This is a genomic window from Slackia piriformis YIT 12062 (assembly GCF_000296445.1).
Lineage (GTDB): Bacteria > Actinomycetota > Coriobacteriia > Coriobacteriales > Eggerthellaceae > Slackia > Slackia piriformis.
Genome location: NZ_JH815198.1, coordinates 1,165,529 through 1,280,871, shown reverse-complemented (window position 1 = coordinate 1,280,871; position 115,343 = coordinate 1,165,529). Strand labels below are relative to the sequence as shown.

97 protein-coding genes, 9 tRNA genes, 2 other RNA genes and 1 riboswitch (2 of these 109 running past the window's edge) are annotated in these 115,343 nt (G+C 57.8%); of the genes, 90 read left to right on the top strand and 18 right to left on the bottom strand.

Features of this window, described 5'->3' with window-relative positions; translation table 11 throughout:
* Window positions 1-138 carry the 5' portion of a hypothetical protein gene (locus tag HMPREF9451_RS09830; RefSeq protein WP_009139343.1) on the bottom strand. The gene continues 24 nt to the left of window position 1, outside the view, so the window shows 138 of its 162 coding nt (coding positions 1-138); its start codon is at window positions 136-138; its stop codon lies off the left edge, out of view.
* A gap of 256 nt (window positions 139-394) precedes the next feature.
* Between HMPREF9451_RS09830 and HMPREF9451_RS05690 the strand changes: the two genes are divergently transcribed.
* The 14 genes from HMPREF9451_RS05690 (at window position 395) to nifJ (ending at window position 21,419) form a co-directional block, all read left to right on the top strand.
* Window positions 395-2,119 (top strand): hypothetical protein, encoded by a 1,725-nt coding sequence (locus tag HMPREF9451_RS05690; protein ID WP_009139342.1) that lies wholly within the window; start codon window positions 395-397, stop codon window positions 2,117-2,119.
* Window positions 2,120-2,155: 36 nt separating this feature from the next.
* Window positions 2,156-2,515, top strand: a complete 360-nt coding sequence (locus HMPREF9451_RS05685) for a YccF domain-containing protein (RefSeq protein WP_009139341.1) — start codon at window positions 2,156-2,158, stop codon at window positions 2,513-2,515.
* 732 nt (window positions 2,516-3,247) lie between these two features.
* Window positions 3,248-4,009, top strand: a complete 762-nt coding sequence (rpsB, locus tag HMPREF9451_RS05680; RefSeq protein WP_040626582.1) for a 30S ribosomal protein S2 — start codon at window positions 3,248-3,250, stop codon at window positions 4,007-4,009.
* Window positions 4,010-4,120: 111 nt separating this feature from the next.
* On the top strand, window positions 4,121-4,981 hold the full coding sequence (tsf, locus tag HMPREF9451_RS05675; protein WP_009139339.1) for a translation elongation factor Ts: 861 nt from the start codon (window positions 4,121-4,123) through the stop codon (window positions 4,979-4,981).
* A gap of 322 nt (window positions 4,982-5,303) precedes the next feature.
* Window positions 5,304-6,587: a UDP-N-acetylglucosamine 1-carboxyvinyltransferase gene (murA, locus tag HMPREF9451_RS05670; protein WP_040626580.1), complete on the top strand. Its 1,284-nt coding sequence runs from the start codon at window positions 5,304-5,306 to the stop codon at window positions 6,585-6,587.
* 15 nt (window positions 6,588-6,602) lie between these two features.
* Window positions 6,603-8,183, top strand: coding sequence for an LCP family protein (locus HMPREF9451_RS05665; protein ID WP_009139337.1), 1,581 nt, complete (start codon window positions 6,603-6,605; stop codon window positions 8,181-8,183).
* A 97-nt stretch (window positions 8,184-8,280) separates the two neighbouring features.
* Window positions 8,281-9,102 carry a prolipoprotein diacylglyceryl transferase gene (gene lgt / locus HMPREF9451_RS05660; protein ID WP_009139336.1) on the top strand — a complete coding sequence of 274 codons (822 nt, stop codon included), beginning with the start codon at window positions 8,281-8,283 and terminating at the stop codon, window positions 9,100-9,102.
* A 53-nt stretch (window positions 9,103-9,155) separates the two neighbouring features.
* Complete coding sequence (locus HMPREF9451_RS05655; protein WP_009139335.1) at window positions 9,156-9,536, top strand: desulfoferrodoxin family protein; 381 nt, start codon at window positions 9,156-9,158, stop codon at window positions 9,534-9,536.
* Window positions 9,537-9,679: 143 nt separating this feature from the next.
* Window positions 9,680-9,910 carry a NifU family protein gene (locus HMPREF9451_RS05650; RefSeq protein ID WP_009139334.1) on the top strand — a complete coding sequence of 77 codons (231 nt, stop codon included), beginning with the start codon at window positions 9,680-9,682 and terminating at the stop codon, window positions 9,908-9,910.
* Window positions 9,911-10,041: 131 nt separating this feature from the next.
* A complete protein-coding gene (locus HMPREF9451_RS05645) occupies window positions 10,042-12,708 on the top strand; it encodes a PD-(D/E)XK nuclease family protein (RefSeq protein WP_009139333.1) in 2,667 nt (888 codons plus the stop codon).
* Between the two features lie 6 nt (window positions 12,709-12,714).
* Window positions 12,715-16,419, top strand: coding sequence for a UvrD-helicase domain-containing protein (locus HMPREF9451_RS05640; RefSeq protein ID WP_009139332.1), 3,705 nt, complete (start codon window positions 12,715-12,717; stop codon window positions 16,417-16,419).
* Between the two features lie 143 nt (window positions 16,420-16,562).
* Window positions 16,563-16,979, top strand: a complete 417-nt coding sequence (locus HMPREF9451_RS05635) for a hypothetical protein (protein ID WP_040626576.1) — start codon at window positions 16,563-16,565, stop codon at window positions 16,977-16,979.
* 98 nt (window positions 16,980-17,077) lie between these two features.
* Entirely contained in the window at window positions 17,078-17,644 is a 567-nt protein-coding gene (locus tag HMPREF9451_RS05630; RefSeq protein ID WP_040626574.1) for a very short patch repair endonuclease, read from the top strand.
* A gap of 226 nt (window positions 17,645-17,870) precedes the next feature.
* Window positions 17,871-21,419 carry a pyruvate:ferredoxin (flavodoxin) oxidoreductase gene (nifJ, locus tag HMPREF9451_RS05625; protein WP_009139329.1) on the top strand — a complete coding sequence of 1,183 codons (3,549 nt, stop codon included), beginning with the start codon at window positions 17,871-17,873 and terminating at the stop codon, window positions 21,417-21,419.
* 233 nt (window positions 21,420-21,652) lie between these two features.
* Here the strand turns inward: nifJ and HMPREF9451_RS05620 are convergent, their stop codons facing one another.
* Entirely contained in the window at window positions 21,653-22,930 is a 1,278-nt protein-coding gene (locus tag HMPREF9451_RS05620) for an aminotransferase class I/II-fold pyridoxal phosphate-dependent enzyme (protein WP_009139328.1), read from the bottom strand.
* Window positions 22,931-23,061: 131 nt separating this feature from the next.
* On the opposite strand from HMPREF9451_RS05620, the gene putP reads away from it, so the two are divergent.
* The 12 genes from putP (at window position 23,062) to map (ending at window position 30,486) form a co-directional block, all read left to right on the top strand.
* Window positions 23,062-24,630, top strand: a complete 1,569-nt coding sequence (gene putP / locus HMPREF9451_RS05615) for a sodium/proline symporter PutP (RefSeq protein WP_009139327.1) — start codon at window positions 23,062-23,064, stop codon at window positions 24,628-24,630.
* 508 nt (window positions 24,631-25,138) lie between these two features.
* A tRNA-Tyr gene (locus tag HMPREF9451_RS05610) sits at window positions 25,139-25,223 on the top strand.
* Between the two features lie 4 nt (window positions 25,224-25,227).
* Window positions 25,228-25,303: transfer RNA gene (locus tag HMPREF9451_RS05605), tRNA-Thr, on the top strand.
* Between the two features lie 54 nt (window positions 25,304-25,357).
* Window positions 25,358-25,434: transfer RNA gene (locus HMPREF9451_RS05600), tRNA-Met, on the top strand.
* 83 nt (window positions 25,435-25,517) lie between these two features.
* The gene (gene tuf, locus HMPREF9451_RS05595; RefSeq protein WP_009139326.1) at window positions 25,518-26,720 is read left to right on the top strand and encodes an elongation factor Tu; all 1,203 of its coding nucleotides are present in this window, start codon (window positions 25,518-25,520) and stop codon (window positions 26,718-26,720) included.
* A gap of 119 nt (window positions 26,721-26,839) precedes the next feature.
* The gene (rpmG, locus tag HMPREF9451_RS05590; protein ID WP_009139325.1) at window positions 26,840-26,989 is read left to right on the top strand and encodes a 50S ribosomal protein L33; all 150 of its coding nucleotides are present in this window, start codon (window positions 26,840-26,842) and stop codon (window positions 26,987-26,989) included.
* Window positions 26,990-27,000: 11 nt separating this feature from the next.
* A tRNA-Trp gene (locus HMPREF9451_RS05585) sits at window positions 27,001-27,077 on the top strand.
* A 112-nt stretch (window positions 27,078-27,189) separates the two neighbouring features.
* On the top strand, window positions 27,190-27,564 hold the full coding sequence (gene secE / locus HMPREF9451_RS05580) for a preprotein translocase subunit SecE (protein WP_009139324.1): 375 nt from the start codon (window positions 27,190-27,192) through the stop codon (window positions 27,562-27,564).
* A gap of 1 nt (window position 27,565) precedes the next feature.
* Complete coding sequence (nusG, locus tag HMPREF9451_RS05575; protein WP_009139323.1) at window positions 27,566-28,096, top strand: transcription termination/antitermination protein NusG; 531 nt, start codon at window positions 27,566-27,568, stop codon at window positions 28,094-28,096.
* 96 nt (window positions 28,097-28,192) lie between these two features.
* A complete protein-coding gene (rplK, locus tag HMPREF9451_RS05570; RefSeq protein WP_009139322.1) occupies window positions 28,193-28,684 on the top strand; it encodes a 50S ribosomal protein L11 in 492 nt (163 codons plus the stop codon).
* Between the two features lie 59 nt (window positions 28,685-28,743).
* Entirely contained in the window at window positions 28,744-29,451 is a 708-nt protein-coding gene (rplA, locus tag HMPREF9451_RS05565) for a 50S ribosomal protein L1 (protein WP_009139321.1), read from the top strand.
* Window positions 29,452-29,709: 258 nt separating this feature from the next.
* Entirely contained in the window at window positions 29,710-30,486 is a 777-nt protein-coding gene (gene map / locus HMPREF9451_RS05560; protein WP_009139320.1) for a type I methionyl aminopeptidase, read from the top strand.
* Between the two features lie 145 nt (window positions 30,487-30,631).
* Here map and HMPREF9451_RS05555 read toward each other — a convergent pair whose 3' ends face one another.
* Window positions 30,632-32,854 carry a murein biosynthesis integral membrane protein MurJ gene (locus HMPREF9451_RS05555; protein WP_009139319.1) on the bottom strand — a complete coding sequence of 741 codons (2,223 nt, stop codon included), beginning with the start codon at window positions 32,852-32,854 and terminating at the stop codon, window positions 30,632-30,634.
* Window positions 32,855-32,935: 81 nt separating this feature from the next.
* Here HMPREF9451_RS05555 and HMPREF9451_RS05550 point away from each other — a divergent pair, with 81 nt between their 5' ends.
* A complete protein-coding gene (locus HMPREF9451_RS05550) occupies window positions 32,936-33,796 on the top strand; it encodes an NAD(+)/NADH kinase (protein WP_009139318.1) in 861 nt (286 codons plus the stop codon).
* Between the two features lie 365 nt (window positions 33,797-34,161).
* On the opposite strand, the gene HMPREF9451_RS05545 is transcribed toward HMPREF9451_RS05550, so the two are convergent.
* Complete coding sequence (locus HMPREF9451_RS05545; protein ID WP_009139317.1) at window positions 34,162-35,643, bottom strand: DUF1846 domain-containing protein; 1,482 nt, start codon at window positions 35,641-35,643, stop codon at window positions 34,162-34,164.
* 237 nt (window positions 35,644-35,880) lie between these two features.
* Here HMPREF9451_RS05545 and xerD point away from each other — a divergent pair, with 237 nt between their 5' ends.
* The 19 genes from xerD (at window position 35,881) to HMPREF9451_RS05450 (ending at window position 55,698) form a co-directional block, all read left to right on the top strand.
* Window positions 35,881-36,837: a site-specific tyrosine recombinase XerD gene (xerD, locus tag HMPREF9451_RS05540; RefSeq protein WP_009139316.1), complete on the top strand. Its 957-nt coding sequence runs from the start codon at window positions 35,881-35,883 to the stop codon at window positions 36,835-36,837.
* A 257-nt stretch (window positions 36,838-37,094) separates the two neighbouring features.
* Window positions 37,095-37,529: a division/cell wall cluster transcriptional repressor MraZ gene (locus HMPREF9451_RS05535; RefSeq protein WP_009139315.1), complete on the top strand. Its 435-nt coding sequence runs from the start codon at window positions 37,095-37,097 to the stop codon at window positions 37,527-37,529.
* Window positions 37,530-37,549: 20 nt separating this feature from the next.
* Window positions 37,550-38,509, top strand: a complete 960-nt coding sequence (rsmH, locus tag HMPREF9451_RS05530) for a 16S rRNA (cytosine(1402)-N(4))-methyltransferase RsmH (RefSeq protein ID WP_040626568.1) — start codon at window positions 37,550-37,552, stop codon at window positions 38,507-38,509.
* A 45-nt stretch (window positions 38,510-38,554) separates the two neighbouring features.
* Entirely contained in the window at window positions 38,555-39,043 is a 489-nt protein-coding gene (locus tag HMPREF9451_RS05525) for a hypothetical protein (protein WP_009139313.1), read from the top strand.
* Between the two features lie 4 nt (window positions 39,044-39,047).
* Window positions 39,048-40,754, top strand: a complete 1,707-nt coding sequence (locus HMPREF9451_RS05520; RefSeq protein ID WP_009139312.1) for a peptidoglycan D,D-transpeptidase FtsI family protein — start codon at window positions 39,048-39,050, stop codon at window positions 40,752-40,754.
* Window positions 40,755-40,791: 37 nt separating this feature from the next.
* Entirely contained in the window at window positions 40,792-42,249 is a 1,458-nt protein-coding gene (locus tag HMPREF9451_RS05515) for a UDP-N-acetylmuramoyl-tripeptide--D-alanyl-D-alanine ligase (RefSeq protein ID WP_040626080.1), read from the top strand.
* Window positions 42,249-43,316 carry a phospho-N-acetylmuramoyl-pentapeptide-transferase gene (gene mraY / locus HMPREF9451_RS05510; RefSeq protein ID WP_009139310.1) on the top strand — a complete coding sequence of 356 codons (1,068 nt, stop codon included), beginning with the start codon at window positions 42,249-42,251 and terminating at the stop codon, window positions 43,314-43,316. Before HMPREF9451_RS05515 ends, mraY begins: the two co-directional genes overlap by 1 nt.
* Before the next feature lie 75 nt (window positions 43,317-43,391).
* Window positions 43,392-44,849: a UDP-N-acetylmuramoyl-L-alanine--D-glutamate ligase gene (gene murD, locus HMPREF9451_RS05505; RefSeq protein WP_009139309.1), complete on the top strand. Its 1,458-nt coding sequence runs from the start codon at window positions 43,392-43,394 to the stop codon at window positions 44,847-44,849.
* A 65-nt stretch (window positions 44,850-44,914) separates the two neighbouring features.
* Window positions 44,915-46,375 carry an FtsW/RodA/SpoVE family cell cycle protein gene (locus HMPREF9451_RS05500; RefSeq protein WP_009139308.1) on the top strand — a complete coding sequence of 487 codons (1,461 nt, stop codon included), beginning with the start codon at window positions 44,915-44,917 and terminating at the stop codon, window positions 46,373-46,375.
* Window positions 46,372-47,469 carry an undecaprenyldiphospho-muramoylpentapeptide beta-N-acetylglucosaminyltransferase gene (gene murG / locus HMPREF9451_RS05495; RefSeq protein WP_009139307.1) on the top strand — a complete coding sequence of 366 codons (1,098 nt, stop codon included), beginning with the start codon at window positions 46,372-46,374 and terminating at the stop codon, window positions 47,467-47,469. The genes HMPREF9451_RS05500 and murG overlap by 4 nt, the downstream gene beginning before the upstream one ends.
* A gap of 53 nt (window positions 47,470-47,522) precedes the next feature.
* The gene (murC, locus tag HMPREF9451_RS05490) at window positions 47,523-48,908 is read left to right on the top strand and encodes a UDP-N-acetylmuramate--L-alanine ligase (RefSeq protein ID WP_009139306.1); all 1,386 of its coding nucleotides are present in this window, start codon (window positions 47,523-47,525) and stop codon (window positions 48,906-48,908) included.
* 3 nt (window positions 48,909-48,911) lie between these two features.
* A complete protein-coding gene (gene murB, locus HMPREF9451_RS05485; RefSeq protein WP_051000971.1) occupies window positions 48,912-49,829 on the top strand; it encodes a UDP-N-acetylmuramate dehydrogenase in 918 nt (305 codons plus the stop codon).
* Window positions 49,816-50,808 (top strand): cell division protein FtsQ/DivIB, encoded by a 993-nt coding sequence (locus HMPREF9451_RS05480; protein ID WP_009139304.1) that lies wholly within the window; start codon window positions 49,816-49,818, stop codon window positions 50,806-50,808. Before murB ends, HMPREF9451_RS05480 begins: the two co-directional genes overlap by 14 nt.
* A 216-nt stretch (window positions 50,809-51,024) precedes the next feature.
* A complete protein-coding gene (gene ftsZ, locus HMPREF9451_RS05475) occupies window positions 51,025-52,161 on the top strand; it encodes a cell division protein FtsZ (RefSeq protein WP_009139303.1) in 1,137 nt (378 codons plus the stop codon).
* A gap of 17 nt (window positions 52,162-52,178) precedes the next feature.
* Window positions 52,179-53,042, top strand: a complete 864-nt coding sequence (locus HMPREF9451_RS05470) for a purine nucleoside phosphorylase YfiH/LACC1 family protein (protein ID WP_009139302.1) — start codon at window positions 52,179-52,181, stop codon at window positions 53,040-53,042.
* A gap of 6 nt (window positions 53,043-53,048) precedes the next feature.
* Window positions 53,049-53,744, top strand: a complete 696-nt coding sequence (locus tag HMPREF9451_RS05465) for a YggS family pyridoxal phosphate-dependent enzyme (RefSeq protein WP_040626078.1) — start codon at window positions 53,049-53,051, stop codon at window positions 53,742-53,744.
* Window positions 53,745-53,775: 31 nt separating this feature from the next.
* On the top strand, window positions 53,776-54,567 hold the full coding sequence (locus tag HMPREF9451_RS05460; protein ID WP_009139300.1) for a cell division protein SepF: 792 nt from the start codon (window positions 53,776-53,778) through the stop codon (window positions 54,565-54,567).
* Window positions 54,568-54,822, top strand: a complete 255-nt coding sequence (locus HMPREF9451_RS05455) for a YggT family protein (protein ID WP_009139299.1) — start codon at window positions 54,568-54,570, stop codon at window positions 54,820-54,822.
* Between the two features lie 33 nt (window positions 54,823-54,855).
* Window positions 54,856-55,698, top strand: a complete 843-nt coding sequence (locus HMPREF9451_RS05450) for a DivIVA domain-containing protein (RefSeq protein ID WP_009139298.1) — start codon at window positions 54,856-54,858, stop codon at window positions 55,696-55,698.
* 59 nt (window positions 55,699-55,757) lie between these two features.
* Here the strand turns inward: HMPREF9451_RS05450 and rnpB are convergent.
* Window positions 55,758-56,113: RNase P RNA component class A (rnpB, locus tag HMPREF9451_RS09530), an RNA gene on the bottom strand.
* A 41-nt stretch (window positions 56,114-56,154) separates the two neighbouring features.
* On the opposite strand from rnpB, the gene HMPREF9451_RS05445 reads away from it, so the two are divergent.
* From HMPREF9451_RS05445 to HMPREF9451_RS09825, 5 genes are all read left to right on the top strand, one after another.
* Window positions 56,155-56,874 (top strand): thiamine diphosphokinase, encoded by a 720-nt coding sequence (locus HMPREF9451_RS05445; RefSeq protein ID WP_009139297.1) that lies wholly within the window; start codon window positions 56,155-56,157, stop codon window positions 56,872-56,874.
* A 23-nt stretch (window positions 56,875-56,897) separates the two neighbouring features.
* A riboswitch (TPP riboswitch) is annotated at window positions 56,898-57,006 on the top strand.
* A complete protein-coding gene (gene thiM, locus HMPREF9451_RS05440) occupies window positions 56,998-57,855 on the top strand; it encodes a hydroxyethylthiazole kinase (RefSeq protein ID WP_009139296.1) in 858 nt (285 codons plus the stop codon). (Overlaps the previous riboswitch by 9 nt.)
* Window positions 57,856-58,509, top strand: a complete 654-nt coding sequence (thiE, locus tag HMPREF9451_RS05435; protein WP_009139295.1) for a thiamine phosphate synthase — start codon at window positions 57,856-57,858, stop codon at window positions 58,507-58,509.
* 75 nt (window positions 58,510-58,584) lie between these two features.
* Window positions 58,585-59,403, top strand: coding sequence for a bifunctional hydroxymethylpyrimidine kinase/phosphomethylpyrimidine kinase (thiD, locus tag HMPREF9451_RS05430; protein WP_009139294.1), 819 nt, complete (start codon window positions 58,585-58,587; stop codon window positions 59,401-59,403).
* Between the two features lie 80 nt (window positions 59,404-59,483).
* A complete protein-coding gene (locus HMPREF9451_RS09825) occupies window positions 59,484-59,636 on the top strand; it encodes a hypothetical protein (RefSeq protein WP_156789200.1) in 153 nt (50 codons plus the stop codon).
* A 352-nt stretch (window positions 59,637-59,988) separates the two neighbouring features.
* On the opposite strand, the gene HMPREF9451_RS05425 is transcribed toward HMPREF9451_RS09825, so the two are convergent.
* The 3 genes from HMPREF9451_RS05425 to HMPREF9451_RS09420 all read right to left on the bottom strand — a co-directional run bounded on the left by HMPREF9451_RS05425 (window position 59,989) and on the right by HMPREF9451_RS09420 (window position 61,603).
* A tRNA-Glu gene (locus tag HMPREF9451_RS05425) sits at window positions 59,989-60,065 on the bottom strand.
* A 25-nt stretch (window positions 60,066-60,090) separates the two neighbouring features.
* A tRNA-Gln gene (locus tag HMPREF9451_RS05420) sits at window positions 60,091-60,164 on the bottom strand.
* A gap of 35 nt (window positions 60,165-60,199) precedes the next feature.
* Window positions 60,200-61,603, bottom strand: a complete 1,404-nt coding sequence (locus tag HMPREF9451_RS09420; protein ID WP_009139293.1) for a CCA tRNA nucleotidyltransferase — start codon at window positions 61,601-61,603, stop codon at window positions 60,200-60,202.
* Between the two features lie 323 nt (window positions 61,604-61,926).
* Here HMPREF9451_RS09420 and HMPREF9451_RS05410 point away from each other — a divergent pair, with 323 nt between their 5' ends.
* The 11 genes from HMPREF9451_RS05410 (at window position 61,927) to HMPREF9451_RS05360 (ending at window position 76,875) form a co-directional block, all read left to right on the top strand.
* Window positions 61,927-64,425, top strand: coding sequence for a BTAD domain-containing putative transcriptional regulator (locus tag HMPREF9451_RS05410; protein ID WP_009139292.1), 2,499 nt, complete (start codon window positions 61,927-61,929; stop codon window positions 64,423-64,425).
* Between the two features lie 113 nt (window positions 64,426-64,538).
* Window positions 64,539-67,304 carry a preprotein translocase subunit SecA gene (secA, locus tag HMPREF9451_RS05405; RefSeq protein ID WP_009139291.1) on the top strand — a complete coding sequence of 922 codons (2,766 nt, stop codon included), beginning with the start codon at window positions 64,539-64,541 and terminating at the stop codon, window positions 67,302-67,304.
* Between the two features lie 2 nt (window positions 67,305-67,306).
* A complete protein-coding gene (gene prfB, locus HMPREF9451_RS05400; RefSeq protein WP_009139290.1) occupies window positions 67,307-68,401 on the top strand; it encodes a peptide chain release factor 2 in 1,095 nt (364 codons plus the stop codon).
* Between the two features lie 36 nt (window positions 68,402-68,437).
* On the top strand, window positions 68,438-69,274 hold the full coding sequence (locus HMPREF9451_RS05395) for a transketolase (RefSeq protein WP_009139289.1): 837 nt from the start codon (window positions 68,438-68,440) through the stop codon (window positions 69,272-69,274).
* Window positions 69,267-70,217 carry a transketolase family protein gene (locus HMPREF9451_RS05390; RefSeq protein ID WP_009139288.1) on the top strand — a complete coding sequence of 317 codons (951 nt, stop codon included), beginning with the start codon at window positions 69,267-69,269 and terminating at the stop codon, window positions 70,215-70,217. Before HMPREF9451_RS05395 ends, HMPREF9451_RS05390 begins: the two co-directional genes overlap by 8 nt.
* Before the next feature lie 167 nt (window positions 70,218-70,384).
* On the top strand, window positions 70,385-71,401 hold the full coding sequence (gene ftsE / locus HMPREF9451_RS05385; protein WP_009139287.1) for a cell division ATP-binding protein FtsE: 1,017 nt from the start codon (window positions 70,385-70,387) through the stop codon (window positions 71,399-71,401).
* The gene (gene ftsX, locus HMPREF9451_RS05380) at window positions 71,394-72,305 is read left to right on the top strand and encodes a permease-like cell division protein FtsX (RefSeq protein ID WP_009139286.1); all 912 of its coding nucleotides are present in this window, start codon (window positions 71,394-71,396) and stop codon (window positions 72,303-72,305) included. Before ftsE ends, ftsX begins: the two co-directional genes overlap by 8 nt.
* A gap of 72 nt (window positions 72,306-72,377) precedes the next feature.
* Entirely contained in the window at window positions 72,378-73,568 is a 1,191-nt protein-coding gene (locus tag HMPREF9451_RS05375; RefSeq protein WP_009139285.1) for a S41 family peptidase, read from the top strand.
* 30 nt (window positions 73,569-73,598) lie between these two features.
* A complete protein-coding gene (rnr, locus tag HMPREF9451_RS05370; protein ID WP_009139284.1) occupies window positions 73,599-75,650 on the top strand; it encodes a ribonuclease R in 2,052 nt (683 codons plus the stop codon).
* Between the two features lie 84 nt (window positions 75,651-75,734).
* Window positions 75,735-76,199 (top strand): SsrA-binding protein SmpB, encoded by a 465-nt coding sequence (gene smpB, locus HMPREF9451_RS05365; protein WP_040626076.1) that lies wholly within the window; start codon window positions 75,735-75,737, stop codon window positions 76,197-76,199.
* A 13-nt stretch (window positions 76,200-76,212) separates the two neighbouring features.
* Window positions 76,213-76,875 (top strand): hypothetical protein, encoded by a 663-nt coding sequence (locus tag HMPREF9451_RS05360; protein ID WP_009139282.1) that lies wholly within the window; start codon window positions 76,213-76,215, stop codon window positions 76,873-76,875.
* Window positions 76,876-77,398: 523 nt separating this feature from the next.
* Here HMPREF9451_RS05360 and ssrA read toward each other — a convergent pair.
* Window positions 77,399-77,766, bottom strand: a transfer-messenger RNA (tmRNA) gene (gene ssrA, locus HMPREF9451_RS09650).
* A gap of 270 nt (window positions 77,767-78,036) precedes the next feature.
* Here ssrA and murI point away from each other — a divergent pair.
* The 3 genes from murI to rdgB all read left to right on the top strand — a co-directional run bounded on the left by murI (window position 78,037) and on the right by rdgB (window position 80,354).
* Complete coding sequence (gene murI / locus HMPREF9451_RS05355) at window positions 78,037-78,966, top strand: glutamate racemase (protein WP_009139281.1); 930 nt, start codon at window positions 78,037-78,039, stop codon at window positions 78,964-78,966.
* 8 nt (window positions 78,967-78,974) lie between these two features.
* Complete coding sequence (rph, locus tag HMPREF9451_RS05350; protein ID WP_009139280.1) at window positions 78,975-79,700, top strand: ribonuclease PH; 726 nt, start codon at window positions 78,975-78,977, stop codon at window positions 79,698-79,700.
* 63 nt (window positions 79,701-79,763) lie between these two features.
* Window positions 79,764-80,354, top strand: coding sequence for an RdgB/HAM1 family non-canonical purine NTP pyrophosphatase (gene rdgB / locus HMPREF9451_RS05345; RefSeq protein WP_009139279.1), 591 nt, complete (start codon window positions 79,764-79,766; stop codon window positions 80,352-80,354).
* Window positions 80,355-80,629: 275 nt separating this feature from the next.
* On the opposite strand, the gene HMPREF9451_RS05340 is transcribed toward rdgB, so the two are convergent.
* A tRNA-Pro gene (locus tag HMPREF9451_RS05340) sits at window positions 80,630-80,706 on the bottom strand.
* Between the two features lie 41 nt (window positions 80,707-80,747).
* Window positions 80,748-80,821 (bottom strand) — tRNA-Gly (locus HMPREF9451_RS05335).
* A gap of 140 nt (window positions 80,822-80,961) precedes the next feature.
* Between HMPREF9451_RS05335 and HMPREF9451_RS05330 the strand changes: the two genes are divergently transcribed.
* Genes HMPREF9451_RS05330 through HMPREF9451_RS05315 form a run of 4 tightly spaced genes read left to right on the top strand, consistent with a single transcriptional unit; the run spans window position 80,962 to window position 83,339 of the window.
* Window positions 80,962-81,360 carry a PadR family transcriptional regulator gene (locus HMPREF9451_RS05330; protein ID WP_009139278.1) on the top strand — a complete coding sequence of 133 codons (399 nt, stop codon included), beginning with the start codon at window positions 80,962-80,964 and terminating at the stop codon, window positions 81,358-81,360.
* 17 nt (window positions 81,361-81,377) lie between these two features.
* The gene (locus tag HMPREF9451_RS09415) at window positions 81,378-81,992 is read left to right on the top strand and encodes a DUF1700 domain-containing protein (protein WP_009139277.1); all 615 of its coding nucleotides are present in this window, start codon (window positions 81,378-81,380) and stop codon (window positions 81,990-81,992) included.
* A gap of 22 nt (window positions 81,993-82,014) precedes the next feature.
* Window positions 82,015-82,263 carry a hypothetical protein gene (locus HMPREF9451_RS05320; protein ID WP_009139276.1) on the top strand — a complete coding sequence of 83 codons (249 nt, stop codon included), beginning with the start codon at window positions 82,015-82,017 and terminating at the stop codon, window positions 82,261-82,263.
* Window positions 82,264-82,301: 38 nt separating this feature from the next.
* Entirely contained in the window at window positions 82,302-83,339 is a 1,038-nt protein-coding gene (locus HMPREF9451_RS05315; RefSeq protein ID WP_009139275.1) for a P1 family peptidase, read from the top strand.
* Between the two features lie 163 nt (window positions 83,340-83,502).
* Here HMPREF9451_RS05315 and HMPREF9451_RS05310 read toward each other — a convergent pair whose 3' ends face one another.
* A complete protein-coding gene (locus HMPREF9451_RS05310) occupies window positions 83,503-83,937 on the bottom strand; it encodes a universal stress protein (RefSeq protein WP_009139274.1) in 435 nt (144 codons plus the stop codon).
* A 161-nt stretch (window positions 83,938-84,098) separates the two neighbouring features.
* Window positions 84,099-85,424: a 23S rRNA (uracil(1939)-C(5))-methyltransferase RlmD gene (gene rlmD, locus HMPREF9451_RS05305; protein ID WP_009139273.1), complete on the bottom strand. Its 1,326-nt coding sequence runs from the start codon at window positions 85,422-85,424 to the stop codon at window positions 84,099-84,101.
* Window positions 85,425-85,479: 55 nt separating this feature from the next.
* Between rlmD and HMPREF9451_RS05300 the strand changes: the two genes are divergently transcribed.
* The 8 genes from HMPREF9451_RS05300 to HMPREF9451_RS05265 all read left to right on the top strand — a co-directional run bounded on the left by HMPREF9451_RS05300 (window position 85,480) and on the right by HMPREF9451_RS05265 (window position 92,182).
* Window positions 85,480-85,555 (top strand) — tRNA-Arg (locus HMPREF9451_RS05300).
* Between the two features lie 98 nt (window positions 85,556-85,653).
* Complete coding sequence (locus tag HMPREF9451_RS05295; RefSeq protein WP_009139272.1) at window positions 85,654-86,184, top strand: peptidylprolyl isomerase; 531 nt, start codon at window positions 85,654-85,656, stop codon at window positions 86,182-86,184.
* Between the two features lie 47 nt (window positions 86,185-86,231).
* Window positions 86,232-87,596 (top strand): tetratricopeptide repeat protein, encoded by a 1,365-nt coding sequence (locus tag HMPREF9451_RS05290; RefSeq protein WP_009139271.1) that lies wholly within the window; start codon window positions 86,232-86,234, stop codon window positions 87,594-87,596.
* A gap of 87 nt (window positions 87,597-87,683) precedes the next feature.
* Window positions 87,684-88,091, top strand: coding sequence for a nucleoside-diphosphate kinase (gene ndk / locus HMPREF9451_RS05285; RefSeq protein ID WP_009139270.1), 408 nt, complete (start codon window positions 87,684-87,686; stop codon window positions 88,089-88,091).
* Window positions 88,092-88,149: 58 nt separating this feature from the next.
* Entirely contained in the window at window positions 88,150-89,214 is a 1,065-nt protein-coding gene (locus HMPREF9451_RS05280) for a 4Fe-4S dicluster domain-containing protein (RefSeq protein WP_009139269.1), read from the top strand.
* Entirely contained in the window at window positions 89,204-90,118 is a 915-nt protein-coding gene (locus tag HMPREF9451_RS05275) for an FAD/NAD(P)-binding protein (RefSeq protein ID WP_009139268.1), read from the top strand. Before HMPREF9451_RS05280 ends, HMPREF9451_RS05275 begins: the two co-directional genes overlap by 11 nt.
* A 1-nt stretch (window position 90,119) precedes the next feature.
* On the top strand, window positions 90,120-90,902 hold the full coding sequence (locus HMPREF9451_RS05270) for an NADH-quinone oxidoreductase subunit B family protein (protein ID WP_009139267.1): 783 nt from the start codon (window positions 90,120-90,122) through the stop codon (window positions 90,900-90,902).
* On the top strand, window positions 90,902-92,182 hold the full coding sequence (locus HMPREF9451_RS05265) for a Ni/Fe hydrogenase subunit alpha (RefSeq protein ID WP_009139266.1): 1,281 nt from the start codon (window positions 90,902-90,904) through the stop codon (window positions 92,180-92,182). The genes HMPREF9451_RS05270 and HMPREF9451_RS05265 overlap by 1 nt, the downstream gene beginning before the upstream one ends.
* Window positions 92,183-92,498: 316 nt before the next feature.
* Here HMPREF9451_RS05265 and HMPREF9451_RS05260 read toward each other — a convergent pair whose 3' ends face one another.
* Window positions 92,499-93,152, bottom strand: coding sequence for a TetR/AcrR family transcriptional regulator C-terminal domain-containing protein (locus tag HMPREF9451_RS05260; protein WP_009139265.1), 654 nt, complete (start codon window positions 93,150-93,152; stop codon window positions 92,499-92,501).
* Window positions 93,153-93,498: 346 nt separating this feature from the next.
* Here HMPREF9451_RS05260 and HMPREF9451_RS05255 point away from each other — a divergent pair, with 346 nt between their 5' ends.
* From HMPREF9451_RS05255 to HMPREF9451_RS05235, 5 genes are all read left to right on the top strand, one after another.
* Entirely contained in the window at window positions 93,499-94,653 is a 1,155-nt protein-coding gene (locus tag HMPREF9451_RS05255; protein ID WP_009139264.1) for an acyl-CoA dehydrogenase family protein, read from the top strand.
* A 231-nt stretch (window positions 94,654-94,884) separates the two neighbouring features.
* Window positions 94,885-95,643 (top strand): adenine nucleotide alpha hydrolase family protein, encoded by a 759-nt coding sequence (locus HMPREF9451_RS05250; RefSeq protein ID WP_009139263.1) that lies wholly within the window; start codon window positions 94,885-94,887, stop codon window positions 95,641-95,643.
* A 19-nt stretch (window positions 95,644-95,662) separates the two neighbouring features.
* Window positions 95,663-96,553 (top strand): electron transfer flavoprotein subunit alpha/FixB family protein, encoded by an 891-nt coding sequence (locus HMPREF9451_RS05245; protein ID WP_009139262.1) that lies wholly within the window; start codon window positions 95,663-95,665, stop codon window positions 96,551-96,553.
* An 85-nt stretch (window positions 96,554-96,638) separates the two neighbouring features.
* On the top strand, window positions 96,639-97,931 hold the full coding sequence (locus HMPREF9451_RS05240) for an FAD-dependent oxidoreductase (protein WP_009139261.1): 1,293 nt from the start codon (window positions 96,639-96,641) through the stop codon (window positions 97,929-97,931).
* A complete protein-coding gene (locus HMPREF9451_RS05235; RefSeq protein ID WP_009139260.1) occupies window positions 97,928-98,224 on the top strand; it encodes a ferredoxin family protein in 297 nt (98 codons plus the stop codon). The genes HMPREF9451_RS05240 and HMPREF9451_RS05235 overlap by 4 nt, the downstream gene beginning before the upstream one ends.
* A gap of 786 nt (window positions 98,225-99,010) precedes the next feature.
* On the opposite strand, the gene HMPREF9451_RS05230 is transcribed toward HMPREF9451_RS05235, so the two are convergent.
* Complete coding sequence (locus tag HMPREF9451_RS05230) at window positions 99,011-100,462, bottom strand: response regulator transcription factor (protein WP_009139259.1); 1,452 nt, start codon at window positions 100,460-100,462, stop codon at window positions 99,011-99,013.
* 567 nt (window positions 100,463-101,029) lie between these two features.
* Between HMPREF9451_RS05230 and HMPREF9451_RS05225 the strand changes: the two genes are divergently transcribed.
* The 7 genes from HMPREF9451_RS05225 (at window position 101,030) to HMPREF9451_RS05195 (ending at window position 110,236) form a co-directional block, all read left to right on the top strand.
* Complete coding sequence (locus HMPREF9451_RS05225; RefSeq protein ID WP_009139258.1) at window positions 101,030-102,301, top strand: MFS transporter; 1,272 nt, start codon at window positions 101,030-101,032, stop codon at window positions 102,299-102,301.
* 162 nt (window positions 102,302-102,463) lie between these two features.
* On the top strand, window positions 102,464-103,435 hold the full coding sequence (gene aes / locus HMPREF9451_RS05220; RefSeq protein WP_009139257.1) for an acetyl esterase: 972 nt from the start codon (window positions 102,464-102,466) through the stop codon (window positions 103,433-103,435).
* A gap of 143 nt (window positions 103,436-103,578) precedes the next feature.
* Window positions 103,579-104,730 (top strand): crotonobetainyl-CoA dehydrogenase, encoded by a 1,152-nt coding sequence (gene caiA, locus HMPREF9451_RS05215; protein WP_009139256.1) that lies wholly within the window; start codon window positions 103,579-103,581, stop codon window positions 104,728-104,730.
* A 100-nt stretch (window positions 104,731-104,830) separates the two neighbouring features.
* Entirely contained in the window at window positions 104,831-106,045 is a 1,215-nt protein-coding gene (caiB, locus tag HMPREF9451_RS05210) for an L-carnitine CoA-transferase (protein WP_009139255.1), read from the top strand.
* Window positions 106,046-106,152: 107 nt separating this feature from the next.
* Window positions 106,153-107,694, top strand: a complete 1,542-nt coding sequence (gene caiC / locus HMPREF9451_RS05205; protein WP_232204093.1) for a crotonobetaine/carnitine-CoA ligase — start codon at window positions 106,153-106,155, stop codon at window positions 107,692-107,694.
* 69 nt (window positions 107,695-107,763) lie between these two features.
* Complete coding sequence (locus tag HMPREF9451_RS05200; protein ID WP_009139253.1) at window positions 107,764-108,657, top strand: MaoC/PaaZ C-terminal domain-containing protein; 894 nt, start codon at window positions 107,764-107,766, stop codon at window positions 108,655-108,657.
* 76 nt (window positions 108,658-108,733) lie between these two features.
* Complete coding sequence (locus HMPREF9451_RS05195) at window positions 108,734-110,236, top strand: MFS transporter (protein ID WP_009139252.1); 1,503 nt, start codon at window positions 108,734-108,736, stop codon at window positions 110,234-110,236.
* 361 nt (window positions 110,237-110,597) lie between these two features.
* Here HMPREF9451_RS05195 and HMPREF9451_RS05190 read toward each other — a convergent pair whose 3' ends face one another.
* From HMPREF9451_RS05190 to HMPREF9451_RS05180, 3 genes are all read right to left on the bottom strand, one after another.
* Complete coding sequence (locus tag HMPREF9451_RS05190) at window positions 110,598-111,383, bottom strand: enoyl-CoA hydratase/isomerase family protein (RefSeq protein WP_009139251.1); 786 nt, start codon at window positions 111,381-111,383, stop codon at window positions 110,598-110,600.
* 477 nt (window positions 111,384-111,860) lie between these two features.
* Window positions 111,861-113,216 (bottom strand): aspartate aminotransferase family protein, encoded by a 1,356-nt coding sequence (locus HMPREF9451_RS05185; protein WP_009139250.1) that lies wholly within the window; start codon window positions 113,214-113,216, stop codon window positions 111,861-111,863.
* A gap of 111 nt (window positions 113,217-113,327) precedes the next feature.
* Window positions 113,328-114,449 (bottom strand): YkvI family membrane protein, encoded by a 1,122-nt coding sequence (locus tag HMPREF9451_RS05180; protein WP_009139249.1) that lies wholly within the window; start codon window positions 114,447-114,449, stop codon window positions 113,328-113,330.
* A gap of 295 nt (window positions 114,450-114,744) precedes the next feature.
* Between HMPREF9451_RS05180 and HMPREF9451_RS05175 the strand changes: the two genes are divergently transcribed.
* Window positions 114,745-115,343, top strand: partial view of an acyl-CoA dehydrogenase family protein gene (locus HMPREF9451_RS05175; protein ID WP_009139248.1) — the 5' portion only. The gene runs 565 nt beyond the window's last position; the window shows 599 of its 1,164 coding nt (coding positions 1-599); its start codon is at window positions 114,745-114,747; its stop codon lies beyond the right edge, outside the window.

The window sequence follows — 115,343 nt, the reverse complement described above, 5'->3', positions numbered from 1 at the left end:
TGTTGCAGAGAATAGCGTAACGCATGCTATTGTGGTGACGATGATGGCGCAAATCACGAGTATTGGTCGAATGGAGTCGGATGGCACCCCGTTCGTGATTCCCGTCACCCAAAACATGATTGCGAAGATTGCCTTCATACAATCGCCTCCCCACGGTGTGCCGTGCTCGCTGATTATATAATTTCGTCACGTTTTGCTTCGGCGCGGATTCACCTAGAACCAAGAATTCACTGCTATGTGGATTCGACTTGTCAGACATGTGAGCAAGGGGATTCGATTGAGCGAATGGTCGATGCAGTCGTACTAGGCCTGAGAATTCGCCCGATGAATGAGCTCACCGCCCCTGAACGCGAATGCTATGCAGCAGCAAGCAACCTTGGAAGGAAAGGCAAGCATGTTCGTTACATTTGACGACAGGGTGGACTCGGCGTTGCATGCAATTCGCAGCGCTTTTGCCGGCCTGCATGGGAAAGACGCCCTCCAGTATCTCGTCAAAGCGGTTCTTCTGGCCGCATTTCTGACGCTTGCCGGCAGCTGCGCCACGAGTTTACCCTGGTTCGCCTTCCCTCCGATGTTTCTTATATATGCCCTGGTTGCTACTATGGGCGCTCTGTATTACGTGATGATCAGACGCGTTCACAGGCAGGATATGTTTTCCGAAGGTGGCGAGCTTTCGAGATACAACAGGAAATGGCTGATTTGGTTCGTCGCCCTTTTCGTGCTCTCGCTGTTTTCGGCGTTTTTCTTCATCTTGGGCGCTCCTCGCTGGGATGGTCTTATCTGGGTCCTGATCTGGGCGGCCGTTCCTCTGTATTATCTGGCATATCGCATCGCTAACAGGATTGCCAAGAAGGAGTTTCGTTCTCAATATTGCAAGGCGAAGGCAATGAAATGGAGCGGCGGACTTGTCCTGTTCGTGCTATGTCTGGTCTATGCGGTGCTGTCCGTGCAGGGATCGGTGGATGCTCAGTTTGATGCGTTGGACCTTCTTCGTCATCCGTATATGCCGTTCGCGGACGCGCCTTCGGCGTTTTTGAGCGAAGCGGATAAGCTATCGGCGCTCATGAACAATCTGACGAACTACGGCTTGCTTCAGATAGCAAAGACGTCGTTTTTCGCGGCTTTTGCAGTGAAATTCGCTTTGGCGCTTTCGGTGTTCTTGAGCGTGGTGAGCCAGTTTGCCTTCTGTCTGCTTTCTTGGCAGGAGATGAAAAGCGAGTTTCAGCTTCTTCCTATCAGGGACGATGTTGATGTTTTCACCGAGGATGAGACTTGGTTGCATGTCGAGAAACGCCAGGGAGAACGTCCGTATCTTCTGAGATACTTCGTGGCAATTGGACTGCTATCGGTCGCGTCATTTTTCGCGTTCTGGCTGCTCGAGGATGCAACGTCAAAAGCTCGGGAGACCGACGAATACACGGCGGCGGATGCTTTCGTCAAAGAGAGCACGGACGATATCGTGGCTGTTTTGGAAGGTGCAATCGAAGAGCATAAGGAAGAGTGCGATATCAACGAGAGGTATCGGCAGAGATTCTCTGAGCTAATCGAGGAAAGAAAGCAAACGCTCGACCCACTGATTAACGAGTACTACGACCAGTGTTCGCTTCACGTGGATTCGTACCTCAGCTGGAGCGAGGGTGTTTTCGGCGGCATTGCAGGATATCTGGGCGGCTTTGGCGAAGGTAGGGCGGTCGAGAATTTCAAAGCGAAGGTTGCGGGTCCTGTCGATAAGGCGGAGCTGGAGCGAGCGTATGCGGACTATGTCGACGTCATGACGCAGACGATGTCCGAGTACTGGATTGAAATCAACGACGGCGGGTCCGATTCTCCTATGGGGGTGTCTTCTGCGGGGGATTATATGAAAGAGCTCGCGCGGGAGAAGGGGCGGCTTGAGCTTTGGAAGCCGCTTGATGAGAGCCCAATGAACGAAAACACCAGGAAAGCCCTGCTTGGCACCGGTGGAGACACAAGCGAAGAAACGCGCAAGGCCGAAGTTTCTGCCCTTATTGATCTGGCACGAAGCGATACCTTTGCATTGCTGGAGGAGTTCGAGCGTATCTGCTCGGGCGACATCGGCGGGCGCATTGCCGGCTTGAGCGACGGTACGGCAGGGAAGTAGGAGACGGTTGGGCCGCTTAGGGTGAAAGGTTCTGCAATGAAGACTCTCGGTAACATCATCTGGATCGTGCTCGGTGGTATCTGGACGGCTTTGTGGTGGCTGCTTGTCGGCTGTGTGTTCTATATCACCATCATAGGAATCCCTCTTGGTCGTCAGGCATTCAAGATGGCCAGCTTGACGTTGGCGCCTTTCGGCAAGACCGTGGAATACGGCGGCGGCGCGCCGTCCTTGATCGCGAATATCGTCTGGCTGATATTTGCCGGCATTCCCATGGCAATTGCGTACGTGCTGGCCGGCATCGCGTGTTGCATCACCATTGTGGCCATTCCTTTCGGGCTGCAAAGCTTCAAGATGGCGAAACTTTCGCTCATGCCGTTCGGTGCCGTGGTTTCTTAAGGTATAGGATGCGATGCGCTTTGGATGCTCGGAAGCTTTGGGTGTTTGGCTGTTTCCCTTGGGGTCTTGGTTTTCCAATGCCCGAGTACTTCTCATTATTCAGGTGTCTCGAAGCCGGGCTTTTGGACGTTTGGGCGATAAAAATGCACCTGGCGGCATCTTCAGACTCGCATATTGCGCGAAACGTATCAACAGCAGAGCTAGATTCCCGAAGATAGTCGCCATTAATGCCCATATTTCCAAATAATGAGTAATATCTGTCTTCCGAAACGATCGGCATGTCGTAGAAGCGCTCGATTCGGGTACGTTTCGTGATTTTTGCGATAACGGAGGCGTCTTCTCGTGCGTTTTGGCGCTTTTGGAGAGGCTGCGTGGGTCGGAGAGCGTTTTCGGGCGCGAGGTTCGTGTTTGCGCAAGTGGATTTGCGCAAAAGCTGCGAAGCGTGTGGCCGAGCGGTTTTTACGAGGGCCTGCGAAGTCCTCGTGCGTAGATGATTTGTGTGCGCTTGTGGCGCGTCTGCCGCGGCGATCGGAGCGCATCTGCTTACGGCATGCGGCCCGAGACTCGTTGCACGTCCGTTCTTTTTTCTTGCATTCGCAAAAACACGTCGTATAATAGCGAAGTTTCTATATTTCACATGCTTGCGTGACTTTCCCACCGCGAGTGGCCACTGAAAAAAGGCTGCGGGGGAGGGGGTGACCGCAGGCAGAGGTTTAACGAATGGAGATTGCAATGGCGAAAGTCAGCATCAAGTCCCTGCTCGACGCAGGCGCACACTTCGGTCATCAGACCCGTCGCTGGAACCCCAAGATGAAGCCGTACATCTTCGGCAACCGTGGTGACATCTACATCATCGATCTCAAGAAGACCCTCATCGGTCTTGACCAGTCCTACACCTTCGTTGAGAACGTCGCCAAGAAGGGCGGCACCGTTCTCTTCGTCGGCACCAAGAAGCAGGCTCAGGAAGCCATCGCTGCTCAGGCCGACCGTTGCGGTATGCCCTATGTTAACTCTCGTTGGCTCGGCGGCATGCTCACCAACTTCGTCACCATCCGCTCTCGCGTCGCTCGCATGGAAGAGCTCGAGGCCATGGAGGCCGACGGACGCATGGACGTTCTGCCCAAGAAGGAGCAGGTCCTGCTGAAGAAGGAGCTCTCCAAGCTGCAGCTCAACCTCAACGGCATCCGCAACATGAAGACCGTCCCCGACGCCATCTTCGTTGTTGACACGAACCGCGAGCAGCTCGCTATCCACGAGGCCAAGCGTCTTGGCATCCCCGTGGTCGGCACCCTTGACACCAACTGCGACCCCGACGACGTCGAGTACGGCATCCCCGCAAACGACGACGCCATCCGCTCCGTCGACCTGCTTTGCACCTTCGTTGCTGACGCTGTGATCGCTGCTACCGGCGCTCCCGTCATCGAAGAGCAGATGGTCGCAGAGGCCGAGGCCGCCGAGGCTGCTGAGGCAGCAGAGGCTCCTGCCGCTGAATAGTTCGTTTACTCCGCACGAATAGGCACGGGCTTCGAGGCGGTTCCGCGAATTTCATCGTTCGCGAGTAGCATCCTTGCTGAGGAGCCCTCTTTTCTAGAAAGGAACATTTCCATGGCTAACATTACCGCTGCTATGGTCAAGGAACTCCGCGAAATGACCGGCGCCGGCATGATGGAGTGCAAGAAGGCCCTCGTCGAGGCCGACGGCGATATGGACAAGGCCGTCGACGTTCTGCGCACCCGCGGTCTTGCCGCTGTTGCTAAGAAGGCCGGCCGTGCCACCAATGAAGGCACCGTTATGGCTCTCGTTTCCGAGGACGCAACCACCGGCGCTGTCGTCGAGCTCAACTGCGAGACCGACTTCGTTGGCATGAACGAGAAGTTCAAGGCTTACGCCGAGAAGGTCGCCAAGGCTGCCCTCGCCGCCAAGCCTGCCGACATGGACGCGCTCAAGGCTGCCGAGATTGACGGCGAGACCGTCGAGGCCGTCGTTACCGACTGCATCCATGTTATGGGCGAGAACACCCAGCTCGCTCGCTTTGCTGTCGTTGAGGCTGGCGCTGTTTCTTCCTACATCCACATGGGCGGCAAGATCGGCGTTCTGGTTTCCTTCGACGTCGAGGGCGTAGATACCGCTTCTGATGAGTTCAAGCAGTACGGCCGCGACGTTGCCATGCAGGTTGCTGCCGTTGCTCCGATCGCTGCCAACCGCGACCAGGTCGATCCTGCCGTCGTCGAGCACGAGATGAGCATCTATAAGGCTCAGGCTGCAGAGTCCGGCAAGCCCGAGGCTATCCAGGAGAAGATGGCTACCGGTCGTCTGGAGAAGTTCTACAAGGAGCAGTGCCTCACCGAGCAGGCGTTCGTCAAGAACCCCGACCAGACCATCGCTCAGTACACCGACGAGGTTGCCAAGAAGCTTGGCGGTTCCATCAAGGTTGTCGACTTCAAGCGCTTCGCTTTGGGCGAATAACTTCTGCTTTACAGCATGTATGAAAGCGTCGGCGTTATGCCGGCGCTTTTTTTCGTGTTAGGCCGAGCTGCAATCGAGTCGAGCTGCAACCAAGAGGCTGCTGTTGAAGGACTGCGATTGAATCGAGCGACTATGGTTTTACCGCAAGGCTTGCTGCTTCGGCATTCAACCTTCTTGTGCTTTTTGAGAGAATGAACTGATGTATCAACACGGATGCTTGGTCCGCTCGGTCGAGCTGAGCTCCGAAGTGCACGAACCGCACGTCTGCTATTTTCGAAAGACGCGATTGATTGCGTCTCTTGCGATAGAAGGGGAAGTCATTATGGCGAAAGAGATGATCGTCGTCGAAGGCGGCACGCCGCTCATCGGCGAAGTAAAGGTTTCCGGCGCTAAGAACTCCGCGCTTAAGCTGATCGCCGCCTCTATTCTCGGAGGCGGAGAAAGCGTCATCCACAATGTTCCTCTCATTTCCGACATTACCATCATGTCGAAGGTTCTTGAGACATTAGGCGCGCGCGTATCGCGCGACGGCCATACGCTTGTCATAGATACGGCATCGGTTGATACCTGGGAAACGCCGTATGAACTCGTATCCAAAATGCGAGCTTCTATTTCTGTCCTTGGCCCGCTTGTGGCCCGCTTCGGCGAAGCTCGTGTTGCTATGCCGGGCGGCTGCAATCTGGGAGCCCGTAAGATTGACATGCACATGGTCGGCATGGAGGCGCTCGGGGTTCACTTCGAGACAGATCACGGCTACATCAAGGCAACCACTCCCAACGGTCTGCACGGCGCCTATATCGCGCTCGATTTTCCAAGCGTCGGAGCTACGGAAAACACCATGATGTGCGCGGTCACGGCCGAAGGCGAAACGGTGATTGAAAACGCTGCTCGCGAACCCGAGATTGAAGACCTTGCCGATATGCTCAACGCCATGGGAGCCCGGGTGAGTGGTGCCGGCTCGCCCACGATTGTCGTCGAAGGCGTTCCGCTGTCTTCGCTGCACCCGTGCGAGCACATGACGGTTGGAGACCGCATAGAGGCGGGCACGTTTTTGGTAGGCGGCGCTATGATGGGCGGTCCTGTTACTGTGCGCGGCATTGAGCCGGGCTTTTTGCGCATGGCCCTCATGAAGCTTCATGCCATGGGCTGCGAAATCGATTTGGGAGACGACTACATCACGGTCTTTCGCACCGCCGCGTTGCGCGGAATCGACATCCAGACGCTTCCTCACCCTGGGTTTCCCACCGACCTGCAGGCTCAGTTTATGCTCCTTGCCGCGGTTGCACAGGGCAATTCGGTCATTACGGAGAACGTGTTCGAGAATCGTTTCATGTTCGCCGACGAAATCGGTCGTATGGGCGCCCAGGTCACCATCGAGGATCATCATGCGTTTGTTGAGGGCGTGAGCTCTCTTCAGGGGACCGACGTCAAGGCGACCGACCTTCGTTGCGGCGCGGCTCTGGTGCTTGCGGGCATTTTTGCCGAAGGGGTGACGCGTGTGCATAAGATTCACCATATTGACCGCGGTTACGAAGACTATGTCGGAAAGCTTTCGTCTCTTGGGGCGAAGCTGCACCGCGAAGCCGACGAAGACATCGACTGGTAGCAAAGGCGGAAGTCTATGGTTACCCGTCGTCCTAGCAGCGCGCAATACAAGAAAACCTCACGCCAGATGAGGCGTGCGACGCTGGGAACGCATGTTGCTCGCGTTCCCAGCCCGTTTCCTTCGGCTCGGAAGGACTTCTCCAATCCGCGTCGTACGCGCAAGGCGGAACGAGGAGAAATCCATCAGGTTCTGCCGAACACGTCTACGCGCGAGACCCGTCGCGATTACGCCAATCGCATGAGCCAGCAGGCGTTTATCGAGCGCGCCATAGCATCGGGGAGGCGTCGAAAGATTGCGCTCTTCACCGTGTTGGCCATTGCCGCTTTGGCTATAGCGGGGATTGCCGCCGGTTTCGTGTTCGTAAGCGGAATTAATGCCAGAATGCAGATATCCGATGCCGCTTTGACGTCTGCGTTAGCTGATGCGCCAGAAGAGGGGGCAATCTACACGCTCCTTTCTGCTTCGTTTGACGATGGCGATTCGGGGTCGGGCCCCGATGTCGCTCTGCTGGTGCGTACCAACCCCGATCAGGCGTCGGCGTCCATCGCCGTCATTCCGGGCAATGTGCGCACGAAGCTTTCGGACGGTGAGACGCATCGTCTTGGCGATGCGCAGTCCGTGGGCGGAGATGCCGAGGTGGTTACGGCTGTCGAAGAGCTTTCGGGCGTTCAGGTTTCTCACTACGTGAAAACGGACGCGTCTAGTTTCGTCTCGCTTGTCAATGCGCTTGGAGGCATACAGGTCGATGTTCCTGAGACCGCGAATGACCCCGATGCTGGGTCTTCCGCCATTGCTTCGGGTCCTCAGCTTTTGAATGGAGAGCAGGCGTTGTATTTCTGCCGTGCGAACGACTTCGCCTCTCTTGCCGAGCAGCAGCGAGGGGCCAATGATGCTCTTGTAGCGCAGGCGCTTTTCGAGCGTTTTGTCGGCATGGGCAAGATGACTTTCTATATGAACATGGACGAGTGCGCAGGCTTGGTTCGGTCCGACCTCGACCTGAAAGGCGCGTTCGCCCTTCTCTCGTCGCTGCGCGATATTGCGCCGGGTTCTATCATGGTCGGCGCCATGCCTACATACACGTCCGAAATCAACGGCGTCAGCTACCAGGTTCCTATCGCCGATGAGTGGAGTGCGATGATGGAACGTATGCAGCAGGGTCAGGCGTTGCAGCAAGACAAGCAAGACCTTCTCAGCTCCGTCGACCCCGCTTCGTTCTCCATCACGGTCAACAACGGCGGCGGTGTTGAGGGTGCCGCTCTCGATGCTTCCGAGCTTCTGAAAAACGCCGGGTTCAACGTCACGGAAGTCGGCAATGCGGCCCAGGCGGTCTACGACAGTACGCTCGTCGTGTATCAGAAAGAAGATGACGAAGCGAAGGCCGAAGCACTTGTTGCGACTCTTGGAACGGGTCGTGCCGTTTACGATGCGATCAACTATTCGTTTGAAACCGATATTCTGGTTGTTGTGGGCAAGGATTGGCAAAACATCCTTGATGCCAGGGGATCGACGGCCTCAACGGGCGATTCGTCGAATTCTACGGATCAGTCTTACGACACGGGCACATCGCAGACGAATCTTTCTTCCGATGCGTCCTGAGCGGCCCATCGGGCGAATTCGTAAGACGGCTGGTTATTTCGGGGCAGGCCGCGTTTGGTGCGCGGCCTGTTTAGTTTGAAGGATGTAAGGAAAAAAGATGCTCGACAACCTGTATCAGATGCTCGACCCGATTGCCGTGCAGATCGGTCCCCTCCAGATTCGCTGGTACGGTCTTGCCTACGTGGCCGGCTTCATATGCGCATTTCTCATCCTGGGAAACCTCTCCAAGCGCTGGCGCGTGCGCATCAACGAAGATGCGTTTTTCGTGATAGTGTTCAGCGTGATTTTGGGCGTGATCATCGGAGGCAGGGCGGGGTACGTCCTTTTCTACGGAGACGGGTATTACCTGCAGCATCCGGAGAAGATACTCGCATTCAACGAAGGCGGAATGAGCTTTCACGGAGGCTTGATAGGCGTGCTCGTAGGCGGATATATCGCCTCGCGTATCACGCATATACCGTTTTTGACGCTTGCTGACATGGGGGCGGTAGGAGCGGCTATCGGTCTGTTTTTCGGCCGTTGCGCGAATTTCGTCAACGGAGAGCTCTGGGGTGCTCCGACGGATCTGCCGTGGGGCGTCGTGTTTGGTGGCGCGGCAGGCACCATGCCTCGGCATCCGTCCCAGCTCTATGAGGCTTTGCTCGAGGGCGTTGTCATCTTCTGCGTTCTCTTTGCTCTGTCTCGCAAGAATCCGCCTCGTCCTCGCGGCACATTCATTGGGCTATTCCTCGTCATGTACGGTGTTTTCCGCTTTCTTGTCGAGTTCGTCCGCGAGCCCGATGTCCAGCTTGGATACCTGTGGGGAGGCTGGCTCACCATGGGCCAAGTTCTTTCGGTGCCTCTTATCGTCGCCGGTGTCGCTTTGCTGATTTATGCGGTTACAATGAAGCTACCGCAAAAGGGTCTTCCTGAAATGTAACAATAATAGTAACATTTCAGGAAACAAAAAAGATTGCTACAAAGGGGGCAATAATGGATATCAAATTCTTCAAGTGCGAACACTGCGGTAACATCGCTATCAAGGTCGTTGACGCGGGCGTTCCCATGATGTGCTGCGGCGAAAAGATGGTGGAGCTGACCGCAGGCGCTGTCGATGCGGCGCTTGAGAAGCACGTTCCCGCCGTTACCGTCGAAGGTGCTAATGTGCATGTCGTCGTCGGCGAGGTCGAACATCCCATGACCGAGGAGCACCTCATTCAGTTCGTCGTCCTGGTGACCGATAAGGGCTACCAGGTTGCCCAGCTCACCGCTGCGGACGAGCCCAAGGCGAGCTTCGTGCTTGCCGAAGGCGCCAAGGCGCTCAAGGTGTATGAGTACTGCAATCTGCATGGACTCTGGGTCAAGGAACTCTAAACCGCATGCCGTATCGCGCCGTCCTTGTGGGCGGCGCGTCGCATCTTCGTGGGGATATTATCCCGATGGCTTTCCTGCTCGGGCGTTCCCTTCGGTTGCGATACAATTTTCAAGAAACATCTATCGATGCAAAGGAGGCCAGCATGGCTATCGATAAAGAACAAGTGAGCCGCGTGCTCGACCTTATTCGTCCGAGCCTTCAGGCTGACGGCGGCGACGTCGCTCTGGTGGACGTCCAGGAGGACGGTGTGGTTGTCGTTGAGCTCCAGGGCGCTTGCAAGGGTTGCCCGATGAGCCAGATGACGCTCGCGAATGGTGTTGAGCGCATCCTCAAGGAGCACGTTCCCGGAGTGACCAAGGTCGTTCCTGCGTAAGCTTTTCGGCATACACGGAAAAAAGTCGGCCGCCTACGGGCGGCCTTTTCCTATGAAGGGGCGTTTTCAACGCTGGATGGTCTGTTTGCTCAACGAAGTGCGATAAGGCCCTCGTGCAGAAAGGAGTCGCGGTGCGGGTAGCGTTATTTCCGCGATATGCCCAGGCATTGGCCTTTAGAAAGGCGCATGCGTCCGATCCCGAATGGGCCTTCGGCGCAAAAGCGGAAGGAATCGGGTCGTGGATAGAGGGGCAATGGACGCTTTGGGGCGATGGAAGGTCTCTTGCGTCGAAAACGCAGCGTTTGGTCGCGTGCCTCGCGGTTCTTGGGGACTGTGACGACGCGAGACTCTCTCCAACCTGGGGCATGGCCTCCCTTCTTGTCGAGCTCGCCGATGAAGTGCTCGGATCCGCCGAATTCGACGAGGTTCTTCGCGGGTCTATGCGCGTCGATGAGCATCGTGAAATTCTTGTCAAGGCGTTGCGTGCGTATGAGGCGGCGCTGGCGCGTGCGGGCCTAGTCGATCCTGGTCGAGCGTGCGCCCTTTTGTCCGCGCAAGACGATCTAGCAAGCGCGGGCGATGAGGCGTGCGTTTACGGTATCGAACCGAGCGCTGCACAGAAGCGGTTGCTCGCGGCATCCTTCGGCGAATCGGTTGCGTACCGACGAGAGTCGCCGTCTATCTCCCGCGTGGAAGAAAGCGTGTCCGTTCGATTCGCTTTTCCCTCGGGTCGTTATGCGGAGCCGCTTCTCCTGGCAGACTCCATCGAGGGCTTTGCCTGCGATGGGCGCGTGCTTGCAACGGCGAAACGTCCTTTCGACCTTTACAGGTCGATTGCCCCGGCTCTTTCTCGCCAGGGCGTCTCATGCCAGGTGCATGCTCGTCGTCTTTGGGGGCAAACCGATTTCGGCAGGGCTTTTTTCGCGGTCGGCTCGATAGTCGAGGCCGAGTCGTTTGACTCCCGAGCGTGCTCGGATTACCTTCTTAACCCTTTTTCGGGCATTTCGTCTTCTCGCGCCTATGCCTTCGACGTTTCCGTTCGTCGAGATAGGCTTATACAGAAGGAGGAATGTCTTGAGCGCTTGCGCTCCCTGTCCCGTTCTTTCGAGTTTTTTGAAGAGCTTGCGGCCTCGGTTGATGCCGATGCTTTGCTTGATTATTTCTCCGACTGCGCATACGCCATGCAGGAAGACGAATCCTACGTAGCCGAGCAGCTCGAAGCTGTGCGCGTGCTGCGCGAGGTAATGGCTTCGGCCCGCATGGTCGGGGCGGAGAGCCGCACGGTGCGTTGCGTGCTCGAGCACGCAACAGTGAATGCTTCCCGGACGAGTTGCGAAACGGATGCGGCCGACGTGTGCATATGCGAGCCTTTCTACGTGGAAACGCTCGACGAAGGCTCATGGGAGACGGTTGTCATGTGCGATATGGACAACGTGTCGTTTCCCGCAAAGCAGACCGATAATGCCGCGCTTTCTTTCGCTCGCGATCTTGGGGTCGCGCGCGAACGTCATGCGATGGACGATATGCGTCAGGCGTTCGTCGAGGCGTCGCGTCGCGCGCGTGGACGCTTCGTCATAGAGCGGCGTTTGAATAACGAATCGGCCGACCCCACATACCCCGCGGCAGTCGTGGAGGAATTCGTGGATTGCTATCGACTCGATCCGACGGACGCCGCAGAGGTGGATAACAAATACGCGCTTCCTCCGTGTTTTCTCGAATCGGTCATAGATCGTGGCGAGGAGAAGTTGTATGAAAACGCCTCTGTGAGCCATGATGCGCAGCCTCTTTCGGCAAAGGTCGAGAAAACTCGGCTCGATAGAATCGAATCGGACCTTTCCAGGTCGTTGATCATGCTGCCGCGCGAGGGGAAGGGAGGCAAGGTCGTTTTCGATCCGTGTTTCTCCGCATCGCAGATCGAGAGCTACCTTGAGTGCCCGCAAAAATGGTTCGCTCTGCGCCGTCTTCGCCTCGATGAGCTTGACGAAGGCTTCGGAGCCGTGCAGATGGGGGATTTCTCCCACAATGTCTTCGAGGCTTTCTATAGAAGGTTTCAATCCGAGGTTGCGCCGAAGGTGACACCTGATTCGCTCGGTCGGGCCCGAGAAATCATGGAAGACGTCATCGTGAAGCACGCCGAGGAGCAATACGCTATGAAGCCTTCGAGCAATCGTCTGGTTCCCGTGGACGCTTTCGAGCGGAGGGAGCTCGAAGAGCTCGGAAGCAAGCTGGTTTCTTTTCTCGATCGGGAAGCGCTTCTGCTGCCGTCATTTTCTCCGTATGCGCTCGAATTCGAGATTCCTGCAACGAATGCGGTGGAGTATGCGGGGTATCGCGTCATGGGCAAAATCGACCGCATTGACGTGGACGATCGCGGAAGGGCCATCGTCATAGACTATAAAAGCTCGTTGTCGTCTGACTACGACCTCTATGAGTCGCAGAAGAAAGGCGGTTCATTGCAGGAAGGCAAAGTTCAAACGCTCGTGTACGCCCAGGCTTTGCGTCGCATGCTCGGGCTCGAAGTCGTGGGCGCGCTTTATGTGGGCTATGGGCGTTCGCCCAAGGTGTCGGGCGCTTTGGACCGCAGCATCGAACCTGCGGAAGTCGCCGGTCTTCGCGCGCAGACGTGCGTATATCGCGGAGACTTCGGCGACGAATTCTCTTCGCTGCTCGATGCGACGGAAGAGCGCATTGCCGCATCGCTCGATCGGTTGATGGAAGGGTGTATCGAGGCCCGCCCTTCCTCTCCGAAGGCGTGCGTGTATTGCCCGGAGATCTCATGTCCGAAAAGGAAGGGGTAGTTCGTCATGGACTTCAGCCGATTCAAGCCTGGCCAGCTCGCGTGCATCACGACGCTCGATAAGCCCTTGGTGGTTTCTGCGGGCGCAGGCAGCGGGAAGACGTTCACCCTCACGCAGCGTATCGCCTGGGCCCTTATGGAGGGTTCGGCTCCGGACGGAGGCGCGTTTCTCGACGGCATAGAACAGGTCATGGCCATCACGTTCACGGAAAAGGCCGCAGGAGAAATCAAGTCGCGCGTGAAGAGCACCTTGCGTGCGGAAGGCATGGCCGAGGAGGCGTTGAAGGTCGACGATGCATGGATTTCTACGATTCACGGCATGTGCTCGCGCATCCTGCGCATGCATGCAGTCGAGCTTGGGATAGACCCTTCGTTTGCCGTGCTCGATCCTGCTCGTGCCGACGAGCTCATGCGCGCTTCGGTTGCCGAGGTTCTCGACGGCGCCAACGAATTCGTCGCACCCGAAGGCCTCGACGCCTTGTTCTCGGAATTTCCCGCTCGCTCATCGGGCGGGTTCGGGTCGGGGTCGGTCGAAGATATGCTCATCGAGCTGCTTCGCGTAGCATCGAGCAGTCCCCTTGGGTGCGACTGCCTGTGTGTTCCGCCCCGGGCGCGTGATGCCTCGACGCTCGCGCGCTTGCTGGCCGAGACGATCGAAGAGGCTCACGAAGCCGCATTGTCTCAGAAGTCGAGCGCGTCGCGCGATACGTGGCTTCTACAGGCGGATGAGTACAAGCAAACAGTGGATGCGTATTTGGCGGCTCGCACGCACGACACGAAGGGTTTGCTCTCGCTGTGCGCCGCCTGTCCGTGGCCCTCGGGCAGGTTCGGATCGAAAGAATACAAGGCCGTAGCCGCCGAGCTCCAGGCCCGCTGCGCGGAAATTATCCAAGAGGCGCGCTGCCTTCTGGCCGAGCCTTTGCTCGAGGATGTGCTCGGTGTTGCCCGCTCGGCTTTCGACGTCTACAGGCGCGCCAAGCGTGAACGGGGCGTGCTCGACAACGACGACCTGCTTATCCAGGCGGCTCGGGCGCTTTGCGAGCATGAAGGCATCGCTGCTGAATTCGCCCATAAGTTCAAGCTTGTCATGGTCGACGAATTCCAGGATACCGACCAGCTTCAAGTGGATATGATCTCGCGCATGGCGGGCGAGGGCGGTTGCCGCCTTTGCACGGTGGGGGATGCACAGCAGAGCATCTATCGTTTCCGCGGCGCCGACGTCGAGGTCTACAAACGTCATCTGGGACGAATTCGCGCAGCGAACCCCGAAGGCCTGATAGAACTTCCCGACAACTTCAGAAGCCACAGGGACGTTCTTGCGTTTGTAGACCGCATCTTCGAGCAGAAGCACGTCTTCGGCGACGAGTTCATGTCCCTTGCGCCATCTCGGTTCGAATCGTCCGTGAAGGCCCCCTACAAAGGCTCCGATACGCGCGTGAGCGTTTTGCTCACCACGTATCCTGCCAGAAGCGGCATCGCCTCTGCTGATGTCACGCGCTTCGAGGCTCGTCGTATCGCGCGGCGTTTTTCGGAATTGCGCGAGGCGGGCCATGCGGCCGGCGATATGGTGGTGCTTCTTGGGAAAATGACGCGCGCGGACGTCTTCGCCGACGCCCTGCGCGAAGCCGGCTTCGCATGCGTTATCGCAGGCGGGTCCATCTTCTCTTCGGCGCCCGAAGTGCTCGTTATGCAGCGTCTTGCGGAGGTTGTCGCGAATCCGCATGCGACATCGGCGCTTTTCGAGGTCTTGTCGAGCGACATGTTCGTTCTGTCGGCAGATGATTTCATCGCGCTTTCGACATGCTTCGACGAAGAGAGGAAGATGCCGCGCAGGCGGGGAATAGACGTCGGATTCTCCGAGATGGCCCGATTGCTCGAAAACGGGAGCGCCCAGGTCTCAGAGAACCTCGTCCATGCCGTACGTGTCGTGGAAAACCTTGCCTCGCGCGCAGGCAGAGAGCCCGTTTCGGCAATTATGACGAAAGCCGTCGAGGAATCGGGCTGGCTTTCGCGTCTCGAGCTTCTCGGCGCCGAGGGGCAGTCGGTGGCGGGCAATATTTTCAAGGCGATCCGCATCGTCGAGTCCATCGAACAAGACGGGGCATGCGGCCCGTCGTCTGTCGCATTCGCGCTTTCGGCCCATATTGCCACGGCGAAAGAGGCGCCGGGCGCGCTTTCTGCCCAAGGCGGCGATTTCGTCCGCATCATGACGGTGCATGCGAGCAAGGGCCTGGAGTTTCCCATCGTCGCCGTGGCGGAAATGGGTTCGTCGCGCGCCCGTTCGTCCTCTTTTTCGTGCAGCGTCATAGAAGGGGTCGCCTATGTGGGCCTGTCGCCGAGTCGATCCCTTTCGGGGTTTTCCAGCAGCTCGCCTGTGGTGAAGGCCATGGACAAAAAATACGGCGTCGGGCTTGATGAGAACGCCGCATGCGAAGAGGGCTCCGTTGAAGCAATACGTCAGGCTTGCTCTCCTATGGCTCGTCGCGAAGCCGTGCGAAGCTACGAGGCAGAGCAGGATCTGCAGGAGCGAAGGAGGCTTTTGTACGTGGCTTTGACGCGCGCGAAAGAAGCGCTCGTGTTTTCCATGGCGAGCGTGCGTAGCGGAGCAGATGCGGACGAATCGGGAATAACGCAGGATTCGGGCATATACGATGATGTTCGAAGCGCCCTGTTCGGCCTGGGCGATATACCGGCCGGTATATCATCGGTCGATTTCGGCGGAAGCATGCCCGCCCTCATCGAAAGGGTGGATACCGACGCTTCGGATTACGAATCGCCCGAGGAGGAGGCCGGCGCATCGGATGACGGCGATTCTTCCCGCGAAAGGGAGCAGGTCGATATTCCTCTTGTATCTGCACAGGCTGTGGCGCAAGAGCGCCCCTGCTCCTTCTCGAAAGGGGAGGTCGCGAGCTATTCGATGCTTGCGGCGGCGCATGGATGCGACGAGGAGGCGTCTCGCGTTTCGGTCGGCGCCGCATCTGTTGACGGAGCGCTCGATGACGAAGACGAGGCGTTCTGGAGCGCATTGTGCCAAGACCTCTTGCGCGACGCCGACAAAGCAACCGACCTGGGCACGGCGTTTCATTTGCTCGCCCAGCAGTCGGTGTGCATGCGCAAAGAAGGAGATTCGATACTTTCGCTCCCCACTTCCTCGAGGATAGATGCGGTCATGCGCACGTGCGCTTTGAGGCCTTCTGCTCGGGGAAGAATCGAGGAGGCGCTTGGCCGCTGGATTGCAAGCGACGTGGCCCTTCGGTGCGCCGAGTGCGAGGTGCTCGTTCCCGAGATGCCGTTTTTCATTTCGCTCGACGGCGTCAGGGAGCTTATGGCGGCCCATGCAGGCGTCGAGGACGGGTTCGATGTCTCAGCGATGCCTCGTTATCTCGAAGGGTCGATCGACCTGTTCGCTTGCGAGAAAGCCGCCGACGCTTCGAGGGCTTTGATCGTGGACTACAAGACGGGAGGCCTCGCGGCGCAGGACGAGCGTTCTTTGCGCGAAAAGCACGCGCTGCAGGCAAGCTGCTATTCCTATGCGGTGCTGATGCAGGGCTACGAAGAGGTGGAGGCGGTGTTCGTCCGCGTCGAGCAGCCCGATCGCGAACGTCCCCATCTCCCGCAGACGGTTCGGTATGTGTTCGGGCGAGAGGATATCGGCAGGCTGGAGCGGCGTATCGCGGACGCTTGCCGAGAGCTGCTGAAGACGCGCTCCTAGAGGATGGGTTTTCGTTTCGGCCGCAAAGGCGAAAGGGCGCTTTCGGCGTGCTTTCGCCGACGGCCATGCGAGTACTTGTTGAATAGATGAACATTGTTCATATTGCTTTCGCAGAAGCGGGCGAGGGGAGTATACTCCGAGGCATGAAAATTTCGACTGAAAAACTCCTTCTCGTCGCCGGCTTCGTCTGGATCATCGCCGGCGGCAACATCGCCAATATTGGAATCGGCGCTCTTACGCACGACCATCTGGTCTGGTGGGTGCTCATTGCGACGCTTGTCATTTTTGTCATGTTTCATATGCTCGTGTTCCAGAAGCTTGTGAAAAAGCACGCGGAGCGCATTCGCGGATTCGAGGAAGATAAGAAGCACATCCTGCACTTCTTCGACAAGAAGGGCTACATCATCATGGCCATCATGATGGGCGGCGGCATTGGGCTTCGGGCAAGCGGCATTCTCCCCGAATGGTTTATCGCCTTTTTCTACACCGGGCTCGGTGCGGCGCTTACGGTCGCGGGCATTTCGTTCATCGTTTCCTACGTCAAGGGCGGCCGTGCATGACCTTGGGCTATCGGTCCAGGCGTTTTGACGAAAAACGGCTGGTCGTTTCTTCGCGGATTCATGCGGCGCGTTTGGTGCGAGGACGTCCTTTGGGTGCCATGCGCCAGCGAAAGCCGGGCCATAGCGGTCTGTGGTACGTGACGGCGAAACGCGAGCATCGCAAATACATCGCAAAGTATGCGCGTTCGACTCGCTGCGTGATGCATGCGCCGCGCTTTCCGGAAAAGCCTGTTGCGCCCGCGGTGCGCAAGAGCATGCGCGGTAACAAGGGGAAGGATACGAAGCCGGAAATGCTCGTGCGTGCAAGGCTTCGAGAAGAAGGCCTTGCGGGCTATCGTCTTCAATGGCACGTTCCGGGGCGTCCCGACGTCGCCTATCCTGGTAAAAAGGTGGCCCTGTTCATCAACGGGTGCTTTTGGCACCGCTGTCCACGCTGCAAGCCGTCCATGCCGAAAAGCAATCAGGAGTACTGGATTCTGAAATTCGAGCGCAACGTCGAGCGTGACAGGCGCAATGTCGAAGCGCTTGAGGCGGACGGCTGGCGCGTTCATGTGATATGGGAATGCCAGCTGAATAAAAAGAATCGCGAAGAGACGTTCTCTTGCTTGATTCCGCAGCTTCGGGCCGAATTGGGGCGGGAGACCCCGTCGGGTTTTGAAGGGTAACAACCGAAAAAGCAACCGAAAATCGTCTATGCTTCGAACAATCCTATCGATTCTCTAGGAAATACGGCCATCTCAAACCGCTTGCCGAAGCGCACGCCCCATGATGGCGATGCGCACGCGCACGCGCAAGCCGAGCGATACCATGATGCGGTGTATTTCACTCAGGCGATGAAGGAAGCAGTCGGCCTCGGTGGGTCGCGAATGCTTTTTTCTAAGGAGCGCAAACATGACGAGAGAATTCAAGTCGATGGACGGCAACAACGCCGCGGCATATGTCTCGTATGCTTTCACGGAGGTTGCCGGCATTTACCCCATCACCCCTTCGAGCCCCATGGCCGACTTCGTCGACCAGTGGTCTGCGCAGGGCAGGAAGAACATCTTCGGCACGAAGGTCAAAGTGTGCGAGATGCAGTCCGAGGGCGGTGCTGCAGGAACGATGCACGGCTCTTTGGCAGCTGGCGCGCTGACCACGTCGTACACGGCGTCTCAGGGTTTGCTGCTCATGATTCCGAACATGTACAAAATGGCGGGCGAGCTTCTTCCGGGCGTTCTTCATGTAAGCGCTCGTACCGTTGCCACCCAGGCTTTGAACATCTTCGGCGACCACTCTGACGTCATGGCATGCCGTCAGACCGGCTTTGCCATGCTTGCGGAGGGAAACGTCCAGGAGGTTATGGACCTTTCCGCCGTTGCTCATCTTTCCGCCATCAAGGGTCGCGTTCCGTTCATCAACTTCTTCGACGGCTTCCGCACGTCGCATGAGGTTCAGAAGGTCGCCGTCTGGGATTATGACGACCTTGCCGAAATGTGCGATATGGACGCCGTTCGCGAATTCCGCGCCCATGCCCTCAACCCCGAGCATCCCTCCATGCGCGGCAGCCATGAAAACGGAGACATCTTCTTCCAGCATCGCGAAGCGTGCAACAGTTACTACGATGCCCTGCCTGCCGTAGTCGAGGACTACATGCACCAGGTTAACGCCAAGCTCGGCACCAACTACGAGCTGTTCAACTACTACGGGGCCGAAGACGCCGATCGCGTCATCGTGGCCATGGGCTCGTTCTGCGACGTTGCGGAAGAGGTCATCGATTATTTGAACGCTCACGGTGAAAAGGTCGGTCTGGTGAAGGTTCGCCTGTATCGCCCCTTCGTCACCGATAAATTCGTCGCCGCGCTTCCGAAGATGGTCAAGAAAATTGCCGTTCTCGACCGTACGAAAGAACCCGGTGCCGTGGGCGAGCCTTTGTACATGGACGTCATCAACGCCCTTGCCATCGAAGGCGTTTCCGGAATCAAGGTCGTCGGCGGCCGCTACGGACTTGGCTCGAAGGACACCCCGCCTGCGTCTGTCTTCGCCGTGTTCACGGAGCTCGAGAAGGAAGACCCTCGTCGCGAGTTCACGCTCGGCATCGTTGACGATGTGACCGGCCTTTCTCTTCCCGAGGATCCCAACTGCCCGAATACCGCCGCCCCTGGCACGATCGAATGCAAGTTCTGGGGTCTTGGCGGCGATGGCACGGTCGGCGCGAACAAGAACTCCATCAAAATCATCGGCGACCATACGGACAAGTACGTCCAGGCGTACTTCCAGTACGATTCTAAGAAGACCGGCGGCGTGACGATCAGCCATCTGCGCTTCGGTGATTCGCCCATCCGCAGCCCGTATTACGTCAACAAGGCGGACTTCGTCGCATGCCATAATCCGTCGTATATCACGAAGGATTTCCCGATCGTGAAAGACGTCAAGCCCGGCGGTACGTTCATGATCAACTGCCAGTGGACGCCCGAAGAGCTCGAGCATCATCTGAGCGCATCGGCAAAGCGCTATATTGCCCAGAACAATATCAACCTCTACACCATCAACGCTATCGACCTTGCCATTGAAATCGGTATGGGCAAGCGTACCAACACCATCCTGCAGTCCGCGTTCTTCTCCCTCGCCGGCGTCCTGCCGCAGGAAGAGGCTATCCGCTACATGAAGGATGCAGCAACGAAATCCTATATGAAGAAGGGCCAGGACGTCGTTGATACCAACCATCGCGCCATCGACGCCGGCGCTACGGCCTATGTCAAAATAGACGTTCCCGCTGCATGGGCCGATGCGGCTGATAAGGCGGAGACCGTTGAGCTCGCCGGCAAGCCCGAGCTTGTGAAGATGGTCGGCTCCATCATGGAGCCGGTCGGTCGCATGGATGGCGACAGCCTGCCCGTTTCGGCGTTCACCGACCATGTGGACGGACAGTTCGAGCTCGGCGCCTCTGCGTATGAGAAGCGCGGCATTGCCGTGACTGTTCCCACGTGGGATGCATCTACGTGCATCCAGTGCAACCAGTGCGCATTCGTGTGCCCGCATGCTACCATTCGCCCCTTCGCCCTGACCGAGGAAGAGGCGGCAGCGGCTCCCGAGAAAACGACGCTCATTCCCGCCAAGGGCAAGACCGCCGCTGGCCTGCAGTACACGCTCGCCATCTCTCCGTTCGATTGCATGGGCTGCAACGTCTGCGTGGTTCAGTGCCCCACGAATTCGCTGTCCATGGCTCCCGCAGAGGGCGAACTTGCTCAGCAGGAGGTCTTCGATTACTGCGTCGCCGAGGTTTCCGATAAGCCGGAAATTCAGGATGCCACGGTCAAGGGCAGCCAGTTCAAGCAGCCCCTGCTCGAGTTCTCCGGCGCATGTGCGGGCTGCGCTCAGACTGCGTATGCCCGTCTGGTCACCCAGCTGTTCGGCGATCGCATGTACATTTCCAACGCAACGGGTTGCTCTTCGATCTGGGGCGGTCCTGCTGCCACGTCTCCGTACACGGTGAACAAAGAGGGCCGCGGTCCCGCATGGGCCAACTCCTTGTTCGAGGACAACGCCGAGCACGGCCTTGGCATGCTGCTCGGACAGAATGCCGTACGCGAGAAGCTTGTCGCCGAGACCGAGCAGCTTCTTGAAAACGGCGCAGACGAAGCTTTGGCCAATGCGGCGAACGCATGGCTCAATGAGCGTGATAAAGCCGAGGAGAGCAAGGCCGCTGCTGATGCATATGTTGCAGAGCTCGAGCGCGTCATCGCTCAGGGCGCGGCAAATGCCGACCTGGCCAAGTCTATCCTCGCCGACAAAGACTATCTCGCGAAGAAATCCATCTGGATCTTCGGCGGCGATGGCTGGGCATACGATATCGGTTACGGCGGCTTGGATCATGTGCTTGCATCGGGCGAAGATGTGAACGTGTTCGTGTTTGACACCGAGGTTTATTCCAACACGGGCGGCCAGGCTTCCAAGGCTTCCAATATCGGCCAGGTTGCGCAATTCGCCGCTGCTGGCAAAGATATTAAGAAGAAGAGCCTTGCTGAAATCGCCATTGCGTACGGCTATATCTATGTCGCCCAGGTCGCCATGGGCGCCAAGCCTGCGCAGCTGATGAAGGCCATCACCGAGGCCGAGGCTTATTCCGGACCTTCGCTGATCATCGGCTACTCTCCGTGCGAGATGCATGCCATCAAGGGTGGCATGGCCAACTGCATGGTGGAGATGGAGAAGGCTGTCGACTGCGGATACTGGAACCTCTACCGCTACAACCCGGCTGCTCCTGCGGGCAAAAAGTTTACGCTCGACTCCAAAGAGCCCAAGGGCGGATACCAGGAGTTCTTGATGAACGAAGCTCGTTACAGCCGTTTGACGCGCGAGTTCCCCGGTCGCGCCGAAGAGCTCTTCGAGCAAAACGAGCGTGCGGCCGTCGATCGCTACGAGCACCTCGTCAAGCTCAAGGAACTTTACGCCGACGCGTAAGAAGCCTTGGCCCTTGCGCACGAGGCGTACCCATGTTCATCTGAAAAATCCCGTCCCGGATCGTCCGGGGCGGGATTTTGCGTATTGCGGTATGAAGGGGAGGGCTGGATTTGCGCCTTTCGGGTTGTAACCGAGCTTCGTGGCGCAAAAAAGCCCAGATCCCAATTGAATGTGCCTCAAATGCGAGGTAGTTCAAACGTGGGGTCCGGGCTTTCTTTCGGACGACGAGGACGTTATGCAAGAAGCGATTCGATGGCTGCCAGCTTCACACAGCAGACGAAGACCTCCATCGCCTGCTCGAGCTCTTCAAGCGGCGGCAGGGTGGGGGCTATGCGGATGTTGGAATCCTCGGGGTCTTCTTTGTACGGCCATGTTGCACCCGCTCCCGTCATGGTGACGCCGGCGCCCTTCGCCAACGCGACGGTTCTCTTGGCGGTGTTCGGCAACCCGTCGAAGCTGACGAAGTATCCGCCGTCAGGGTTGCTCCAGCTGGCACAGCCGGTATCAGAGAGGCCCTCTTCGAGCATGCGGGCGACCAATTCGAACTTCGGGCGAATGATTTCAGCATGCTTTTTCATGTGTTCGGAGATGCCCTGTGCATCCTTGAGGAAACGGACGTGTCTGAGCTGGTTGATTTTGTCGTATCCGACGGTCTGGATGCTCACCCGCTTCTTGATCTGCGCTATGTTTTCTTCGCTCGCGGCAACGGCGGCAATTCCCGCCCCAGGGAATGTCACCTTCGAGGTGCTGGCGAATTTGAAGTATCTATTCGGGTTGCCGGCCTTCTCACACGCTTCGGCGATGTCTGCGACATGGGCCTGGCGAGTGTCGTAGAGATGATGTACGCAATAGGCGTTGTCCCAGAAGATGCGGAAATCGGTCGCAGCGCAGGGCATGGATGCGAGGCGTGCGACGGTATCGTTCGAGTATGTGACGCCTCCCGGGTTGGAGTACTGGGGGACGCACCATATTCCCTTGATAGCATCGTTTTCGCGGACGAGGGCTTCTATTTCGTCCATGTCGGGTCCGTTTTCGTTCATGCGGACGGGAATCATCTTGATGCCGAAAAGCTCGGTGATGGCGAAATGGCGGTCGTATCCGGGAACAGGGCAGAGCCAAGATACGTCCTTGAGCTCGCGCCAGGGCTTCTCGCCGAGATAGCCGTGCAAAAAACCGTGGCTCACAAGGTCGTACATGATGTTGAGGCTTGAGTTGCCGAAGACGCAGACGTTTCTCGGGTCATGGTCCATGATGGACGCCATCAGGCGTTTCGCTTCGGGAATGCCGTCCATGACGCCGTAATTGCGGCAATCGGTGCCATCCTCGGCGAAAAGGTCGGATGACGCGTCTACGGTATCGAGCAAAGGGAGGCTCAGCTCGAGCTGAGCTGCAGCGGGTTTCCCGCGTGCCATATTGAGCGCAAGCTCTTTAGCGCAATGACGCGCGTATTCCTGCTCGAGAGATTCCCTAAGCGCCGCAAGTTCGGCATGGGTGAGCTCGGCGTAAGACATCAATCCTCCTCTTATCGTGATGGCCGCTCGAAGAGACACTTTAGCACCATAAAGCACTTCTATGCTTTCGGAGGCAACTTTACCGTATAATCGTCAATTGCTTTTGTTCTGTTCGCATGAGAGGAGGGGCAATGTCCGTAGATGATATTCAAGTTGTTCTCGCGATGGCCCTGTATTTTATCGTCGTGCTTTCAGTGGGCTTTTTCTACCTGAAAAAGTCCAATGCAAGCTCGGAGAACTACTTCCTGGGCGGGCGCGGGCTCGGTCCGTGGCTGACGGCCCTGTCTGCCGAGGCTTCGGATATGTCTGGTTGGCTCTTGATGGGTCTGCCGGGCATCGCGTATTTCACGGGCGCATCGGATGCCATGTGGACCGCAATCGGTCTGGCCATCGGAACGTACTTGAATTGGAAGTTCGTGGCTAAGCGTTTGCGCAAGTATTCAGAGGTAGCGGGCAACGCCATTACGCTTCCCGACTTCTTCAGCAATCGCTTCCGCGACGACAAGCGCATCCTCATGAGCGTGGCGGCGATCATCATCCTGCTGTTCTTCTGCATTTATTGCGGCAGCTGCTTTGTGACGTGTGGCAAGCTTTTCGCAACGCTTTTCGGCCTCGATTACACCACCATGATGATTCTTGGAGCGCTTGTAGTTTTCGTCTACACCTTCGTGGGCGGCTATCTTTCGGTTTGTACGACGGACCTTATCCAGGGCGCTATCATGATTTGCGCGCTGGTTATCGTGTTCGTCGGCAGCGTCGCCATGGCGGGCGGCGTGGAGAATACCGTCGCATTCCTTCAGGGCATTCCCGGATTCTTGTCGGGAACCCAGCAGGCGTCTCCCATTCTTGACGAATCGGGCCGTCAGGTGGTCGAAAACGGCATGCCGCTGTTTGGCGACGCGGTTCTTTACGGCTCTGGCGCCATCACCATCATCAGCTGCCTTGCATGGGGTCTTGGCTATTTCGGCATGCCCCAGGTGCTCGTTCGTTTTATGAGCGTTCGCCATTCCAGCGAAATCAAGAAGAGCCGCATCATCGCGACCATCTGGGTCGTCATCTCCTTGGCCAGCGCCGTCTGCATCGGTCTGGTGGGACGCGCCGCGCTTCCGGCGCAATTCTTGACGGGGCCTGATGCCGAGTCCATTTTCATCGTGCTCGCGCAGATCATGCTTCCGTCGTTCGTCTGCGGTCTCGTTGTTTCGGGCATTTTCGCCGCAACGATGTCTTCGTCTTCGAGCTACCTGCTTATTGCGGGCTCCGCGATTTCGCAGAACCTCTATAAAGGCCTCATCAACAAGAATGCCACCGAGGCCCAGTCCATGTTCGTGTCTCGTGTGGCCCTGACGGTCATTCTTATTTTCGGCATCGTCATTGCACTCGACCAAAACTCCTCGATCTTCCAGGTTGTCTCGTACGCCTGGGCGGGCTTCGGAGCCAGTTTCGGCCCGCTGATGCTTTGCAGCCTGTATTGGCGTCGTACCAATAAGCAAGGTGCTCTTGCCGGCATGCTCGTAGGCGCTGTGACGGTTATCGTCTGGAATCTTTTCGTCAAACAGCTCGGAGGAATTTTTGCAGTGTACGAATTGCTGCCTGGATTTATTTTCGCTCTTATCGCGATCGTCGTCGTTTCGCTTTTGACCGAAGAGCCCAGCAGGGAAGTTGCCGACGAGTTCGACACGTATATGGAAGCCGACGTATAGGCCGTCTTCCTTCGAGTTCGATTGGCTGTATGCGGGGCATGCGCAAGGGCGTCATCCTCCGCTCTGAGGCATCTTTGTTTTCAAGACCGCGGTGTGTGCGCAGGTTCAAGCGCGCGCACCGCGGTCTTTTCATATATGTATGCATGTGCTTATGACCGCCTTCGCTTTCTTGTTGCTATAACGCAAGGTGTTTTCTTGCGGCAGCGGCCAAAGAATGGGTCATAAAGAAGAGGCCCCAGAGCGAAAAAAAGCCGCCCAAAGAAAAAATTTTTTTCGAAAAAAGTTTGCGGCATACAGTGTTCGAAAGAGAACAGATAAGAAAGAAATTCCAGTTCAGATAAGCAAAATGATGCCTAAAATAATAGATACTCCCGGAAGCGTGTAGAGTGTTGACAGGGATGGGAGGCTAGCGTATTATGCACTTCGTTCGCGAGCAAGGAACGAAAAACCAAGCAAGCGAACAGCAGCTTGATAAGTACACATAAAGAGTCGAGCACCTTGATGAACTGGGCGTGTGCCCGAGTGGTTAAAGGGGACGGGCTGTAAACCCGTTAGCTATGCTTACCTAGGTTCGAATCCTAGCGCGCCCACCAGTTTGCCCGTGTAGCTCAGTCGGTAGAGCACTTCGTTGGTAACGAAGAGGTCACCGGTTCAAGTCCGGTCGCGGGCTCCATTACTTGTTACTGAATGGAGCCATCATAACTGAAGGTTTCATAGAAGTATACATGGCGGTGTAGCTCAGTTGGTTAGAGCACACGGTTCATACCCGTGGCGTCACTGGTTCGAATCCAGTCACCGCTACCATTGCACTTTTTCACGCGCCTTTACGGCGCGTGATTTTTATGAAGTAAGTATTGGTCTTTTGACCATTCCCTAGAGGAGGAATAATGGCTAAGGAGAAGTTCGAGCGCAGCAAGCCGCATGTGAACATCGGTACCATCGGCCACGTTGACCATGGTAAGACCACTTTGACGGCTGCTATCTCCAAGACTCTGTCTGAGAACGACGGTTCTCACGGTTCTGCACACGCAGACTTCACCGCTTTCGAGAACATCGACAAGGCTCCCGAGGAGCGCGAGCGTGGTATTACCATCTCCATCGCTCACATTGAGTATGAGACCGACAAGCGTCACTATGCACACGTTGACTGCCCGGGCCATGCTGACTACGTCAAGAACATGATCACCGGTGCTGCTCAGATGGACGGCGCTATCCTCGTTATCGCTGCTACCGACGGCCCGATGGCTCAGACTCGTGAGCACATCCTGCTCGCTCGCCAGGTTGGCGTTCCTTACATCGTTGTCTTCCTGAACAAGTGCGACATGGTCGACGACGAAGAGCTCCTCGAGCTCGTTGAGATGGAGGTTCGTGACCTTCTCAGCTCCTACGATTTCCCCGGTGACGACACCCCGATCATTCGCGGTTCTGCACTGAAGGCTCTCGAGGGCGACAAGGAATGGCAGGAGAAGGTCTGGGAGCTCATGGACGCTGTTGACTCCTACATCCCGACCCCCGAGCGTATGACCGACAAGCCCTTCTTGATGGCTGTTGAGGACACCATGACCATCACCGGTCGTGGCACCGTTGCTACCGGTCGTGTTGAGCGTGGCGTTCTGCATGTCAACGACCCGCTGGAGATTGTCGGCATCCGCGAGACCTCTAACACCGTCTGCACCGGCATCGAGATGTTCCGCAAGCTCCTCGACGAGGCTCAGGCTGGCGACAACATCGGCTGCTTGCTCCGTGGCGTTAAGCGCGAGGACATCGTCCGTGGCCAGGTTCTCTGCAAGCCCGGTAGCGTTACTCCGCACACCGAGTTCGAGGGCCAGGTCTACATCCTGACCAAGGAAGAGGGCGGCCGTCACACCCCGTTCTTCGATGGCTATCGTCCTCAGTTCTACTTCCGTACCACCGACGTTACCGGTGTTGCACACCTCCCCGAGGGCACCGAGATGGTTATGCCTGGCGACAACGTTACGATCACCGGTGAGCTCATTCACCCGATCGCAATGGAGGAAGGCCTCAAGTTCGCTATCCGCGAGGGTGGCCGCACCGTTGGCTCCGGCCGCGTGACCAAAATCATCAAATAGTTTTAAACTATTGCAGTGATTTGATGAAGAGCCCGCTTTCGGGCGGGCTCTTCTTTTCAAGAGATGCTCATATGTGTACAATCATCGAGCTACAAAACGATTAATTTGAAGGAGAATTCATGCGTACGTTGGTCACCTTGGCCTGCACCGAGTGCAAGCGCCGCAATTACACGACCAAAAAGAACAAGCAGAATAATCCCGATCGTATCGAGTTCAAGAAGTACTGCAAGTGGTGTAAGACCCACACCTTGCATAAGGAAACTCGATAAGGTAAGGAAACAGGCCAGTAGCTCCAATTGGCAGAGCGGCGGTCTCCAAAACCGCATGTTGTGGGTTCGAGTCCTACCTGGCCTGCCAGCTTGTTCAAGCAGCTTGGAACGCGAGCTGCTTGTTTTGGGTTTAGGGACATTCATTCTAGAGGACGAATTGCGGCTTCTTCATAATGAATCGCATTAGGGATTAAGAAAATATGGCGAAAAAGTCTAAAACGCAAAGAGCAAAAGCCTCTGCTAATCGCCAGGCGAAAAAGGCTCAGGCTGCTGCACTTGAGGCGCAAGGCATTTCTGCTGAAGAAGCTGCCAAAAAGACTGAAGCTGAAAAGCAGCAGTCCAAAAAAGCTGCTCAGAAGAAGGCAGAAAAGCCCAAGAAAAAGCGTTTCAAATTCCTTCGAGAAGTCAAGGCTGAGTTGAAACGCGTTACGTGGCCCACACGAGTCGAGGTTCTTCGATGGACCGGCGTCGTTGTGGCCGCTTTGGTGTTTTTCGGCGTATTCGTCGCCGTTCTGGACAATTTGATTGTCACTCCTCTTATCGTTGCTCTTTCCGGGTTGGGGGTTGGAATCTAGCATGGCAAAGAAATGGTACGTGCTCCACACTTATTCCGGGTACGAGAACAAGGTTAAGAAAAACCTCGAGACGCGCATTGAAACCATGGGTCTCGAGAACAACGTGTTCGGGATTGAAATTCCTACCGAAACGGTGACCGAAATCAAAGAAAGCGGTCGTCGCGTAGAGAATGAAAAGAAAGTCTTCCCGGGCTATGTTTTGGTTCGTATGGAAATGGACGATCGCAGCTGGGCTGCCGTCCGCAACACTCCGGGCGTGACGGGTTTTGTTGGGAGCCAGGGCAATCCCGCTCCGTTGACTCGCGACGAGTTCAACAAAATCATGAAGCGCACGTCGACTTCTGCTCCGAAGAAGACCACCTCTTCGTTTGAAGTGGGGCAGTCGGTCAAGGTTACGAACGGTCCCCTCGCTGATTTCGACGGCACCATTTCCGAGGTCTCCGTCGAAACTGGCAAAGTCAAGGTCATGGTCTCGATTTTCGGTCGAGAAACGCCGGTCGAGCTTTCTTTCGATCAAGTGGCCAAGATCTAGGTGAGTATTCTCGGCTCCTGCGTGCCTGGGTGGACAGGGCTTCTCGCGCATGGCTGGCCGTTGTAGCAATACGATTAGTAAGGTAAGGAAACAGAGATGGCTGAGAAGAAAGTTGCAGGCTTTATCAAGCTGCAGATTCCTGCTGGTGCTGCCAATCCGGCTCCTCCGGTAGGTCCCGCACTCGGTGCGCAGGGCGTTAACATCATGCAGTTCTGCCAGGCGTTCAACGCCGCCACGCAGGACCAGTCCGGCACCATCATCCCCGTTGAGATTACGGTTTACGAGGACAAGAGCTTCACCTTCGTGTGCAAGACCCCTCCGGCGGCCGTGCTGATCAAGGAGAAGCTGGGCATCAAGAGCGGATCCGGCATTCCGCAGCTCAAGGCTGTTGGAACCCTGTCCCTCGACCAGCTTCGCGAGATTGCTGAGATTAAGCTCCCCGATCTTAACGCTAACGACATCGAAGCCGCTATGGAGATTGTCGCTGGCACCGCTCGCTCCATGGGCGTGCGTATCGAGGGTCGCGAGATGAAGAAGACCTACGTGCCTTCTAAGAAGCTCGCCGCCATGCTCGCTGGCAAAGAATAGCGTAGTCAGTGGAAGGGTGGTTTTTCTGCTACCCGTAATTACCACGAAAGGATTTTTACATGAAACTCACGAAGAACCAGAAGCTTGCTGCTGAAAAGATCGAAGCAGGCAAGTTCTATGCTCCTTTCGAGGCTCTGTCCCTCGTCAAGGAAGTTTCTTCCGCTAAGTTCGACGAGACCGTCGAAGTCCACTTCCGCCTTGGCATCGACACCCGTCAGGCAGACCAGCAGCTCCGCGGCATGGTCTCCCTGCCGAACGGTTCCGGCAAGGAAGTTCGCGTTGCTGTTTTCGCCGAAGGCGCTGCTGCCGAGGCCGCCAAAGAAGCTGGCGCAGAAATCGTCGGTTCCGACGACCTGGTTGCGGAAATCCAGGCAGGCAACATCGACTTTGATGCTACCGTCGCTACCCCCGACATGATGGGCAAGGTCGGCCGACTTGGTAAGATCCTCGGCCCTCGCGGTCTTATGCCGAACCCCAAGCTCGGCACCGTTACTCCCGACGTCACCAAGGCTATCAACGAGCTCAAGGGCGGCAAGGTCGAGTATCGTGCTGACCGTTATGGCATTGCTCATGTCATCATCGGCAAGGTCAGCTTCGAAGCTGAGAAGCTTGCTGAGAACTACGGTGCTGTTTATGACGAAATCGTTCGCATGAAGCCTTCTGCGGCGAAGGGCAAGTACCTCAAGTCCATCACCGTCTCTTCCACCATGGGTCCTGGCATTGCCGTCGACTCTTCCGTGTCCCGCAATTTCGCTTCTGCTGAATAGCGACACGTTACCTTACATGGAAAGGACCCGCTTGCGGGTCCTTTTTCATTTTGAAGGGGAGCGGTGTTTCCAAGCGCCAATATATGATCAGCAAGTGGCTGTTGTGGTTGAGCGCGCGTGGCTAGAATCGAATCCTTTGTAGCCTTTCGTTTTCCGACCGGCCCTCTTCTTTGAAAGTTTCCTACGGTTCACAATGGAAGAATCGCCTGTGCTAGAATAGCCGAGTTACCAAGAAACTGCATACGAAAGAGAGCGCACATGATTATCAAGAAAAGCCCTGCTGAAATTGAGGCGATGAAAGAAGCGGGTCGCATTTCTGCAAAGGTTTTGCGGGAAGTGGGGGCTCGTGTGGAACCGGGCGTCTCTACGCTTGAGCTCGATCGCTTGGCTGAAACCCTTATCCGTCTGGAAGGAGGCATTCCTGCGTTCAAGGGCTATGGTGGATTTCCCGGGAGCATTTGCGCCTCGGTCAACGACCAAATCGTCCATGGTATTCCGGCGGCGGACGTCATTCTAAAAGAAGGCGATATCATCTCCATCGACACCGGAGCGACGGTTGATGGCTGGGTGGGGGATAACGCCTGGACTTTTCCGGTGGGCAATGTCTCTCCTGAGGTGAAGAAGCTGCTCGACGTTACTGAGAAGTGCATGTGGGCAGGACTGGACGCAGCTCGACCCGGCAACCATCTCGGTGATATCGGCTTCGCAGTTCAGTCTATTGCTGAAGCGGAAGGGTACGGCGTGGTGCGCGAATACGTCGGCCACGGCATTGGCCGTAATATGCATGAGGATCCGAACGTTCCCAATTACGGACGCCGCCATCACGGTATTCTTCTTGAGCCCGGAATGGTTTTGGCAATTGAGCCTATGATCAATATGGGTACGCACAAGACCCGCCAGATGCCCGACGGATGGCTTGTGTGTACGCGCGACGGCAAGCCGAGCGCCCATTTTGAGAAGACGGTAGCAATTACCGAAGAAGGCCCCGTCGTTCTTACGACCGAGCCGAATTTCAAGCGTCCTGTAGGAAAGTAGCCGTATGCCGGATGCATTCGTGCGGCCTTAGAAGCATGAATGGACGCAAGAGCGAATTATGACTTAAGGAAAGCCCTGCTCCTTGAAAGAGCAGGGCTTTTTGATGCGTGGGAGCGTATTTCGGGGGCTCTAAGCTGAAGAAGGGTTATTTCGCGTGACGAGGGCCGTTTTTTCGCCCTGCGTCGCGTTCGGCGGTCCGAGCGTGCTTTGGGCCGCCAGAGGGGCTCGTGCGTCGAGAGGCTTCGCTTATTGCATGCGTTGGGCTTTCGACGGCGGAGCTGTTTTCGCGTGTTTCGGCGGGCAATGCGGCGTGGCGGCCGAATTCCGTTTCGGTGGAAAACGAGCTTGGAGCCTTGACGGTTGCATGAAGTCCGTGAGCCTTGGCGGGAGAGGCGTGTCTTCCTCTTTGGCGCAAGGGTGCGGCGTCAGAAGCCTGCGCGCTGTTGCGCGCGGCGGCATGGCGTCCTCGCTCCAGAGGCGATGCATCGTGCGCATCTCGTGGACGTGCCGCATGCTTTCCGAGGGGAAGCACGACTTCAGAGTCGAGGTCTTCTGCAGAGGCTTCGACTCCATGATGCCGCGCCACGACGTCGTTGTTTTGCGCGGAGGACGCACCGAGATGCTGGGTATTGTCATGCGTATCGGCGTTTGCCGAAGCCGAATCAAGGGCTGCTTCATCGTCGCCGGCAGGAAGCTCTGCGGTCTTTCGTTTGAAGCGTCGTGCCACTTTCTCGATAAGAGAGGAAACCATGGATGCCTCGCTGAGCTTCAGCTTTATGGCAAGACCGAATGTCACGATGAGTGCAAGCAAACCGCCGCAGAAGATGCATATCAGGGCATTCGGGATGGAGCCGTTCAAGGGGGCGATGGTTGCCGAGAGCCCCGTGACGACGAGTGCCCCGACGGATGCGCCAAGAAGGCCCAGAAGGAAAGACCTCAAAAACGAGATAACGGTGCTTTTTAATCCGAGCGCGCCCATCGTTTCGCGGAGATAGACGAAGCAGACGATGTCCAGGACAAGGTAGTATGCCGTTTCGCTCAGCGCAATCGCCGGCATGCCGATGTTAAGCGGCCCGCCTATTCCCGTGGCGAAGATTGCAATGAAGCCGATTTGAAAGGCGATGCAAGCCACCATCATCACGGCGTAGCGACCCATGATGCGCATGGCGGAAAACACTTTTTGAAGATACGTGTTGATTCCATAAAACGGCAGGGAAAGCGCGAGCGCGGCCAGATAGAGGGCGATTTGCGATATGTTGTCTTCGGTGAAAGCGCCGATGTGATAGAGCGTCACGAGGGGCTCGGCGAAGACGATGAGGTACAAGGCGAAGGGGACCATGAAAAAGACGATCTGATTCGTGCCCGAGATAATGCCGCGTTTGAACCCTCTCGTGTTGCCGTTGGCGTGCATCTCGGATATCTCGGTGAACATGGCGGTCGTGATGGGCACGGTGAGAAACGCATAGGGAAGGGTGAACCACAGGCGTGCGTAGGCGATGATCGACGGCCCGTTGTCAAGGGCACCGTATGCGGCTGCGTTCTGAATCGAGACCACTACGAGTCCCGCGCACATGACGAGAATGGCCGGAACGCCTATGGCGAGCGTTTCTTTCAGGGCGGGGTCGCGAAGGTCGACGCGAAGGCGCAGTTTTATTCCGTTTCGTTTCAGGGCCGGAAGTTGTATCGCCATCTGGACGAAAACTCCGAGGGGGTTGCCGACGGCGATGATAAGCTTCGCAAGTTCGCTGTCATGCGGAGCGACGAAAGCGTAGAGGACGAAGGTTGCGGTCACGATGATGTTGTTGAATATAGGGGCCGCGCTGCTCCAGAGATAGTCTCGGGAAGCGTTGAGCAGGCCGCTGACGATTGACGAGAGTCCGTAGAAGACGATCTGAATCGCGAAGAACCGGAAGAAGAAAATGGCATCATCCATGGTGCTCTGGTCGTTCATGAAGCTTTGCGTGAAGATCAGGGCGGGAGCGAAAATCGTGCAGACAAGCGCCACGGCTCCAAGCACGATGAAAGCGATGCTCATGATGTTGCTGGCGTATTCGTTGCCGCCGCGGTCGCCGAGTTTTGCTTTCACCGACATGTAGACGGGAAGGAACGCGGTTACGAGCATGCCGCCCATAACGAGCTCGTAGAGCATGTTCGGCAGGTTGTTTGCCACTTGGTACGAGCTGGCAAGCATCGTGGATCCAAGGGCGAATGCCATGGCCCAGGTGCGCATGAAACCGGTGATACGCGAAATGATGACGAAGAAGCTGATGAGGGCGGCAGATGACCCGATGCTTGCCGGCGTTTGCGCTGCGGCCTCCGAAGGAGAAATCGAATCGTCTTCTGATGTGGAAATATGCGTGGCGTTCATACTACGCTTTCGACTTTGGGTATAATGCAAAAGTTGACATCAATCATACCTTTTCGCGTCCAGCGTTTGAAACGAGGCACTATGAACATCCTGATTATTCGCAATAACTCCAATGCGGCCGCTCTTGATGCATCCATGCTTTTGGCGGCTTACCTCGATTCGCAGGGAGTTGCTCATCAGGAACTTGACTCTATCCCGCTGTCTATCGAGTCGGTGAAAGACACATGCTCGCATGTAGATGTTTCATCGTTCGATATGGTGGTCTCTCTCGGTGGGGATGGAACCATGCTTCGTACGGCGCGCCTCGTCGGCAAGACGCGGGTGCCTATTCTCGGTATTAACTTCGGACACCTGGGTTTTTTGGTCAATTCCTCCGAAGACGGCGTTGTTGCCATTGTTGCCGCGGCGTTGGCGGGCGATGTCGTCAGGGAAGAGCGAGCAAGCCTGCATATCGATCTTATTGCCCACGGAGAAGTGGTCGCGAGCCGCTTCGCTTTGAACGAATTCTCCGTCACGCGCGGAACCCTGGGCCGTATTATCGATTTCGGCGTGGATATCTCGGGCAATCATCTGGTGGATATGCGAGGGGATGGACTCGTCGTTGCTTCGGCAACGGGGTCGACGGCCTATGCTCTTTCCGCTGGAGGCCCGCTGGTAGCCCCCGATTTCAAAGGTCTTGTCGTGGTTCCGTTGGCTCCCCATACGTTGCTGTCCCGCTCTATCGTGACCGACCCGAGCGATATCGTGGAAATCGATTTGTCCCGCAATCCGGAAAGCCGCGAGGCGAGCTATTTCGTCGATGGCGAGTTCATCACGCTCGAAGAGCCCATCGATCGCATCCTGGTTCGCAAGTCCAATAACCCCACGATTCTTCTGCGTTACAAAAACGAGGGCTTCTACAGCGCTGTGGCGCATACGTTCTTTGCCGATCAGCGCTCCTAGCATCGCCGAGGTCTGCCGGCTTTCTCGTTTGCCACGCGTCGACCTTCGGGCCGGCGCTGTCGATGCGTTTCGAAAGCGGGGCGGACCTTGCATGATTTCGTGGGAGAAAAACTCAAGTTTCGGGTGGTCTGCGCACCTTTCTCTATAAGGGAGGGGGTGCAGGAGCTCTTTTCTCTTAATGAAACTATGCGGATGTATCTAAGCGCTGATCATCTTGGGAGGATGTAAGGACACCGCTCTTTTCCCCATGATGCAAACCGTGCGCAACTTGAAATGAGCTTTCGTTAAAGCGTGCACGACAAAGGCCCGTACGCAGTCTGTGAACCGCGTACGGGCCTTTTGCTGTTTTTCGGCGGGGCGTTTTTCTATTTGTGATAGTAGCTGTGCTGCTCGAACTTAGGCTCGCAGCACACGTTGATGCCGAGTTTGCGGTACAGACGCTCATCGGTCGAGGAGATAATGACCGAGAAGAACGCGTCGCATCCGCGCAAATCGCCCACATGCTCGATGACTTTCGCCGCGATATCGTCGGTCGCAGAGCTGATGGAGAGCGCAATCAGGGTCTCGTCGGAATGCAATCGGGGATTCTTGCTTGCCAGACGGTCGGTCTTCAGGCGGCAAATCGGCTCAATGGCCTGGTCGCTTATGATGAGCAGGTCATCGTCTACGCCTGCGACCGCTTTGAGGGCGTTCATGAGCAAAGAAGAGGCTGCGCCGAGCAAATCGGACGTTTTGCCCGTTATCACCCGTCCGTCAGGCAGTACCATGGCGCCTGCGGGCGCGCCGGTGGTCTGCTCCTTGAGCAGGGCTGCGCTTCGTGCCGGCGAGAAGCTGCTTGTGACCCCCGCCTGGTTCATGAGCATCTCGAGCTTTTCAATGCTCTTTTCGCCGACTCCCGTACGTTTTGCTTCGACGGCGGTTTGGAAATAGCGGCGCACAATTTCCATCTTGGCGGCTTCGCGGACGACTTCGTCGTCGGTGATGGCGAGACCGGCCATGTTGACGCCCATATCGGTGGGGGACTGGTACGGGCTCGATCCAGCGATACGCTCCATCATCGCCTTGAGAACGGGGAAGATTTCGACGTCTCGGTTGTAGTTGACCGTGGAAACGCCGTATGCCTCAAGATGGAAGGGGTCGATGATGTTGGAGTCGTCCAAATCGACTGTTGCCGCTTCGTAGGCGATATTGACGGGATGGTTGAGCGGCAGGTTCCATACGGGGAAAGTCTCGTATTTCGCATAACCTGCGTCTATGCCTCGCTTATGGTCATGGTATAGCTGGGAGAGGCAGGTCGCCATCTTCCCCGACCCAGGGCCGGGCGCGGTGACGACAACCAGCGGCTTCGTCGTCTTGATGTACTCGTTTTTGCCGTACCCTTCGTCGCTGACGATGTGGTTGATGTCGTAGGGGTATCCGGAGATGGGGTAGTGCAGATAGCACGTGATGCCGAGCGATTCCAGACGGCGGCGGAACAGGTCGGCGGCAGGCTGGCTGGCGTAGTGCGTGATGACGACGCCGCCTACAAGAAAGCCCATGCTGCGGAAGATGTCCATGAGGCGCAGGGAGTCTTCGTCATACGTGATGCCGAGGTCGCCGCGGACCTTGTTCTTTTCGATGTCGTTCGCGTTGATGGTGATGATGATTTCGACGTCGTCGACGAGGCTTTGAAGCATGCGGATTTTGGAGTCGGGCTCGAACCCGGGCAGCACGCGTGCGGCGTGGTGGTCGTCGAAAAGCTTGCCGCCGAACTCGAGGTAGAGCTTGCCGCCGAACTGGTCTATACGGTTGCGGATGTGCTCAGCCTGCAGTGCGATGTACTTGTCGTTGTCGAATCCGATGCGCATGAGTGGTTCTGGCCCCTTTCAAAACTGGGCGGCTTGGCCGTCCGATTGAAACCATGACGTATGAAATATAGTCGAACAGAGGAATTATAGCCCACTACGGGCCTTCGCCGCATTGCGGGGGTTTCGATCGGGTTAATTTGGGCAATGACGCTTCGCCGATGCAAACGGAGGAGCAGGAAGACGGACCGTGGATTGCATGGTTGCGACGCGAGCAGCAGAAAGCGAGGCGAAGGTTCTATGGCGACGGAGAGCTCGCTGGGGCGTTCGGAGGGAGAGGTCGCATCCGGGCGCACCTATGACGCGATAGGGGAATACCTCTCCTTTCTTTCGGTGGAAAAGGGCGCTTCGCCGCTCACGGTTCGCTCTTACGCCTGCGACCTGCGCGATTACGAGTCTTTCCTTGCGCGCCGTGGCGCCGATTGCCTCAGCGCGTCGTGCGACGATATCCTCGCATTCGAGGGCGATCTGCTCGAGCGCGGATACGCCCCTTCGAGCAGGGAGCGCCACGTTTCGGCCGTGAAGGGCTTTCATCGCTTCATGGTGCGAGAGGGCCTAAGTCCGGCCGATCCAAGCATCGGAATCGCGCTGCCGAAGGTTCCTCTGCGTCTTCCCGACGTGCTTTCGATAGATGCGGTGAACAGGGTTCTCGACCAGGATATGCGGGCGGACGAAATAGGCCTGAGAGACCGCGCCATCCTGGAGGTCCTATACGGTTGCGGCTTGCGGGTAAGCGAGCTCGTCGGTATGGATAGGGGCGATGTGTTTTTCGACGAAGGCTTCGTGCGTGTCAGAGGAAAGGGTTCGAAAGAGCGAATCGCCCCCTTGGGAGGCATGGCGGCGCAGATCCTTGCTCGCTACCTCGACGAAGCGCGCCCCGTTTTGGCGCGTCGTTCTCCGGGCGATGCGGCGATGTTTCTGAACGCGCGCGGATCGAGGATATCGAGGCAAAGCGTGCATGCGATCGTCGCTCGATGGGGACAGGCGGCAGGCATCAAGGGCCTTCATCCGCATACGCTGCGTCACTCGTTTGCGACCCATATGCTCGAAGGCGGCGCCGATCTGCGCACCATCCAAGAAATCCTCGGTCATTCCGACATCGCTACGACGCAGATATACACGCACGTTTCGCACGTTCATATGCGCGAAGAATACCTCGCTTGCCATCCGAGAGCGAAACGGCGCCCGAAGATGTGACTTGCGGTGCATCGGCGGCGCGCCCATAGTTCCTCCACTTTGTCCCACGGGGCCCGCAACACTATATATGGTGTTGCGGGCTTTTTGTTACCCAATATGTAATTTCGAGGAAAGCATATGCATGCAAGGGTGGTGTGCATGTGTTGAAAATGCCCGAAATAGGGCGCATTGTGGGAGGGCTTTATTGCGGAGTGGGAGAAAGTGGGATAGAATGTCGCTCATCGGTTCAGGGGTGGAGAATTCAGAAGGAGATGTGCGTGTCGGGTCTATTCGGCGAATACCGTCATAAGATCGACGCAAAAGGGCGCTTGTCTCTTCCTGCGGCTCTTCGCAAAGGCCTGACCGAAGACACCCAGTTGGTGGTCGTTCCCAATGTGAAAACCGGCTTTCTGTCCGTGTACACCGTCGAAGCGTTCGAGGCATGGCAAGACGCCTTGTTCGAGAAGAAGGGCGGCTACAATCCCGGCGATCGAATGCATGTCATGCTGCGCACCAAGCTCAATGCCAGCGCAATGCCTGCGAAGATCGACGCCGTGGGTCGTATAACCCTTGTCGCGAAACAGCGCGAGATGGCGTCTCTGGAAAAAGACGCGGTTCTTGTGGGCAATACCGACCATTTTGAGATCTGGGATGCCGTGCGTTGGGATGAATTCCAGAGCAGCATCGATCTCGATGAACTGCTGTTCTCGTAAGGAGTCTTAACGTGGAAGAAGTGACAAAAGAATATCGGCACATCCCTGTCCTGCTCTCCGAGTGCCTCGAACAATCGAACCTCAAAACGCACTATACGTTCGTGGATGCAACGCTTGGCGGCGCAGGGCATTCTTCCGAAGTAGCACAACGGCTTGGTTCGGATGGCGTACTTATCGGCATCGACCAAGACGAGATGGCGCTCGCCGCCGCAGGGGCCCGACTGAGAAATCTCGCATTAAACACACCACCTCAGATCGAGCTCCTACGCGGCAACTTCGGCAATCTCGACGAATTGCTGCTCGAGGCCGAAACCCCCGGGGTCGATGCGTTCCTTTTCGACCTAGGCGTCTCTTCTCCCCAGCTTGATTTCCCGTCGAGGGGCTTCTCCTTCAAGGAAGATTCCCCGTTGGACATGAGGATGGATCCGGGCAAACAAACCGTAACCGCAGCAGAGCTCATAAACACCTTAGACGCATCAGAGCTCACCCGGGTCATCCGCGATTACTCAGACGAAAAATGGGCCAGTCGCATCGCCCAGTTTATCGTCGAGTCTCGCGAGCACGCACCGATCGAGACGAGTTCGCAGCTTGTCGAAATCATCAAGGCCGCCATTCCCGCATCGGCACGCCGCGCGGGAGGCCATCCGGCCAAGAGGACGTTTCAGGCCTTGCGCATCGAAGTGAACTCGGAGCTTTCGGTTCTGAGAAAGGGGCTGGAAGCGGCGGTTAGATGGCTTAACCCTGGAGGCCGCATTCTCGTGATCAGCTACCATTCTCTCGAAGACAGGGTGGTTAAGGAAGTTTTCGCGAAGCATGCGCGAACATGCACCTGCCCCCCCGGATTGCCGGTATGCGCATGCGGGGCGAACCCCGTTCTCAAGGTGAGGACGCGCAAGCCCATTCTTCCAAGCGCGGAAGAGATTGAAAACAATCCGCGGGCGCGAAGCGCGAAACTTCGTGTCGCGGAAAAAATACGATAAAGCACCGCCGACCAAACGCAGCTTACACGATGAAAGGGGGCCGGTATGCGGCAGGCACGAACCGACCGGTCCACGAGGCAGGACTATCTCTACGGTAGCTCCGCGCCCTCTCTTTCTCGCGGCTTGCAGACTGAATTCGAGGTGATTCCGGGACGGCGGGGCGCGTCTTCCGACGTTGCCACGCTGCCGTCTTCGATCATCGGAGCGGCAAAGGCGGTCGTCGTCGTCGCCCTGGTTATCGCGATGGTCTGCTGCGTTCGGGTAGGCCTTTCTGCGGCGAGCATCACGACGTCCATCGAAGCGAACAGGCTTAGCACCCAAATCGAGAACGCCCGTTCCTACGGAAGCGACCTCGAGGTTCAGCAGAGCCGCCTTTCCAATTCGACGCATATTCGCGTGGAGGCGGCAAGCCTTGGAGTCACGCCTCCCGAGAAGACGGTCGCGGTCGTGCTCGGGGCGGACGTCGTAGCCACCGACGAGGCGGGCAATCTGTCTTTGTCCGGCAGCATTGCCGCTTTGGAGAATCAAGGATAAACGTATGTCTGAGCGTAGCTTTCGCCAAACACCTCACACCTCTCATGACGGCTCGAATTCGAGCCGTCTTTCAATCTTGCTGTTTATTTTCATTTTCATAGTGTTATGCCTGCTCGCAAGGCTTGTGTATCTTCAAGTGATAAAAGGTCCGGAGTTCAGCCAGGCTGCGGCCGACTCCCGCACACTCAGCGTGAACATCTCGCCCCATCGCGGCACGATTTACGATCGCAACGGCAATGTGCTCGCGACAAGCGTCGACGCCATGACGATATACGCCAACCCGAAAGAGATAGAGGACGTCTCTTCCGCTGCCGAGGCTGTGGCGAGCGCCTTGGGTGGGGATGCGGACGAATACGCCGAGCTGCTCAAGCAGGACACGACGTTCGTCTATCTGAAGCGTAAGGCTGATATGGATGCAGCGGAGGCTCTGAAGAGCGAAGGCATCGTGGGCATCTACTATATAGAGGATACGAAACGCGTCTATCCCTACGGGAAAGTAGCGGGGCAAGTGCTTGGATTCGTCAACGTTGATGACGAGGGCGTATCGGGCCTTGAGCTGTATTACGACGATATCTTGAAGGGCACCCCTGGGAAGCTTGTCGTTCAGCAAGGAGGGGGAGGCATTCCTATTCCGGGAGGCACCGAAGTCGACGAGCCGGCGGTCGACGGGCAGGATATCGTGGTGTCTATCGATATCGACATGCAGAGCTATCTTGAAAAAAGGCTTGCCGAGGGCGTGAGCACTATAGAAGGCGAAGACGGCCGAGCTGTGCTCATGGACGCCTCCACCGGAGAGTTGCTCGCCATCGCCTCGACGCCTTATTTCGACCCTTCCAACCCTTCGGATTCGGAGGTGGGGTCGGATTCGCTCAAAACTGTGACGCAGGCTTACGAGCCGGGATCGACGTTCAAGACGGCTTCCATGATGGCCATGCTCGAGGCGGGGGTCGTCACTCCTGATACGACGATATTTGCTCCCGCGGAGCTTTCTGCCGATGAATACGTCATCACGGATGCGCACGAACGAGGCGACATGACCATGACGGCTCGCTATGTTATCCAGGACTCCTCCAACATAGGCACGTCGCTGTTGGTGGAGAACTACCTGGGGTTCAGGCCCTTATATGACAAGATCGTATCGTACGGGCTGAACGGGCAGACGGGGATAGACTACCCCGGCGAAGCTGCGGGCTACCTGTCTCCCGACGTGGATACATGGCCGCTCATCACGAAGTACAACGTTACGTTCGGACAGGGCATTTCCACGACGCCGTTGCAGATGGCGCGATTCTACGGCGCCCTTGTCAACAACGGCGTCGCCTGCACCCCGCATTTCCTGATATCGAAGCCTCAGATCGGAGAGACGCTGCAATACGACACGGAGCAAATCGTCGAGAACACCGCCGCGATCGACCCCATGATCAGCATGCTGGAGACCGTCGTCGAGGAAGGCACGGGTACGGGCGCGGCGATAGACGGGTATCGCGTCGCCGGCAAGACGGGCACGGCGGAATATGTCGATGAGGACACGGGCGTGTATGCGAAGAGCTCTTACAACCTCAGCTTCGTCGGCGTGCTGCCCGACGCATCGACCCCGTTGGTATGTTTTGTCGGTGTGAACGAGGTTCCGTACGAGCGAAATACCACCGAAGTGTTTAAGGATATAATGACCGAGGCAATAAGCCGCTACCGCGTAGTGCAGAGCGATTGATTGCGTTGTCGCGCGTAGCCTGGAAGAAAGCATCGAGATGAGACTGAACACAACGAGCATCCAAGATATCGTAGGGGGAGACCTCGTCGTCGCTCCGGCGGATGTCGCGCACGATTTGCTTGGATTGACATGGGATTCACGCGAGGTTTTCGCGGATTGTCTGTATGCAGCCCTGCCCGGAGAACGGGTTGACGGCAACGATTTCATAGCTTGCGCCATAGAAGGAGGGGCGATGCTCGCCCTTGCGGGACGCGTCCCTGACGAGCGTACGCGCGAAGTCGCCCGCAAGGCGGGCGCTGGCATCATCGTAGTGGACGACGTTGCCGAATCTATCACCGCGCTCGCTTCGGCGTGGCGTAGCATGATTTCCGCCACAGTCGTCGCGATCACGGGGTCGGTGGGCAAAACCACCACGAAAAGCCTGACACGCCAGATCCTCTCGTCGCACTTCAAAACGTGCGCAACGAAAGGAAACTTCAACAACGAACTCGGCGCGCCGTATACCGTGCTTTCCGCCGATTCCGATTGCGAGATGCTCATCGTCGAGATGGGGATGGACGATCTAGGCCAGATTGCCCATATCTGCTCGTTCGCCCGTCCCGATATGGGCCTGATCAACAACGTCGGCGTTTCCCATCTGGAGCGTCTTGGCACGCGCGAGAATATCGCCCGCGCAAAAGCGGAGCTGTTCGAGGCGTTGCCGGAAGGCGGCAAGGCCTTCGTGAACAATGCGGACGACATGGCTGATTTCGTGTGCGAACTCGGTCGACTCGACGAGCGGGGGGTCGAAACAATCCTTTTCGACGGCACCGGGGCCGTCCCTGGCGCCGCTGGAGCTCGGGCCGTTTGGGCGAAGGACATATCGGTCGATGACGAAGGGCGCCCGCATTTCACGTTGTGCGCACGGGGTTTCGATTCTTGCTCTGACGAACAATCGGTGCCATGCGCTCTCGGTCTGCGTGGAATCCACAACGTTTCGAACGCATGCGGAGCCGCCGCGATAGGTCTTGCATGCGGTCTTTCCCTCGAGAGCGTCGCATGCGCGTTGGCGGATGCCGAGCCCGAAGCGGGACGCCAAGAAGTCAAGCGCGCATCCTCGGGCGCCGTCGTGTTCGACGACTCGTACAACGCGAGTCCTGCAAGTATGGTGGCGTCGCTTTCGATGCTTGCCTCCTACAAAACCTCCGGTCGGAAAATTGCCGTTCTCGGCGACATGGGCGAGCTCGGCTCTGCGAGCCTTGAAGGGCACGAAGCGGCAGGTCGTGCCGCGGCGCAGGCCGACGTCGATAAGCTCGTATGCGTCGGAGAGCTGTCCGGATCCATCGCCGAAGGCGCGCGCGATGCCGGCTTGCCCGAAGATCGCATTGCATGCGTCCCGGATGCGTCTGCCGCCATTCTCGAGCTCCAGGGGACGCTTGGCCGTGCCGACGTCGTTTTGGTGAAAGCCTCGCACTATATGCATCTCGATCGCGTTGTTGAAGGGATTCTCGAATAATGCTTAGCAGTCTGTTTTCGGCCTACCCCACTTTTCAGGTGTTTCTCGGCTTCATTCTTGCCGCAGCCATCACCATGGTGATGATGCCGGCTTGGATCAGGCTTTTGACGCGTACCCATATCGGCCAGCAGGTCCGCGCCGATGGACCGCAGAGCCACCTGGTGAAGCAGGGAACCCCCACGATGGGCGGCGTTATCATGATCATCGCGGTGGTTATCACGGTTTTGCTGGTGGTGGCGCCGTCTCCGCAATTTATCGTCTCGCTTGTGGCGGTGCTCTTGATCGGAGCGCTTGGTCTTTTCGATGACGCTTCGAAGGTCATCCACGAACGCTCTTTGGGCTTGACGCCGAAAGGCAAGCTGATCGGGCAGTTCTCGGTTTTCGGAATCTTCACGCTGGTCGTGGTGAATTTCATGGGGGTCGAACCCACGGTTCAGATTCCGTTTCTTCCCGCAATCGACCTCGGCGTCCTGACGACGGTTATTCCGTGCGATTTCGTCGAGGGCGGTTTTAAAATTCCGTGGTTGTATGTGCTGTTCAGCTTGATTCTGCTCGGCGGGTTGAGCAATGCGGTCAATCTGACTGACGGCCTCGACGGTCTTGCTGCGGGCACGGTGATGGTGGTCATGCTGGTCATGGCCGGTATCGCATACCGCATGGATATGCTTCCCATGTCCGTCTTCGGGGCCACCATAGCCGGAGCATGCGTGGGGTTCCTTTGGTTCAACGCCTATCCCGCCGATATATTCATGGGCGATACGGGCTCGCTTGCGCTCGGCGCCGCGCTCGGCTGCATCGCCATGATCACCAAGACCGAAGTCTACTCGGTTATCATCGGCGGCCTGTTCGTCGCCGAGGCTCTGTCGGTCATGATGCAGGTGCTGTATTACAAAAAGACCAAGAAGCGTCTGTTCCTGATGGCTCCGCTGCACCATCATTTCGAGAAGAAAGGATGGAGCGAGACGAAGGTGGTTATTCGCTTCTGGATTGTCTCGGGCGTCCTTGCTGCGACGGGATTCGTTCTGTGGTTCATTCAGCCTATGGTCATGGGAGCCATGGGGCTCTAAGGCGCCGGTGGCAGCCTTTGACGCATCGCTGGCAACGGCGCTTGCGATGATTCTCTTTTCTGGAAAGGAACGGCAATGGACAACGTGTATATCGACGGCCGCAAGGCTGCGTTCGCGTCGCTTGGCGACGTATTGATTCTTGGTTTGGGAAAAAGCGGCCGTGCCGTTGCCCAATACTGCCTCGATCTTCTCGGCACCCGCGTTTCGAGCCTGACGATTGCTGCGGGCGAGCACAATGAATCGGCTCTTGCCTTCGCCAAGGACTGCGAGAAGGCGGGCGTCAAGGTCTACTTCGATCGCTATACGTTCGATGAGCGCTACGATCTTTGCGTGGCAAGCCCCGGCATATCCCAGTTCTCGCGTTTTTACGAGAATGCTGCGGAGGCGAGCGCATCCGTCATCAGCGAGGTCGAGTTCGCATGGCGCGAAAGCCGTGCTGATTCCTCTTGGATTGCCGTCACGGGGACGAACGGCAAGACCACCACGACTACCCTGATCACGCACATTCTGGAAACGGCGGGAAAGCGCGTCGCTGCCGTCGGTAATATCGGAACGACCTGCATCGAATCCGTCGCTTCTGACGCGGCCGACGTCTATGTTGCCGAGGTAAGTTCGTTCCAGCTCGCTTCGATGGATCTGTTCGCTCCTCAGGTCGCCGTGCTGCTCAACATCACGCCCGACCACCTGTACTGGCACATGACGTTTGACGCATACGCGGAGGCGAAGAAGAACATCTACCGCCATCTGGACGATACGCACGGCACCTTGGTTATCGATGCAGTGTGCGATGTCACGCGCGCCTGCGTCAAAGAATTCAAAGAGAAAACTGAACGGGGTTTTTCCTACATACCCCTAGGCTGCGGCGCCGGTCTGGATTGCAGCATGATAGACGCGTGCGGGTCCGAGAACGCGGCATGGCTTTCCGACGGCATGTTGCATGTGGACTACAAAGGCGAATCCGTTGACCTGGTGGCCGCCTCGAGCCTGCATATCAAAGGCGAGCACAACGCGAGCAATGCTCTTGCTGCGGCGAGCGCGGCCCTTGCAGCGGGCGTTGCACCGGAGGTCGTCCGTCGCGGTTTGCGCTCGTTCAAACCACTTGAGCATCGTCTTGAACCCTGCGGGGATATCGCAGGGGTCTCGTTTTTCGACGATTCCAAGGCCACGAACGTCGACGCCACCTGTAAGGCTTTGTCGGCCTTCCCGAAGGGAAGCGCCATTTTCCTGCTTGGGGGCCATGACAAAGGCACCGAGCTCGACGAGCTCGTCGAGGCCGCTTCCGTCTGCCGCGCGATAGTTTGTTTCGGCGCTGCGGGGCAGCGTTTCTTCGAGGCGCTGTCTCCTCTCGATATTCCCGTCGAGCTTGCCGACCATATGGAAGATGCGCTCGACAGGGCGATTGCGCTCGCGCAGCCGGGCAATTCGGTCGTGCTTTCTCCTGCGTGTGCGTCGTTTGACGAATTCGACTCCTTCGAACACCGCGGCCGCGTTTTCAAGCAGCTCGTCGACTTTCGCGCTCAGCACGCGCGATAGGGGTCGAGCAGACGTTGTCTCGGTTGAACACACATAGCGAAAAACGGCACGACGAGCCCGATCGGATGCGCCGTCAGGCCGATGCGCGCGGCGTGCCGGCCGATATCATGATGCCGCGCGTGCTTTTGGTGGTCGCTTCGTTTCTGCTTGTGCTCGTAGGCCTGGTCATGGTGTTTTCCGCCTCTACCGTCGAAACCATTAGCCAGGGCGACAGTATCTTCTCCTACGTGGGCAAACAGGCTCTTTTCGCGGTTGCAGGCGCAATCGGAGCATTCATCATCGCGAAGTTCATTCCCTACCATGTGTGGAAGGGCGGCTTGGGGTTTCGGCTGACTTGGGGCGTGTGCGCTTTGCTGCTGCTGGCGGTTCCCTTCGTCGGCACCGAGATTCTCGGCGCGAAGCGATGGATTCTTATTGGCGGCTTTAGCTTGCAGCCCACGGAGTTCGCCAAGATAGCCATCGTATTGGCCGCAGCCAAGGTGCTCTACGACTTCCGCAACGAGTTCACGGACACGAAGCAGGCGATCGCCTCGTCGGTGGTGCTCGTCGTCTTGCCGGTTGCGTTTTTGTACAAGACTCAGTCCGACATGGGCTCGGCGGCTATCATTCTCGTAGGCATTCTTACGGCGATGTGGCTTGGCGAGTTTCCCATGAAGCGCCTTATTCCTTTGGTTGTCGTAGTCGGGGTCGTGGGCGTTATCGGCCTGGCGGGCTACCGCTCCGACCGCATCAGCGTATGGCTGAATCCTTGGGACGACGGCGAAGGGGGCTACGGCACTGGGTATCAGATGATCAGGTCGTTTTACGCCTTTGCCGAAGGCGGCATCTTCGGTGTCGGCCTGGGCAATTCGCGGGAGAAGTTTTTGTATCTGCCCGAAGCGGAGACGGACTTCATCTTTTCCATTATCGGAGAGGAACTCGGTCTTATCGGCGCGCTTTTCGTGATAGCCCTGTTCATGGTGGTGCTCTTCGCGGGATTGCGCATCGCCCATCACGCTCCGGACAACTTCGGCTGCATGATGGCGGGATCCCTCACGGTTATGCTTGTGGCCCAGGCGTTTTTGAACATGGCTTGCGCGACGGGGCTTCTTCCCACAACGGGCAAGCCGCTTCCGTTCATCTCTTCGGGCGGGTCTTCGATTCTTGCGTCGCTGTTTATGGTCGGCCTGATCATGTCGGTCTCGGTCGGCTCGAATACGCTGACCCCTCATGAGCGCCGACGCAACGACCTGAACGTCATCAGGGTCGATGACCAGCGGCCGAGGGCGCGGGGCGCGAGCGAGGACGATAAGAAGAATTCGCGCGGAGGCGGCCTTCGTTCTCGTGCGCAGCGCGTTCGCGCGGCGGTTCCGACGCGTCCCTCTCGGGGCGGACGTTCTGCGAATCCGGCGCGCGTATCTCCCTCGTCTCGTTCCGAGCGTCGGTCGCGCGATGCCGTGCGGGCTCGCGAGGAGAGGGGCCGCGAGCGTACGCCGCGCAATGGAACAAAGGGCAGAGAGGGCGTTTCTGAAAGGAGCAGACGATGAAGGTCGTTCTTTCCGGCGGAGGGACCGCCGGCCACATCAATCCGGCGCTTGCGCTGGCCGACGTCTTGCGCGACCGGGGTCACGAGGTTGTCTTCGCGGGAACGCCGACGGGAGTGGAGGCCCGTCTTGTGGCCCAGGCAGGCATAACGTTCGTTCCCTTCGAAGCTGCGGGTTTCGATCGCCAGGCTCCCTGGACGCTTGTGACCTCCACGTTGAAGATACTGGGGTCCGCGCGCAAGGCGAAACGCTGGATGAAGGAAATCTCGCCCGATGTCGTGGTGGGATTCGGGGGATATGTGTGCATTCCCGTAGGCCTTGCGGCGGAATCTCTCGGCGTGCCGGTTGTCGTGCATGAACAGAATTCCGTCATGGGCATGGCGAACAAGTTTCTCGCCAAACGGGCGGCTTCGGTGGCCCTTACCTACGAAGTGGCGGGAAAAGACGTCGCCGACGCATCGAAGCTCGTGGTCACCGGCAACCCTGTGCGCGCATCCATCGCTTCTGCGACGCGTGCAGAGGGTCGTCTTATGCTGGGCGTTCCGGAAGATGCGACGATGCTCGTTGTTTTCGGCGGAAGCCTCGGCGCTCGCCATATCAACCAGGCGGTATGCAACCTGAAAAGCCGGCTTCTCGCCGTCGATGACCTCTATATCGTTCATATCACGGGTCCGAAGGAATACGATTCCGTGGTTGAATGCCTGGCTTTGTCGGAGGAGGAATCTCGCCGCTGGACCGTTATGGCGTATCAGGACCGGATGCCCGAAACACTTGCGGCGGCGGACTGCGCTATTTCTCGCGCGGGGGCCACGTCTTTGGCGGAAATCTCGGCCCTGGGCCTTCCTGCGCTGCTCGTGCCGTTTCCCTACGCCACCGAGGACCATCAGACCACGAACGCCAAGGCGTACGTGGCAAGCGGTGCTGCCTTTATGCTGCCCGACGATGCGCTCGATAGCGAGGAATTCTCCGAAAAGCTCTTCGCGCTGATCGAGGATGAATCGGTGCGCGCCGCCATGCGCAAGGCTGCGGGCGGATTTGAAACGCAGGACGCCGCTGCTAAACTGGCGGAAGTAGTATGCCGTTGCGCGCGTGCGTAATCGCACGTTTTCACGATAGATATCTTTTCCGATAGACTTAAGGGGGAGTCTTGATGAGCTCTGAAACGAAATGCGTTCATTTTATCGGCGTCGGCGGAGTGGGCATGAGCGGCATCGCCCGCGTCGCTTCCGATTCCGGCATGCGGGTGAGCGGTTCGGATATGAAGTCTTCTCGCTATACCGAGCAGCTCGTCCAAGCGGGCATTCCCGTCTTTGTCGGCCATGATGCCGCCAACCTTCCGTCTGACTGCGACGTCGTTGTTGTCTCTACGGCCATTCCCGAAACGAATCCCGAGCTTGCCGCCGCCCGCGAGCGTGGCATAGAGGTGTGGCAGCGCGCCCGCATGCTCGCCGAGCTTGGCCGCGGCAAAAAGACGCTCGCCGCCGCCGGCACGCACGGCAAGACCACGACGTCTTCCATGCTCGCCACGGCCACAGATGCCCTGGGCCTTTCTCCGACGTTCGTGGTGGGCGGCATCGTCGATGCGTATCAGACGAACGCGGTGTCGGGAGAGGGCGAGTACTACGTGGTCGAAGCGGATGAAAGCGACGGCTCTTTCCTGAACCTTTCTCCTTACGTCGCTCTTGTGACCAATGTGGAGGCTGACCATCTCGACCATTATGTGGGCGGTATCGAGGAGATTCGCGAGACGTTCGCGCGCTTTATGTCTTCCGTTCCCGATCAGGGGGCAATCGTCGCATGCGGCGAAGATTCCGCCCTCGTCGATCTTGCCCGTAGCACGGGAAAGCGCGTGGTCACATACGGGTTCGACGCTTCCTGCGATACGCGCGTGCTTGATTACCGCACGGAGGGGATAGCGACGTTGTTCACGTTGGCGTTCTCCGACGGACTTTCCGTTCAGTGCCGCCTGGCGAAAAACCCCGGTCGCCACAACGCCCTTAATGCCGCCGGCGTGCTGAGCGTCATATGGGCCTTGGGGGAAGACGTTTCGCGCGCCGCCGAGGGACTGGCGGGCTATTCCGGCGTCCGCCGTCGGTTCGACCTGGTGGGAGAAGCCGCCGGCGTCACGGTCGTCGATGACTACGCTCATCATCCCACGGAAGTCGCCGCGACGATCGAGGCCGCGAAGGCTCTTTCGTTCGACCGTGTCGTGGTCTTGTTCCAGCCTCATCGCTACACTCGCACGCAAACGCTCGCGAAAGAGTTTGCGCATGCGTTCGACCGCGCCGACGCCTTGATGGTCATGGACGTCTATTCGGCGGGTGAAGACCCCATCGAAGGCGTAAGCGGGCAGACTATCGTCGATTGCGTCAACGCTTTGGGCGATGCTGGAAAGGCCGCATACGTGCCTTCGAAAGACGAAACGGTCGAAGCCGTTCTCGACGCGGTTCGTCCGGGCGATTTGCTCATTACGATGGGGGCGGGCGATATCACTTCGTTCGGCCCTCGGATCGTGCGCGCGCTCGAGCAGCGCTAGGAGATGCGCGGCGTGTCTTTTATCGAATATGAACTGGGCGATCGCTTCAAAGGCATCGTGCTCGAAAACGAACCAATGAGCCGCCATACCACCTACCGCATCGGGGGTCCTGCGCGTTATTTCATCCAGGCGGATACGCTCGGCTCTCTCGTGGACGTTACGGAATTGCTGCGCTGTTGCGGCATTCCGTGGATTGCCGTGGGCAAGGGAAGCAACCTCTTGGTGAGCGACGAGGGCTTCGAGGGCGCCGTCGTGGTGCTCGGAGCGGAATTCAACGCGTGCGTCTTCAACGAACAGACGCAGACCTTTTCCGTCGGCGCCGGATGCCGTCTGTCGCGGGTTGTTCGCGAGGCCTTCTCGCGCGGTCGCGCGGGATTCGAATTCGCGGTCGGCACGCCAGGAACGGTCGGCGGCGCCTTGCGCATGAATGCGGGCACGAGCCACGAATACATCGGAAGCCGGGTCTTGTCGATAACCTCGCTTCGTCCCGGGCAGGGCCTCAGGCGCTACAACGCCTCAGACGTCTCGTGGGGCTATCGTGAGACGTCGTTTCCGTATGATGAAATTGTGCTGGAATGCGAGCTTTCGACGAACGAGGGCGATAAGGAGGCGATTCGCGTCAAAATGGAGACCGCGCTTTCTCGCCGTCGCAAAACGCAGCCGCTTTCGATGCCTTCGTGCGGAAGCGTCTTTCGTAATCCCGAACGGGAGTCGGTGGGCCGCCTGATAGAGAACGTAGGGCTGAAGGGCGCAACGTGCGGTGCCGCGCAGATTTCCGAGCTGCATGCGAACTTCATCGTCAACAGGGGAGGGGCGCGCGCCGTTGAGGTGCTTGCCCTCATCCATGCCGTTCAGGACGCGGTGGGGCAGCGCTATGGCATAGAATTGGTCCCGGAGGTGCGTTTCCTTGGTTTCGCGTAACAACCGTCCCACACCCCGCGTTTCCTCAAGGCAGAGAGGGCCGCAGGTCGATATTCCGCGCGGGTCCGCGCGCTCTTCGCGCTCTTACGGCAGGCCGACGCAGCGTTTCGGCGCCCAGGGCGGATACGGCAGCGCCCAGCCGCGCGTATCCACGGTTAAGGTTGGCTCTCTTGCGCAGGGGATGCGCGACGAACGCGTCCATAGAACGTATCGGGCCCATATGACGAAGGCCATCGTGTTGCTTTGCCTCGTTGCCGTTCTCGCCGCGACATGCTTCGGCGTTTACTGGTCGAGCCTTTTTTCCATCAAGCAGCTTACCGTATCGGGGGTCGAGCACCTCACGTCGGAGGAGATGACGCAGCTTGCGAACGTCCCGAGCGATACGACGCTTCTTCGCGTCGATACGGGGGCGGTGAAAAGCGGCGTCATGCGCGATGCGTGGGTTGCCGACGTCGACGTGCAGCGCGTTTTCCCTGACACCCTCAACCTGAACGTGACCGAGCGCAAAATAGGCGCCACGGTCGAGGTGAGCGTGGACGAGGGCCAGTCTTTGCAGACTTGGGCCATCTCTGAAGATGGCATATGGCTTTGCATGATTCCCGAAGAGGGCACCGAGGCGGCGTCGAAGATCAGCCCGAAGATCTATGAGGACAAGGCGAACGTCTTGAGTATTAAGGACGTGGCGTACGGCGTTAAGCCCGAGGTGGGCTTGCAATGTTCCGACGAGAGCATCATCAACGCGCTTGAGATTGTGACGGGGCTGACTACCGAGCTGAAAGACCAGGTGAAAACGGTTTCCGCGACATCGGCGGAAAACACCACCATCACGCTCGACTCGAACGTGCAGATAGCGTTTGGATCAGCCGACGATATCCGCGACAAGGAACGGGTCTGCCTGCAGATCATGGCGGACAATCCCGGTACGGTTTCCTATATCAACGTTCGTGTGGTCGCAAGCCCCACGTGGCGCACCGCTTAGCCTTTGCCGCTCGCCGCTTCGGCAGCGAGTCTTCTGCGGCCGTGATATTGTGGGACTTCGGCGAAGGTGCTTTCTTGCGCTCCTTCGGGTTCTTGCAATGTAAGCGAGTTCGTGTAAAGTAGACCTGTCATGCTTTCAAAATGGCTTGATATACCGTTTGAATAAGAAGCGATGCAGACAAACGCAGCTGGAAATGTAGCACGCATGGAGGATATGATGCCTAAAACTATTGGTTCTGAGCACCTGGCCGTCATCAAGGTCGTAGGTGTCGGCGGCGGCGGAACGAACGCCGTCAATCGCATGGTCGAGGCCGGACTGAAGGGCGTGGAGTTCATTGCCGTGAACACCGACAAGCAGGCTCTTCTGCTTTCCTCCGCCGATAAGACCATTCATATCGGCGAGGAATTGACGCGCGGCCTCGGCGCCGGTGCAAATCCCGAGATCGGCTGCCAGGCGGCAGAAGAGTCTCGCGCTGAGATTCGCGAGGCACTGGCCGAGGCCGATATGGTCTTCGTGACCGCTGGCGAAGGCGGTGGCACGGGCACGGGTGCTGCTCCCGTTGTCGCGGAAATTGCACGCGAGGAAATCGGCGCTCTTACGGTCGGCGTCGTCACCAAGCCGTTCGGTTTCGAAGGTCGTCTGCGTCGCAATCAGGCAGAGCAGGGCTGCGATCTGCTCTCCCAGAAGGTGGATACGCTCATCGTCATCCCCAACGACCGACTCCTCGAAGTCATCGACAAGAAGACCTCCATGCTCGATGCGTTCCGCATCGCCGACGATACGCTGCGTCAGGGCATTCAGGGCGTTACCGACCTGATCACCATTCCTGGTCTCATTAACCTCGACTTTGCCGACATCCGCACCGTCATGAAGGATGCGGGCACGGCAATGATGGGCATCGGCTACGGCACCGGCGAGAACCGTGCGCTCGATGCTGCGACCCAGGCTATCAACTCCAACCTGCTTGAGGCATCCATCCAGGGCGCAAGCCGCGTTCTGTTCTCCATCGCGGGCGGTCCCGACCTTACGCTCGCCGAGGTCGATGCAGCGGCTCGCGCCATGGAAGCCGTTGTCGACGAAGACGCCAACATCATCTACGGCCAGATTATCGACGAGGGACTGGGCGACCAGGTGCGCATCACCATTATTGCCACGGGCTTCTCTCGCACCACGCAGGCCGTCATGGACTTCGACAACGCTCGAAACGATCTTTTCGCCTCCACGGCGCCGGCGCGTGATACGTACACGTCCAACCAGAGCCATCCCACGTCTCCGGTTGCCACGTCGGCAAATGCCGCCTCCACGCGCATCGCGGACGAAGAGTACATCCCCGATTTCCTTCGTCGTCGCTAAGCCGATAGGCATCGCTTATGACCGAATGCGTGAAAACGCATGATTCAGCGACCCTCGATTTGCCGTATCCTCGGCTTGCCGAGGGTCGCTTTTCTTCATGCGTCGTTCTTACCGACGACGAGCTGAACGCGGCTTTCGGCGTGCGCGTCGGCTTTACCCAGCGCACAGGAGGCGAAAGCGAACCTCCTTACGATTCGCTCAATCTGGGCGATCATGTTCAAGACGATCCCAAATGCGTGAGGTTGAACAGGCAAAAGCTCTTCCGTGCTTTCGGTATGCGGGAAGATGCGGTTATCGTTCCGAAACAGGTTCACGGAGATGTGATGGCCGCATGCGAGAACCGCGCCGATTGTGCCGACGTTGCCCTGCGCGCGCAGGATGGAGCCGATGGAGTGATCGTGTCTTGCGACGAAGTGGGGGCCATGCTCTGCTTCGCCGATTGCGTGCCGGTCATCGTGGTTTCTCCGCGTCGCACCTTCGCCGTCGTGCATGCAGGCTGGCGAGGCGTGATGGCGCGTATCGCCGAATCCGCCGCGAAGCGCGTCTGCGAGAGGGACGACGTCGAGCCGTCTTGTCTCAACGTCTATATCGGCCCGCATATCCATGCGTGCCATTTCGAGGTGGGCGAAGACCTCGCTTGCCGTTTTGCGAACGAATTCGGGTCGAGCGTCCTGACCGACGATCGCCACGTTTCGCTTTCGGCGGCGTTACGCTGCGGATTGACCTCGCTCGGCGTAGACGAGCGCCGAATCGCAGATGCTGGGGTATGCACCGTATGCGACGGCGGAAAACGCTATTTTTCGTATCGGGCGAGCGGAGGACGGTGTGGCAGGCATGCCGCGTTTGCTGTTCGATGCGGCAACGGAAAAGAAGGGCTGTGATTGCGTATGACGCTGCGACAGCGATATGAGCTCGTTGAAAACAAGGTTGCCCAAGCGTGCGATGCGTGCGGCCGCGACCGCGAAGGCGTTCGTATCATCGCCGTTTCCAAGACGGTGGATCTCGATGCGGTAGAGGAAGCCATTGCGGTCGGCGTGCACGATTTCGGCGAAAACCGGCCCGCGGAGCTCCTTCGAAAGTTCGAGGCGTTTCCTCAGGAGCGTTGGCATTTTATCGGCAACATCCAATCTCGCCAACTGCCGTCCATCGTGGGCCGTGCATGCCTGATTCATTCGCTGTACGAGCGAAAGCATGCCGAGAAGATCGATTCACTGGCCGCGAAGGCCGGCATCGTGCAAGACGTTCTGATCGAGGTCAACGACGGGGAGGAGAACAAGCAGGGGCTTGAACCCGACGCGCTATTCGAGATGCTCGCGTTCTGTCACGGATTGAAGCATGTGCGCGTCAAGGGGCTTATGATCATGGCTCTTCGGGGAGATTTGCAAAGCGCCCGCGCCACGTTCGCCGATTTGGCTATCCTGCGTGATACGATGAATTCGAAACTTGCCGCAAGCGGCATGGCGGACATGGTTCTCCATGAACTTTCAATGGGGATGAGCGACGATTATCTCGAAGCCATTCCCGAAGGGGCTACCATGGTTCGTGTCGGACGTGCAATCTTTAGCGACGACTATGCGGGATAGTGCCCGCTTTGACGGATAAGGTGGAACACAGATGGATTTGAAGATTCCAAAATTCGACGATTTGAAAGATCGCCTGGGATTCAAGGATGCCCCGCGACCCCGTCATGGGTCTTCTTCCGTGCGCGATAATTCCTACGATGATTTCGAAACGGAAGATTTCGGAGAATACGCCTTCGACGACTCGGCTGATTACGCCAAAGAAACCAGCCAGAGCGCTGCGAAAACGGCGTCTTTCGCTCCTCAGATGCCCAAACTCGTCACGGCTGACGATGTGCGCGCCCATACGCAGTACACTCCGAACGAGCATGCGGAAGAAGCGCCCCAGGAACATCGCGACTTCGCCGCCCCCAAGGCCGACGAGCAGCGTTCTCCCGGTTTAAACGGCCTGTTCGACCCGACGCCTGCGCCTTCCGATACGGGCGCTATTCGCAGGAATGCGCCTGCTGCTTCCGCCGAGGGTTCCGCGGCCCAGACGGGTGCTTTCGCCGCGCATGAGCTTTCCTCTGTGCCTTCCATGCCGGCGGTCGCTTCTGAACCTCGCGTCGTTGCCCGCGCCACGCGCATTCTGACGGTTATCAAACCTGAAAGCTATGCGGACGCCGAGCGTATTGCGAAAATCCTCAAATCGGGGGACGTCGCGGTGCTTTCTTTGCGCACGACTCCCGAAGAGCTGGGCAAGCGCATCCTTGATTTCAGCTTCGGCGTCGCATGTGCGCTTGATGCGCGCGTCGAGTGCGTGTCCGGCCACGTGTTCGCGATCACTCGCGGCGCCGGTCTGACTGAGGGAGAAACGTCGCGCCTTCGCGACCAGGGGCTGATGTAGATGCTCGAGTATTTCATCGTCTCGCTGGCCGACGTGTACACGATGATTCTCTTCGTGTACGTGCTCATGTCCTGGATTCCCCAGAAGAGCGGCATCGTCGCCGATATCGATACCGTTCTCGGCAGGGTCTGCGATCCTTTTCTGAATCTGTTCAGGAAATTCATTCCGCCAATTGGGGGGATGGTCGACATATCGCCGATTTTCGCCCTGCTTGTATTACAATTCGCTGTACGTCTGATCGTCATGATTCTTTAAGAATCGGCATTGAATAAGCGTTAAGGAGCTGTTATGGCCATCACTTCCGAAGAAATTCACAATCAGAGCTTCACGGTCGATCGCAAAGGCTACGATGTCGATGAGGTCGATGTGTTCCTCGAGCATGTCGCCGCAGAGATCGACGGGCTGAATGCCGAAATCGAAGAGCTGACCGCGCAGCTTCATGCGCAGGCTTCCTATGAGGAAGAGCCGATGGACATGGATGCCGCCTTCGCAGAGCCTCCTATGGCGCAGCCGGAGGAGAATCGCGACGCGGAGCCCGCCCAGGCGCTTTCGGCGGATGAGAAAGACGAGCGCATCGCGGAGCTCGAGCGCAAGCTCGCCGAGCAGGAAAACGACGCGTCCGCTATTGCGAACGCGCTGGTTACCGCTCAGCGTTCCGCCAAAGAGGTCATCGATGCGGCGAACAGCGAGGCGAAGCGTATCAAGTCCGACGCTGAGGCAGACGCCGCCGGCATCATCGACCGTGCCAACGCCGAGAAGGAAAAGATCGAAGAAGCGATCGAAGAACTCGATCAGTCTCATAAGCAGACCTGCGAGATGTATGCCGAATCCCTCAAGGCATTCATCGAAGATGCCAATGCCAAGCTCGACGATGTCGAAGACGAACTTGCCAAAAAGGATGGAAAGAAACGCGCGCATGCTCGCTTCGCAAGTCCCACCCAGGCCCCTGTTCACAAGCCCGCTCCCGCAGGCGTGACCGGTGCTGTCGCCCCGAGCTACACCGCTCCTGCGGCAGCTGCGCCTGCGACGCCCGTTACCATTCCTGCAACCCCGAAGCCTTCCGTGGTCGAAAAAGACCTGAGCGGCTACGGCGACGCTTCCGATGCATTCGATTTGGGCGATATCGACTAAATTTCAATTTGCCATTTTGCTGAAAAAAGAAAAGCTCCCGTCGAGGGAGCTTTTCTTTTGCCGTAGCGGGCCTGTAAGCCGGGTTCTGTCTTCGAAGACGGCCATTTATCTTGGGCGTGTGTTACCGCACGTCTCGAGCAGGCTACCCGCATGCACGGAGAGGCGCGCCGTGTTGCATGCCTATTCGCCCTTGCTTCGGATGGGGTTTACCAAGCCACGCTGTTGCCAGCGTGCTGGTGCGCTCTTACCGCACCTTCTCAGCTTTTCCCTTAACGCGATTCGCGCCAGTGGGAGTTTTCTTTTCTGCAGCACTTTCCGTCGGGTTTCCCCGCCCGGCCGTTAGCCGGCATCCTGCCTCTAGAAGCCCGGACTTTCCTCATGGGAGCATATCCCACGCGACCGTCCGGCCCGCATAGCCGTGCTATTGTAGCATCGTTCGCGAAGAAAGGTCGAAATATGGATCGAGAAATCGAATTCGAATGCGCTTTGGTCGGGGCGGCTTCTTTTGATGCCGCCCATTTCTCGCGCGAAACGTTCGGGTGTACGGTGGCGGTCGATGGAGGCTACGCCTCGTTGGAGCGGGTTGGCATCGAGCCGGATTACGCATTGGGGGATTTCGACTCTTTGGGATATGTGCCCGATGGCGTTGCTGTGGAGCGCCATCCCACCATGAAGGACGACAGCGATACGGCGCTGGCGCTCGACTGGGCCCGCTTGAAAGGATACCGTCGCGTGGCGGTGTATGGTGCGCTCGGCGGGAGGATCGATCACACTCTCGCAACATGCCAAGCGCTCGTGGGAGCGTCGAAACGGGCGATGCAAGCTGTCGCGGTGGGGGAGGGAAGCGTCATGGTTCCTCTTTCTTCGCGAGGCTTCAACGTCTTGGAGCTACCTGCATTCGAGCGGGGGGTGCTGTCGGTCTTTTCCATGGGTGATTGCGCACGGGGCGTGACGGAATCGGGGCTGAAGTACGAGGTGGAAGACATCGACTTGAGCAACGACGTGACATTGGGTCTTTCCAACGAATTCGTCGGGAAGCCGGCGCGTATACGTGTCGGCTCGGGCGAGCTTATGGTCATTCTTCCGAGCATGCCGCTCTCTTCGTTGCGTATGTTATGCGAGCGTAATGCGCCGATTGCGTGTCGAGAACGCACCGGATGCAATCTTTTCTCGTGATGGGAATGGGCCTGAGGCTATAATCGGCGTATGCGGGGAGCTTGCTAAAGCAGGCTGAGAGGGGGCTGATTTGCTCCGACCCGATGAACCTGTTTGGGTAATGCCAGCGAAGGGAGAGAAATCATGGCAATGCCTCTGTCTGAAATCAACGACGTCATATCCGCCTCGTGCGATTCGGTGCGCGCAACCGCTCCGCTTGTCCACTGCATCACGAACTATGTCACGGTGGAAAGCTGCGCTAATGCGGTGCTCGCTGTAGGTGGAAGCCCCATCATGAGCGATGAGCCTGCCGACGTCGAAGACATCACGTCCATCTGCGATGCGCTCGTCATCAACATCGGAACCCTGAACCAACGAAGCATCGAGTCTATGAAGGTGGCGGGAGCGAAAGCTGCCGATCTTGGTCACCCAATCGTTCTCGACCCGGTAGGAGCGGGGGCTTCCAGGCTTCGTACCGAGGTTGCGGGGTCGCTTCTCGAGACCCTTCCGATTGCTTTGGTGCGCGGCAACATGAGCGAGGTGAAAGCCCTTGCGGGTGCGGCGAGCGCCACGAAGGGGGTCGATGTCAATCCTGAGGATATTGTCGGCGAATCCAATATCGAGACCGCCGCTCAGTTTGCGCGCGAATTTGCCGAGCGTGCCGGGTGCGTCGTCGCCATCACCGGGCCTATCGATATCGTGGCGGATGCGAACCGTGCGTTCGCCGTTCGCAACGGTTCTCCTCTTCAAGGCCGAATCACTGGCTCGGGATGTATGCTTTCGGCGCTTTCCGGCGCATATATCGCTCGTCGTGAGGAGGATGCAGCAGGTGCGGCCTTGGCGGCTGTCGTTCATATGGGCGTTGCAGGACAGCGCGCTGCCGCGAAGCTCGAGCGCATGCAGGGCGGAACGGGCAGTTTCGCCACCTACCTCATGGACGAGCTTTCCCTGCTCGATGGTGCGGCGCTCGCTCGCGATGCCGCAGCTTTCGAGGTGGCGTAGATGCAATCTCCTCGCGAATACCTGCGCTGTCATCCCGAAGCGCTTCGCCTATACGCCGTCACCGACGCTTCGTGGCTGGGTGGTCGCACGCTTGACGAGTGCGTTCTCGAAGCCGCGGAGGGCGGCGCGACGTTCGTCCAACTGAGGGACAAGCGCGCCTCGACGAGCGATCTCGTCGAGCAATGCGGTCGTCTGCGTCGTGTGATTCCGGGTGACGTTCCCTTTGTCATCAACGACGATCTCGAGGCGGCGCTTGTGGCGCAGGCCGATGGCGTGCATGTGGGACAAAGCGATGCCGCCTGCGAAGAGGCCCGCCGGGTTCTCGGTCCCGAAAAAATAGTCGGCGTGTCCGTGCAGACGGTCGATCAGGCCCTTGCGGCGTCGGAGGCTGGCGCCGACTATCTCGGTGTGGGGGCGCTGTTCAAGACGGCTACGAAGCCTGAAGCCGCCGACGTTTGCCTTGCTACGCTTTCGGATATATGTCGCTCGGTCGATATACCCGTCGTGGCCATCGGGGGCCTGAACGAAAAGACCGTAGCGGCCCTTGAGGGAACAGGGGTTGCGGGTGCGGCCGTCGTGTCGGCCCTGTTCGCTGCGTCCGATATCAGACAGGCGGCTCGGGGCTTAAAAAGCGCCATCGATCGCGTTATCTAGGAATATGATTCGTATTGCAGAGAGCGTAAGGTGCGGCGTACGGAGCCGCACCTTACGCGTTGAAGGAGTTCGTTCATGTCGTACAGTATTCCATCGGTGCTTACCGTGGCGGGGTCCGACAGTTCTGGCGGAGCGGGAATCCAGGCCGATATCAAGACCGTAGAGTCGATGGGGCTCTACGCCCAAAGCGTCATCACGGCATTAACCGCCCAGAATACGCTGGGGGTATACGGGGTTTTCGACGTAGTTCCGGATTTCGTGTGCGCCCAGATGGACGCGGTTTTCGGCGATATTCGCCCTCAGGCAGTCAAGGTGGGCATGGTTTCGTCGACCGATATTGTCTCGGCCGTTGCGCGGGGGCTCTCCGAGCATGCGGCGCCTAACGTGGTGTTCGATCCCGTTATGGTTTCGACAAGCGGTTCCCGTCTTATCTCTCAAGAGGCCATAGACGCTTTGGTACGCGAGCTGTTCCCGCTTGCGACGCTCATTACGCCCAATATTCCAGAGGCGGAAGTGCTATGCGGCATGGCAATCGAAACGCCTCAAGATATGGAATCGGCAGCGCGGATACTGTTCGGCATGACGCCTGGCGCGGTTCTCGTGAAAGGCGGGCATGGTGCAATCGACGCAGACGACCTGCTGTATCTCGGGGGGTCTTGCCGCTGGCTGAAAGGCAAGCGCGTCGAAACGGAGAATACGCATGGAACCGGCTGCACGCTGTCGAGCGCAATAGCGTGCGGGCTCGCATCGGGAAAAGAAGTTTTCGAAGCGGTGCTTCAGGCGAAACGCTACGTTTCAGGGGCTCTTCGCGCCGGTTTCGCCATGGGGAAGGGAAACGGGCCGCTCGATCACATGTGGGCGCATCGCGAGGCCTTTGGCTCGCTTGAGGCATAGGCGGCGATTCGTTTTTCTCGCCTGCATGGGCTTGAAGCGTAAGCGCGATTTTGTGAAAAACCTCTTGGTGAGGTAAGGATATGGGCAAGATTGAAGCCGTTCGTTTCATGGATATGGCCTTTCGCCGAATGGCGGAAAGGCCATATTTTGAAGAGATTTCTTCACGGATCGATTTCTTGCAAGGCTTGGAAAAGGGGATAGTGAGGATTCGTTTTCAATCACCAATGCTTTAAGGAGTCGTTTCGGGTGGATTTCGTCCAAAATGCGCGTGGTTTGCGAAAAGGTTCTTGGAAGAAAACGGGAAGAAACGGAGAAGATTTCGGTGGTAAAACGGTAAGGCTTTCGGCGGAAAGAAGCACGATAAGGAGGCTTCGGAGGATATCTTTCCTGCCAGAGAGCCCTCCGATGCAGGTTTGGCTGCGGGCAACACGAAGAGCGCCATGCTTAAAAGAAGGAGAGATTCGGAGGGGAAGAAAAACTCTGCAAGCCAAAACAGACAACGAAAGGTTCTGCTGAGATTCCTCGATAAAAAGGCGAACCCTCCGAACTGACAAACAGTATCGGAGGGTTCGCAGAAGTATGCGATGGTAGCCTGGAGGGGATTCGAACCCCCGATCTTCGCCTTGAGAGGGCGATGTCCTAAACCGCTAGACGACCAGGCCATACAATCATGCGCTCGAAAAAAAATGGCTGGGGTGGAAGGAGTCGAACCCTCACATACGGCACCAGAAACCGCTGTCCTGCCATTAGACGACACCCCAGTGCGTTAGCCGCAACTCAAGCGCGGATTGAAATACTACAGGTCATACATGGTTGCGTCAAGCATCTTTTTAAACTTTTTTTCAAAAAGATGCTCGCACGCGGCATTTTGCGCCTGGGGAAGGCTCGAAAGAAGCGTGTCGCGTTCGTTTGGCAGGCCCTCGATTGCGGCGTCGAGCACTGCATCGAGAATGAGGCCGACGGCTTTCCCCGACACTCCGAGTGCGTTTGCGACGTCGGAGCCGCGTATGGTCAGATCGGTGCGCGAAAGGGGAGCTTCCGTGCGAAGAAGCTCGTCGAGGATTTCGAGTCGCAACGCCGCTTCTTCGGCCTGAGGCCTGCAGAATTCCAGGGCCGAAAGCTCCGAATGCTGCAGCGTGAGCAGGTCGCGCACGAACGCTGCGTCGCCGCCTTCGAGGATAGCAAGCGTCGAGACGCCGCTGGGCGAGGGAGGGACGTATTCATTGTGACGAATTACGATTCGGCAGACTTTTTCGCGAAGGCGGCGCGGGGCTTTCAGTTCTTCCAGGAGCGACTTGGCGCGCAGGGCGCTTTCTTTCGCGTGGTTTTTCGGGTCGTTCGAGCGAAACGAGGCGGGCGTCTTTGCCCTGTCGCGAAGCAGGACGGCAAGACGCAAGGCGGGCTCGGCAGGCGTGCGGTCCAAAACGTGCGCCGTGTGCTCGAGGATGCTGCAGGTGCTTTCCCGGAAATTCAAAGGTTGCGTTGCCATGGCTCTCGTTCCCTCGACTACGACGTCGAGGACATCGTAGTATTCCAGAAGGATGGCGGAAGCGCGGGGCGCGCACAGAAGCGAGCACAGCTCGGCGAAAACCCGCTCTTTCGACAAAGACTTCAAAAGCGGAGCATTTTCGCGGATTGCGTTTTTCGTTCGATGCTCGATGGAAAATCCCAGCTTTGCGGCGAAGCGAAGACCCCTCATGATACGAAGAGGGTCTTCGGCAAGGCGGTCGAAGGGGTTGCCGACTGCGCAAAGGCGGCGTTTTCGGATGTCGTCAAGTCCTCCGAAGGGGTCGAGAAGGCCGCGGGAAGGATGGAAGGCCATGGCGTTGATGCGGAAATCACGCCGAGAGAGGTCGTCTTCTATGGTGTCGGCGAACACTACGGTGTCGGGATGCCGCGCGTCGCTGTATACTCCGTCGACGCGGTAGGTTGTTACCTCGAAGGGAACGGATTCAACCAGGACGGTCACCGTTCCGTGCTTCGCTCCCGTCTCCACGACGTTGTGGCCGGCCTTCTTGAAGAGAGAGCTCGTTTCTTGCCAAGGCGCAGAAGTGGCTATGTCGTAATCGTTGGCCTTGATTCCCATGAACGCGTCGCGAACGCACCCTCCGACGAGCCAGGCGCTATGGCCGGCTTCTTCAAGCTTGTTCAGGACGTAGAGCGCCCGTGCATCGATCGGTATGTCGGGGGAAAGATTCATGGCCGAAATGGTAGTGGAAAATGCGGTGAAAAACAGCAGAGAATCGCCGACGGATGAGAAAAGGAAGACCGCTGCCGTGCTTGTTCGTCCGCTCCTCCTGATACGGCCCTTGTGATGAGAAGGCCGTCTTTCGTCGCACCACTACAATGCATATGCCCGACGCATGGGGAGGGTGCTGGTCTCTCGAAGGTTCGATGAAAGCTCCTTCTGCGGTGCGGCCTGTTGTTTTCGGCAAAGAGCACTCCCTTGCGAGACCGACCGGTCGTTGCTGTCCGCGAGAGCGTCGAGGCGTGGAACTAAGCGTGGTTGGAAGGAGCGCACCCATGAAAAGCTTTCTTGCGAACTCGGCATGCAACGGACGTCCTCCGAAGAATTTGCGTACGAAAAAGTATCGCTCTCGTCCGAAATTAGTGCAGAAGATGATGGTCGAGCGCGATGTGGCTCGCTTTCTCGTCGCTCCGCAGGGTTATGGGAAGACCATGCTGGCGTTCGAGTACGCAAACGTGGTCTCGAATTTCGCGAATACGTTCTGGATCAACTGCCAAAGCCCGTGTTTTTTGCGAGACCTTGACGACGGCGTCGTCGCGTCGACGCTTTCGCTTCTCGGAGGCAGGGGTTCTCTTGCGGTTTTCGAGGACGTGCCTTTTCTTGGCGATGGGAGGGCAGAGGCATTTTCGCATGACATAGACACGCTGCTTTCCGACGGATGGGAAGTTCTCGTCACGGTGACTCCGGTCGCCGATTCCTTGAGCGATTTGCAAAAGGACCGAGTATGCATTGCTTCGAAAGACCTGCTGGTCGATGCCGACGAAATCGATTCTGCGGGCAATTCCGGATTCGGGGAGTGCGACAGGGTCGCATCGTTTGTGTGGGGAACCGATTCTGACGTTGACGCCTTGCTCCAAGGGATGAAGACGGCGGGAGCGCCCGCCGAGCTGGTTCTCGTCGAATTCGTCATGCTCGTTTTGGGCGAAGGTTCCATAGAGGATGTGTCCTTTGTTGTGAAAGGGGTGAAAAAAGACACGCTCCGTCTTCTCGAGGAATGCTATCCCCATCTGGGAATCGACCTCATCGAGGAGCGATTCAAGGCGCACAGCGCCCCGATAGGCAAGATAACCAAAGCGTGTCACACCTTGATCGGGCGGATCGTGGAGGGCGCCACCGCTTCGAGCAGAGACGCGCTCGTCGGCCGGCTGGCCGACCTGTTGGTGCGTCGTGGGATGTGGCAGAGGTCGTGCGACCTTGTGGCGGCCCTCTGCCCGAGAAAGAAGAGGGCTTTGTGGATAGAGGTCGTGCAGGACGATTTCGTTCGCGCCGGATATCCCGCCTGCATCCAGGAGCTGTTCGAGTCGTCCGGTCTCGAAGGCGCTTCTTTGTCGAGCGGCATGGCCCTTGCGGCGGCGCAGCGGTTGCATCTTCTTCGAGACGACACGAAGGCCGCGTGTTTCGCAGCACGTGTGCTTGCCGGCTCCGATGCTTCTGCACATCAGCGAATCGAGGCGGCCCTTCTCGCGGAGGAATGCGCGGAAGGCGAGCGACGCCGCAAGGCGCGTTCGACGCTCGAAAGGGGCGTATGCGCCGGGGCTGTCGAGGAGGATTCGGCCCTGTATTGCGCGGCTCGAGCCCGGCTTCTTGAGGGAGAAGACCTCGAGGGGGCGATAGGTGCACTCGAAGGCTGCGGCGACGAATTTCTGCGGGAGTCGTCCGTGCTGCTCGAGGTGGTTCGTGCGGCGAGGCTTTCAAGAGAGCTTGAGTCTCGCTCTGAGCGGAAGTACGGTCCCGATGCGCCGCATCGTCGCGCAAACGCCCTTGTTATCCGTGCGATTCGTTTGTGCGAGAAGGAAGACGAACCAACGGTGTACGAGGCGCTGCTTCGCGAAGCCGTAGGTTTCGAGGCCGTGGGAGATGCAAGCCTTTCGCGCCGGCGAAAGGCCGAGCGCATACTCTCGAGCCTTGCCGCGCAGCGCGAGGAGGCGAAGGCGAAGCGTGCGCTTTCCGAGCTTCCTTCCAACGTCGTTTCTTTCAGGACCGCAAGCACCCAGGTTCCCCTTATGCACGTGCGCCTTTTCGGCGGTATGGAGGTTCGCGTGGGAGGGGAGGTCGTCGACGAAAAAGCCTTTCAGAAGCATAAGGCCACGACGCTGCTCGCCATTTTGGTTTTGCACCGGGGCAAAGAAGTTCCTCGAAGCGAGCTGCTCGACGTGCTTTGGCCCGACACATCGAGCGATAAGTCCGTCAACAGCTTCTATTCGCTCTGGTCCCTTCTGCGTCGCGCTCTCATGGACGAGCGAGGGGCCTGCCCGTACTTGGCGAAGCACCAGAAAAGCTACATGGTGGATGCCCATTACGTGAAAAGCGATGTGGAGGAGTTCGAGTCGATCTGCCGCATGCTTACCTTCGAAGAGCCGGAGGCCGGGGTGTGGATGGAGGCGTTCGCGCGCCTTGAGGAAGACTTCGCGTGCGGGCTGTTGCCCTCCGAGGCTTCGAACGCCTACATCGCCCGGCTGCGGGAGCGCTTCAGAACCCGGCTCGCCGACGTCTACGTCACCGCGGCGGACAGACTGTGCGACGCGGACGAGCCGAGGGCCGCGCTGTGGTTCGCCCAGGCGGCGCTCGAGCGCTTCGAGAAAAGAGAAGATGCGTTCTGCGCCCTTATGCGGGCCCAGATGTCAACGGGCCAGCGAAGTCTTGCCATGGACACGTTTTTCGAATGCAAGCGATTCATGAAAGAAGATCTGGGGATGGATCCCTCCGAGCGTATCGTGAGGCTTCATCGCCGCCTGCTCGATGAGGCGAATGGGGGTTCTTTGGTCTCGGCCTAGGAGAGGATGAAGCGCAGCGTATCTATGGTAAAGTAGCGCAGGTTAATTCGAATCAGTATCACTATGCGGCAAAGCGTCGTTCGCCTAGGCGTTCGGCGGGACGAAGAGGTGTCATGGGATTCCTATCGAAGCTTCTCACCTTTGGCGAGGGCAAGCAGATGAAGGGCTATCAGGCTCTTGTCGAGAAAATCAATGCGCTCGAGCCCGAAATGCAGGGCAAGACCGACGAGCAGTTGCGTGCTTTGACGGCGGCGTACAAACAGCGTGTGGCCGATGGCGAAAGCCTCGACTCCATTCTTCCCGAGGCGTTCGCCACGGTTCGAGAGGCCAGCGTGAGAACGCTCGGCCTGCGTCATTTCGACGTTCAGCTCATCGGTGCCATGGCGCTCAACGACGGCCAGATCGCCGAGATGAAAACGGGCGAGGGCAAAACGCTCGTCTCGACGCTCGCCGGCTACCTCAACGCCTTGACGGGCAAGAGCGTCCATATCGTCACAGTCAACGACTACCTTGCCCGCCGCGACAGCCAGTGGATGGGGGCCATCTATCGCTTCTTGGGCATGGAGGTCGGCCTGGTCCAAAACGGGATGCGCCCTTCCGAGCGCATCCCCGCCTATAAAGCCGATGTGACGTACGGTACGAATGCCGAGTTCGGCTTCGACTACCTGCGTGACAATATGGTCACGCGTGCTGATCAGCGCGTGCAGCGCGGTCATTATTTCGCCATTGTCGACGAGGTTGACTCCATCCTCATCGATGAAGCGCGCACGCCGCTGATCATCTCTGGCGCCGGCGTGAAAGCGGCCGATATGTACAAGAAGTTCGCCCAGGCCATGTTTGGCCTCGTGCGCGACGAAGACTTCGAGATGGACGAGGCGAAGCGTACCATCATGGCCACCGAAAGCGGTCTGGCGAAGATCGAGTCCCGCTTGGGAATCGAGGATATCTACGCCGACCCTTCGGGCCAGCTGGCGAATCACTTGCAGCAGGCTCTTCGCGCACATTTCTTGTTCCACCTCGACAAAGACTACGTTATCGTCGATGGCGAAGTGAAAATCGTCGACGAGTTCACGGGTCGCATCATGGAGGGCCGTCGTTACTCCGAGGGTCTTCATCAGGCACTCGAGGCAAAGCACAACGTGCGCATCCGCGAGGAGAATCAGACGCTTGCGACCATTACGCTGCAGAACTATTTCCGACTGTACGAAAAACTTTCCGGCATGACGGGCACGGCTATGACCGAAGATGCCGAATTCCGTCAGATATACAAGCTTCCCGTCGTGGCCATTCCCTCCAACAAGCCGCAGGCCCGTATCGACGAGAACGACCTGATCTACCGCACGATCGACGCTAAATTCCGCGCCGTCGCCGACGATGTGGCAGAGCGCCACAAGGCTGGTCAGCCGTGCCTTGTCGGCACGGTCTCCATCGAGAGCTCCGAACGTCTTTCTCGCCTGCTTGATAAACGCGGCATACCCCATGAAACCCTGAATGCGAAAAACCACGAGCGAGAGGCGCATATCGTCGCCCAGGCCGGTCGCGTCGGCGCGGTGACGATTGCGACGAACATGGCAGGCCGCGGCACCGACATCCTGCTCGGCGGCAACCCCGAGGTCTTGATGGAAGACGTTCTTTACGAGAAGGGCTTCGACCCGAATCGCGCTCCCGAGGAGGAACCGTCTCCCGACGCCCTTCCCGCTCCTTCTGCCGAGCAGCGTCAGGCGGCCCTCGACGAGGCGAAGCGCGTATGCGCGCAGGAACAGAAGGAAGTCCTTGCTGCAGGGGGTCTCGCCGTCATCGGTACCGAGCGTCATGAATCCCGCCGTATCGACAATCAGCTTCGCGGCCGCGCCGGCCGTCAGGGCGACCCTGGTCTTACGCAGTTCTATCTCTCTCTGGAAGACGACCTCATGCGTCTTTTCGGAGGGAACCGCATGGATTCCATCGCCCGCATGATGGAAAAGACCGGTGCCGAAGACGATGTGCCCATTCAGGCGGGCATGGTCTCGAAGGCGATCGAGAGCGCTCAGCGCCAGGTCGAATCCATGCATTTCGCAGCCCGTAAAAACGTCCTCGAATACGATGACGTCATGAACCTGCAGCGTAACGCCATCTACAACGAACGCAACGCCATTCTGGACGGCAAGGACCTTTCCAGCCGTATCGGCGATATTGTCTCGGACGCTGCGTATGCAATCGTCGACGAGAATTGTCCTGCGAAATCCCCGAGCGACGATTGGGACGCGAAAGCGGTCGAGCGCTGGGCCGCCGAGATGACGGGACGTGCCGATTTCAGCGTTTCGGCGATTGACCATGACGACGATTCGAGCGTCGTTGCGGACGCCCTGATCGAGTATCTCGAAGGCGTCTACGACGAGAAGAAAGAAGCCGTCGGCGACGAGAACATGCGCAAGCTCGAGGCCCAGGTCATGCTGCGCATCATCGACGTTCGCTGGATGAATCATTTGCAGGAGATGGATTACCTCAAGACGGGTATCGGGCTGCGCGCCTTCGGACAGCGCGATCCTTTGGTCGAATACAAGGAGGAGGCGCATGCGGCCTTCGCATCGCTGACGGCCTCTATGTACGAGGATTTCCTGCGCACGCTGCTTCGTCTGCAGGTAGCAGCTCCGGTGGAAGACGAGCGGTCTCCTTTGGAGAACCGGAAGATGAGCTACTCCTCTCCCGAAGCAGCGCTCGAATCCACGATGAGGGCCCCTGCTCGTCAGGGCGCCTCGCAGCAGCCCAAGCCGGCGCCGGCAAAGCCTCAAACGTATCGCAAAGAGGAGCACGATCCTTACGCCAACGTCGGTCGCAACGATCCGTGTCCGTGCGGAAGCGGGTTGAAATTCAAGAAATGTCATGGACGTGATAGGTAGCAATGGCAGAGAGAGAATCCAAAGAAATCGAAGCGGCGTCGAAGCGCGTGGCAGATGCGCGCATATGGCTTCATATAGACGAGAAGGCCCGGCGCCTCGAAGAACTCAACGAGCAGATCGCTTCTCCCGACTTCTGGAATGACACGTCTCGCGCGCAAGAGGTCTCCCGTCAGGCCAGTACCCTGCGCAACGCCGTCGAAAGCTACGAAGAGGCGGTTGCCACGCTTGAGGATGCTCGGGCTGCCGCCGAGCTTGCCGGAGAAGACCCCGCATTCGCCGAAGAAAAGGATGCGGCGCTCGAGCGGCTTTCCGCCATGCTGGAGCGATTCGAAATCGAATCCTGGTTTTCCGGGGAAATGGACGAAAGCGATGCGATCCTTTCCATCAATCCCGGTCAGGGCGGCCTCGAGGCCCAGGATTGGACGGAGATGCTGTATCGCATGTACGTCCGCTATGCCGAGCAGAAAGGCTGGAAGGTCAAGTCTCTCGACGTGGTCGCCGGTGAAGGCATCGGCCTTGACCGCGCAGTCATCCAGGTCGAAGGCCATAACGCCTACGGCATGCTGAGAAGCGAGCACGGCGTCCACCGTTTGGTGCGTATCTCGCCGACGGACGACAAAAAACGCCGCCAGACGACGTTTGCAAGCGTCGAGGTGCTGCCTGTCACCAGCGATGACATCGAGGTTGATCTCAATCCTGCGGACGTGCGCGTCGACGTCTATCGTTCGAGCGGTCCAGGCGGCCAGTGCGTCAACACGACGGACTCCGCTGTGCGTTTGACCCATGCGCCGACGGGTATCGTGGTGACGTGCCAGAACGAGAAGAGCCAGCTGCAAAACAAAGAGGCTGCGTTCAAGGTTTTGCGCGCGAAGCTCTACGAGCTCGAGAGGCGCAAACGCGAGGAAGAGCTGTCCGCCTTGCGCGGCGAGCGGATGGAGAACAGCTTCGGAAGTCAGATTCGAAATTACGTCCTATACCCATACCAAATGGTGAAGGACCTTCGTAGTAATATTGAAACGGGTAACGTCGACGCGGTTCTCGATGGCGATATAGAACAGTTCGTCATCGGATACCATCGTTGGCGTGTCTCGCAATAAAGGTATCGATTGTCGCTGATTCGGAAGGAAAACGACGTGAACCTGGAAGATTTGAAAGGCAAGGCCAACGATATTCGCGTGGATATCGTCGAAATGGTGGCCGAAGCGGGAAGCGGGCATCCGGGAGGGTCGCTCTCGTCTGTCGAGATTTTGTGCGCGCTGTATTTCGGTGGCGTGCTCGACCATGACGCGAACGATCCCAGGAAGGAGGACCGCGACCGTTTCCTTCTTTCGAAGGGACATGCGGCTCCCGTGCTTTACGCAACGCTTGCCGAGTCCGGCTATTTCCCCAAAGAGGAGCTGAAGACTCTTCGCAAGCTGCACAGCCGTCTTCAGGGACATCCCGACTGCCGCAAGCTTCCCGGCGTCGAGGCGTCGACGGGATCTTTGGGCCAGGGCCTCTCCATTGCCGCCGGCATGGCGTGCGGCCTGAAGCTCGACGGCAGCGAGGCAACCGTCTTCACGCTGATGGGAGACGGCGAATGCCAGGAGGGCCAGGTCTGGGAGGCCGCTATGTTCGCATCCCACCGCAACCTGGACAACCTGGTCGCGATTCTCGATCATAACCACCTCCAGATCGACGGCCGTATCGAAGACGTGTGCTGCCCCGACAGCTTCTCTGCCAAATTCGAGGCTTTTGGCTGGCAGGTTTTCGTGTGCGACGGCAACGATATGGAGGCAGTCCTTGCGACGTTGGAGTCCGCGAAGGGCGCGAAGTCGGGAAAGCCGAAGATCGTCATCGCCGAGACCACGAAGGGCAAAGGCGTTTCGTTCATGGAAGACCAGGCAGGATGGCACGGGAAAGCTCCCAATGCCGAGCAGGCCGAGCAGGCCGTTGCCGAACTGACCGATAAGGAGGCCCTGCATGGCTAACGAGAAGAAGGCCACGCGCGCTGCGTACGGCGAGACCCTGATCGAGCTCGCGAACGCAGGCGTTCCCGTAGTCGCCGTCGAGGCGGACCTTTCCGGGTCCACCACCACGAAGAAGCTCGGAGACGCTTATCCCGAGCGTCTTTTCAATGTCGGCATTGCAGAGCAGGACATGGTCGGCGTTGCCGCCGGTCTTTCCCTGACGGGAAAGGTTGCGTTCACCGGCTCGTTTGCGGTATTCGGCACGGGGCGCGTCTATGACCAGATTCGCAATACCGTGTGCTACGCGAACCTTGATGTGAAAATCGCTCCGACGCACGCCGGCGTTTCCGTAGGCCCTGACGGTGGCAGCCATCAGATGGTCGAAGACATCGCCCTTATGCGCGTGCTGCCCAACATGCGCGTGCTCGTTCCCGCTGATTTCGCGGCGGCGAAGGCGGCCATCAAGCTTGCTGCCGAAACCCCTGGCCCCGTCTACATCCGTATGGGCCGTGCCTCGGTGCCTTGCGTGTACGATGAGAACTCGGTGTTTGAAGTCGGTCGCGCGAAGGTTTTGCGCGAGGGCAGCGACGTTACCATCGTCGCGTGCGGCGTAGAGATCGACGAAGCTCTCAAGGCTGCCGAAGCGCTTGCGGAAAAAGGCGTTTCTGCCGAGGTCATCGATGCGTTTTCTATCAAGCCCCTCGACGAGGAGACCATCCTCGCATCCGCTCGGAAGACGGGGTGCGTTGTCACCGCTGAAGAGCATTCGGTCATCGGCGGGCTGGGCGGTGCCGTCGCTGAGCTTTTGTCCGAGAAGCTTCCCCTGCCGCTCGTGCGTGTCGGCATGCGCGACTGCTTCGGCACGTCGGGAGAAATGGCGGAGCTCATGCGAGAGTTCGAGCTTGACGCTCCGGCCATCGCTTCCGCTGTCGATGAGGCCCTATCCAGGAAAAACGTTCTGTAGCAATGCGAATCTCCCTTTAAACTCGGCTGTTTTCGACGTCTGGTCTGGCCGTATGGAGGGTTTTGCGGAGCGCGATGAACATTCTGTGACCGCCGCGCCTTGTGCGCGGCGGTCTTGCTAGAATGGGTGAGTTAAGTCCAGTAACCATGATATGAACGGAGCATTCTGTGACGAACACGAACGACGCGCAGCGTCGTGCCCAAGAGTCGACGGGCGCCATTCCGGCGGTTCCGCCTGCTCAAGGCCGTCATGCGGCCGCTGGGCAAGATGCCGCAGCAACCTCAAGGCCCGCCGTGCCGGCGGAGCGCGCAATGCGCCCCCGCCCTCAGGCCACGGGCGCCATGCCTCCCGTGAATACGCCCGGCTCCGCGCCGGCGCACAACGGAAGCCATTCGAAGGCTCCTGGTAGAACGGGCGTTTTGCCCGACCTGTCCACTTCGCTGCCCACGCTTTCCGTGGAAGATGTGCAGCAGCAGCCCATGGGGGCTCCTGTTATCACATTCGACCATGTGACCAAAGTGTATCCCGCACAGCCCAACAAGCCCTCCCTGCATGACATTTCCCTGCAGATCTATGCGGGAGAATTCGTCTTTTTGGTAGGTCATTCCGGATCGGGCAAATCCACGTTTATCAAACTGATCACGCGCGAGCTCAAGCCCACCGACGGCCATATCTTCATCGCGGGCGAGGATTTGAGCACGATGCGTAACTGGCGCGTGCCCTATCTGCGCCGCAATATCGGCTGCGTTTTCCAGGACTTCAAGCTCTTGCCGAACAAGACCGTTTTCGAAAACGTTGCATTCGCGCTCGAGGTAATCGGGAAAAGCCGCCACGTCATCAAGACGCAGGTTCCCGAGGTCTTGCGCCTCGTTGGCTTGCAGGACAAGCTCAATAAGCGCCCCGACCAGCTTTCCGGCGGCGAACAGCAGCGCGTTTCTATCGCCCGAGCCATCGTGAATCGTCCGCCGCTGCTGGTGTGCGACGAGCCCACGGGCAATCTCGACCCGCAGACTTCTCGCGGCATCATGGATCTTCTCGAGCGAATCAATCGCACGGGCACCACGGTGCTCGTCGCCACGCACGACCGCGAAATGGTCGACAACATGCGTCGTCGCGTTATCGCGCTTGACAGCGGTCAGCTGACCCGCGACCAGGACAGGGGAGTGTACGGTTTCGATGTCTAGTCTCATATATTTCTTCAAGGAATCCCTCACGGGCTTCACGCGCAATCTGAGCACATCGCTGGGTTCCATCATCACCATCTTTCTTTCGCTTTTGATCATCGGCATCTTCCTGATGGGCGGAGCTATCATCAACAACACCGTGTCGTCGGTCGAAGACAAGGTCTCCATCACGGCCTATGTCGCAGACGACGCGGAACAGTCCGCTATCGATGCGGTTGTGTCTGACCTCGAGCGCGTCAACGGCGTTGCGAACGTTAGCTTCACCACGAAGGACCAGGCTCTCGAGAACTTCCAGAACTCGATGAGCTCTACCGATATCGTCGATCAGCTCGACGGCACCAATCCGTTGCCCGCTTCAATTGAAATCGAGCTTTCGGATCCGCAGCAGGTTGAGACCATCGCCTCCGATTTGGCGGCGGATAAGGATTTCATCGCTATCTGCGACAACCCGGAAGATCCTTCGGATAGCGTCAAATACGGCGAAGACAGCGTAGACCGTCTCTTCAGCCTGACGAGCTACATCCGCTACATCGGCATAGCGCTGATCGCCTTGCTGATCTTCATCGCGCTGGTCTTCATCAACAACACCATTCGCCTCGCCATCCTTGCCCGCCGCAAGGAGATTGCCATCATGCGCCTCGTCGGCGCTTCGAACGGCTTCATTCGCGGGCCCTTCCTTATGGAAGGCGTGGTGCATGCCGTTATCGGCTCCGCCTTGGCTATCGGCTCCATCGAGCTTATCCATCGATTCGCGCTTCCCCAGGTTGCAAACGCCCTTATGTGGCTGCCTATCAATCTGTCTGCAAGCACGTATGTTCAGATTTATCTGGTCATGCTGGTATTCGGTCTGATCATCGCTGCCGTCGGGTCGTTTTTCGCCATGCGCCGCTACCTGAAGGTGTAGCGCCGAAGCTTCATGCGCAACGGAAAACGCAAACATATCGAGATGGGTACGCGCAATGCGAGGATTTTGCGAATGCTGGTCCTCTGCATTGCCGCGTGCCTTCTTTTTTCCGCCGGTTTTTTGCTGCGCGGAAACGCCGAGCTCATGGAGCGCCTGGGTATCGTGGCGGCGAAAGATCCCTCGTCGGCTTCCCAGGGCGCCTCTCCCGAGGTCTCGGCGGTAGCTTCCCGCCTTGATGAGGTCGAGAAGATGCTCTCTTCCGGCAGCCTTGATTCCTACGATGCCGATGCAACCACCCGCGCAGTGCTCGATTCTTTCTTAAAGAATACCGACGACGCTTATGCCCGCTATTTCGACGACGCCCGCTACACCTCTTTCGTCGATGTCGCGACGGACGAATATCCCGGCGTCGGCGTGTTCTTCTCGGAGCAGAACGGAAAAGCGTTCGCGCTTGATGTCTTCGAGAACTCCTCCGCCTCGGATGCCGGGGTTCGCCAGGGCGACGTGGTCGTTGCGATCGATGGCGATCGCTCGCAGGATTGGACGGCAACGGAGACCATCAACGCCGTTCAGCGCGAGGCGGGCTCGTCGGTTGTTATCACCTGGTTGCGGCCTTCGACGTCCGATGGCTCCGAGGGCGAGGAATTCACTACGACGTTGATCTGCTCGGATTATCAAGAACCCAACGTCACGACGCAGCTTGTCGATGGCGTGGGCTACATTTCCCTCAAGCAGTTGACGCAGAATTCCGATACGCTTGTCCGCTCCGCATTGGACGACCTTTCCTCCCGCGGCGCCCACTCCTTTGTGCTCGATCTTCGTGACAACCCCGGCGGGTATCTCACCAAGGCTGTCGATGTGGCATCGCTGTTCATCCGAAGCGGCGTTGTCGTGGAAATCGATACGCTCGAAGCGAAGACGACCAAGCAGGTCACGGGCGATATTGCCACGGACGCTCCTTTGGTCGTTTTGGTGAACGGCAACACAGCGGGATCGGCGGAAGTCCTTGCGGCGGCTTTGCGCGATACCGACCGCGCAGTCCTTACGGGCACGACAACCATGGGGAAAGGTTCGGTCCAGGTCACTAAGCCCCTTTCTTTCGGGGGCGCCCTTCGCTACACGGCGGCTCGCTACAAGAGTCCCGACGGCTATCTTATCGACAACGTCGGCGTTTCCCCCAATATCACGGTCACGGTGCGTGAAGGCGCATCGGACGACAATCAGAAAACCTTTGCCATCGAAACGGCAGGTTCGCTTGTCTAGCCTGCCGTTTCCGGCGTGAAAAGGAGTTGCATGGCGCGTTCTCGATCGCGAAAATCCAATACAAGACGAACCCCGCGCGCCCATCCCCGCGGGGTTCTTGAGCTTTGCGGGGGCGGTTTCGGCTTCGTCCAGACCGCCGAAGGAGAGTTCTTCATTCCGGCTTCGAAAGTCGCCGACGCGTTTGACGGAGATATGGTCGAAGTGACGCGTCTGCCAGGGGCTTCGCAACGCTCGTCGCGTTCTGCGATCGCCTCGAACAACCGTCCTGCCGCACGTGTCGTACGCGTCCTGTCAAGGGCGCACGAGTGCATTGTGGGGCGTTATGAAGTGGCTGAGCCCTTTGGCGTCGTCGTTCCTGAAGACCCTCGCATCAAACATGACATCTTCACGCTGAGAAGCGATGCCCCCCATGTGCGCAATGGCGATATCGTTCGCGTTCGCATGACCGTCTACCCTTCGAGGCGCGAACCCGCCCAGGGTGTCGTGGAGGAGGTCTTGGGGCACGAGGGCGATGTAGGAATTGACGTTTCCCTGATTGTCGCCCGCCATAAGCTGGAGACCCATTTCGGCTTAGCGGCTTTGCAGCAGGCGGGGGAGGTGCGCGAAGACGCCGAAGACGCGCTTTCGGATTCGCGCTATGTCGACCTGAGCAAGCGTCGAATCTTTACCATCGACCCCGACGATGCGAAGGACTTCGACGACGCTCTCTCGATCGAGCCCTTCGGCGACGGGAGGCTGCTTCTCGGGGTTCATATAGCCGACGTCTCGCATTATGTGCCCTGGGGCTCACCCCTTGATATTGAGGCGCGCCGCCGCGCGACAAGTGTATACCTCGTCGACCGCGTCATCCCCATGCTTCCCGAGCAGCTTTCGAACGATGTCTGCTCGCTTCGCCCTGGCCGTCTGCGTCGCGCCATGACGGTCGATATGGTCGTCGATCCGTTGGGAAACGTGTCTCACATGAAGGCATATCCCTCGGTAATCCGCTCTGCGGCTCGTTTGACCTACGGTCAGGCGCAGTCTGCGCTTTCCGCGTACCTTCGGGGCGATCTTGAAGGCGCCGCCGATGCGCTTGAATGCTTGAGGGGCTCTCTTGCTTCGGATGTCGCCTCCGACATCGTGTTGCTCCACGAGGCCGCCGAGGCTTTGCACGAGAATCGCGTGAAGCGCGGCGGCATCGATTTCGAAAGCGTCGAGGCGAAGGTTGCGCTCGATGAGGGCGGCCATCCGCTCGGGGTTGATCTGCGCGTGAAAAACGATGCGACATCGCTCGTCGAAGAAGCCATGATTGCCGCGAACGAGGCCGTGGCGCGCCTTTTGCGCGATCAGGGCGTGGCGTGCATATACCGAACGCACGAGCAGCCTGCGCCGGCGGACATGGCCGAGCTCAAACCAGTTCTCCAGGAGTTCGGCTACGAAAAGCACGTCTCGCTTTCGGCGCTTGCGTCTGGCAATCCGCGTGCCATCCAGCGAGTTCTGTCCTACGCGAAAGGACGCAGGGAGGAATACCTCGTCTCTATGCTTATGATTCGCACCATGAAGCGCGCCGCATACCAGGACTGCTGCGCTCCTCATTTTGGTCTAGCGAGTAACGCGTACGCGCACTTTACAAGCCCTATCAGGCGCTATCCCGACCTCATGGTCCATCGCATGGTGAAAGTCGCGCTTTTCGGGAGGACCCAAGAAACCTCGGCTGTCGAAAGCGCCATGGCGGCGATTGCCGACCATGCTTCGGTCGCGGAGCGAACGGCGGAGGTGGCCGCGCGAGAATCGCAAGAGCTCAAGCTCTACGAGCTTTTGGAGACGCGCATAGGCGAAGAGGCTCAGGGTTTGATTTCTGGCGTCATGAGCTCGGGGTTCTTCGTTCGCCTGAACGACACTTCCGAAGGCTTCGTGTCGTTGCGGGACAGGGACGAATACTACGTCCTCAACGCCGCGCGTCGCACCCTAACGGGTTCCGACAGCGGCTCGGTCTATCGGCTGGGCATGCGGGTGCGCATTCGCATCGCGGCGGTTTCTCCTTACGAGCGCAGGGCCGATTTCATCCTGCTGGAGAGCAAGCGCAGGGGCGTTCGTCGCTAAGCGGGCGAACCTGTATAATGGTGCGCCGTGCATCGGTCTATGCAAGCACGGCGTTTGCACGATAACGAAAGGCAGTTCGACAACGTGGCACGAGAGAAAAAGCAGATAGCGAAGAACCGCAAGGCGTTTCACGAGTACGATATCCTCGAAACGTTCGAGGTCGGTGTCGTGTTGTCCGGCACGGAGGTCTGCTCGCTTCGCGAGAATAATTGCCAGCTGACCGATTGCTTCGCGCTTATCCGTCACGGCGAGGTCTGGCTGCACAATCTGCACATTGCTCCGTATTCGCATGGCAACATCGCCAATCCGGACCCCGATCGCAAGCGCAAGCTGCTGTTGCATCGCAATCAGATTCGCTATCTCGAGGAGAAAACGCGCGAAAGGGGCATGGCCCTGGTTCCTTTGAACATCTATTTCGCGCAAAACGGGCTTGTGAAAATCGAGCTCGCTGTTGCACGGGGCAAGAAACTCTACGACAAGCGCGCTTCTATGGCGGAGCGTGATTCGAAGCGTGAGATCGAGCGGGCGCTTAAGGCTCGTTTGCGATAGGAGGTAATTCTTCATGGGCTTGTTCAGGAAGGCTACGCGTACCGCGGGCCGTGTTGCGAAAAACGTCGCGAAAGAAGCGGTGTTCGGTGACCTTGAAAACGAAGGCGGTTCCAAGAAAGGCCGTCGTAAGGGCGGGGTGGCAAAAGCCCGTGAACGTCGGGAGTATGAGGAATACCAACGCCTGAAGGAGAAGTTTGAGCCTAAAGACGATGCCGCCATGCAGGCGGAATGGCAGAAATACTACGACGAGCAGTGCGAGGGCGAGTGCGAAACGTGCCCGTACTACGACTGGTGTCCTGACGACTTCGAAGACGAGGAAGAAGTCGTAGAAGAGCAGACTGAGGAAGAGCCCGAGGAGCCTGCCGACCAGGAGGAAGAGCCTGAGGAGGAGCTTACCGAAGAGGAGAAGGCTGCCAAGGACGCGGCGGAGGCGTATTACGAAGCCGGATGCGACGGCGAATGCGAAACGTGCGCACATTACGACTGGTGTCCCGCCGAAGAGGAGGGCGATCCCGACGACAAGGTGGTCGTCATGGGCATGACGCAAGGCGAGATGAAAAGCATGGCGAAAGGAAGTGTCGAGCTTGCTCGCGAAGGCGCTCTTGCGGCGAAGGAGCTCAAAGAAGCCATGGATGACATCATGGGCGGGCTCGACATCAATCGCTATTTGAAGTAGTCGTCCTGGTTGCCGCTCTGACGATACGCGACACGGCTTCGGTGTCGCCGCCTAAGCAAGACCATACGTCGCGTCTGTCCTCCGTTCGAGCGTTGGTCGAAATGCCTGCTTTGGGGGAAGAACGGAGCTTAATCCTTGCGACTGTGGTCAATTTCGTCGTATTGGGGGAATGAACGATACCGCTGGCAGGTCTATTTGTGCCGTTCATCCTTTCTGAAGGGATGAAGACGTGCAGGAAAGTTGGGAATCGACTCGAAAAAAAGCGTTTGGTACCTCGAAACTTCTCCCAATGCATCGCTTTTGACCGCAGACCTGCATTCTCACGCAGAATCTTCCCCTAACTCGTTGTTTTTGACCACCGATTCGCGCCTAGGTATTGTTTTCTTCGAATTCGCTTTGTAAAAACAAAAGAGGCGAGCTATGTTCAAAGTGCATAGATCGCCTCTTTTTCGCTCCGATGAAACCAGACAATAAAAAAGCGCCCTGACCTGCGATTTCATCGCTGTCGGGCGCTGTGTGCTTTTGGTGGAGGCGCGGAGAATCGAACTCCGGTCCATACTACATCATCCCTCAGGCTCTACAAGCTTATTCCGTGGTCGAGATTCAAACCGACGCAGCCTACGGACACGCGTTGTCGGTTCTAGCCCGTTCGATCTTAGCCAAAGCCATACAGGCTACGTGCTTTGACGCAATCCCCTAACATGACGTCGCGCTCGAGCCGGGGATAACCCGAGGTTGACGGGCTGCGTAAATTAAGCAGCCATGGCGAGCGCCGGAGCGCTCTGAGTTTTAGCTTTGCCAATTAACTTGACGGTACCCCTGTTTAACGTGGCGAGGAGACCACGACCTGCTCCTCAGTTCAAACGTACCATGTCGAAACCAGTCGCCCCCGAATACGCGATGCGCCATGTGCGAGACCGGCTCATCGAAGTGGTGACTGCTCCACCTGGCTTGATTATCAAGCTTCACGGCATAGGATAATGCCGAATTCTTTATTCTAGGTATTCCGAGTGTACTGTCAAGCATTATGCCGTTTATCGCGTATTTCTCTCGGTTTCTTTCCCAGAAACATGGGAATGGGGTATGCTTTCTTTTACGCAAAAATCAACGAAGCGCCTCTGTCGATATGTGGCGCTTGTTTGTTTGATGGGGAGAAAAACGATGGCTTATTCGCACGACAACGCTCCCATCGGCATCTTTGATTCCGGCTTCGGCGGGCTTACGGTGGCTCGAGAGATAGCCGAGGAGCTGCCGAATGAATCGATTGTCTATTTCGGCGATACGGCACGATGCCCGTACGGCCCGCGCTCGCAGGAAGAGGTCGACGGTTTCGTTCAGCAAATCTGCCACTGGCTGCTTGACCGAGGCGTCAAGCTGCTCGTCATTGCCTGCAACACGGCGACGGCCGCCGGTCTTGAGCATGCGCAGAAGAATTTCGCGGTGCCCGTGATCGGCGCGGTTGAGCCGGGCGCTCGCGCGGCGGCGCGTGCTACGAAGAACCGTCGTGTTGGCGTTATCGCGACGAAGGGGACCGTGGAAAGCGAATGCTATCCGCGCGCCATCCGCCATATCGACGCCGGCATCACGGTGTTTTCCACGGCAACGCCAAAGTTCGTAGACATCGTCGAACAGGGTATCCGCATGAGCAAAGGCCCGATCGAAGATTTGACGAGCCGAGCCTCGAAGGTCTACATCCGCCCTGCATTCCAAGAGATTGCGCAGGATTATCTCGAGCCGCTTCGTCGCTGTGACATCGATACGCTCGTGCTTGGTTGTACGCATTATCCCATGCTCAAGGCGCTGATCGGCGGCGTGGTGGGTCATAGTGTCTTGCTGGTGTCGTCTGCCGAAGAGATGGCGAAAGACGTGCGCGAAACGCTAACGTTGCGCGGTCAGCTCGCATCGCCCGACAACGTTGCAACGCGCGAGTTCTTCACGTCCTCCGACGAGGTGGAGGAGTTTCAATCTTTCGGGTCTCGCGTGTTCAATCAAGAAATATGCAGACCCACCCATATCGATCTTTCGTGTCTTGAAAAGTACGGCAGCATGTCGTGCGAATCGGGGCTGCAAGACGCGTCGAATACGCAATAGGAGGAATTATGTTCGGCACTCGAACCGACAATCGAAAAGATCGTGCTCTGCGCGAGGTTTCGCTTGAACGCAATGTCATGAAGAATGCGGCCGGAAGCTGCTTGGTAAAATTCGGAGACACGCATGTGCTGTGCTCCGCCACCATTGAAGAGCGCGTGGGCGGATGGCGCAAGGGAAGCGGCATGGGTTGGCTGACGGCCGAATACGCTATGCTTCCCGCATCTACGGCGAAGAGAACCCCGCGCGAGACGAAGGGTCGCAAAGGCCGCAGCCAGGAAATTGAACGTCTGATAGGCCGTTCGCTGCGCAATGTCTGCGATATGGCGAACATGGGCGGCGAGGTCACCATGACAATCGACTGCGACGTGCTGCAGGCTGATGGCGGTACGCGTACCGCGGCCATCACGGGCGCATGGGTTGCGGCTTATGACGCCTTCGAGATGTGGCGCACGTCCGGCAAGGTCAAGACGAACCCCCTCTACGGGCAGGTTGCGGCGGTAAGCGTGGGCTTGGTGGGAGGTCGTTTGCTGCTCGATCTCGACTATCGCGAGGACTCCCAGGCCGAAATCGACATGAACGTGGTCATGAACGCCAAGGGCGAATTCGTTGAAGTCCAGGGGACGGGCGAGCAGGTGAGCTTCTCGCGCACGCGTTTGAACGAAATGCTCGATATGGCCGAGGAGGGCATAGGCGAGCTGCTGCGCCTCCAACGCGAGGTTATCGGTAAAGAATAGATTGCAACATGCGGCCTGCGGTGTTCGCTGCAGGCCTTTTCTGTAAGGACGAGAGGAGTTGTCATGAAGAAAGTGGTGATCGCCACCAACAACGCCCATAAGGTCGAGGAGATTCGTTCTGCGCTTAATTTCGACGGTTGGGAGTTTCTGACGCTCGCAGAACGCGAGCCGTATCCCGAGCCGGAAGAGAACGCGGACACATTCGAAGGTAACGCGCGCATAAAGGCGCTTGCTGCGCATGAGCATACGGGCCTTGCCGCCTTGGCCGATGATTCCGGCTTGGTGGTAGACGCTCTCGATGGTGCGCCTGGCGTGCTTTCGGCACGCTATGCGGGGGAGCACGGCAACGACGATGCAAACAACGAAAAGGTTCTTCGCGAGCTCGAGGGCATAGCGGATGACGAGCGCACCGCCCGTTTTGTCTGCTCGCTTGTGTTCGTCGACGAAGACGGAACTGAGATGGCAGCTTCGGGCACGATTGAAGGACGTATCGCTCACGGCTTGTCAGGTGAGGGCGGCTTCGGGTATGACCCTCTGTTTCTTCCCGATGAATTCAAAGGAGACAAAAGCCTCGCCGAGGTGACGCAGGAGGAGAAAAACGCCATTAGCCACAGGGGCAACGCGCTGCGCGCCTTGAAGGAGAAACTTTCCTAGATATTGATATACGATGTAAAGTTCTGAGTGCATGCAGCGAAGAACACTGCTTGCGCAAGAAAAGAAGGCCTTCTGTCTTGCTTCTCTCGCAAGGAAAGAGAGCAGCTAGAGGCCTTCTGTATTATCCGTTTTCGCTTCGAATCATAATTACCTGGGAGAATGTATGTCTATACGCTGTAAAGAGCAGAGAGACCGACAAGTTTTGAGCACGTAGGCACCAGCCGTATTGCTAGAGCATGAAAAAAGCCGACATGAAGCCGGCTTAAAGAAAACGATGGTCGGGACGACAGGATTCGAACCTGCGACATCCTGCTCCCAAAGCAGGCGCGCTACCAAACTGCGCCACGTCCCGAATAAGAAACGAGCCAGGTACACCTGGCTCGGCTTGTTCTCTGGAGCGGGTGACGGGAATCGAACCCGCGTCATGAGCTTGGAAGGCTCAGGTTCTACCATTGAACTACACCCGCGTAAGTGCATTTGCATACGATACTACAACTTTGCGCATGGTGCAAGAATATTTTGCCGGAGGAATTTTCCTTTTTCTCTTGCACAGTAATGCTATGCGTCATATAGTATGCAACACATAGTATATGACGAAAGGAGGTATATGGTGGATGCGCAAATGAAGCGAGGCTTTCTGGAAGCGTGCGTCTTGTCTACGTTGTGTCGCAAGGAGTCGTACGGATACCAGATCGTCAAGGACGTCCCCGACATTCTCGGTCTGACCGAATCGACGCTGTACCCCTTGTTAAAGCGCCTCGAAACAGGCGGATTCATCTCCGTTCGGGCGGTAGAGCATAACGGACGCCTGCGTAAATACTATCGAACCACGGAGAAGGGGAGAGGTTTCCTTGAATCGTTCCTTCGGGAGAAGCAAGAGGTCATGCAGATATATCGCTATATAGAGGATGCGGCAGGTGACGAGCATTCACAGCGTACAGCGAGCGTACAGCGAGCGTACAGCATGCGACGAACGGGACTGTGGCAAGCAAACGATAGCCGATGAGAGAGAAGGAGAAGCTCGTGAATAAGAAAGACTACCTCGATGCTTTGGCGAAGGCGCTCGATTGCCTTTCCCGCGAGAAGCGCTCCGAAATTCTCTCTTTCTACCGGGAGGCGATTGACGACCGCATTGAGGAGGGAATGTCCGAGGAAGAGGCCGTTTGCGCCATGGGGCCGGTCGAATTGGCGGCGGAAAGCATTCTAGGGGAGCTTCCCGTTGTGCCGCGAGCGGTGGCGAAAACAAGGCGCAAAAGTCCTGCGCTGCTTTGGGTTCTTGCCATCGCGGGGTCTCCCTTGTGGATTCCGCTCGCGTTCGCGTTCCTGCTCGCGGTGGCGTCGGTGTATCTGTGCACCTGGCTTGCGGCGGCGTGCATCTGGCTTGTGGCAGCGGTATGCATGTTCGCGCTACCGTTCGGTTTGTATCTGGCATGGTGCGGCGTGATGACGGGAACGTTTGCCTTCGCTCTCGCTCAGGTCGGCTTGGGGTGCGTGCTCGGAGGCGTCGGCCTGCTCGTATTCAACGCGGCGTTTTCGGCGAGCCGCGCTTTGGCAGTGCTTTCTCAGAAATGGATACGAAAGGCTGTCTCTCCGTTCAAACATTACGAAGCCGATAATACGTGCGCTGTTGCGGCGTAAATACCGAAAGATGGGAGCTCATATGAAAGAAATCTGGAAGACCTCGCGGCGCGTTGCATGCGTTTTGGCGGGGCTGGGAATCGTGCTCTCCTTGGCGGGATTCGCTCTCTCGGGATTCGATCCGCGTGTATTTTCCGCCAAGGTCGACCGTGGCACGGTGAGTTTCGGCGGCACGATTGTCGAGAACCCCGAAAACCTGCCGTTCATTTCGACGCTTGCCGAGATGGGCAGCGTCGAGTACGGCGTTTCTTCCGACGAAGAGGTATCTTAGAACCCTGGAATAAGCCGTGAAAAAGGGAGTTGATCGTGATGGAGTCCATTTCTCTTGAAGCCCTCGCTTCGTTCGGCGTGGGGCACGCCCATGACGAAGTCGCCGGAACGGGCTGCACGGTTGTTGTCGCTCCGCATGGCGCCATCTGCGGCGTGGATGTTCGCGGCGGCGGGCCGGTCACGCGCGAGACAGACCTGCTCAAGCCTGAAAACATGGTCGAATCCGTGCATGCCGTCGTGCTTTCCGGAGGCAGTGCGTTTGGCCTAGAGGCCTCATGCGGCGTCATGGACGTGCTTTCGGAGAAGGGTATCGGGTTCAGGCTCGCAGACGCCTGCATCCCTATCGTGACAGGCGCGTGCCTGTTCGACGTTTTGGTGGGGAAGAACGCCCATCCCGACAAGGCAATGGGGGCGAAGGCCGCCCGTTCGGCCCTCGAATCATTTGCCGCCGCCAAAGATGGCACTGTCGGCTTCGGGTCTTCTCTCGAGCAGGGAAACGTGGGCGCAGGATGCGGCGCGACCGTGGGGAAGATGGGCCGGCCCGAGCAGGCTATGAAGTCGGGGTTCGGCTGCAGCTGCTTTCGCCAAGGCGACGTCGTCGTCGCTGCGCTCGTGGCGGTGAATGCGCTTGGTAACGTGTGCGATCGCGCAGGCTCATGGCTGGCGGGCTGCCAGGCCGACGGGCGCATTCTCGATCCGCTCGAGGTGTTTTTCGCAGCGGGTTCTTGCGATGGGCAAGCCGATGCTTTAGGTGCGGAGGCCGAAAAAGTTCCCGTCGAAGGGGCTGGTGTCACGCAGAACACCACGATCGGCGTCGTCCTCACGAACGCCAAATTGACGAAGGCTCAGGCGACGAAGGTCTCTTCGACGACGCATGACGCTTATGCTCGCGCCATCAAGCCTGTTCATACCTCCAATGATGGAGACACCATATTCACCTTCGCATCGGGCGAGGTGGAAAGCTCGACGGATGCGGTTGCCATCGTGGCGACGGAGGCCATGCAGCAAGCCATAGAAAACGCGGTGCTCCATGCGAAGGGCGCATACGGGCTTTCTGCGGCATGCGATCTGCGCTAAGTGCGAAGGCGTCGTTTTCAGACCTCTACGAGAAACGGCCCGCACGGTTGAAAGCCGTGCGGGCCGTAGTTTGCGGTGCGCCGAAGCGGCGTTGCGTGACCGTCCGAGCATCGAGGGCTGGGAGCTGACGGGTTACGAGCTCAATTCGTTGGTCGGCGAAGCGTTATTTCGCAACGAGCACGGGCTTGCTGCAGATGCTCAGCAGCTTATGCCCCACGCTGCCGAGGTAGCCTTTGATTCCGCCGAGCCCGCGGCTTCCGATGACGACCATGTCGTAAGAATCCTGGTCGGCGAGTTTGGAAATTTCGATCGCGGGGTCGGTGCCGTTGAGCATGAATGTCTCGACCTCGTTTTCAAGGCCGATTTCGTCGAGGTGGTCGACGGCTTTTCCGAGGAGCTCTTTCGCGTCGCGCTCCATAAGCTCGAGCACGGAGGCGAAGCTGATAAGCTGCTCGTCAGTAAGCATCGGGATGGCGACGACGTTGACGACGTCTACCTTCACGTTGGGATTCGTCCCGGCGATGTCTGCGGCGAGGTCGAGCGCTGAGGCGCCTGCTTGCGATCCGTCGTAGGCGACGAGGATTTTGCTAAGAGCCATGATGCCCTCCTTTAACGGTCCTGAAGAAGGACGGTTTTCGTTGGAAGGATGCGACGGGACGAAATTGCCTGCGGTTTGTGCCTTGCATCCGCAGCGCGAAATCCGGCGATCGCATCCTTTGTCCATTCATTAGTATACGCCTTATGCCCTTCTTGGCGATCCTAAGCCTCTCGCTGGAAGATGGATACGATTTCTGCATGGTATGTCTGCGGGAACATATCCACGGGCGTCACGCATGCAAGCTCGTATCCGACGCCCGCCAAGCGCGCGACGTCGCGCGCCCAGGTGGCAGGATTGCAGCTCACGTAGGCAAGGCGGCGCGGACCGGCGTCGGCTATGCTGCCGATGATCTCCGCAGCAAGCCCAGCCCTTGGGGGGTCTACCAGAAGCGCGTCGAGCTCCCCGAGCTCCGGCAGCTCTCGCGCCGCGTCTCCTCCGATGACCTCGATGTTGTCGAAGCCTTGCTCTTCGGCTATGCGGCGAAGGTCGCGGACGCTGCTGCCGTAGCTTTCCACAGCGAACACCGTGTCGCATGCGGCGGCAAGAGGAAGCGTGAACGTGCCAATGCCGCAATACAGGTCGGCCACTACGGCGTCGTCTTCAAGCTCGAGCCCCTCGAGGGCGAGTGCGACGAGTTTTTCCGCCTGGGCAGTGTTGACTTGGAAAAACGATGGGGCGCTCACCTTGAATTCCGTGTCGCAGACGCGTTCGGTCCAATATCCCTTGCCGCCGAGCACCTCGACGCCTTTCAGCTTGCGCGCCTTGCCCTTGTCGCTTGTCATGACGCGCACGATGCTGGTTGCCTTGACGGCTTGCGAAAGCGTCTTTGCCACCGCAGTGCGTGGGAACGATCCCGTATTCGTCCACAGGGCCACCTCGAGGTCGTTGGTGCGAATCGATCGACGAATGCCGATGCGGTAGATTCCCAAATCGTTCGACCCGCTGAGGAAGCGAAGCGCCCCTCGGATTGCCTTGGGAGCTTTTTCGATTCCTTTATGGGCCAAAGGGCAGCTGTCGATGGGGAGAATCTCGTTGGTGTGCTTCTTGTATGGTCCTACGACGAATCCGTCCCGCGCATCGCGGCCGCAGCCGAATTCGAGCTTGTTGCGATATCCCATGGTTCGCTTGGACGGCACGGTGTCGCGAACGAGGCTTCGCGCCTTCTCTTCGTCGATACCGGCGGTGCGGATTAGTTGGGAAATGACGTTTTCACGCTTTTCTATGAGTTGGCAATCGTAGGAAATGTGCTGCCAACCACATCCGCCGCATATATCGGCGTAAGGGCACGGGGGCGTTACGCGATGGGGCGAAGCCTCGGTCACGTCCACGACCGTTCCTTCGTAATATGTGCCTTTATCTGCGGTTATTTCTACAATTGCTGTATCGCCCGGGCATCCTCCGAAGGCGAAAACGGTTTTGCCGTCCGCTGCTTTTCCTATAGCGGCATCGCCGTAAGAAAGGCGTTCTATGGTTATTTCTTCACGCATGTGACCTCTTTTCTCGCATTCGTACATTTTAGCGTATAATTTCGAACGCTAATGTGCCCCCTTAGCTCAGGGGATAGAGCGTCTGCCTCCGGAGCAGAAAGCCGCAGGTTCGAATCCTGTAGGGGGCACCAGCAGCCGGCCGAGCCTCTGCGCGGCAGGGTAAGGTGCGTGTCGGCATTTGAACGAACGGGCAAGAGAAGCGAACGGGCAAGAGAAGGAGCGCATGAGCATGGCTATGTATACCCCCGAGTATCAGCCTAACGGCAGCGAGATTGCCGTCATCAAGACTTCTAAGGGTGCAATCCGCGTGCAGCTTGCAGGCAATGATGCGCCCATTCATGTGGGCAACTTCGTCGAGCTTGCTCGCAAGGGCTTCTATGACAACCTGAAGTTCCATCGCTATGTTCCCAACTTCGTGATTCAGGGCGGCTGCCCCAACACGCGCGACCTCGATTCCGATCAGGTTGTTGCCGCTGCCGGCAACCCGTTTGCCGGACTGGGCACGGGCGGTCCCGGCTATACCATCAAGCAGGAATACACCACCAACCCCAACAATTCTCACGAAGACGGTGCGCTCGCCATGGCGCGTTCTATGAATCCCGACTCTGCGGGCTCTCAGTTTTACTTGTGCCTCGGCCCGCAGCATAACCTCGATTCCGGCTATACCGTGTTTGGCCAGACCATCGAGGGCAAAGACGTCATCTCCGAACTTCGTGTTGGCGACGTCATCGAAACCATCGAAATCGAGAACGCCGACTAAACGTCGCGGGCATGCGAAACGTCGCCTCGGCATTGAAGGAAGAACCTATGGATAACGAATATATCGCCCAAGCACGCGAGGCGTACAAAGCCCGCGATTTTCAGACTGCGCTGGCTCTGTTCAACCAGTGCCTCACCGACCCCTCCATTCAGAAGGGTCCTGGCGAGTTGGGCTATATCTACCATCAGATCGGCAACTGTTTTTTGCAGATGAAGGATTTCGGCGAGGCTATTCATGCCTATACGCAGGCTACCGCCGATACCGCCTACGATGCGTGCGGCGCGGTCAACTGCAACCTTGCCAAGGCGTATGCGTTTTTGCACGACTACGAAAATGCCGTCTCTCATTTTGAAATCGCCGTGTCCGATGCGAAATACGATGCTCCGTATAAGGCGTACTTGGGCCTGGGCAACGCATTGCTCAAGCTTGGCAAAAACGCTGAGGCCGGCGTGGCGTTTCGCGAGGCGGCTCTTGACACCAACAACCCCGATCCTACGAAGGCCCTGCTGAATCTCGGCGTGTGCTTCATGGCGCTCGACCGCCCCGCCGATGCGGTGCAGTCCTACGAGAGCGCCCTGCAGTTCGACATGGACCCGGCCACGCGCAATAAAATGTACGCGAATCTCGGCCAGGCCTACGTCGCCTGCAACCAGATGCAGCAGGCCATGAACGCCTTCGAGGCCGCCCTTGCCGATAAGACGTACTTCCTCAGCGATTCCGCAAGCGTCGATTACGGCCGTGCTGCCCAGGCTGTTGCCACCGGCACCGCCGCGATGCAGCCCATCGTCGTGCCGGAGCCTGAAAACGATATGTCCGGTCTGGACGTTGCGGCCGATGGCGCTCCTCTTCCTCAGGACGAGTATTACGGCTACGATTCCTATGCTGCCGATCCGCAGTATTATCCCGCCGATGCTTACGGCTATGATGCGCCGGACAGCTATGCTTCGGGCGATGAGCGCTTCTTCAACGCAAGCGACGAAGAGCTCGAGCGCTACTCGAAGGGTCTTGCGCGCCAAGATCGCAAGCGCCGCAACGTCGGTTTGAAGATTCTCGTGTTCATTTTCACGCTGCTGCTGATTGCGGCCGCCGGATGCGTATTTCTCTACACCCAGGGCTGGGGCTATCCCACGCAGGAATCCGTCGCTCGCAGCCTGTTCTCCGACACGCAGAATGCTTCTCAGTACTTCGTCGAATCGGTTGGGCAGGACAACATCGATGCCGCAATGCGCGGTGTCGTCCAGGATGGCAACATCACGATCGACGGTGTTGACAAGAGCATGTCGAACTCCACCGTGTATGTCTCTGCGAAGACGGAGGAGGGCGGCGATGTCGACTATCGCATCGATATGGTCCGCGACCTGATTGGCTGGAAGGTTTCAGGCATCGAGATGTCGTTCCCGTCGAACCAATAGCGTATACACAGCGAGTCCGTCACGGGCTCGCTCGGCTTCAAGACGTGTTTACATCGTCGCAAGGCGAATAACAAGAAAGGAAAAACAATGGCAATCGAGAAGACTTATTCCATGCTCAAGCCCGACGCCGTTCGCAATCGTCATATGGGCGAGATCATCGCTCGCATCGAGCGCTCCGGCCTGACCATCGAGCGCATGGAGCTCGGCATGGTCACCCCCGAGCAGGCTGCGGCTAACTATGCCGAGCATGAGGGCAAGCCCTTCTATAACGGCCTGATCGAGTACATCACCAGCGGTCCCGTGGTCAAGATGGTCGTTTCCGGCGAAGGCGCTGTCAAGAAAATGCGCACGCTCATGGGTGCCACCAACCCCGCAGAAGCAGCCCCTGGCACGATTCGTGGCGATTTCGGTCTCATTATGGACGAAAATGTCATCCATGGCTCCGATTCTCCTGAATCCGCCGAGCGCGAAATCGGCGTGTTCTTCGGCGCGTAGTTTTTCTTCAGCGACGCATCGGGCCATCGAGCGTATCCCTGCGTAAGAGGAGGAGCGTGTGCTCTATCGCATTATCGATGCCGATGATTTACCGTCGTTAATCCGCGCATTTATGGATTCATACGAACTTGTAGCCCCGGTCAAACATGGCCCGGGCTACATTTTCGATGTGATCGATGACCCGAGCGATGTCGTGCTGGATTATCCGACCACCATCGCATCTCCCAAGAAGTATTTCCTTCCGTCCGAGGAAACACTGTTTAAATTCGACGTAGCGTCAAATGACGTGGTCGATTTTGAGATAGACATCAAGCCGCGCGTGCTCTTCGGCGTGCATCCGTGCGATTTGAACGCCATCGAACGCCTTGACGCAGTCTTTCTCGACAGCCGCTACGGCGATCCGTATTATCGCGCCCGCCGCGAAGCGACATTGATCGTCGGCGTTGGCTGCATGCCTACGCAAAACTGTTTCTGCCACCGAGTAGACGCCGACGAGGCCCCCCGAGGCTACGACCTTTTCCTGCAAGATCTCGGCGATCGCTACTGGGTTTCCATCTCGTCTGTCGCTGCCGCTGAGATTCTCGAAGAAAGCACGCATCTGCGCGAGGCAACGGACGAAGACCGCGCTCTCTTTGCGGCCGCCACGCACAGGCGCACCGCCGCTTTCGATGGCAGCATTCCCAATGTGCAGGATATCGCCATGCTCATGGATACCTATCATTCCGACCCCTTCTGGGCGGAATTCGGCTCGCGTTGCCTGAATTGCACAGCCTGCGCCGCCGTGTGTCCCACGTGCATGTGCTTTGATATCAAAGACATCCTTTCTCCCGACGCGAAAACGGGAGAGCGTGTGCGCGTGTGGGACAGCTGCAACAGCCCCCATTTCGCTCGCGTTGCCGGCGGCCATAATTTCCGTGCCGACGAGCGAGGGCGCGTTCGTCATCGCATGTATCACAAGCTTAACGGATTCAAGGTCAAGCACGGATCTATGCTGTGTGTCGGCTGCGGCCGCTGTGTGAATGCCTGCAAGGTGAACATCAATCCCATTGAAGTCTTCAAATTCTTCGACGAAAAAACGCGTTCGTCGGCCGTTCTCAGCAAGGAGGCCAACGATGCCGAATAGCCATGCCCTCACAACGTCTGTCCAGGTGCAACCCCTGGATTTCGCTCATCATGTCAAAACCGGCGAAGAGCTTATGGCGGAAAACCCCTATAGACCCTGGCCGGCACGCATCACATCCATCACCGACCTCACCGCCACGGAGAAGCTTTTCGAGTTTCGCCTGATCGACGAGCGTATTCGTTCGGCGTTTCATCAAGACCCCGGCCAATTTGTCGAGCTGTCCATCTTCGGGGTGGGAGAGGCTCCGATCTCGATTTCCTCAGCCCCTTCGAAGCAGGGTTTCATCGAGCTTTGCGTCCGCCGCGCGGGCCGCTTCACCGAGGTGTTGCACGCCATGCAGTGCGGTGACGTGGTGGGGATTCGCGGGCCTTTCGGCCGCGGCTTTCCGTTCGAGGAGATGAAGGGGCACGACATCCTTCTTGTTGCGGGCGGCCTGGGCATCGCGCCGTTGAAGTCGCTTATCAACTACATTCATGACGAGCGCCACGCTTTCGGAAAGGTCACGATCATTTACGGATCGAAGAATCCTCGCGAAGTGATGTTCCGCAACCAATTCGAGATGTGGAAGCATCGTCGCGACTTCGATCTGCACCTTACGGTCGACAACTACGAAGAAGGCTGGGACGGGGAAGTGGGCCTGGTGACCAAGCCCTTCGAATCTATCGAGGTCGATGCTGAAAATACCTTCGGCGTACTGTGCGGACCCCCGGTCATGTATCGCTTTGTCGTCGAGGAAATGCGCAAGAAAGGCATCCCGTACGATCGCATCTATATGAGCTTTGAGCGTCATATGAAATGCGGCATGGGCAAATGCGGTCATTGCCAAGTAGGGCATCAGTACGTCTGCATTGACGGTCCCGTGTTCAACTATTGGGAAGCCAAAAATATTCAGGGGTCGATGTAGAATGACATGCTCACAGTTTCATGAAAATGCGCCTGCTCGTGTGGTTGTCGTCGGCCTGGCAAGCTGCTTCGGCTGCCAGCTGCAGATTACCAATGACGAAGCGCACCTGCTCGATGTGCTCGGCCAGATAGACCTTCAGTACTGGCAGTTGGCTTCGAGTGCGCCCGAGCCTGAAGGCGATGTGGACGTCGTCGTCATAGAGGGGGCGGTGACGACCGAGGAAAGCCGCCGTTGCGTCGAACGATGGAGGGAGCGTGCCCGTACGGTCATCGCCATCGGTGCGTGCGCGGTGACGGGCGGCATTCCCGGCATGGCGTCGAAGGGACTTCACGAACGCCTTGTCGATGTTTATGGCGAAACATTGCCCGATGCGTGCGGTGAAACTTTGGCCCCGCGCAGCGTATCCTCGGTTGTCGAGGTTGATTTCGAGGTTCGTTCCTGCCCTATCGATACGGCGGATTTTATCGCCGTGCTCGAGCGCGCGCTGTACGGAAGCAACGTCTTGCCGTATGCGGACACGATGTGCGGCAGCTGCAAACGCAACGAGTCGGGTTGCTTCTGGAAGATGGGCAAGCAGTGCCTTGGTCTTGTGACGCTTGCGGGGTGCGGCGCGAAATGCGTCAACCTCGGCCGCGAATGCAACGGTTGCCGCGGGCTGTCTCCGTTCGCCAATCTCGATTCCGCCCGCGCCATGGTTGCTTCGAAGGGCATGAGCGTCGAGGACTTCAACGCTTCGCTCGAGCTGTTCAACCAGATCAACCCGATGCTTGAAAAGGGGGAATAATGGCACGAACGACGCTTTCCATGCATCATATCGCCCGTGTCGAAGGCCACGGAAACGTGCATGTCTCCATAGAAGACGGAAAAGTGCGCGACGTTCAGATGAACATCGTCGAACCTGCGCGCTTGTTCGAATCGATGGTCGTAGGCCGACCCTACGACAAAATCAGCTATATCGCATCGCGTATCTGCGGCATCTGCTCGTCGAGCCATGTGGTGACCGACCTTCTGGCCATAGAGGACGCATTCGGCGTGGAGGTCAGCGATCGTACGCGCATGCTGCGCGAGCTTCTGGTGTACGGCAGCTACCTGCAGAACCACGCATCGCATCTGTTCGTCTTCGCCGCGCCTGACTTTGCGGGAGAGGAAAGCCTGTTTCCGTTGGCCGTGACAGAGCCGGAGCTTTTTAATGGCGGGCTTGCCATCAAAGCTCTCGGCAACGAGCTGTGCACGAAGGTGGGAGGGCGTTCCATTCATCCCATTACGGCGGTTGTCGGCGGGTTCACGCATGAGGTTTCGCCGGAGGAATACATCGAGCTGGCTGATAAGCTGCGCGATATGCGGCCCTTTGCGGAGAAAGTCGTGGACGTGTTCGCGGCATTTCCCGTGCCCGATATCGCCACCAAGGGCGATTTCCTCGCATTGCGCGAAGAGGGCCATTACGCCGTTGTCTCCGGTCGGCCGTGCTTTGCCAAAGACGGCTTCGAATTCGATTGCGCGCAGTATCGCGACTATATAGAGGAATACCAGGTCGCTCACTCGGCGGCGTACTTCTCGCGTCGTCGGGACACGCAGGAGACATTTGCGGCAAGTGCTCTTGCCCGTATCAACGTGAGCTGGAACGAACTGACGCGCGAAGCGCGCCTTGCCGCGGCCAAAGCGGGTCTTCGTCCGCCGTCGCTCAATCCGTATTCCAACAACGTCGCCCAGGCTGTGGAGCTTGTGGACGTATGCGTGCGTTGCGAGGCAATGCTGCGCGAGCTTGCAGAAGGGGAGGGGTCGAGCGAACCGGTGGACTTTGAGCCCAGGCCCGGTCGCGGCGTCGGCATGACCGAGGCACCTCGTGGAACGCTGGTGCACGATGTGGAATTCGACGAAGCGGGTCGGGTGGTGCATGCGAACATCATCACTCCTACGGTGCACAATCTCAGCGACACCGAGCATAATGTCTTCCAGGTCGCTGAGCTGCTTGCGAACCAGGGGACCGATGAGGGCACGATTCGCCTCGAGGTGGAAAAGCTCGTGCGTGCATACGACCCGTGCCTTTCGTGCTCGGTGCATTAAGCGCGAGGCATGTCGCCCGGACGATCGGCGACTAGTGCGCGCTCAGGTGCGTAAGCGCGTCCCTTGTGCGTTCGAGGACGGGGCGTACCAGCGCACTGCAAGGCGCGGAGTCGTTATCGCACGAATGACGCTTTCATAAAGAAGAAGAAAGCGGCGCTCCCTTGCGGGGCGTCGCTTTTTCATGAGCCGCTTCGCTTTATCCGCTGAGCTATGGGAGGGCGGAATGGGTGTCGAAACGAAGCGTAGTGCATAAAGCGTGCGATGGCAGCGGGGCTATTCGGCGGGACGACAAGTAATTCCGCTGAATAGCGATCGCTTAGAGAACGCGGCGGAATTGCTGCTCTTTGATCATGTGTTCTATCGAATCGTGGACGATATTGCCGAAGGGGTCTATGTCGGAGAGAATGTCGTGTTCGGCGGGGTCGCAAAGGCGGTTGGCCATATAGGTGACTATTGCGCCTGCATAGAATTCGGCGAGAAACCGGATGCTGGATTCGCTGAGGGTTCGGTTGCTCAGGATGAACCGAATGTCCTTTTCGAGGGCGGGAGTGTACAGTTCGAGCAGGTAGGCGCGCAAGCCGTCGGGGTCGTTCGAGCGAAGGGCTTTGGCGTAATAGGCGCGACGGTTCTGGAACGTGTCCGCAAGAGCGCAGAAGAATCCCGATCCGTCGAGAGAGCGGATGCCGGTTTTTTTAAGCGTGTAGTACGGTAAATCCGGCATGGCATACTCGCCGCTCTCCTCGTAGACAAGGGATGCTCCCTCAAAGCGCTCCTGGAGTAGGCTTGCAAGGTCGTTGCGGAAAATCCAGCGAATGAGATGGCTCTTGTCGTTGAAGTGATAATAAAAAGTTTTCCTGTTTTTGCCCGATGCGGCAACGATGTCAGAAACCGATATTTTCTCAAGAGGAAAACGCTCGGCGAGGCTTACGAAGGCGTCTCCCATCAATTTCATGGTGTCGATTGAACCCATGCTAACCTCCTGACGGAAAACAGATGGACGAAATAGATTAACTGGGTAAAATCCTACCACAAAAATACAAGGGAATGGAATATGGGAAGCTATTCGAAACTACCTGAAAGTATAATGAAAATTAAATATAATCCCAGGTTAAATAAGAAAATATCCGTTTTTCTCGGCGTAAGATCTATATATGGGAGCGAAAACCAACGGAGATGGTTATACATAGCCTTCTGTTGATACTATTTGCTCACAATCTAAAAACTGACCATCCATCACTCTCCAATTCTGGCGTATTGTTGCCCTATCGAAGCGAGGCGAAAGCCTCGGCAGCATACCCATCGTTAAGGAGGACGTAATGGATTTCGCTCTTACCGACGAACAAGAGCTCTTGCTTGAAAGCGTGCGTGAATTCTGCGATCGCTATTTCACCGAGGACGTCGTCAAGGAGATGTACGAGACCCACAGCATGCCCCAGGAAATCGCCGAGGCGTATCGCGATGCCGGCTTCGGCCTCATGGGCATCCCCGAGGAATATGGTGGAATTCCTGCCGACAAGGTTACCCTCGGCCTCATGATCGAAGAGCTGTATCGCTGCAGCGGTTGCATGCACATCCTCTATCAGAACTCTCTTTCTATGTTCGACATCATGGAGTTCGGCACCGAGCAACAGAAGCAGGATGCTGTTGACCACTACATGGAGACCGGCTGGCCTATCGCCTCTCTGTCCATCTCCGAGCCGGGCGCTGGCTCTGACAACCGCTCCATGACCTGCGTTGCCAAGAAGCAGGCAGACGGCACCTATCGCCTCAACGGTCAGAAGACCTGGGTCACCATGGGCGCTGTTCTTCCGTACACCATCGTTGTCGCCAAGGACGAGGATGCATCTCGCGAAAACGGCAAGATGAGCCTCTGGTACATCAAGATGGACACCCCGGGCGTGAGCACCGCTCCGCTGCACAAGATCGGTCAGCAGTGCATTCCTTTCTGCGAGGTTTATCTTGATGATGTCGTCGTCACCGAAGAGGACCGCATGGGCGAGCCGGGCGAAGGCTTCATGATGCTCATGAAGAACTTCGAGGTCGAGCGTGCCTTCATTGTAGCCGAGCAGGTCGGTCTTGCTCAGGCCGCTCTTGAGGATGCTGCGAAGTATGCCAACCAGCGTATCGCCTTCGGCAAGCCCATCTCCAAGCTGCAGATGATTCAGGAGAAGCTGTGCGACATGGAGGTTGCTGTTCAGAATACGCGCAACATGCTCTACAAGACCCTGTGGAAGCTCGACAACGGCGAGTCCGTTCAGCTCGACTCCGCACTGCTCAAGCGCTACGGCTGCTCCGAGTGCTTCAAGGTTGCAGACCAGGCTCTGTCCATCTACGGCGGTCTTGGCTACACCCAGGAGGTTCGCATCGGCCGTATTTGGGCTGACTTGCGCGGCAATATGTTCGGCGGCGGCACCCATGAGGTCATGGCATACATTGCAGGACGTCAGGTTTCGAAGAAGTATGCTGACTAAATAAAGCCAGGTCAGGGGTTTGTCGGTAGATATCACATGAAATTGAGTATATGTCATTTCATAGTGTTTGCGCGATGAACCCCGCTGTTTTGCATCGCATAATGCAATTGCTCAGTTTCAAACCGGCATCGCGACGGTTTTCGGATGAAAGCTCGATTGCGAATGTTGGCGTGGAATCTGCTAAATCAAAATCATAGATGTGATTTTGCAACGAGAAAGGAAAGGTACAGGATGAAAATCGTTGTTTCCTTCAAGGTCGTTTCCGACGACCAGGACATCCAGGTGTCCGGCGACGGCAGCCTCGACTTCTCCAAGGCTCACAAGATCGTTTCTACTTACGATCTCAATGCCATGGAGGCAGCTGCTCAGCTCGCTGCTGCTAACGAGGGCGCCTCTGTCGTGGGCGTGACCGTGGGCGACGCGAAGATCGACGACTCCAAGCTCAAGAAGAACGTTCTCGCCCGTGGCGTTGACGAGCTCTTCATGACCGCCGATGACGCATGCGCCGATATGGACGCTCATGCCACCGCTGCCGCTTTGGCCGATCTGCTCGGCAAGGTCGGCGAGTACGACCTCATCCTCTGCGGCGACGGCTCCGCTGACAACTATGCGCAGCAGGTTGACGTTCAGCTCGCTGCCAAGCTTGGTCTGCCCGTTGTCAACGGCGCTGCCAAGATCGAGCTCGGTGCCGGCGTTGCAACCGTCGAGCGTGTTCTCGAAGACGTTGTCGAGACCGTCGAGGTTCCTCTGCCCGCCGTCATCTCTGTCGTTCCCGACGTTGCTTTGCCCCGCATTCCGGGCATGAAGGACATTCTTGCTGCAGGCAAGAAGCCGATGAACGTTTCCGCCGCCGACGGTGCTTACGCTGCAGCCCTCGAGGTTGTTGACTGCAAGGCTCCCGAGCAGGCTGATCGCAAGCTCGAGATCATTGACGCCTCCGAGGATGGCGCTATCGAGAAGTTCGCCGCTGCCATCAAGGCCGCGCTGTAAGGGAAGGGTGGATTCCAAGATGAAAGCATTCGTTCTCGCTGAACGCACCGACGCTGCTGCAGAGCTCTGCGCTGGCGCTCGCACCATGGCCGACGAGGTCGTTCTCGTTGCTGTTGCCGACATGGAAGTCCCCGCAGCTTGCGCTGACAAGGTTCTGCATGTCGCTCTCCCCGAAGGCGCTGTCTTCGACGATGCTGCCGACACCGTGATCGCTGCATTCGACGCAGAGACCCCGGGCGTTGTGCTCGCCGAGCCGACCAAGCATGTGAAGGTTATCGCTGGCAAGCTCGCGGCTCATGCAGGCGCTGCTGTCGTCACCGACGCAATAGCTATCGTTGACGGCGTTGCCGACAACATGTACTTCGGCGGCGTTGGCATCAAGAAGCAGAAGGCTGCCGGCGAGGTTGCATTCTTCACCGTTGGCGCTGGCGTTTTCGCTGATGCTCAGGCTTCTGGCGACAACGCAGTCGAGGAGCTCGCTTGGGTTGCTCCCGCCAAGGCTGTCAAGCTCGTTTCTTCCAAGCCGATCGAGAAGAGCAGCGTTGACCTGACCAAGGCTGACGTTGTCGTCGCTGCTGGCCGTGGCTTCGCCGCTGAGGAAGACCTCCAGGTTGCTCGCGACCTCTGCGACAAACTCGGTGCCGGCCTCGGTTGCTCCCGTCCGCTCGCTGAGGGCGTTGACTGGATGCCGAAGGAGACCTACATCGGCGTTTCCGGCCTGATGCTTGCTCCCAAGGTGTATGTGGCTGCTGGTATCTCCGGCCAGATGCAGCACATGGTCGGCTGCAACCGCGCAACCACCCTGTTCGCGATCAACAAAGACAAGAACGCTCCTGTCTTCAAGCAGTGCGACTTCGGTCTGGTGGGCGACGTCAAGACCGTCCTGCCCGCTCTGGTTGCCGCTCTCTAAACAGAGCATAGACCTTTAAGCGATACGGCCGGCGCGGGTTTACCGCGCCGGCTTCTTACAAGCTCCCAAAGAAAGGATGAGGCCAATGGCAGACTTCGACGCTATCGTCGTCGGATCCGGATGCGCCGGATCGGTTGCCGCCTACGAGATCGCTAAAGCGGGCAAGAGCGTCCTGGTTGTCGAGCGCGGCAATTATGCCGGCGCAAAGAACATGACCGGTGGACGAATCTACGGTCATTGCCTGCGCGCGGTGTTCCCCGACAACTACGACGAGATTCCCTTCGAGCGCAAGGTTTCTCACGAGCGCATTTCCCTCATGTCTCCCGACTCGAACTTCACCATCGACTTCGCCTCTGACGATCTTCTGAAGGACGGTCAGGAGTCTTACACGGTTCTGCGCGGCCCCTTCGATCAGTGGCTGGCCGAGCAGGCTGAAAACGCCGGTGCCGAGTACATCTACGGCATCGCCGTCGAGAAGCTCGTCAAAGACGAATCCGGCAAGGTCATCGGCATCTTCGCCGGCGAAGACGAGATTACTGCCGACGTCGTCGTTTTGTGCGACGGTGCGAACTCCCTGCTTGCCGAGCAGGCCGTCGGCGCCGCTCGTCCCTCTGCTGCCCAGATGGCCGTTGGCATCAAGCAGGTTTACGAGCTTCCTGCGGAAGAAATCGAGAAGCGCTTCCAGTGCAATCCTGGCGAGGGCGCTGCATGGCTGTTCGCGGGCGACTGCACGCATGGCACCTTCGGCGGCGGCATCATCTACACCAACAAAGACTCCATCTCTCTCGGCATCGTCGCCGGCATCGAGGCGACTGCTACCAAGGCTTCCGTGCCTGTGTACCAGATGCTCGAGGATTTGAAGAATCGTCCTGAGGTCGCTCCTGTCCTCAAGGGCGCCAAGCTGGTCGAGCATTCTGGCCACATGGTTCCCGAGGGCGGTATCACCACGATGCCTGACCTGATTGCCGACGGCGTTTTGATCGCTGGCGACAACGCCACCATGTGCGTGAACCTCGGCTATACCGTTCGTGGTATGGACTATGCTGTTGCTGCTGGTCAGATGGCTGGTCAGTCTGCTGCAAAGGCGCTCGATGCGGGCGACACCTCCAAGGCTGGCCTGCAGTGCTACGTTGACGCGCTGGAGAATTCCTTCGTCATGAAGGACCTTCGCCAGTTCAAGAACGTGCCGAACTTCATGGAGCACTTCGATCGCATGTTCTGCGGCTATCCCGAGATGGTTCGTGACATGATGAACACCATGTTCGTCGTCGATGGCACCCCGGTTGCCCCCATGAAGAAGTCCATGATGCCTATCGTCAAGGGCATGGGCATGATGAACCTGTTCAAAGACGTTCGAGGAGCGATGAAGGCACTATGAGTGATATCAAATTCACGGTGAACGTTGACGAGTACCTGTCCCTGAACAAGTACGAAGTCGACGAGTCCAATGCACACATCGAGCTCGTCGACGATCCGTCCGACGCCGAGTTCGACAAGCTTATTCGCGTGTGTCCTGCAGCGCTGTACAAGCGCGACGAGGATGGCAACAAGTCCTTTGACTATGCCGGCTGCCTCGAGTGCGGCACCTGCCGTGTTGCTTGCGGCGATACCATTATCAAGAAATGGGAAAATCCGCAGCCTACCATGGGCGTGGAATACCGTTTCGGCTAAGACGCTTGCGTTTTAGCGCATCCTGTACGAAGCCCGCCGGCAAATGCCGACGGGCTTTCTTTGTCTCTGCGGGCACACATGGGCGTGGGCAAGCGGCACTCATGCGTCAAGGCACCAACGCGGCCATTGCGTTTCGCAGCTTCGTTTCAGAAGCATGCTTCACGCTTCAAAGTACCGACGTGGCCATATTGCGCTTCGCAGTCTCGCTTCGGAAGCGCCGTTCATGCGTTAAAGGGCGATGCGGATGCGTTCTGTTCCCATGCTCGCGGCTTGCCTCGTGGCGTTTGTGCGCCAAAGCGCTAGCGCGACCATGGATGCCTCGACGCATCATGATGTGCGGCGTCTCTGCGGGCTATGAGCCGTTATGCGGCCGTGAAGGATCCTTCCGTGCACGATTTTGCTCTTCGGCACTCGCATTTTGTACGAAACGTATCAACGGGAATCGTTGAATGCCCGTAAGAACCCGAGATAATACCTAAAATGAATCGATTTGGGTATTAAAATGCTTCTGATTTGCCCATGCGAAGCGCTGCCGCGCGCTTTTTTGGTACGTATCGTACAAAATGCGATAGCGCGGCTTCGTTTTCGTGCATGTATTTCAAAGGGGAGGGGAGTGTCGAGCTCTCGAGGGCGTGTGCTGCGCAGGAGGCGCGCACGTGGGTCGTGCTTTTGCATCGAAGGCATGAAAAAAGGCCGGAGTGAGAGCCGGCCTTCTATTGCGTTTTGCGGTTGCGGAATCGTCGCTCGTGCACGGCGGGCTTGTTGGTTCCTGCCGGTTGCGCCACCTTACGCGTCATTGCGGTGCATATTGATGTAATCGAGCAGCTCGCTTCGCTTGTGCACGTTCATTTTCGAATAGATGTGTCGGACATGCGTCTGCGTGGTGTAGGGCGAAATGACGAGCTTTTTCGAAATGTTGTCGATGGTATATCCGCGTGCGATGTATTTGAGGATTTCGCCTTCGCGCTTCGAAAGCGAGAATTCTTCGATTGCGGCGTTGCAGACTTCTTCGATTTCCGACGAAGCCGCAGGCGCCTTGGTCAGTTGTATGATGGCGCTTTCCTGGCGAAGCAGCGGAACGAGAACCATCGCAAGCAGACAGAGGAAGAAGATGGACGTGCTGGTTGAGAAATGCTCGGCCAGGAATGGATTGTGCTCGTATACGATGGCCCATCCGTCTCCGAAGAAGAATCCCAGGCGCACAACGGCGCCGGAGACAGCGAACGCCATGACCGGCGCAAGGTGTCCCTTGTTAGAGAGGGCGCCGAAGTAGGAGACGAGGAACAGCTCGAAAATGCCCGCAAGCGTTATGGTGATGATGAACGACACGTTGTAGAGCGCAGGGTCTCCGTTTGCGTAGAGGCCCAAAGCTGCGCAACAGGCCACGACGACCCAAGGAAGCAGGCGGTAGGTGGCGATTTCTTTCTTGGTGAGCTTTTGGACAAGCGAAAGAAGGAGGCACACTACGGCTGACCCGATGATTCCCGCCACATAAGACATGCCGTCGGGGAGCAGCTGGTCGATAGGGATGATTGCGATGTTGTAGTAGCACGCTACGCAGGTAATCGAGATGGCGATGGAGATGAAAAACGTCGCTCTGCTCGTTTTGGCGCGGGTCGCTTTCGGCAAGAGCGTCGGCAGCTCTTTATCCTGAAATTTCTCGTTGCTCTTCCGGTAGAGCATTGCGCTTAGCAAAGGAAGAAGAGCGACGAATATGTTGGATGCGATATGGGGCAGCAGGGTAGTGACGCTCATGGCGATGAACATGGTGATGCCGAAAGAAAGCGAGAACTTGTGGAGCGAGAAGTTCGATTTGCGAATGGCATGAAGCTCGCCCCAGGCAACCCACATGATGGCGTTGCCGGCCGCGAAGATGACGGGAAATATGATGAAGCCGAAGACGAGGTTGTTGAGAATCGTCCCGAGTGCGCCGAAAGCCATCGTGGCTATACAGGTGGCCGCTGAAGCGACCCACATGATGACGGGCTGCTTGTAGATATGAACCTTGGTAAAGACGAAAGGCGTCGTGAGGAATGCGAACCCGGTTAAAGCGAGTGTCGAAAGCCAGGAGAACGTGACGGCGTCGTCGGTAATGGGCAGCGTAGAGAACATACTCGGAGAGAACCAAAGGCAGTAATACCACGCCAGAATGAGGCTTAGTCCTAAGTAACGAATGCCGAAACGTTCGCGATTTTCTGGTGATAGAAGTGCTTTGGCGTCAGAGTCTTCAGAACGCATGTTCCCTCCCCATATCGTGCGATAAAAGGCTCGAATACATAGGGTTCGATTGTAGAGACGAGGCCCTCTCATTGCCATTCTCTATCGTAAAGCCAATAAACCCCTTGGTGAATCATCCCAGATTTCCCTGATGACAGGCATCCCTTGAAATTGAGTACCTCGAGCAAAACTACTCACACGCGATCGAGTAAAGCGATATTCATAGCGATTGAGCGATGCGGCTCTATGGCGTTGAGCACAAGATATCCACATCTGGTCTTGCGGTTTGTGGAGAACTGAGTGAAACCCTCCGAATGGCCGCAAGGGAGCGTCCATCCCTTGAGAGGAGGCAGATCAACGTCGGCGAAGGGGCCGAATCCGACTAGATCGCGCACACGCGATCACATCCCGCGAGTCCTTATATAGACCTCGCGCTTTCGGTTTGAGTTCGAGACAGACCGAAAACGCGCCGGCAGGGTACTGAGGTCGGCGAGGGGAGCCGAGGACTATATAAGCAGGGAAGGGATGTTGGGGATTTCTGCAAGGTTTCGCTGAGGCCTTGCGGGATACATGAGAAAGGGAAATCACATGTCTTTTCTTGCTAAGAGCAAGGGCGAGGTGACGTACAAGGACCTTACGGGCTTCCATAAGTGGTTCTTGATCATCCTCATTTCTATGGGTTCTTCTATTATCTACACGCCCATGTATCTGAAGAACGTCTTCTACGATCCTCTGATGCAGGGCCTCGGCTGCACCAATGCCGACCTCGGCGCCATGGTGTCGTTCTACGGCATCGCAGCCGTTATCTTCTACCTGCCTTCCGGAGTTCTCGCTGACAAGTTCCGCATGCGTACGCTTGCAACGTGGGGCTTCATCGGCACCGCCATCCTGACCTTCGTCTATGCGACCCTGCCGTCCGTGACGATGTGCTACGTGCTCTTCGGCGGCATGGGCATCACTTCCATCCTCATTTGGTGGGGCACCCGCTTCAAGGTCATTCGTCTGTGCTGCGAAGAGGACGAATATCCCACCAAGATCGGCATCAGCTACTCCATCTACGGCGCTGTGGGTCTGATCATCGGCTTGATCAACGCCGCAATCGTGGCTGCTATTCCGATTCCGTCCGCCGGCATCCAGGCCGTCTTGATCTTCCTGGGCGTCATTATCGCTTTGCTCGGCATTCTGTCCTACATCTTCATGCCCGACTTCAAGGGCGAGATCAACAAAGACGCCAAGGGCTTCAGCGTTGCCGACGCCGTGGAGGCCGTCAAGACCCCCGGCGTTATCTGGGCATGCCTCGCATACTTCTGCGTGTACACGGTGTATCAGGGCGCTACCTACACCACCCCGTACCTGACTTCGCTCGGCACCGACTCCAACCTCGTTAACGTCGTCGGCCTCATCCGTACCTACGGTATCGGCCTGCTCGCAGGCCCCGCGCTCGGCGTCATCGCCGCTCGCATCAAGAGCACCAAGACCATCATGGGCTGCTTGGTTCTCGCGCTGGTCATCCTGGGCGTCTTCATCGTCCTGCCGCAAGATCCCGGCATGGCCATCATCGCCGTCTGCCTGGTCGTCGTCTTCGGCTTCGCCACCTACGGCGCATTCTCCATCGGCTCTTCGCCGCTGTCCGAGCTGGGCATCCCGATGCGCATCTTCGGCACCGCTGCAGGTTTGCTGTCCGTTATCGGCTTCTGCCCGGACATCTTCATCCACACCTGGTACGGCGGCATGATCGATGCTTCCGGCGACGCTGCCTACAATATGATCTTCGCGATCGAGGCAGTCTTCGCAATCGCCGGCGTCTTCTTCCTCTTCATGTGCCTGCGCACCGTGAAGAAGCACCTCGCCGCCAAATAAGGCGAACGGTTCTAAACCTGAGGCTTGGCCGCTTTCGCGGCGGCCAAGCACGGCCCCTTCATCGGCTCTGCCTCATCCGATGAGATAACAAGGCGCGGAGGCAGGCTCAGTTAACCCTTCGCGCCTCCCAGTACATTCGCATTCATGCAAAGGAATGGATTCATGGAGAATAAAGTCGACGCACATGCTCTTATGAACGACCAGATGAAAGCAGTTCTCGCGAAAAGCGCTGAGCTTGCCGGTAGCGACGCTTTCGCAACCGACGCGGGCTTTGAGGGCATGCGCGAGAACTACACCAAAGAACGCAAGTTCTGGAACGAAGGCGGCCCGGTCATGGCCAAGACCGTCGACGAGATGTTCGACGGCCCCATGGGCGAATTCAAGGTTCGCTTCTACTATCCCGTCGAGGCCGAAAAGCTTCCGGCGATCGTGTTCATCCACGGCGGCGGATTCGTGGTGGGCAATCCCGACACGCACGACCGTGTTTGCCGCATCCTCGCGGAAAAGACCGGTGCTGCGGTCGTAAGCGTGGATTATCACCTGTCCCCGGAGTCTAAGTATCCCACCAACATCAAGGAGTGCGCGCTCGTTGCCAAGTATCTGCACGAGCACGGCGAGGAGAAGGGCATCGACGGCGAGGACATTTCTTTCGCCGGCGATTCCGGCGGAGCGGTCCTTTCCATGGCCACGAACCTGTGGCTGCGCGATGAAGAGGGCGACAACTCCTACGTGAAGTCTCTGCTTCTGTACTACGGCTTCTACGGTTTGATGGATTCTCCTTCCCGCCGTTTGTTCGGATGGGAATTCGACGGCATGCGCAAGGAAGACCTCGTGTACTACAACCAGTGCTGGCTCAACGACCTGGCAACCGAGTCCGAGGCTCCCTATGTGGACATGCTCTCCAACGACCTCAAGACCAGCATGGCGCCTTGCTACATCGCAGCTGCCGGTCTTGACCCCTTGCGCGACGACAGCGCCTGTCTTTCCGCCGTGCTCGACAGCAACGGCATTGACAACGAATTCGAAGTTTTCGAAGGCGTGCTTCATGCATTCGTGCATTACTCCCGCATGCTCGACGAGGCAGGAATCTGCATCGAGCATAGCGCTGAATTCTGGAAGAACCGCCGTGCCTAGCACGCGGCTGGCGGCCCGTCTATGGCGGTCGCATAGAAAACCTGCAGCCCGGCATTTCGCGGCTGCATCCGATTTAGGTAATTCGGCGCATCTCCAAAACGGAATGCGCTGATGGAAATCCTTATAGCAAACAGGAGGTTATCATGGATTTCAAGCTGTCCGACGAGCAGGAGCTTATCGTTGCGTCTTACCGCGACTACATGGAGAGCGAAAACTGGGAGACCTACTTCCATGAGTGCGACGAGAAGCACGAGTATCCTCTGCGCTGGACGCAGGGTCTGTGCGAGCTCGGTCTCGACCGCATCATGCTCGACGAGGAGCATGGCGGATTGGGCCTCGAGGAGCCCCTCACCACGTTGATGGCGATCTATGAGGTTTTGGGCCAGTACGGCGCTCCGACCTACGTCCTCTATCTGCTCACCGGCTACAACACCATTGTCCGCGAGGGCACCGAAGAGCAGATCGAAGCCTGCCTGAAATATCTCGGCACCGGCGAGCAGGTTGTCAACTCCGCATGCACCGAGCCGGGCGCGGGTTCTGACGTCTCCGGCTTGCAGACCACCTACAAGCGTGAGAACGGCAAGATCTACCTCAACGGCACCAAGACCTTCATCACCTCTTCTCTGGGCGTGAAGTATCTCATCATCATGTGCCGCGACGCCGACAACCCGGATGTCATCTCCGAGTTCTTCGTCGACATGTCCAAGCCTGGTATCAAGCTGTCCCCGCTGACCAAGCTCGGCCTGCGTATGGACTCTTGCTGCGAGGTCTACCTCGACAACGTCGAGATGGAGGAGAAGGACTTCTTCGGCAAAGAGGGCAACGGTTTCAACCGCGGCGTTTCCGACTTCAACTTCGAGCGTTGGCTCGTCGGCGCTTGCGACTACGGCACCGCAATCTCTGCTTTCGAGGATGCTGCCAAGCATGCTTGGACCCGTATCGCTTTCGGCAAGCCGGTCGCTCGCTTCCAGCTGAACTCCCTGAAGTTCGCCCACATGGCCATTAAGCTCGACTCCATGCGCAACATGCTCTATGAGACGGCTTGGGATGCAGACCACAATCTCGGCGGCGACGTGGACGCTGGCCGCGCTGCAATGTGCAAGTACTTCTGCGCCAACGCTTCCTTCGAGGTTGTCGACGACGCTATGCAGGTCATGGGCGGTATCGCCGTTGCTTCCGAGCATCGCATCAACCGCATCTGGCGCGACCTGCGCGTCGATCGCGTCTCCGGCGGTACCGACGAGATGATGATTCTCACCGCCTCCAAGAACGCCATCAAGCCCTATCGTCAGTAATAGCGCTTCATCGTTCTTAACCCTTAGGGATTGACGGGCAAGGGGCGGAAAGCCGTCCGCCCCTGCGACCCGCCAGGATATAAGAAAGGTCGTGTATATCATGGCAATTCCTACTGAAAAACCGTCCTTCGGCCCCCTCGATGGCGTCAAGGTTGTCTATGCAGCAGTCGAGCTTGCTTGCCCGAAGGCCGCAGACCTGATGGCAGACTGGGGCGCTGACGTCATCTGGCTCGAGAACACGGGCGCAGGCGACACCATCCGCGACACCGCGAACGTCAAGCAGGCCGAGCGCCGCAACCAGCGTTCCGTCTCTATCAACTACTTCTCCGAAGAGGGCAAGAAGGCTTTCTTCGAGATCGTCAAAGACGCCGACATCTTCATGGAGGCATCCAAGGGCGGCACCTGGGCTCGCAAGGGCATCACGGATGACGTTCTGTGGGAGCTCAACCCCAAGATGGTCATCGTCCATGTTTCCGGCTTCGGCCAGGAGGGCGATCCCAAGATGGTCAAGCGCGCCGCTTACGACCTGACCGTCATGGCCTACTCCGGCATCATCATGCAGAACGGCACCCCCGAGCAGCCTATGCTCCCCGGACCTTACGCTGGCGACTACTTCAACACCTTGATGATCGGCTTCTCCACGATGGCCGCTCTCTACAAGGCAGAGAAGTCCGGCAAGGGCGAGTCCATCGACCTCGCAATGTATGAGACCTTGCTGTCCATCGGTCAGTACTACCTGGTCGACTACCTCAATGACGGCGTGAAGTGGCCTCGTCCCGGCGCTCGCAACCAGAACCTCTGCGGCATCGGCGAGTTCGAGTGCAAGGACGGCTTCCTGGGCGTTTGCCTCTACGGCGTCGACCAGAACAAGCACTTCCTGGAGACCATCGGCCTCGGCCATCTCTGGGGCACCGAGGATATCCCCGAGGATACCTCGGGTCTGTGGCTTTCCAACCCGCATGCCGAAGAGATCCAGGCTGCGTTCGAGAAGTACTGCCTCGAGCACTCCAAGTTCGAGATCGAAGAGGACTTCGCTGCTCACCGCATCGCTGCTCAGGTGATTAACGACCTCGACGACCTGCCGAACCAGGAGCACATGAAGCTTCGCAACAACTGGCTCGACTGGGAGACCGTCGACGGCGAGACCTTCCACGGCCTCGGCATTTTCCCGAAGTTCAAGAACAACCCGGGCCAGGTCTGGCGTCCGATGCCCAAGCAGGGCGGCGACACCATCGACGTTCTGGTCAAGGCCGGCTACACCGAGGAACAGGTGCGCGAGCTTGCCGAGCAGGGCGTTGTCAAGATCAGCGAATAACGCGATTTTCTAAAGCCGTCTAAGCGGCTAACGCAGCGCGGAGCCCGAGCAATCGGGCTCCGCGTATACAAGAGGGGAAAGGAACGGGCCGAAGCATGTGCGGCATCGTGGGAAATGAGAATATCCGCAACCTTTGGGACGGGCTTGCCCGCTACAAAGGCGATCGAGAGTTTCTGGTGTTCGAAGACTGCGACGGTACCGTTACGCGTTTCACTTACGGGCAGTTCGATGCGCTGATCAACCGCACAGCGAACTATTTCCTCGAGCTCGGCGTCGAAAAGGGCGAAAACGTCGCGGTGCAGCTCTATAACTCGCCCGAGTATCTTTCCGTCACGTTCGCCCTCGCGAAGATCGGCGCCGTGTCGGTTCCTATCAATATGCAGCATAAGGTCGAAGAGTGCGCGTTCGTCTTCGAACGTTGCGCCATCCGCGTGCTGGTGACCGAGCCCGATTTTCAGGAGTTCTACTACGGCGAAAAGGCCGGATGCTCCATGGAAACCGTGCTCGTTTGCCATGCAGCCGGCGAATTCCTCGAACAGGGGGCCGTCGATTTCGACACCGAGGTTGCACGCCAGTCCTCTGTTCTGACCGAGATTCGCGAACTCGACTCCCACGACGTGGCAGAGATCATGTTCACCTCGGGGACGACATCGTGTCCGAAGGGTGTCGAGCTGACCCATTACAACCTGCTTTACAGCGGTCTGTACGGCGATTGGGAGTTTTGTCTGACGCCCGAAGACCGTTTCCTCACCACCATGCCGGCGTTTCATTCGAACTTTCAGCTTTCCGCCCTGATGCCGGTGCTTACAGCGGGCGCGACCCTCGTCTTCTTGAGGAAGTACAGCGCGCGCCGCTTCTGGAAACAGGTTCGCGCTCATCGCGCAACGGCGGTTCAGGCCGTCGCCATGATGGCGCGCACCATGATGATGCAGCCGGTCGATCCCGAAGAGCGCGATCACCAGGTGCGCACGGTGCAGTATTACCTCTCCATCTCTACTGAGGAGAAAGACGCGTTCGAGAAGCGCTTTGGCGTTCGTCTGCAGAACTGCTACGGCTCCACCGAATCGGTGTGCTGGGTGTTGACCGATCTTGCCTACGGCGATCGCCAGTGGCCTTCCGTCGGGCGTGCGGGCCTGGGCTACGACGTCGATATCGTGAACGAGGAAGGCGCATCGTGTGCTCCAGGCGAAATCGGCGAGATCGTGGTGAGCGGCGTTATGGGGGAGACCCTCATGAAAGGCTACTACAACGACCCCAAGGCAACGGCGCGCACCTTCGACGCGCAGGGGAGGTTCCTTACGGGCGACAAGGGCTACCGCGACGAGAGCGGATGGTTCTATTTCGTAGACCGCAAAAGCAACATGATCAAGCGCGCGGGCGAGAACATTTCGGCCTCTGAGGTCGAAGGGGTGCTGCTCGATTATCCCGGCGTCGCCGAAGCGGCGGTTATAGGCGTAGACGATTCTGTGCGCGACCAGGCCGTCAAGGCGTTCGTCGTTTTCGAGGAAGGCGCACGCAAAGACGAAGAGGCCCTGCGTTCGTACTGCGCCGGCCGCTTGGCGGATTTCAAAGTTCCGACGCTGTTCGAATTTCCCTCGGAGCTTCCCCATACAAGCGTGGGAAAGGTCGCGAAAAAGCTGCTGAGCTAACGAAATTGCAATATCGGCGAGCAGCCGCCCGCCGATATGAATGCATGTTCCAACAAGGAGGAGGAAATCATGGCAATTTCAACCGAAATCGTAGGAAAGACCTTCGGTCCGTTCGTGCGAGACTACACCTTCAAAGACCTTGAGATCTGCGCGCTGGGCTGCGGCTGCGCATGGGATGGCAAGGTCGACCTCGAATACGTCAACGAGCACGATGCGAAAAACCCCGATTTGAAGGTGCTGCCGATTTTCGGCGTGCCGCTGACGGTCAACGAGGAAATGACCACCACGCTCGACTACGGCTTTGACTACTCCGGATCTTTGCACTACGGTATCGATGTGTATTTCCACGCTCCGTTCAAGATGAACGACCATATTGAGACCTTTGTCACCCAGGAGGCAATCTGGGATCGTGGCGAGGGCCGCGGGTCTCTTTCCAAGCAGGTGGGCAAATCCTACAGCTCCGACGGTACGCATCTGTGCACGGTCGAGACGTACGACTGCTGCATCTATGACGGCGGGTTTGGTGGCGAACAGCCTCCGAAAGACGTTGTGGAGTATCCCGACCGCGAACCCGACCTGGTATACGAGGAGGTCTGCGGGCTGCAGTGGCCGCTCATTTACAGAATGATGGGCGATTGGCACCAGCAGCACATTGACTGGTCCTACACCGAGCAGACCGGCCTTGCCCGTCCCATCAACCACGGCGTGTGCAGTGCGGGCATTGCCATGCGCCACGTTATTAAGCTTCTGTTCCCCGGAGAGCCCGAGCGCATGAAGCGCTTCAAGTGCCGCTTCACGTCCCCCGTTCTTCCCGGAACCAAGCTGCGCACCCAGGTGTGGAAGATTTCCGATACCGAGGCCCGATTCCGTATGGTCGACGCCGAAGCGTTCGATGCCGCCGTTGCTGTGGGCGAGCGCACGCCGAAGCCGTTCTTGAATTTCTGCATCGTCGAGTGGGAATAGCGTAGTCGAAAACACCCCGGACCCGCATGCGGCACATTGGACGGATGCGGGTCTTTTGCGTTGAGAAGGAGAATGCATGGCTGATATTAAAAAGAAAACCCAGGTCACAAGTCCTACAGAGGATGAGGTGGCAGGCATGGTGCCTGCTGATGTCCGTACGCAGCGATCCTATACGGCTGAGCGTGCGCACAAACTTGCGGTCAAGGTGAAAGACATCCCTTCGTCTGCTAAGAAGGTTGCGAAAAAGACGATGGACGACGTTGCCATGACGCCGTTTCTGCGCAAGATATCCTTCTTCTCGAGCGGCGGTTCGTTTTTAGACGGGTATGTCCTTTCCCTCATCGGCGTCGCTTTGACCCAGATCGTTCCGATGTTCAACCTTACGGCGGCCGAAAGTGCTGCCATCGGCGCGTCGGTCATGGTGGGCATTTTCTTCGGTACCATTTTCGGCGGGTATCTTACCGACGCCATCGGGCGCAAGAAGATGTTCACGATCGACATCATTGCCATCGCGGTTTTTTCAATCCTGAGCGTCTTTGCCACGACGCTTCTCCAGCTTGTGCTGGCACGCTTTTTCATCGGCGTCTTCGTGGGCGCAGACTATCCGATCGCCACGTCGCTCATTGCTGAGTTCACGCCCAAGAAGCATCGCAGCGTTTCCATGGGCATGGTGTCGGCGGCGTGGTACCTGGGAGCTACCGTGGCGGCCGTGGTGGGGTATTGCCTCTACGGCGTCGAGGACGGCTGGAAATGGATGCTTGGAAGCGCTGTTGTGCCGTGCATCATCTTGCTCATAGGTCGCCACGACATCCCCGAGTCTCCCATGTGGCTCGCCCAAAAGGGGCGCATCAGAGAGGCGGAAGAGGTCGTGCACAGGGTTTTCGGCGACGATGTGGAGCTCGAACCCGAAGAGGCCATGCAGAAGGCGTCGCTTGGCAAGCTGCTGAAATCGGGCTATCTCAAGCGCATGGTCTTTTTGGGAATCTTCATCCTGTGCCAGGTGGTTCCCATGTATGCGATCTACACGTTCGGCCCGGACATCATGACGGCATTCGGCCTGGGCGAAGGCCAGGAAGCCATTCTAGGCGAAAGCGCCGTGAGCCTGTTCTTCCTGGTGGGTAGCATTCCTGCGATGTTCTGGCTCAATTCCATGGGACGTCGCAAGCTTCTGCTCATCAGCCTTGTCATGATGGCTGCAGGCCTGCTTATCCTGGGAATCTGGCCCAGCGCTCCAATATGGGTCGTTATCATCGCTTTCGGCTTGTACGCGTTTTTCAGCGGTGGACCTGGCATTTTGCAGTGGCTGTATCCTAACGAGCTGTTTCCCACGGAAGTGCGCGCGTCGGCGGTGGGCATTGCTATAGCGTTCAGCCGCGTTGGGACCATCCTGGCTACGTATGCCACGCCGATTTTTTTGGAGGCGTACGGCATCGGGCCAACCATGCTGGTTGCGGCCGGTTTGGTGGTGTTCGGCTGGGTTCTCTCTTTGGTGATGGCTCCTGAAACGAAAGGGAAGTCTCTCGCCGAGACGAGCGCCATCGAGGACGTTCCTGCTGTGCGCGAGAAACGTTCCTCTTAGGCGAAGTGCTTTCTTGGATGAGGCGCCCTTCTTGAGCGAGACTCTCCTCATTGGGCGAAATACCACCCAATGGGCATTGCTCCTTTTTCATAACGCATCGTGTAAGCGCCTGACGGCTGTCAGGCGCTTTTCTTTTCTCTTGCCCCGCGTCTTTTCCTGATTGCGCTTTTCGGATTAGGCGGGCTGTAATGTGCGATGCCGTGCTGTAGGACGGCGGTGTTGCGTCGCAGGGCGATGCCCCGCAGAGGGCGACGGTGTTGCACAATAGGGCGGTTTCGTGTCGCAGGAAGACGGCTCTTCAACGAGAAAGGCACCCCGTAGGGTGCCTTTCTCGTTATGCGGAGTTGTCAGCAAAGAGGAGTTACTTGCCCTGCCACTGCGGAGCGCGCTTCTCGACGAAGGCTGCGGGGCCTTCGATGCCGTCGGCGGTCTTTTCCAGGAAGCGGTAAGCAGCGTCGCTGTAGCGCATTGCATCTTCCTCGGACATCTGGGAAGCGGCATGAACGATGTACTTGGTCCATTTGAGAGCCAAAGGAGCGTTCTTCAGGCACTCTTCAGCGAGCTCGATTGCCTTGTCGAGGACTTCCTCTGCGGGAACGACGTAGTTGATCAGGCCGAGTTCCTTGGCCTCGGGAGCCTTGATCTTCTTGCCGGTGAGCAAAAGCTCCATGCAATCCTTGCGGTTGATGTCGCGAGCGAGGCGAACCAGACCGCCGGTGGAGGCGATGATGCCCAGGCCAACCTCGGTGCAGCCGAACTTGGCGTTCTCAGCAGCAACGACCATATCGCAGGAGACGGCGATCTCCATGCCGCCGCCGGCAGCAGAGCCGTTGCAAGCAGCAATGACGGGCTTGGAGCACAGGCGTGCGGTCAGGCCGCCGAAGCCATGCTCGGTAACGGTCTGGCACTCGCCGCCCTCGGAAAGCTCGGAGAGGTCCTCGCCGGCGCAGAAGACTTTGCCGGTGCCGGTGACGATGATTGCACGAACGGCAGGGTCGAGCTCTGCGTTGTTCATGATGTTTTCCATGGCCTTGGAAGTTGCGCCGTTGAGGGCGTTAGCAACCTCGGGACGGTTGATGCGGATGATCAGAAGGCCATCCTCGCGAAGGTCGGATACAACCGTATCGGTGCCAAAGTAATCTGCCATTGTTTCCTCCTTGAGTCTTTGCTCATTGGCTGATAGCGAGATGCTGCGCCGGCGGGGCGCTCAATCTCTTGGCTCTTACCTTAGCGATAGACCTATGGTTTTCGCATCGCGTGCTGCAGGGTATTCCTGGGTGCTCCAAGGCGGCGCATATAGACAAAATCAGCGTAGTTTTCATGAAGGAATAGTGACATGTACCGAAAATGAAATGAATTATGCATGAATCGTGAATATAGGCGCAGATTAGGCAAATGAACTCAATGCGCATAAAATACCAGGTAAATGGCATAACGATATTTATTTTCATGAAATAGCATGCAGACATAAAACGGAATTCGGGTAACAAGAAAATGAGTAGAGGCAAAATACTTGGTTATCTCATGCATGATATGCAGAATTTGCCTCAAGCCTGTATACGAAAAAGCCCTCCCAGCGGTGCTTGCACGCTTGGGAGGGCTTTGCGCTTGAGGGCCTTGCCGTCTACCAGCCCTTGCCTTCGGGCACAATGTCGTCGGCCACTTCGCCACGGGCTACTTCGCCAATAACGCGGTCGAGCACGTCGAGCGCGAAATCAAGCTGCTCGCGCGTGATGACCAGCGGCGGCTGGAATCGCAGGATCGATCCCGCGATGGTGATCATGACGACGCCTTCGTCATAGGCGCGATACACGATCTTCAGCGCATCCTTCGGGCACTTCGTACGGGTTCCGGGCTCGACGATGTCGATGCCCAGGTTGAGGCCTTTGCCGTGCACGCATCCGACGATGTCGTATTTCTCCGCCATCTCGTTGAAGCGCTTCTCAGCGTAGGCGCCCAATTCGCGCGAACGTTCGATCAGCCCCTCATCCTCGATTACGCCGATCGTGGCAAGCGAGGCCGCGCAGCAGACGGGGTTGCCGCTCGTGGTGAACAGGTGGGCGGGAAAATCGAGCGCATCCATGATTTCGGCTTTGCCGATGATCGCGGACAGGGGCATGCCCGATGCAATGGACTTGCCAACGCTCATCAGGTCGGGCTCGATGCCGAAATGCTCGATGGACCACCATTTTCCGGTGCGTCCCATGCCCTGGTTCACTTCGTCGACGGCAAACAGGATGCCGTGCTCCTTGCAGAAGGCATGGAGCTGTTCGACGTACGCCTTCGGCGGCGCGATGATTCCCAAATCGCCCGCGATGGGCTCCATGATCACACATGCGATTTCATCGGCGGGCAAATAGGTTTCAGTGGCTTCGATGAGCGGCCTCATGAAATAGGCGGCCTGCTCTTCTTCGCTTAGATGGTCCACGCCTGCATGGTAGGCGTCGGGGTAGGGGATGTGGTAGACACCCGGAACCAAAGGACCCATCTTGCGGCGCATGTTCAAGCTAATGGCGGAAAGCGTCATAGATCCGTAGGTGGAGCCGTGGTACGCGCCCTGGAAGCTGACCATGTACGGGCGACCCGTGTAGGCGCGGGCATATTTCATGATAGCGTCGTTGGCGTCGGAGCCGGAATTACCGAAGACCACTTTCTTCGGCGTGTCGCCGGGGGCGATTTCGCATAGCTTTTCGACAAGTTCCATCTCGGGGGTGTGGTACACATACGCGGGCGTGTAATGAATCAGGCGCTGCGCTTGATCGGTGATGGCCTTGACGACGCGCGGATGGCAATGTCCCACATTGGTAGCCGAGGCGCTTGCCAGAAGGTCTACGTAGGAATTGCCGTCAACGTCGTAGAGCATGGCGCCCTCGCCGTGGTCGATGACCAGGTCATAATAGGGGATGCGTGCAGCGGGCGCCATATACGCGCTCTCTTCGCGCACCATCTGCTGGGAACGTTTCTTTTCCGTGTCGGCCACGCCGACCACCTCGCTTTCTATCGATTTGCAGCATGCTTGACCGCATGCCGCATATGCTCCGAGGAGCCCTCGCGAAGAGAGCCCCCCGGTATCTGTTTGAATATTATGCGCTTACTCGCTTTTCTTGGAAGAGAAATGCCAGCGGATGTACTGGACCAAGATGATGACCATAAAGGCGATGCCGAAGTAGCCGACAAAGGGATAAATCACGTTCACCAGCGTGGAGAACGGGAGCTGGCCGCCGACCAACATGACCAGGGCCAAGGCCACGATGATGCCCTTGTATTTGACGGGGTCTTTCTCTTCGGAGGAGAACTGATTGGCCACGGAGATGATCATGGGAACGACGGTGTTGTAAATCATGACCAGCAGTACGATGGCGAATACGATGCCCACGACGGGAGAAATCATGGTTGCGAACTGCAGCGCGGGAACTTCCTGGACGCTGACATCGCTGTAGGTTGCAAGCATTGCCAGGTTCAGGCAGAAGGCGCACAGTCCTAGCAAAACGCCGCCGAACAGGCCGCCCAGGATGGCTTCCTTCTGGCTTGCCGCCTCGGTGCCCATCTTGGAGATGAACGGTACGCCTGCGAGGATGTTGTAGGCCACATACATCACGGCGCCAATAATCCACCAGCTGCTCGAATCGCCCACGCCGCGCACGACAGAGTCGCCCGCTGCGGCGATGGCGGCATCGGCGTTGGAGAGGTTGTCCCAGTTCGTAAGCAGCGCGGCAAGCGCGATGATGATCAGAAACACGATGGCTACAGGGCCAATGGAGCCAAGGACTTTGACAATGCGATTCATGCCCAGAAGAGCGCTTGCCAAAGCGATGGCGGCCATAAGCACGCTGCCCGCGAACTGAGGCAATCCGAAGTATTGGTTGAACGTTGCACCCGCTCCCGAGATCATGATGATTCCGACCAGGAAGCAGAACAGGATGGTGAACCACTCGAGGAATGTGCCGACGTATTTGCCGCAGAAGAACCTGAAGGAAGAGAAATCGGCTGATTTCGCATGCTTGTATCCGTAGTTCATGAAGACGGCGCCAAGGACGGCGAACAATGCGGTGGTCACGAGGCTGCCGGCAATGCCCGGGATTCCGTACGAGGTGAAGAACTGCATTACTTCCTGGCCCGACGCGAAGCCGGAGCCGATAAGGGTGCCGACGAGTGTTCCCGCGAATTGGAATACCTTTGCCGGCCGGACATGAGTAGCGTTTTGCTCTGACATGTCTTCCCCCCTTCCCGCCGCGTTAGGTCGCGGCGATCGAGATGTGTAAAAGAGCTTTGAGGCCCGTATGGCCTATGCTGCTGCGTGTACTTTATCGCAATAAAGTGCGAATGTGTAGGGAATCTTTCATCAGGAAACAGAATGGAAATGCTATCTATGTATGGAGCATGCCGCCAAATTGACACGCCTTGGCCGTTTTGCGCAGAAGGGGTAAGTGCCTATAATTCCGAGTGAATCATCTGAAAGCGGCCGCATCTTGGCCGGTGCTTCGAATGTCGGAGGATAGGGGGCCCGTATGGATTTTCGTTTGAGTGACGACGAGCGTGCGCTCGTTTCCGAAGTGCGTCAGTTTTGCGAGAGGTATTTCGACGAAGCGTCCGTCGCCCAATGGCGGCGTGATGGCGGTCTGCCGGACGAAGTGGTCAAGGCGTTCGTGAACCTTGACTTCAAGGGCTTCGGCGTTATCCACCGCCGCGGGCACGAATTCTACGACCTGTTCGCTCAGGTGCTCGTGCTCGAGGAGCTCTCTCGCGCATCGGGCGCTGCGCTGCCGTTTCATACCGACTTTCTCCAGCTGCAGATTCTCGAGGCGTTTGCGAGCGCGGGGCAGACGGCTCCTATCCGCGAGGAATACCAGAAGACGGGAAGGCTTGCGTTCGCCCTTGCGGTTTCGGAGCCTAGCGCGGGGTCGGATACCATGGGCATGAAAACCGCGGTTTCATTGCGCGATGACACGCTGGTGCTCAACGGCGTGAAATCCTTCGTGAACAATGGAGAATATGCTCCCGCGCTGCTTGTCGCGGCAATTGACGAAGAAGCCTCGGCCGAAAGCGGCGAGCCGGCGCTTTCGCTGTGGCTTATTCCCCGCGACCTGGAAGGGATTCGCGTGGTGCC

Excerpts from the sequence above, each read along its gene's own strand:
- HMPREF9451_RS05330 (WP_009139278.1), top strand. The coding sequence starts at position 80,962 with ATGGTGGATGCGCAAATGAAGCGAGGCTTTCTGGAAGCGTGCGTCTTG.
- murG (WP_009139307.1), top strand. The coding sequence starts at position 46,372 with ATGAAGGTCGTTCTTTCCGGCGGAGGGACCGCCGGCCACATCAATCCG.
- aes (WP_009139257.1), top strand. The coding sequence starts at position 102,464 with ATGGAGAATAAAGTCGACGCACATGCTCTTATGAACGACCAGATGAAA.
- HMPREF9451_RS05260 (WP_009139265.1), bottom strand. The coding sequence starts at position 93,152 with ATGGGTTCAATCGACACCATGAAATTGATGGGAGACGCCTTCGTAAGC.
- HMPREF9451_RS05685 (WP_009139341.1), top strand. The coding sequence starts at position 2,156 with ATGAAGACTCTCGGTAACATCATCTGGATCGTGCTCGGTGGTATCTGG.
- HMPREF9451_RS05195 (WP_009139252.1), top strand. The coding sequence starts at position 108,734 with ATGGCTGATATTAAAAAGAAAACCCAGGTCACAAGTCCTACAGAGGAT.
- HMPREF9451_RS05225 (WP_009139258.1), top strand. The coding sequence starts at position 101,030 with ATGTCTTTTCTTGCTAAGAGCAAGGGCGAGGTGACGTACAAGGACCTT.
- rplA (WP_009139321.1), top strand. The coding sequence starts at position 28,744 with ATGAAACTCACGAAGAACCAGAAGCTTGCTGCTGAAAAGATCGAAGCA.
- rdgB (WP_009139279.1), top strand. The coding sequence starts at position 79,764 with ATGAAGAAAGTGGTGATCGCCACCAACAACGCCCATAAGGTCGAGGAG.
- HMPREF9451_RS05255 (WP_009139264.1), top strand. The coding sequence starts at position 93,499 with ATGGATTTCGCTCTTACCGACGAACAAGAGCTCTTGCTTGAAAGCGTG.
- HMPREF9451_RS05465 (WP_040626078.1), top strand. The coding sequence starts at position 53,049 with ATGACGCTGCGACAGCGATATGAGCTCGTTGAAAACAAGGTTGCCCAA.
- mraY (WP_009139310.1), top strand. The coding sequence starts at position 42,249 with ATGCTTAGCAGTCTGTTTTCGGCCTACCCCACTTTTCAGGTGTTTCTC.
- putP (WP_009139327.1), top strand. The coding sequence starts at position 23,062 with ATGTCCGTAGATGATATTCAAGTTGTTCTCGCGATGGCCCTGTATTTT.
- HMPREF9451_RS05445 (WP_009139297.1), top strand. The coding sequence starts at position 56,155 with ATGGATCGAGAAATCGAATTCGAATGCGCTTTGGTCGGGGCGGCTTCT.
- HMPREF9451_RS05230 (WP_009139259.1), bottom strand. The coding sequence starts at position 100,462 with ATGCGTTCTGAAGACTCTGACGCCAAAGCACTTCTATCACCAGAAAAT.
- thiD (WP_009139294.1), top strand. The coding sequence starts at position 58,585 with ATGTCGTACAGTATTCCATCGGTGCTTACCGTGGCGGGGTCCGACAGT.
- HMPREF9451_RS05320 (WP_009139276.1), top strand. The coding sequence starts at position 82,015 with ATGAAAGAAATCTGGAAGACCTCGCGGCGCGTTGCATGCGTTTTGGCG.
- thiE (WP_009139295.1), top strand. The coding sequence starts at position 57,856 with ATGCAATCTCCTCGCGAATACCTGCGCTGTCATCCCGAAGCGCTTCGC.
- murA (WP_040626580.1), top strand. The coding sequence starts at position 5,304 with ATGGCGAAAGAGATGATCGTCGTCGAAGGCGGCACGCCGCTCATCGGC.
- caiB (WP_009139255.1), top strand. The coding sequence starts at position 104,831 with ATGGCAATTCCTACTGAAAAACCGTCCTTCGGCCCCCTCGATGGCGTC.
- lgt (WP_009139336.1), top strand. The coding sequence starts at position 8,281 with ATGCTCGACAACCTGTATCAGATGCTCGACCCGATTGCCGTGCAGATC.
- HMPREF9451_RS09825 (WP_156789200.1), top strand. The coding sequence starts at position 59,484 with ATGGGCAAGATTGAAGCCGTTCGTTTCATGGATATGGCCTTTCGCCGA.
- HMPREF9451_RS05190 (WP_009139251.1), bottom strand. The coding sequence starts at position 111,383 with ATGGCAGATTACTTTGGCACCGATACGGTTGTATCCGACCTTCGCGAG.
- HMPREF9451_RS05250 (WP_009139263.1), top strand. The coding sequence starts at position 94,885 with ATGAAAATCGTTGTTTCCTTCAAGGTCGTTTCCGACGACCAGGACATC.
- prfB (WP_009139290.1), top strand. The coding sequence starts at position 67,307 with ATGGCAGAGAGAGAATCCAAAGAAATCGAAGCGGCGTCGAAGCGCGTG.
- HMPREF9451_RS05310 (WP_009139274.1), bottom strand. The coding sequence starts at position 83,937 with ATGGCTCTTAGCAAAATCCTCGTCGCCTACGACGGATCGCAAGCAGGC.
- HMPREF9451_RS05655 (WP_009139335.1), top strand. The coding sequence starts at position 9,156 with ATGGATATCAAATTCTTCAAGTGCGAACACTGCGGTAACATCGCTATC.
- HMPREF9451_RS09420 (WP_009139293.1), bottom strand. The coding sequence starts at position 61,603 with ATGAATCTTTCCCCCGACATACCGATCGATGCACGGGCGCTCTACGTC.
- secE (WP_009139324.1), top strand. The coding sequence starts at position 27,190 with ATGGCGAAAAAGTCTAAAACGCAAAGAGCAAAAGCCTCTGCTAATCGC.
- HMPREF9451_RS05390 (WP_009139288.1), top strand. The coding sequence starts at position 69,267 with ATGGCTAACGAGAAGAAGGCCACGCGCGCTGCGTACGGCGAGACCCTG.
- HMPREF9451_RS05315 (WP_009139275.1), top strand. The coding sequence starts at position 82,302 with ATGGAGTCCATTTCTCTTGAAGCCCTCGCTTCGTTCGGCGTGGGGCAC.
- caiA (WP_009139256.1), top strand. The coding sequence starts at position 103,579 with ATGGATTTCAAGCTGTCCGACGAGCAGGAGCTTATCGTTGCGTCTTAC.
- HMPREF9451_RS05235 (WP_009139260.1), top strand. The coding sequence starts at position 97,928 with ATGAGTGATATCAAATTCACGGTGAACGTTGACGAGTACCTGTCCCTG.
- rplK (WP_009139322.1), top strand. The coding sequence starts at position 28,193 with ATGGCTGAGAAGAAAGTTGCAGGCTTTATCAAGCTGCAGATTCCTGCT.
- HMPREF9451_RS05290 (WP_009139271.1), top strand. The coding sequence starts at position 86,232 with ATGGATAACGAATATATCGCCCAAGCACGCGAGGCGTACAAAGCCCGC.
- rph (WP_009139280.1), top strand. The coding sequence starts at position 78,975 with ATGTTCGGCACTCGAACCGACAATCGAAAAGATCGTGCTCTGCGCGAG.
- HMPREF9451_RS05690 (WP_009139342.1), top strand. The coding sequence starts at position 395 with ATGTTCGTTACATTTGACGACAGGGTGGACTCGGCGTTGCATGCAATT.
- HMPREF9451_RS05240 (WP_009139261.1), top strand. The coding sequence starts at position 96,639 with ATGGCAGACTTCGACGCTATCGTCGTCGGATCCGGATGCGCCGGATCG.
- tsf (WP_009139339.1), top strand. The coding sequence starts at position 4,121 with ATGGCTAACATTACCGCTGCTATGGTCAAGGAACTCCGCGAAATGACC.
- HMPREF9451_RS05650 (WP_009139334.1), top strand. The coding sequence starts at position 9,680 with ATGGCTATCGATAAAGAACAAGTGAGCCGCGTGCTCGACCTTATTCGT.
- HMPREF9451_RS05450 (WP_009139298.1), top strand. The coding sequence starts at position 54,856 with ATGGCCATCACTTCCGAAGAAATTCACAATCAGAGCTTCACGGTCGAT.
- HMPREF9451_RS05525 (WP_009139313.1), top strand. The coding sequence starts at position 38,555 with ATGCGGCAGGCACGAACCGACCGGTCCACGAGGCAGGACTATCTCTAC.
- rpmG (WP_009139325.1), top strand. The coding sequence starts at position 26,840 with ATGCGTACGTTGGTCACCTTGGCCTGCACCGAGTGCAAGCGCCGCAAT.
- map (WP_009139320.1), top strand. The coding sequence starts at position 29,710 with ATGATTATCAAGAAAAGCCCTGCTGAAATTGAGGCGATGAAAGAAGCG.
- murB (WP_051000971.1), top strand. The coding sequence starts at position 48,912 with ATGCGCGGCGTGTCTTTTATCGAATATGAACTGGGCGATCGCTTCAAA.
- thiM (WP_009139296.1), top strand. The coding sequence starts at position 56,998 with ATGGCAATGCCTCTGTCTGAAATCAACGACGTCATATCCGCCTCGTGC.
- ftsZ (WP_009139303.1), top strand. The coding sequence starts at position 51,025 with ATGCCTAAAACTATTGGTTCTGAGCACCTGGCCGTCATCAAGGTCGTA.
- HMPREF9451_RS05550 (WP_009139318.1), top strand. The coding sequence starts at position 32,936 with ATGAACATCCTGATTATTCGCAATAACTCCAATGCGGCCGCTCTTGAT.
- HMPREF9451_RS05500 (WP_009139308.1), top strand. The coding sequence starts at position 44,915 with ATGCGCCGTCAGGCCGATGCGCGCGGCGTGCCGGCCGATATCATGATG.
- HMPREF9451_RS05635 (WP_040626576.1), top strand. The coding sequence starts at position 16,563 with ATGAAAATTTCGACTGAAAAACTCCTTCTCGTCGCCGGCTTCGTCTGG.
- murD (WP_009139309.1), top strand. The coding sequence starts at position 43,392 with ATGGACAACGTGTATATCGACGGCCGCAAGGCTGCGTTCGCGTCGCTT.
- HMPREF9451_RS05470 (WP_009139302.1), top strand. The coding sequence starts at position 52,179 with ATGACCGAATGCGTGAAAACGCATGATTCAGCGACCCTCGATTTGCCG.
- HMPREF9451_RS05265 (WP_009139266.1), top strand. The coding sequence starts at position 90,902 with ATGGCACGAACGACGCTTTCCATGCATCATATCGCCCGTGTCGAAGGC.
- HMPREF9451_RS05360 (WP_009139282.1), top strand. The coding sequence starts at position 76,213 with ATGGGCTTGTTCAGGAAGGCTACGCGTACCGCGGGCCGTGTTGCGAAA.
- HMPREF9451_RS05455 (WP_009139299.1), top strand. The coding sequence starts at position 54,568 with ATGCTCGAGTATTTCATCGTCTCGCTGGCCGACGTGTACACGATGATT.
- xerD (WP_009139316.1), top strand. The coding sequence starts at position 35,881 with ATGGCGACGGAGAGCTCGCTGGGGCGTTCGGAGGGAGAGGTCGCATCC.
- HMPREF9451_RS05410 (WP_009139292.1), top strand. The coding sequence starts at position 61,927 with ATGAAAAGCTTTCTTGCGAACTCGGCATGCAACGGACGTCCTCCGAAG.
- secA (WP_009139291.1), top strand. The coding sequence starts at position 64,539 with ATGGGATTCCTATCGAAGCTTCTCACCTTTGGCGAGGGCAAGCAGATG.
- HMPREF9451_RS05460 (WP_009139300.1), top strand. The coding sequence starts at position 53,776 with ATGGATTTGAAGATTCCAAAATTCGACGATTTGAAAGATCGCCTGGGA.
- HMPREF9451_RS05545 (WP_009139317.1), bottom strand. The coding sequence starts at position 35,643 with ATGCGCATCGGATTCGACAACGACAAGTACATCGCACTGCAGGCTGAG.
- murI (WP_009139281.1), top strand. The coding sequence starts at position 78,037 with ATGGCTTATTCGCACGACAACGCTCCCATCGGCATCTTTGATTCCGGC.
- rnr (WP_009139284.1), top strand. The coding sequence starts at position 73,599 with ATGGCGCGTTCTCGATCGCGAAAATCCAATACAAGACGAACCCCGCGC.
- HMPREF9451_RS05640 (WP_009139332.1), top strand. The coding sequence starts at position 12,715 with ATGGACTTCAGCCGATTCAAGCCTGGCCAGCTCGCGTGCATCACGACG.
- HMPREF9451_RS05245 (WP_009139262.1), top strand. The coding sequence starts at position 95,663 with ATGAAAGCATTCGTTCTCGCTGAACGCACCGACGCTGCTGCAGAGCTC.
- HMPREF9451_RS05295 (WP_009139272.1), top strand. The coding sequence starts at position 85,654 with ATGGCTATGTATACCCCCGAGTATCAGCCTAACGGCAGCGAGATTGCC.
- HMPREF9451_RS05200 (WP_009139253.1), top strand. The coding sequence starts at position 107,764 with ATGGCAATTTCAACCGAAATCGTAGGAAAGACCTTCGGTCCGTTCGTG.
- nusG (WP_009139323.1), top strand. The coding sequence starts at position 27,566 with ATGGCAAAGAAATGGTACGTGCTCCACACTTATTCCGGGTACGAGAAC.
- HMPREF9451_RS05630 (WP_040626574.1), top strand. The coding sequence starts at position 17,078 with ATGCGCCAGCGAAAGCCGGGCCATAGCGGTCTGTGGTACGTGACGGCG.
- HMPREF9451_RS05270 (WP_009139267.1), top strand. The coding sequence starts at position 90,120 with ATGACATGCTCACAGTTTCATGAAAATGCGCCTGCTCGTGTGGTTGTC.
- nifJ (WP_009139329.1), top strand. The coding sequence starts at position 17,871 with ATGACGAGAGAATTCAAGTCGATGGACGGCAACAACGCCGCGGCATAT.
- rpsB (WP_040626582.1), top strand. The coding sequence starts at position 3,248 with ATGGCGAAAGTCAGCATCAAGTCCCTGCTCGACGCAGGCGCACACTTC.
- HMPREF9451_RS05515 (WP_040626080.1), top strand. The coding sequence starts at position 40,792 with ATGAGACTGAACACAACGAGCATCCAAGATATCGTAGGGGGAGACCTC.
- rlmD (WP_009139273.1), bottom strand. The coding sequence starts at position 85,424 with ATGCGTGAAGAAATAACCATAGAACGCCTTTCTTACGGCGATGCCGCT.
- HMPREF9451_RS05620 (WP_009139328.1), bottom strand. The coding sequence starts at position 22,930 with ATGTCTTACGCCGAGCTCACCCATGCCGAACTTGCGGCGCTTAGGGAA.
- HMPREF9451_RS05275 (WP_009139268.1), top strand. The coding sequence starts at position 89,204 with ATGCCGAATAGCCATGCCCTCACAACGTCTGTCCAGGTGCAACCCCTG.
- HMPREF9451_RS05665 (WP_009139337.1), top strand. The coding sequence starts at position 6,603 with ATGGTTACCCGTCGTCCTAGCAGCGCGCAATACAAGAAAACCTCACGC.
- ndk (WP_009139270.1), top strand. The coding sequence starts at position 87,684 with ATGGCAATCGAGAAGACTTATTCCATGCTCAAGCCCGACGCCGTTCGC.
- HMPREF9451_RS05180 (WP_009139249.1), bottom strand. The coding sequence starts at position 114,449 with ATGTCAGAGCAAAACGCTACTCATGTCCGGCCGGCAAAGGTATTCCAA.
- murC (WP_009139306.1), top strand. The coding sequence starts at position 47,523 with ATGAGCTCTGAAACGAAATGCGTTCATTTTATCGGCGTCGGCGGAGTG.
- HMPREF9451_RS05375 (WP_009139285.1), top strand. The coding sequence starts at position 72,378 with ATGCTGGTCCTCTGCATTGCCGCGTGCCTTCTTTTTTCCGCCGGTTTT.
- ftsX (WP_009139286.1), top strand. The coding sequence starts at position 71,394 with ATGTCTAGTCTCATATATTTCTTCAAGGAATCCCTCACGGGCTTCACG.
- HMPREF9451_RS05520 (WP_009139312.1), top strand. The coding sequence starts at position 39,048 with ATGTCTGAGCGTAGCTTTCGCCAAACACCTCACACCTCTCATGACGGC.
- tuf (WP_009139326.1), top strand. The coding sequence starts at position 25,518 with ATGGCTAAGGAGAAGTTCGAGCGCAGCAAGCCGCATGTGAACATCGGT.
- HMPREF9451_RS05555 (WP_009139319.1), bottom strand. The coding sequence starts at position 32,854 with ATGAACGCCACGCATATTTCCACATCAGAAGACGATTCGATTTCTCCT.